Annotated in this window: 110 protein-coding genes, 1 tRNA gene and 3 pseudogenes (2 of these 114 running past the window's edge); 81 read left to right on the top strand and 33 right to left on the bottom strand. The window is 46.3% G+C overall.

What is annotated here, in order from left to right:
* Positions 1 to 497: the 5' portion of a glycosyl hydrolase family 5 gene (locus B9Y77_RS12210; protein ID WP_085491813.1), read on the bottom strand. The gene continues 1198 nt to the left of window position 1, outside the view; only the first 497 of its 1695 coding nucleotides appear in the window; its start codon is at positions 495 to 497; its stop codon lies beyond the left edge, outside the window.
* A 685-nt stretch (positions 498 to 1182) separates the two neighbouring features.
* Here B9Y77_RS12210 and tuf point away from each other — a divergent pair.
* The 32 genes from tuf to B9Y77_RS12050 all read left to right on the top strand — a co-directional run bounded on the left by tuf (position 1183) and on the right by B9Y77_RS12050 (position 19098).
* A complete protein-coding gene (tuf, locus tag B9Y77_RS12205; RefSeq protein ID WP_085491737.1) occupies positions 1183 to 2367 on the top strand; it encodes an elongation factor Tu in 1185 nt (394 codons plus the stop codon).
* A gap of 9 nt (positions 2368 to 2376) precedes the next feature.
* On the top strand, positions 2377 to 2685 hold the full coding sequence (gene rpsJ, locus B9Y77_RS12200) for a 30S ribosomal protein S10 (RefSeq protein ID WP_014546117.1): 309 nt from the start codon (positions 2377 to 2379) through the stop codon (positions 2683 to 2685).
* A 5-nt stretch (positions 2686 to 2690) separates the two neighbouring features.
* Entirely contained in the window at positions 2691 to 3308 is a 618-nt protein-coding gene (gene rplC, locus B9Y77_RS12195; RefSeq protein ID WP_014546116.1) for a 50S ribosomal protein L3, read from the top strand.
* Positions 3308 to 3928 (top strand): 50S ribosomal protein L4, encoded by a 621-nt coding sequence (rplD, locus tag B9Y77_RS12190; protein WP_014546115.1) that lies wholly within the window; start codon positions 3308 to 3310, stop codon positions 3926 to 3928. The genes rplC and rplD overlap by 1 nt, the downstream gene beginning before the upstream one ends.
* Positions 3928 to 4230, top strand: coding sequence for a 50S ribosomal protein L23 (gene rplW, locus B9Y77_RS12185; protein WP_015732013.1), 303 nt, complete (start codon positions 3928 to 3930; stop codon positions 4228 to 4230). The genes rplD and rplW overlap by 1 nt, the downstream gene beginning before the upstream one ends.
* Before the next feature lie 2 nt (positions 4231 to 4232).
* The gene (gene rplB, locus B9Y77_RS12180) at positions 4233 to 5063 is read left to right on the top strand and encodes a 50S ribosomal protein L2 (RefSeq protein ID WP_014546114.1); all 831 of its coding nucleotides are present in this window, start codon (positions 4233 to 4235) and stop codon (positions 5061 to 5063) included.
* A 3-nt stretch (positions 5064 to 5066) separates the two neighbouring features.
* Entirely contained in the window at positions 5067 to 5348 is a 282-nt protein-coding gene (gene rpsS, locus B9Y77_RS12175; RefSeq protein ID WP_014546113.1) for a 30S ribosomal protein S19, read from the top strand.
* Entirely contained in the window at positions 5348 to 5698 is a 351-nt protein-coding gene (rplV, locus tag B9Y77_RS12170) for a 50S ribosomal protein L22 (RefSeq protein WP_014546112.1), read from the top strand. Before rpsS ends, rplV begins: the two co-directional genes overlap by 1 nt.
* Before the next feature lie 2 nt (positions 5699 to 5700).
* A complete protein-coding gene (rpsC, locus tag B9Y77_RS12165; protein ID WP_014546111.1) occupies positions 5701 to 6360 on the top strand; it encodes a 30S ribosomal protein S3 in 660 nt (219 codons plus the stop codon).
* 2 nt (positions 6361 to 6362) lie between these two features.
* Complete coding sequence (rplP, locus tag B9Y77_RS12160; RefSeq protein ID WP_014546110.1) at positions 6363 to 6776, top strand: 50S ribosomal protein L16; 414 nt, start codon at positions 6363 to 6365, stop codon at positions 6774 to 6776.
* Positions 6776 to 6967, top strand: coding sequence for a 50S ribosomal protein L29 (rpmC, locus tag B9Y77_RS12155; protein WP_014546109.1), 192 nt, complete (start codon positions 6776 to 6778; stop codon positions 6965 to 6967). Before rplP ends, rpmC begins: the two co-directional genes overlap by 1 nt.
* Before the next feature lie 17 nt (positions 6968 to 6984).
* Positions 6985 to 7239, top strand: a complete 255-nt coding sequence (gene rpsQ / locus B9Y77_RS12150; RefSeq protein ID WP_015732012.1) for a 30S ribosomal protein S17 — start codon at positions 6985 to 6987, stop codon at positions 7237 to 7239.
* A 20-nt stretch (positions 7240 to 7259) separates the two neighbouring features.
* Complete coding sequence (rplN, locus tag B9Y77_RS12145; protein ID WP_015732011.1) at positions 7260 to 7628, top strand: 50S ribosomal protein L14; 369 nt, start codon at positions 7260 to 7262, stop codon at positions 7626 to 7628.
* Positions 7628 to 7927, top strand: coding sequence for a 50S ribosomal protein L24 (gene rplX, locus B9Y77_RS12140; protein ID WP_073442651.1), 300 nt, complete (start codon positions 7628 to 7630; stop codon positions 7925 to 7927). The genes rplN and rplX overlap by 1 nt, the downstream gene beginning before the upstream one ends.
* A 9-nt stretch (positions 7928 to 7936) precedes the next feature.
* Complete coding sequence (gene rplE, locus B9Y77_RS12135) at positions 7937 to 8476, top strand: 50S ribosomal protein L5 (protein ID WP_014546107.1); 540 nt, start codon at positions 7937 to 7939, stop codon at positions 8474 to 8476.
* Positions 8477 to 8485: 9 nt separating this feature from the next.
* Positions 8486 to 8671: a type Z 30S ribosomal protein S14 gene (locus B9Y77_RS12130; protein WP_014546106.1), complete on the top strand. Its 186-nt coding sequence runs from the start codon at positions 8486 to 8488 to the stop codon at positions 8669 to 8671.
* 12 nt (positions 8672 to 8683) lie between these two features.
* A complete protein-coding gene (gene rpsH, locus B9Y77_RS12125) occupies positions 8684 to 9079 on the top strand; it encodes a 30S ribosomal protein S8 (RefSeq protein WP_014546105.1) in 396 nt (131 codons plus the stop codon).
* 2 nt (positions 9080 to 9081) lie between these two features.
* Positions 9082 to 9621 (top strand): 50S ribosomal protein L6, encoded by a 540-nt coding sequence (gene rplF, locus B9Y77_RS12120; RefSeq protein WP_073442845.1) that lies wholly within the window; start codon positions 9082 to 9084, stop codon positions 9619 to 9621.
* A gap of 9 nt (positions 9622 to 9630) precedes the next feature.
* A complete protein-coding gene (gene rplR / locus B9Y77_RS12115) occupies positions 9631 to 10002 on the top strand; it encodes a 50S ribosomal protein L18 (protein ID WP_014546103.1) in 372 nt (123 codons plus the stop codon).
* 11 nt (positions 10003 to 10013) lie between these two features.
* The gene (gene rpsE / locus B9Y77_RS12110; protein WP_015732010.1) at positions 10014 to 10496 is read left to right on the top strand and encodes a 30S ribosomal protein S5; all 483 of its coding nucleotides are present in this window, start codon (positions 10014 to 10016) and stop codon (positions 10494 to 10496) included.
* Between the two features lie 13 nt (positions 10497 to 10509).
* Positions 10510 to 10689 (top strand): 50S ribosomal protein L30, encoded by a 180-nt coding sequence (rpmD, locus tag B9Y77_RS12105; RefSeq protein ID WP_073442653.1) that lies wholly within the window; start codon positions 10510 to 10512, stop codon positions 10687 to 10689.
* Position 10690: 1 nt separating this feature from the next.
* Positions 10691 to 11131, top strand: coding sequence for a 50S ribosomal protein L15 (gene rplO, locus B9Y77_RS12100; protein ID WP_073442655.1), 441 nt, complete (start codon positions 10691 to 10693; stop codon positions 11129 to 11131).
* Positions 11131 to 12492 carry a preprotein translocase subunit SecY gene (gene secY, locus B9Y77_RS12095; protein ID WP_073442657.1) on the top strand — a complete coding sequence of 454 codons (1362 nt, stop codon included), beginning with the start codon at positions 11131 to 11133 and terminating at the stop codon, positions 12490 to 12492. The genes rplO and secY overlap by 1 nt, the downstream gene beginning before the upstream one ends.
* Positions 12492 to 12710 (top strand): translation initiation factor IF-1, encoded by a 219-nt coding sequence (infA, locus tag B9Y77_RS12090; RefSeq protein WP_014546098.1) that lies wholly within the window; start codon positions 12492 to 12494, stop codon positions 12708 to 12710. Before secY ends, infA begins: the two co-directional genes overlap by 1 nt.
* 27 nt (positions 12711 to 12737) lie before the next feature.
* Positions 12738 to 12854, top strand: a complete 117-nt coding sequence (gene rpmJ, locus B9Y77_RS12085; protein ID WP_014546097.1) for a 50S ribosomal protein L36 — start codon at positions 12738 to 12740, stop codon at positions 12852 to 12854.
* 9 nt (positions 12855 to 12863) lie between these two features.
* Complete coding sequence (rpsM, locus tag B9Y77_RS12080; protein ID WP_014546096.1) at positions 12864 to 13232, top strand: 30S ribosomal protein S13; 369 nt, start codon at positions 12864 to 12866, stop codon at positions 13230 to 13232.
* A gap of 26 nt (positions 13233 to 13258) precedes the next feature.
* Complete coding sequence (gene rpsK, locus B9Y77_RS12075; protein ID WP_049858437.1) at positions 13259 to 13684, top strand: 30S ribosomal protein S11; 426 nt, start codon at positions 13259 to 13261, stop codon at positions 13682 to 13684.
* Positions 13685 to 13702: 18 nt separating this feature from the next.
* The gene (locus B9Y77_RS12070) at positions 13703 to 14677 is read left to right on the top strand and encodes a DNA-directed RNA polymerase subunit alpha (RefSeq protein ID WP_015732009.1); all 975 of its coding nucleotides are present in this window, start codon (positions 13703 to 13705) and stop codon (positions 14675 to 14677) included.
* Between the two features lie 2 nt (positions 14678 to 14679).
* A complete protein-coding gene (gene rplQ / locus B9Y77_RS12065; protein WP_015732008.1) occupies positions 14680 to 15153 on the top strand; it encodes a 50S ribosomal protein L17 in 474 nt (157 codons plus the stop codon).
* 191 nt (positions 15154 to 15344) lie between these two features.
* Positions 15345 to 16520, top strand: coding sequence for a polysaccharide biosynthesis/export family protein (locus B9Y77_RS12060; RefSeq protein ID WP_073442659.1), 1176 nt, complete (start codon positions 15345 to 15347; stop codon positions 16518 to 16520).
* Positions 16521 to 16523: 3 nt separating this feature from the next.
* Complete coding sequence (locus B9Y77_RS12055) at positions 16524 to 17723, top strand: GumC domain-containing protein (RefSeq protein ID WP_085491812.1); 1200 nt, start codon at positions 16524 to 16526, stop codon at positions 17721 to 17723.
* 58 nt (positions 17724 to 17781) lie between these two features.
* On the top strand, positions 17782 to 19098 hold the full coding sequence (locus tag B9Y77_RS12050; protein ID WP_254900029.1) for an O-antigen polymerase: 1317 nt from the start codon (positions 17782 to 17784) through the stop codon (positions 19096 to 19098).
* Here the strand turns inward: B9Y77_RS12050 and B9Y77_RS12045 are convergent.
* The gene (locus B9Y77_RS12045) at positions 19018 to 20253 is read right to left on the bottom strand and encodes an oligosaccharide flippase family protein (protein WP_085491810.1); all 1236 of its coding nucleotides are present in this window, start codon (positions 20251 to 20253) and stop codon (positions 19018 to 19020) included. The two genes, B9Y77_RS12050 and B9Y77_RS12045, sit on opposite strands and share 81 nt — an antisense overlap.
* Before the next feature lie 141 nt (positions 20254 to 20394).
* Here B9Y77_RS12045 and B9Y77_RS12040 point away from each other — a divergent pair, with 141 nt between their 5' ends.
* The 6 genes from B9Y77_RS12040 to lon all read left to right on the top strand — a co-directional run bounded on the left by B9Y77_RS12040 (position 20395) and on the right by lon (position 26838).
* The gene (locus B9Y77_RS12040; protein WP_085491809.1) at positions 20395 to 21081 is read left to right on the top strand and encodes a class I SAM-dependent methyltransferase; all 687 of its coding nucleotides are present in this window, start codon (positions 20395 to 20397) and stop codon (positions 21079 to 21081) included.
* A 41-nt stretch (positions 21082 to 21122) separates the two neighbouring features.
* Positions 21123 to 21202, top strand: a tRNA-Leu gene (locus B9Y77_RS12035).
* 46 nt (positions 21203 to 21248) lie between these two features.
* Complete coding sequence (gene tig / locus B9Y77_RS12030; RefSeq protein ID WP_073442672.1) at positions 21249 to 22508, top strand: trigger factor; 1260 nt, start codon at positions 21249 to 21251, stop codon at positions 22506 to 22508.
* 12 nt (positions 22509 to 22520) lie between these two features.
* On the top strand, positions 22521 to 23111 hold the full coding sequence (locus B9Y77_RS12025; RefSeq protein ID WP_014546088.1) for an ATP-dependent Clp protease proteolytic subunit: 591 nt from the start codon (positions 22521 to 22523) through the stop codon (positions 23109 to 23111).
* Complete coding sequence (clpX, locus tag B9Y77_RS12020) at positions 23111 to 24364, top strand: ATP-dependent Clp protease ATP-binding subunit ClpX (protein ID WP_014546087.1); 1254 nt, start codon at positions 23111 to 23113, stop codon at positions 24362 to 24364. Before B9Y77_RS12025 ends, clpX begins: the two co-directional genes overlap by 1 nt.
* Positions 24365 to 24486: 122 nt before the next feature.
* Entirely contained in the window at positions 24487 to 26838 is a 2352-nt protein-coding gene (lon, locus tag B9Y77_RS12015; protein WP_085491808.1) for an endopeptidase La, read from the top strand.
* 48 nt (positions 26839 to 26886) lie between these two features.
* On the opposite strand, the gene B9Y77_RS12010 is transcribed toward lon, so the two are convergent.
* Both B9Y77_RS12010 and B9Y77_RS12005 read right to left on the bottom strand, forming a co-directional pair.
* Positions 26887 to 27108 (bottom strand): hypothetical protein, encoded by a 222-nt coding sequence (locus B9Y77_RS12010; protein ID WP_073442676.1) that lies wholly within the window; start codon positions 27106 to 27108, stop codon positions 26887 to 26889.
* Entirely contained in the window at positions 27098 to 27553 is a 456-nt protein-coding gene (locus B9Y77_RS12005) for a type II toxin-antitoxin system VapC family toxin (RefSeq protein WP_085491807.1), read from the bottom strand. Before B9Y77_RS12005 ends, B9Y77_RS12010 begins: the two co-directional genes overlap by 11 nt.
* A gap of 282 nt (positions 27554 to 27835) precedes the next feature.
* Here B9Y77_RS12005 and B9Y77_RS12000 point away from each other — a divergent pair, with 282 nt between their 5' ends.
* Positions 27836 to 28630 carry a YggS family pyridoxal phosphate-dependent enzyme gene (locus tag B9Y77_RS12000; RefSeq protein ID WP_085491806.1) on the top strand — a complete coding sequence of 265 codons (795 nt, stop codon included), beginning with the start codon at positions 27836 to 27838 and terminating at the stop codon, positions 28628 to 28630.
* A gap of 5 nt (positions 28631 to 28635) precedes the next feature.
* Here the strand turns inward: B9Y77_RS12000 and B9Y77_RS11995 are convergent.
* Positions 28636 to 29429, bottom strand: a pseudogene (locus B9Y77_RS11995) (MBL fold metallo-hydrolase).
* Positions 29430 to 29491: 62 nt separating this feature from the next.
* Positions 29492 to 30274 carry a 16S rRNA (adenine(1518)-N(6)/adenine(1519)-N(6))-dimethyltransferase RsmA gene (gene rsmA, locus B9Y77_RS11990; RefSeq protein WP_085491805.1) on the bottom strand — a complete coding sequence of 261 codons (783 nt, stop codon included), beginning with the start codon at positions 30272 to 30274 and terminating at the stop codon, positions 29492 to 29494.
* 346 nt (positions 30275 to 30620) lie between these two features.
* Between rsmA and B9Y77_RS11985 the strand changes: the two genes are divergently transcribed.
* From B9Y77_RS11985 to B9Y77_RS11960, 8 genes and pseudogenes are all read left to right on the top strand, one after another.
* On the top strand, positions 30621 to 31958 hold the full coding sequence (locus B9Y77_RS11985) for a hypothetical protein (RefSeq protein WP_139829315.1): 1338 nt from the start codon (positions 30621 to 30623) through the stop codon (positions 31956 to 31958).
* 162 nt (positions 31959 to 32120) lie between these two features.
* Complete coding sequence (locus B9Y77_RS16055; protein ID WP_176221762.1) at positions 32121 to 32273, top strand: hypothetical protein; 153 nt, start codon at positions 32121 to 32123, stop codon at positions 32271 to 32273.
* Between the two features lie 151 nt (positions 32274 to 32424).
* Positions 32425 to 32577 (top strand): hypothetical protein, encoded by a 153-nt coding sequence (locus B9Y77_RS16050; protein ID WP_176221761.1) that lies wholly within the window; start codon positions 32425 to 32427, stop codon positions 32575 to 32577.
* 84 nt (positions 32578 to 32661) lie between these two features.
* Positions 32662 to 34995 (top strand): BspA family leucine-rich repeat surface protein, encoded by a 2334-nt coding sequence (locus tag B9Y77_RS11980; protein WP_139829314.1) that lies wholly within the window; start codon positions 32662 to 32664, stop codon positions 34993 to 34995.
* A gap of 261 nt (positions 34996 to 35256) precedes the next feature.
* Positions 35257 to 35478 (top strand): helix-turn-helix transcriptional regulator, encoded by a 222-nt coding sequence (locus B9Y77_RS11975; RefSeq protein WP_085491802.1) that lies wholly within the window; start codon positions 35257 to 35259, stop codon positions 35476 to 35478.
* Positions 35479 to 35499: 21 nt separating this feature from the next.
* Positions 35500 to 35916: pseudogene (locus tag B9Y77_RS11970) on the top strand (HipA domain-containing protein); the annotation flags it as partial.
* Between the two features lie 96 nt (positions 35917 to 36012).
* Positions 36013 to 37521, top strand: a complete 1509-nt coding sequence (locus B9Y77_RS11965) for a phosphomannomutase (protein ID WP_085491801.1) — start codon at positions 36013 to 36015, stop codon at positions 37519 to 37521.
* Between the two features lie 96 nt (positions 37522 to 37617).
* A complete protein-coding gene (locus B9Y77_RS11960) occupies positions 37618 to 38532 on the top strand; it encodes a PorV/PorQ family protein (RefSeq protein WP_085491800.1) in 915 nt (304 codons plus the stop codon).
* A gap of 1 nt (position 38533) precedes the next feature.
* Here the strand turns inward: B9Y77_RS11960 and B9Y77_RS11955 are convergent, their stop codons facing one another.
* Together B9Y77_RS11955 and B9Y77_RS11950 are read right to left on the bottom strand one after the other, a co-directional pair.
* On the bottom strand, positions 38534 to 39478 hold the full coding sequence (locus B9Y77_RS11955) for a sigma 54-interacting transcriptional regulator (protein ID WP_085491799.1): 945 nt from the start codon (positions 39476 to 39478) through the stop codon (positions 38534 to 38536).
* 94 nt (positions 39479 to 39572) lie between these two features.
* Complete coding sequence (locus B9Y77_RS11950) at positions 39573 to 40595, bottom strand: hypothetical protein (protein WP_085491798.1); 1023 nt, start codon at positions 40593 to 40595, stop codon at positions 39573 to 39575.
* A 248-nt stretch (positions 40596 to 40843) separates the two neighbouring features.
* On the opposite strand from B9Y77_RS11950, the gene B9Y77_RS11945 reads away from it, so the two are divergent.
* The 3 genes from B9Y77_RS11945 (at position 40844) to B9Y77_RS11935 (ending at position 44633) form a co-directional block, all read left to right on the top strand.
* Positions 40844 to 42163 (top strand): aspartate kinase, encoded by a 1320-nt coding sequence (locus tag B9Y77_RS11945; RefSeq protein ID WP_014546073.1) that lies wholly within the window; start codon positions 40844 to 40846, stop codon positions 42161 to 42163.
* Between the two features lie 112 nt (positions 42164 to 42275).
* Positions 42276 to 43733 (top strand): carbon starvation CstA family protein, encoded by a 1458-nt coding sequence (locus tag B9Y77_RS11940; protein WP_085491797.1) that lies wholly within the window; start codon positions 42276 to 42278, stop codon positions 43731 to 43733.
* A 69-nt stretch (positions 43734 to 43802) separates the two neighbouring features.
* Entirely contained in the window at positions 43803 to 44633 is an 831-nt protein-coding gene (locus B9Y77_RS11935) for a hypothetical protein (protein WP_085491796.1), read from the top strand.
* Between the two features lie 63 nt (positions 44634 to 44696).
* Here B9Y77_RS11935 and B9Y77_RS11930 read toward each other — a convergent pair whose 3' ends face one another.
* A complete protein-coding gene (locus tag B9Y77_RS11930) occupies positions 44697 to 45575 on the bottom strand; it encodes a hypothetical protein (RefSeq protein ID WP_085491795.1) in 879 nt (292 codons plus the stop codon).
* A gap of 18 nt (positions 45576 to 45593) precedes the next feature.
* A complete protein-coding gene (locus tag B9Y77_RS11925) occupies positions 45594 to 46316 on the bottom strand; it encodes a hypothetical protein (RefSeq protein ID WP_085491794.1) in 723 nt (240 codons plus the stop codon).
* Between the two features lie 167 nt (positions 46317 to 46483).
* Here B9Y77_RS11925 and B9Y77_RS11920 point away from each other — a divergent pair, with 167 nt between their 5' ends.
* The 3 genes from B9Y77_RS11920 to B9Y77_RS11910 are packed head-to-tail and all read left to right on the top strand — an operon-like array spanning position 46484 to position 47884.
* The gene (locus B9Y77_RS11920) at positions 46484 to 46660 is read left to right on the top strand and encodes a rubredoxin (RefSeq protein ID WP_085491793.1); all 177 of its coding nucleotides are present in this window, start codon (positions 46484 to 46486) and stop codon (positions 46658 to 46660) included.
* Positions 46661 to 46681: 21 nt separating this feature from the next.
* Positions 46682 to 47122 (top strand): hypothetical protein, encoded by a 441-nt coding sequence (locus B9Y77_RS11915; RefSeq protein ID WP_085491792.1) that lies wholly within the window; start codon positions 46682 to 46684, stop codon positions 47120 to 47122.
* A 57-nt stretch (positions 47123 to 47179) separates the two neighbouring features.
* Positions 47180 to 47884 (top strand): BspA family leucine-rich repeat surface protein, encoded by a 705-nt coding sequence (locus tag B9Y77_RS11910; RefSeq protein ID WP_085491791.1) that lies wholly within the window; start codon positions 47180 to 47182, stop codon positions 47882 to 47884.
* A gap of 78 nt (positions 47885 to 47962) precedes the next feature.
* On the opposite strand, the gene B9Y77_RS11905 is transcribed toward B9Y77_RS11910, so the two are convergent.
* The 3 genes from B9Y77_RS11905 to B9Y77_RS11895 form a co-directional block, all read right to left on the bottom strand.
* Positions 47963 to 50536, bottom strand: a complete 2574-nt coding sequence (locus tag B9Y77_RS11905; RefSeq protein ID WP_085491790.1) for a DUF262 domain-containing protein — start codon at positions 50534 to 50536, stop codon at positions 47963 to 47965.
* A 14-nt stretch (positions 50537 to 50550) separates the two neighbouring features.
* Positions 50551 to 52059 carry a DUF262 domain-containing protein gene (locus B9Y77_RS11900; protein ID WP_085491789.1) on the bottom strand — a complete coding sequence of 503 codons (1509 nt, stop codon included), beginning with the start codon at positions 52057 to 52059 and terminating at the stop codon, positions 50551 to 50553.
* Positions 52060 to 52133: 74 nt separating this feature from the next.
* A complete protein-coding gene (locus tag B9Y77_RS11895; RefSeq protein ID WP_085491788.1) occupies positions 52134 to 53450 on the bottom strand; it encodes an ATP-binding protein in 1317 nt (438 codons plus the stop codon).
* A gap of 301 nt (positions 53451 to 53751) precedes the next feature.
* On the opposite strand from B9Y77_RS11895, the gene B9Y77_RS16255 reads away from it, so the two are divergent.
* The 11 genes from B9Y77_RS16255 to B9Y77_RS11835 all read left to right on the top strand — a co-directional run bounded on the left by B9Y77_RS16255 (position 53752) and on the right by B9Y77_RS11835 (position 69699).
* On the top strand, positions 53752 to 55827 hold the full coding sequence (locus B9Y77_RS16255; RefSeq protein ID WP_139829313.1) for a BspA family leucine-rich repeat surface protein: 2076 nt from the start codon (positions 53752 to 53754) through the stop codon (positions 55825 to 55827).
* 63 nt (positions 55828 to 55890) lie between these two features.
* The gene (locus B9Y77_RS11880; RefSeq protein WP_254900021.1) at positions 55891 to 56367 is read left to right on the top strand and encodes a BspA family leucine-rich repeat surface protein; all 477 of its coding nucleotides are present in this window, start codon (positions 55891 to 55893) and stop codon (positions 56365 to 56367) included.
* A 244-nt stretch (positions 56368 to 56611) separates the two neighbouring features.
* Positions 56612 to 57304: a sigma-70 RNA polymerase sigma factor region 4 domain-containing protein gene (locus B9Y77_RS11875; protein ID WP_085491784.1), complete on the top strand. Its 693-nt coding sequence runs from the start codon at positions 56612 to 56614 to the stop codon at positions 57302 to 57304.
* An 83-nt stretch (positions 57305 to 57387) separates the two neighbouring features.
* Positions 57388 to 57771 carry a hypothetical protein gene (locus B9Y77_RS11870; RefSeq protein WP_085491783.1) on the top strand — a complete coding sequence of 128 codons (384 nt, stop codon included), beginning with the start codon at positions 57388 to 57390 and terminating at the stop codon, positions 57769 to 57771.
* An 86-nt stretch (positions 57772 to 57857) separates the two neighbouring features.
* A complete protein-coding gene (locus tag B9Y77_RS11865) occupies positions 57858 to 58946 on the top strand; it encodes a hypothetical protein (protein ID WP_085491782.1) in 1089 nt (362 codons plus the stop codon).
* Positions 58947 to 59132: 186 nt separating this feature from the next.
* Entirely contained in the window at positions 59133 to 64406 is a 5274-nt protein-coding gene (locus B9Y77_RS16250; protein ID WP_085491781.1) for a BspA family leucine-rich repeat surface protein, read from the top strand.
* Between the two features lie 102 nt (positions 64407 to 64508).
* The gene (locus tag B9Y77_RS11855; RefSeq protein ID WP_085491780.1) at positions 64509 to 65681 is read left to right on the top strand and encodes a BspA family leucine-rich repeat surface protein; all 1173 of its coding nucleotides are present in this window, start codon (positions 64509 to 64511) and stop codon (positions 65679 to 65681) included.
* Positions 65682 to 65762: 81 nt separating this feature from the next.
* Positions 65763 to 66266: an NADAR family protein gene (locus B9Y77_RS11850; RefSeq protein WP_085491779.1), complete on the top strand. Its 504-nt coding sequence runs from the start codon at positions 65763 to 65765 to the stop codon at positions 66264 to 66266.
* A gap of 155 nt (positions 66267 to 66421) precedes the next feature.
* Positions 66422 to 67552 carry a hypothetical protein gene (locus tag B9Y77_RS11845; protein WP_085491778.1) on the top strand — a complete coding sequence of 377 codons (1131 nt, stop codon included), beginning with the start codon at positions 66422 to 66424 and terminating at the stop codon, positions 67550 to 67552.
* A gap of 318 nt (positions 67553 to 67870) precedes the next feature.
* A complete protein-coding gene (locus B9Y77_RS11840) occupies positions 67871 to 68878 on the top strand; it encodes a macro domain-containing protein (protein ID WP_085491777.1) in 1008 nt (335 codons plus the stop codon).
* Between the two features lie 161 nt (positions 68879 to 69039).
* Entirely contained in the window at positions 69040 to 69699 is a 660-nt protein-coding gene (locus B9Y77_RS11835; RefSeq protein ID WP_085491776.1) for a vWA domain-containing protein, read from the top strand.
* A 93-nt stretch (positions 69700 to 69792) separates the two neighbouring features.
* On the opposite strand, the gene B9Y77_RS11830 is transcribed toward B9Y77_RS11835, so the two are convergent.
* The 5 genes from B9Y77_RS11830 to metE form a co-directional block, all read right to left on the bottom strand.
* On the bottom strand, positions 69793 to 70380 hold the full coding sequence (locus tag B9Y77_RS11830) for a hypothetical protein (protein ID WP_085491775.1): 588 nt from the start codon (positions 70378 to 70380) through the stop codon (positions 69793 to 69795).
* A 351-nt stretch (positions 70381 to 70731) separates the two neighbouring features.
* Entirely contained in the window at positions 70732 to 71391 is a 660-nt protein-coding gene (locus tag B9Y77_RS11825; protein WP_085491774.1) for a TatD family nuclease-associated radical SAM protein, read from the bottom strand.
* A 1-nt stretch (position 71392) separates the two neighbouring features.
* Positions 71393 to 72223 carry a pyridoxamine kinase gene (locus B9Y77_RS11820; RefSeq protein WP_085491773.1) on the bottom strand — a complete coding sequence of 277 codons (831 nt, stop codon included), beginning with the start codon at positions 72221 to 72223 and terminating at the stop codon, positions 71393 to 71395.
* A 13-nt stretch (positions 72224 to 72236) separates the two neighbouring features.
* Positions 72237 to 73424 carry a cytosine permease gene (locus B9Y77_RS11815; protein WP_085491772.1) on the bottom strand — a complete coding sequence of 396 codons (1188 nt, stop codon included), beginning with the start codon at positions 73422 to 73424 and terminating at the stop codon, positions 72237 to 72239.
* A gap of 373 nt (positions 73425 to 73797) precedes the next feature.
* A complete protein-coding gene (gene metE, locus B9Y77_RS11810) occupies positions 73798 to 76065 on the bottom strand; it encodes a 5-methyltetrahydropteroyltriglutamate--homocysteine S-methyltransferase (protein WP_176221760.1) in 2268 nt (755 codons plus the stop codon).
* A gap of 141 nt (positions 76066 to 76206) precedes the next feature.
* On the opposite strand from metE, the gene B9Y77_RS11805 reads away from it, so the two are divergent.
* The gene (locus B9Y77_RS11805) at positions 76207 to 77112 is read left to right on the top strand and encodes a LysR family transcriptional regulator (RefSeq protein WP_014546052.1); all 906 of its coding nucleotides are present in this window, start codon (positions 76207 to 76209) and stop codon (positions 77110 to 77112) included.
* Positions 77113 to 77143: 31 nt separating this feature from the next.
* On the opposite strand, the gene B9Y77_RS11800 is transcribed toward B9Y77_RS11805, so the two are convergent.
* From B9Y77_RS11800 to rhuM, 3 genes are read right to left on the bottom strand one after another with little or no spacing between them, the layout of a single operon-like run.
* Entirely contained in the window at positions 77144 to 77560 is a 417-nt protein-coding gene (locus tag B9Y77_RS11800; protein ID WP_014546051.1) for a DUF2442 domain-containing protein, read from the bottom strand.
* A gap of 8 nt (positions 77561 to 77568) precedes the next feature.
* Entirely contained in the window at positions 77569 to 77802 is a 234-nt protein-coding gene (locus B9Y77_RS11795; RefSeq protein ID WP_073442744.1) for a DUF4160 domain-containing protein, read from the bottom strand.
* A gap of 45 nt (positions 77803 to 77847) precedes the next feature.
* Positions 77848 to 78918, bottom strand: a complete 1071-nt coding sequence (gene rhuM / locus B9Y77_RS11790; RefSeq protein ID WP_139829312.1) for a RhuM family protein — start codon at positions 78916 to 78918, stop codon at positions 77848 to 77850.
* A 271-nt stretch (positions 78919 to 79189) separates the two neighbouring features.
* Between rhuM and B9Y77_RS11785 the strand changes: the two are divergent.
* The 12 genes and pseudogenes from B9Y77_RS11785 to B9Y77_RS11730 all read left to right on the top strand — a co-directional run bounded on the left by B9Y77_RS11785 (position 79190) and on the right by B9Y77_RS11730 (position 93170).
* Positions 79190 to 82312 (top strand): annotated as a pseudogene (locus B9Y77_RS11785) (type I restriction endonuclease subunit R).
* Positions 82313 to 82343: 31 nt separating this feature from the next.
* Positions 82344 to 84218: a class I SAM-dependent DNA methyltransferase gene (locus B9Y77_RS11780; RefSeq protein ID WP_085491771.1), complete on the top strand. Its 1875-nt coding sequence runs from the start codon at positions 82344 to 82346 to the stop codon at positions 84216 to 84218.
* Positions 84219 to 84360: 142 nt separating this feature from the next.
* Positions 84361 to 85554, top strand: a complete 1194-nt coding sequence (locus B9Y77_RS11775) for a restriction endonuclease subunit S (protein ID WP_085491770.1) — start codon at positions 84361 to 84363, stop codon at positions 85552 to 85554.
* Positions 85554 to 85763 (top strand): hypothetical protein, encoded by a 210-nt coding sequence (locus tag B9Y77_RS11770; protein WP_085491769.1) that lies wholly within the window; start codon positions 85554 to 85556, stop codon positions 85761 to 85763. Before B9Y77_RS11775 ends, B9Y77_RS11770 begins: the two co-directional genes overlap by 1 nt.
* Entirely contained in the window at positions 85739 to 86566 is an 828-nt protein-coding gene (locus tag B9Y77_RS11765; RefSeq protein WP_085491768.1) for an LPO_1073/Vpar_1526 family protein, read from the top strand. Before B9Y77_RS11770 ends, B9Y77_RS11765 begins: the two co-directional genes overlap by 25 nt.
* Before the next feature lie 18 nt (positions 86567 to 86584).
* Positions 86585 to 87691: an LPO_1073/Vpar_1526 family protein gene (locus B9Y77_RS11760; protein WP_085491767.1), complete on the top strand. Its 1107-nt coding sequence runs from the start codon at positions 86585 to 86587 to the stop codon at positions 87689 to 87691.
* A gap of 11 nt (positions 87692 to 87702) precedes the next feature.
* A complete protein-coding gene (locus B9Y77_RS11755) occupies positions 87703 to 87996 on the top strand; it encodes a hypothetical protein (protein ID WP_085491766.1) in 294 nt (97 codons plus the stop codon).
* Between the two features lie 172 nt (positions 87997 to 88168).
* Positions 88169 to 89620 (top strand): RNA-binding domain-containing protein, encoded by a 1452-nt coding sequence (locus B9Y77_RS11750; RefSeq protein ID WP_085491765.1) that lies wholly within the window; start codon positions 88169 to 88171, stop codon positions 89618 to 89620.
* A gap of 160 nt (positions 89621 to 89780) precedes the next feature.
* Entirely contained in the window at positions 89781 to 90281 is a 501-nt protein-coding gene (locus tag B9Y77_RS11745; RefSeq protein ID WP_085491764.1) for a hypothetical protein, read from the top strand.
* A gap of 146 nt (positions 90282 to 90427) precedes the next feature.
* Complete coding sequence (locus tag B9Y77_RS11740; RefSeq protein WP_085491763.1) at positions 90428 to 91435, top strand: virulence RhuM family protein; 1008 nt, start codon at positions 90428 to 90430, stop codon at positions 91433 to 91435.
* A gap of 26 nt (positions 91436 to 91461) precedes the next feature.
* Positions 91462 to 92082, top strand: coding sequence for a fibrobacter succinogenes major paralogous domain-containing protein (locus B9Y77_RS11735; RefSeq protein ID WP_085491762.1), 621 nt, complete (start codon positions 91462 to 91464; stop codon positions 92080 to 92082).
* Between the two features lie 53 nt (positions 92083 to 92135).
* Positions 92136 to 93170, top strand: coding sequence for a PEGA domain-containing protein (locus B9Y77_RS11730; protein WP_085491761.1), 1035 nt, complete (start codon positions 92136 to 92138; stop codon positions 93168 to 93170).
* Here B9Y77_RS11730 and B9Y77_RS11725 read toward each other — a convergent pair.
* The 4 genes from B9Y77_RS11725 to B9Y77_RS16030 all read right to left on the bottom strand — a co-directional run bounded on the left by B9Y77_RS11725 (position 93131) and on the right by B9Y77_RS16030 (position 96093).
* Positions 93131 to 93973, bottom strand: coding sequence for a hypothetical protein (locus tag B9Y77_RS11725; protein WP_139829311.1), 843 nt, complete (start codon positions 93971 to 93973; stop codon positions 93131 to 93133). The two genes, B9Y77_RS11730 and B9Y77_RS11725, sit on opposite strands and share 40 nt — an antisense overlap.
* On the bottom strand, positions 93970 to 94692 hold the full coding sequence (locus tag B9Y77_RS11720) for a tRNA 2-thiocytidine biosynthesis TtcA family protein (RefSeq protein WP_085491759.1): 723 nt from the start codon (positions 94690 to 94692) through the stop codon (positions 93970 to 93972). Before B9Y77_RS11720 ends, B9Y77_RS11725 begins: the two co-directional genes overlap by 4 nt.
* A gap of 126 nt (positions 94693 to 94818) precedes the next feature.
* Positions 94819 to 95940, bottom strand: a complete 1122-nt coding sequence (dnaN, locus tag B9Y77_RS11715) for a DNA polymerase III subunit beta (protein ID WP_014546038.1) — start codon at positions 95938 to 95940, stop codon at positions 94819 to 94821.
* Between the two features lie 3 nt (positions 95941 to 95943).
* Positions 95944 to 96093 (bottom strand): hypothetical protein, encoded by a 150-nt coding sequence (locus tag B9Y77_RS16030; protein WP_176221758.1) that lies wholly within the window; start codon positions 96091 to 96093, stop codon positions 95944 to 95946.
* 63 nt (positions 96094 to 96156) lie between these two features.
* On the opposite strand from B9Y77_RS16030, the gene B9Y77_RS11710 reads away from it, so the two are divergent.
* The 3 genes from B9Y77_RS11710 (at position 96157) to B9Y77_RS11695 (ending at position 99663) form a co-directional block, all read left to right on the top strand.
* Positions 96157 to 96438: a hypothetical protein gene (locus B9Y77_RS11710; protein ID WP_073442768.1), complete on the top strand. Its 282-nt coding sequence runs from the start codon at positions 96157 to 96159 to the stop codon at positions 96436 to 96438.
* Positions 96425 to 97243: a M23 family metallopeptidase gene (locus B9Y77_RS11705; RefSeq protein ID WP_085491758.1), complete on the top strand. Its 819-nt coding sequence runs from the start codon at positions 96425 to 96427 to the stop codon at positions 97241 to 97243. The genes B9Y77_RS11710 and B9Y77_RS11705 overlap by 14 nt, the downstream gene beginning before the upstream one ends.
* Positions 97244 to 98127: 884 nt before the next feature.
* On the top strand, positions 98128 to 99663 hold the full coding sequence (locus B9Y77_RS11695) for an Rne/Rng family ribonuclease (RefSeq protein ID WP_085491757.1): 1536 nt from the start codon (positions 98128 to 98130) through the stop codon (positions 99661 to 99663).
* A gap of 139 nt (positions 99664 to 99802) precedes the next feature.
* On the opposite strand, the gene B9Y77_RS11690 is transcribed toward B9Y77_RS11695, so the two are convergent.
* Positions 99803 to 103576 (bottom strand): fibro-slime domain-containing protein, encoded by a 3774-nt coding sequence (locus tag B9Y77_RS11690; RefSeq protein ID WP_085491756.1) that lies wholly within the window; start codon positions 103574 to 103576, stop codon positions 99803 to 99805.
* A gap of 158 nt (positions 103577 to 103734) precedes the next feature.
* Complete coding sequence (locus B9Y77_RS11685) at positions 103735 to 107601, bottom strand: fibro-slime domain-containing protein (RefSeq protein ID WP_254900028.1); 3867 nt, start codon at positions 107599 to 107601, stop codon at positions 103735 to 103737.
* Between the two features lie 309 nt (positions 107602 to 107910).
* On the opposite strand from B9Y77_RS11685, the gene pta reads away from it, so the two are divergent.
* Positions 107911 to 109314, top strand: coding sequence for a phosphate acetyltransferase (gene pta, locus B9Y77_RS11680; protein ID WP_085491754.1), 1404 nt, complete (start codon positions 107911 to 107913; stop codon positions 109312 to 109314).
* Positions 109315 to 109503: 189 nt separating this feature from the next.
* Here pta and B9Y77_RS11675 read toward each other — a convergent pair whose 3' ends face one another.
* From B9Y77_RS11675 to B9Y77_RS11655, 6 genes are all read right to left on the bottom strand, one after another.
* Positions 109504 to 110343: a hypothetical protein gene (locus B9Y77_RS11675; protein WP_085491753.1), complete on the bottom strand. Its 840-nt coding sequence runs from the start codon at positions 110341 to 110343 to the stop codon at positions 109504 to 109506.
* Between the two features lie 8 nt (positions 110344 to 110351).
* Positions 110352 to 110495: a hypothetical protein gene (locus tag B9Y77_RS16025; protein WP_015731986.1), complete on the bottom strand. Its 144-nt coding sequence runs from the start codon at positions 110493 to 110495 to the stop codon at positions 110352 to 110354.
* A gap of 21 nt (positions 110496 to 110516) precedes the next feature.
* Positions 110517 to 111854 (bottom strand): ATP-dependent 6-phosphofructokinase, encoded by a 1338-nt coding sequence (locus B9Y77_RS11670; protein ID WP_014546029.1) that lies wholly within the window; start codon positions 111852 to 111854, stop codon positions 110517 to 110519.
* Between the two features lie 68 nt (positions 111855 to 111922).
* Positions 111923 to 113842, bottom strand: a complete 1920-nt coding sequence (locus B9Y77_RS11665; protein WP_085491752.1) for a sensor histidine kinase — start codon at positions 113840 to 113842, stop codon at positions 111923 to 111925.
* Positions 113824 to 114552 (bottom strand): response regulator transcription factor, encoded by a 729-nt coding sequence (locus B9Y77_RS11660; protein ID WP_014546027.1) that lies wholly within the window; start codon positions 114550 to 114552, stop codon positions 113824 to 113826. The genes B9Y77_RS11665 and B9Y77_RS11660 overlap by 19 nt, the downstream gene beginning before the upstream one ends.
* A gap of 48 nt (positions 114553 to 114600) precedes the next feature.
* Positions 114601 to 115343: the 3' portion of a hypothetical protein gene (locus B9Y77_RS11655; protein WP_073442787.1), read on the bottom strand. 43 nt of this gene lie beyond the right edge of the window; 743 of the gene's 786 nt are visible here — the last part of the coding sequence; the start codon falls outside the window, past its right edge; the stop codon is at positions 114601 to 114603.

The raw sequence follows: 115343 nt of genomic DNA, 5'->3' as shown, positions 1-115343 counted from the left end.
TCCACCATGTTAAAAAGCGTCGTGCCCAGGATGGGGGAGAGCGTGCCGATTGGATTGCCTGCTTCGTCAGTCACTGAGCCGTCAGCGTAGATGAGGTAGTTCTTGTCTGCGGTCAACAGGCGGGCGTCTTCGCAAGTGGAAATCTGGGAACCGGATTTGCCCACGTTGCAGTTTGCCGGGTCGCCGATAAGCTGCGTTACGATGCTATGGTCATTGATGTTCAGGGTTTGTTGGTCTCCGAGTAGGTTTTGACCAGCCATGTCCTTGAGGACAATAATATTAGTTGTGACACCAACGGCTTTTCCAATCTGGTTGCCAGAAAGATCAGTGACCTTGTTGTCCTTGGTATAAATCAGGTAGCCTTTAGAAGGCATATACAAGGCGTCTTCACAAGGTATAACGGAAGAATCGCCGCTGCTGGGCGATTTGTCTGAACACGAACAAGCCAAAACGAGTGCCCCAAGCGCAAGCAGGGGTCTCAAAAGGGGGTATTTCATAGAAGTTCCTCGAAATTATCCCCAAACACCTTTATTTAAAGATAGCAATATTATATATAATGTCTTGTAAAAAATCTTTTCACGTGATAATCGTGATATAAAACAATTCGGAATTTGGTAATTGGTCTTTAGCTGTTGGTCATTCGTTAGTGGTTGTTGGTAATTTGTCGGTGGTCGATAGGGGTGATTTTGGAGACGCGAATTCTGTTATTTTGAAAGGGACGGGAAATCTCAAAATATTGAAAGTCAATGGTTTGGGAAGTCTGGAAAGGTAAAACTTTGTAAAATTTTTTAATGTAAAAATCTTTTTACTTTTAATGCGTGCCCTTGTGAAATCGATTTTGGTGGGTTTATAAATAATGTTGATAAGATGTTAGAAACTTGGTTTTATCGTTGATATAAATTGCTATACCTTTGAAAATTAAGCGAAAAAGGGCATTTTTATCCTAGAAAATGAGCGGGTTTTCAACGCTCCGGAAACACCCCGAAAAATTGTGGATAAGTCCGAAAATCCGCATTTTTAGCGCAATTTCAAAAGAAAAATACTTGCAAATTACCTAGCATTTATTAAATTTGTGTTCCAATTTCGCAGAGTACCGCTTCCTATGCTTTGCGAAAATACGGAGAACTCGTGTAGTTCTCTTGAACTTGAAGCGATAAACCTTCTGCTGAAGAAGAGGAAAAAATGGCAAAAGAACATTTTGACAGAAGCAAGCCGCACTGCAACATTGGCACCATCGGCCACGTTGACCACGGTAAAACCACTTTGACCGCTGCAATCTGCACCACCCTTGCTGCTAAGGGTCTTGCCGCTGCAAAGCGTTTCGACGAAATCGATAACGCTCCGGAAGAAAAGGCTCGTGGTATCACGATCAACACCTCCCACGTGGAATACACCACTGCAAATCGCCACTACGCACACGTCGACTGCCCGGGGCATGCTGACTATGTGAAGAACATGGTGACTGGTGCTGCTCAGATGGACGGCGCTATCCTCGTCGTTGCTGCTACTGACGGCCCGATGCCGCAGACTCGCGAACACATCCTTCTTGCACACCAGGTTGGCGTGCCGAAGATCGTCGTGTTCATGAACAAGTGCGACATGGTTGACGATGCTGAAATTCTCGACCTCGTCGAAATGGAAGTTCGCGAACTTCTCTCCAAGTATGACTTTGACGGTGACAACACTCCGATCATCCGTGGTTCCGCTCTCAAGGCTCTCGAAGGCGATCCGGAATACCAGGACAAGATCATGGAACTCATGGACGCTTGCGACACCTACATCCCGCTCCCGCAGCGCGATACCGACAAGCCGTTCCTCATGCCGATCGAAGACGTGTTCACGATTACTGGCCGCGGCACTGTCGCTACTGGCCGTATCGAACGCGGTGTCGTTCGCTTGAACGACAAGGTTGAACGTATCGGTCTCGGTGAAACCACCGAATACGTCATCACCGGTGTTGAAATGTTCCGCAAGCTTCTCGACGACGCTCAGGCAGGTGACAACGTTGGTCTCCTCCTCCGTGGCGCTGAAAAGAAGGACATCGTCCGTGGCATGGTTCTCGCCGCTCCGAAGTCTGTCACTCCGCACACCGAATTCAAGGCTGAAATCTACGTTCTCACTAAGGACGAAGGTGGCCGCCACACGCCGTTCATGAACGGCTACCGTCCTCAGTTCTACTTCCGCACCACCGACGTTACCGGCACGATTCAGCTCCCGGAAGGCGTCGAAATGGTTACCCCGGGTGATACCGTCACGATCCACGTGAACCTCATCGCTCCGATCGCCATGGAAAAGCAGCTCCGCTTCGCTATCCGCGAAGGTGGACGTACTGTTGGTGCTGGCTCTGTTACCGAAATCATCAAGTAAGGAATAATCATGGCTGGTGAACGCATCCGTATTCGCTTGAAGAGCTTCGATCATCGTATGATCGACCGCTCTGCTCAAGATATCGTGAATACAGCTAAGAACACTGGGGCTCGTATTGCAGGCCCCATCCCTCTCCCGACGAAGATCCAGAAGTATACGGTGCTCCGCTCTCCGCATATTGACAAGACTTCTCGTGAACAGTTCGAATCCCGTACGCACAAGCGTCTTATCGACATCCTTGATGCTACGCCGCAAACTGTAGATTCCCTCATGAAACTTGACTTGCCGGCAGGCGTTGAAGTCGAAATTAAGGTCTAATAACAATGAACGGTATTCTCGCAAAGAAATTGGGAATGACCCAAGTGTTCACGGAACAGGGCGAATGCGTCCCTGTCACGGTTCTCGAAGCCGGTCCGTGCGTGGTCGTTTGCCATAAGACAGAAGAGAAGGACGGCTACACTGCTGTCCAGATCGGCTTTGGTCTCAAGAAGGAACAGCGCGCCAATAAGGCAGAAGTCGGCCATTTCAAGAAGGCTGACGTGGCTGTTCGTGAACACCTCGCTGAATTTGATGTCGCTGATCTCGAATCCTGGCCGGTTGGCAAGGAATTCGGCGCTGCCGACTTCGCTGATGCAAAGACTGTGAACGTCTCTGGCATCTCCAAGGGTCATGGTTTCTCTGGCACTATCAAGCGCCACGGTTTCCATAGCGGTCCTCGTTCCCATGGTACGCACAATATGCGCGAACCGGGTGGTACGTCCGCTCACTCCTATCCGGGTCGTGTTTTCCCGGGTAAGCGTATGGCTGGTCAATACGGCAACAAGAAAGTGACCGTGAAGCACCTCCAGGTCGTCAAAGTTGATGGCGACCGCAACCTGATCTTCGTCCGTGGCGCTGTCCCGGGCCCGAAGAACAGCATCATCGTGGTGAGGAAAGACTAATGGCTAGTGCAAAGCTTTTCGCCGCTACTGGCGATTTTAAGAATGATATCCAGCTCCCGGCTCTCTTCGACCAGGAAGTCAACAAGGTCTGCATGTACCTCCACATCAAGGCTATCCTGAACAACAATCGTCAGGGTACTGCTCAGACTAAGTCCAAGGGCGAAGTCAGTGGCGGTGGCCAGAAGCCGTGGAAGCAGAAGGGTACCGGCCGCGCTCGTTCCGGTCAGAACACCTCTGCAGTTTGGGTTCGTGGTGCTAAGGCACACGGTCCGAAGTCTCATGACTACTTCGAAAAGGTGAACAAGAAGGTCAAGAAGATCGCTTTCTACTCCGCTCTCGCCAACAAGGCTAGCGAAGGCAAGGTCTCCGTGTTCGAAGCTCTCAGCTTCAGCGCTCCGAAGACCAAGGATCTCCTCTCTGTTCTCGCCAAGTCCGGCATCGAACAGCGCAACGTTCTCTTCATCGTTAGCGAAAAGGATCAGAACCTCTATCTTTCCTCTAACAACATTCCTTGGTGCCGCTGCGCTCGCGTAGCTGACGTCAACACTTACGATGTTGTTCGTGCAAATAACGTTGTCATCTCTCAGGCTGCTCTCGCAGAACTTGAAGGAGGCCGCTAATGAAAGAAATTCGCGAAATCCTCGTTGCTCCGCACGTTACCGAAGAAACCATGAAGAACATGGTGAACAAGCGTAACGACGTGCACAAGTACGTGTTCAAGGTCGCCATGGACGCTTCTAAGGAAGACATCAAGGCCGCTATCGAAAAGCGCTTTGAAGTCAAGGTCGCTAAGGTCAACACTTTGATCAACCGCGGCAAGATCAAGCGCGTCCGCATGGTCGCTGGCAAGAAACCGAACTGGAAGAAGGCCTACATCACATTGAAGGCCGGGCAAAAGATTGCCGAGTTTGAAGGAGTATAACCATGGGTCTGAAATCTTATCGCCCGATTACCCCGACACTGCGTTACAAGCAGATTGGTGACCGCAAGGAACTCTCTGCTGTAAAGCCGTACAAGCCGCTTACCGAAGGTATCAAGCGTAGCTCCGGCCGTAACAATGCTGGTGAAATTACCTCCCGTCGTCGTGGTGGTGGTCACAAGAAACTGTATCGTATCATTGACTTCAAGCGTCAGTTTGCCGGTCTCTCCTGCACTGTCGAAACGATTGAATACGATCCGAACCGTACCGCTCGCATCGCTCTCGTCAAGTACGAAAACGGCAAGCGCGCATACATCATCGCTCCGGCCGAAATCAAGGTTGGCGATGTGCTGAACGCTGGTGAAGGTGCTGAATTCCGCGTAGGTAACGCAATTCCTCTCCGCGACATTCCGCTCAACACCATTATCCACAACATCGAAATGAAGCCGGGCAAGGGTGCCCAGATTGCTCGTTCCGCTGGTGCCGGTGCAGAACTGGTTGCCAAGGACGGCAAGCTCTGCCAGGTCAAGCTTCCGAGTGGCGAAGTCCGCTACATCCCGGAAGACTGCCTCGCTACCGTTGGTCAGGTTTCCAATATCGATCACATGAATGAATCCTCGGGTTCTGCAGGCCGCTCTCGCTGGCTCGGCAAGCGCCCGGCCGTCCGTGGTGTCGTTATGAACCCGGTCGATCACCCCCTTGGTGGTGGTGAAGGTCGTACCTCTGGTGGTCGTCATCCGTGCTCTCCTTGGGGTAAGAACTCTAAGGGTGCAAAAACTCGTAACAACAAGCGTACTGATAAGTTCATCGTACGTCATCGTCAGAAGAGGGCCTAATTCATGTCTAGATCCCTTAAGAAAGGTGCGTTCGTGGATTCCCACGTTCTCAGCAAGGCCCAGGCGATGGCCGGTTCCGACAAGAAACAGGCTATCAAGACCTGGTCCCGTCGTTCCACAATCGTCCCGGATATGGTCGGACTCACGTTCTCCGTCTATAACGGCAAGCAGTTCCTTCCGGTTTATGTCACCGAAAACATGGTTGGCCATAAGCTCGGCGAATTCTCCATGACCCGTACTTTCCGCGGTCACCGCAAGACTGAAACTGCTGGAGGCAAGAAATAATGCAAGCTGTTGCTAAAGTTAAAAACGTCCGTTACGGCGTTCGCAAGCTCCGTCGCGTAGTCGACCTCGTTCGTGGCAAGTCCGTCAGCGAAGCCTTCGCGATGCTCTCCATCCTCCGTACGCAGACCAAGGGTGCTCCGCTGGTTGAAAATGCTCTCAAGTCCGCTGTCGCTAACTTGAAGCAGAAGTCCGCCGCTCCGGTTTCCGCCGAAGAAATCGTGATCAAGACCATCACCGCTGATGGTGGTACGATCATGAAGCGCATTCACCCGCGTTCCCAGGGCCGTGCTTTCCGTATCGAAAAGCCGCTCTCCCACATCACCGTTGTTGTCGCAGACAAGGAGAATTAACAATGGGTCACAAAACTCATCCTAATGGTCTTCGTCTTGGCGTTATCCGCGGTTGGGAATCCAAGTGGTATGCCGAAGACAAGTTTGCCGATCTTCTCTATGAAGATATCGTGCTCCGTCGCTACTTGATGAAGCGTTTCGAACATGCCTCCCTCTCCAAGGTCGGCATCGAACGTACCGTCAAGAAGGTGAACGTTAACCTCTATACCGCTCGCCCGGGTATCGTTATCGGTAAAAAGGGCGAAGAATTGGAACGTTTGAAGGGCGAACTCCAGTTCCTCACCGGTAAAGAAATCTATATTGCAGTCCACGAAATCAAGCGTCCGGAAACTGATGCAAAGCTCGTGGCTGAAAACATTGCTCGCCAGCTCGAAAAGCGTATTTCTTTCCGCCGTGCCATGAAGCGTGCTATCCAGTCCGCTATGCGCATGGGTGTGGAAGGTATCAAGGTGCAGTGCGGTGGCCGCCTCGGTGGTGCCGAAATTGCCCGCGTTGAAAAGTATGCCGAAGGCCGCGTGCCTCTGCACACTCTTCGTGCTGACATCGACTACGCAACTGCCATCGCTAAGACCGTTTATGGTGCCATCGGTATCAAGGTGTGGATCATGCACGGTGAAAAGATCGGTAAGGACGTCATGAACGACAACAAGAGAGAGAAGTAATTATGCTGAGTCCGAAAAGAACATTGCATCGTAAGCAAATGAAAGGGCGCATGAAGGGCGTCGCCTCTCGTGGCAACTATATCGCCTTTGGCGAATTCGGTATCCAGGCTCTTGAAAAGTGCTGGCTCACCGCTCGCCAGATCGAAGCTGCTCGTATCGCCATGACTCGTAAGATCAAGCGTGGTGGTCGCGTGTGGATTCGCGTCTTCCCCGATAAGCCGATTACCCGTCACCCTGCAGAAGCCCGTATGGGTAAGGGTAAGGGCGCAGTCGAATTCTGGGCAGCCGTAATCCTCCCGGGTCGCATCCTTTTTGAAATGGGTGGTGTTGAACGTGAACTTGCCATGGAAGCTCTCCATGTTGCAATTCAGAAGCTCCCCCTTAAGTGCAAAATCATCGAAGAATCGGAGATCTAATGAAAGCACGTGAATTGAAAGAACTGGGCGTTGACCAGCTCAAGGAAAAACTGGCTCAGTTGAATCTCGATTTGTTCAATTACCGCATGACTGCGAAGCTCGGTAATTTGGAAAAACCCTCTGTGATTCAAGCTGCCCGCAAGGACATCGCCAGAATCAAGACCATCCTCAGCGAAAAGGCCAAGGCATAAGCCGGCAGGAGCAGGAAATGGAAAGAAACCTTCGTAAAGTCAAGCAGGGTATCGTCTCCTCCGACAAGATGGACAAGACGATTACGGTTGTGGTCGAAAACCGCAAGCGTCACCCGATGTACAACAAGATCATGACTACGACCAGCAAGCTCAAGGCTCACGATGAAAAGAATGAAGCCGAAGAAGGCGACTTGGTCGAAATCATGGAAACTCGTCCCCTCTCTGCAACGAAGCGCTGGCGCCTCGTCCGCATTGTGGAAAAGAAGAAGTAAACTCCTGGAGTAAGGCGAATATGATTCAAGAAGAAACCAGACTCGTCGTGGCCGATAACAGTGGTGCCAAGGAAGTCGCCTGCATCCGTGTTTTGGGTGGCACAAACCGTCGCTATGCTAGCATCGGTGATGTCATCAAGGTAGCCGTTAAGGACGCTATCCCCCAGAGCAAGGTGAAGAAGGGTTCCGTGGCCGACGCCGTCGTCGTCCGCACAGCTAAAGAAATCGCACGTCCGGATGGAACGTTCATTCGTTTCTCCGACAACGCAGTGGTTCTCATCAACAAGGATGGCGAACCGCGTGGAACCCGTATTTTTGGACCGGTGGCTCGTGAGCTCCGCGACAAGAAATACATGAAGATCATCTCCCTCGCACCTGAGGTTCTGTAATGGCTAACATCAAGAAGAATGATAACGTCAAGGTGATTTCCGGTGCCAACAAGGGCAAGACCGGCACCGTGATCAGTGTCAAGGATGGCAAGGTGACCGTTTCTGGCGTCAACGTCTGCAAGCGTCACGAAAAGCCGTCTCAGACCAATCAGACTGGTGGCATCGTTGAAAAGGAATTGCCGATCGACATTTCCAACGTGATGCTTCTCGAAGGCAACACTCCCGTTCGTACCCGCATCGTTCGCGAAAAGGGTAAGAAGGGCGTTCGTACCAGTGTCAAAACTGGAAAGGCTGTGTAAGGTAACGCAATGAACCAGATGAAGCAATTCTATCTCGAAAAGGTCGTTCCGGCCTTGCAGCAAAAGTTTGCCTACAAGAACGTGATGCAGATTCCGCGTCTCGAAAAGATCGTGCTCAACATGGGCGTGGGCGCCGCTTCCCAGAACCGCAAGATTCTCGACGAAGCTGCTGACACTCTCACTGCTATCACCGGTCAGAAGGCTATTGTCACTAACGCTAAGAAGGCTGTCGCTAACTTCCACCTCCGTGAAGGTATCGGCATCGGTGCTAAGGTCACACTTCATGGCGACAACATGTGGGACTTCCTCTATCGTTTCATCAACATCGACCTTCCGCGTGTCCGCGACTTCCGTGGTCTCGCACGCCGTGGCTTTGATGGCATGGGTAACTTCACCCTCGGCATCAAGGAACAGACGATCTTTGTTGAAATCGACATTGACAAGATTTCCCGTACCTTCGGTATGGACATTTCTTTCGTCACCTCCGCTAAGACGGACGACGAAGGCCGTGCCCTCCTCGAAGAACTTGGACTCCCCTTCAGGAAGTAAGGTAATACCATGGCAAGCAGAAGAATGATTGAAAAATGCAAGCGTACTCCGAAGTATACCGTTCGTGGGTACAACCGTTGCAAGCGTTGCGGTAGGCCGCACGCCTTTATGCGCCGCTTTGGCCTTTGCCGTATTTGCTTCCGCGAAATGGCACTCGCCGGCGAAATCCCCGGTATCACAAAGTCGTCTTGGTAAGGAGAGTATAAAATGGCAATGACAGATACTATCGCCGATATGCTCACCCGTATCCGCAATGCCTCTACGGCAAAGCTCCCCGTGGTGGACATTCCTGCCAGCAATCTTAAGCGTGATATTGCACGTGTGTTGCAGGAAAAAGGTTTCATTAAGAAGTTCGTCGTCGTCGATGACGGTAAGCAGGGCATCCTCAAGGTCCTCCTCCGTTACACGAAGGGCGAATCCGCTATCCAGGGCCTCCAGCGCGTTTCTACGCCGGGTCTCCGTCACTACGTTGACGTGGCCAAGCTTCCGCGCGTTCGCAACGGCCTCGGCTATGCTATCATCTCCACATCTAAAGGTGTCATGACTGACCACGAAGCCCGCGAACTCAAGGTGGGTGGCGAAGTCATCGCAAAGGTATGGTAAAGATGTCCCGTATCGGTAAAGCTATTATCACTATCCCGGCTGGCGTTAAGGTTAACGTCAACGGTCAGAACATCAAGGTCGAAGGCCCGAAGGGCAAGCTCGAAACGACAGTTCACGAACTCATCTCCATCAAGCTCGATGGTGACAAGCTCTCCTTCACCCGCCCGAATGATGAAAAGTTCACCCGCGCTATGCACGGCACCACTCGCGCTCTCGTCAATAACATGGTCGAAGGCGTGACCAAGGGTTTCCAGAAGACTCTCGAAATCGTTGGCGTTGGCTACCGCGTCGAACAGAAGGGCAAGGACCTCAACTTGGTTCTCGGCTTCTCTCATCCGGTGATCTTCAAGGCTCCGGAAGGCGTTGAACTGAAGGCTGTTGATCCGCTGAAGATTACGATCTCCGGCATCGACAAGCAGAAGGTTGGCCAGGCTGCCGCAGAAATTCGCAAGTACCGTAAGCCTGAACCGTATAAGGGCAAGGGCATCAAGTACGCTGGCGAAATTGTGCGTCGCAAGCAGGGTAAGAAGACAGGTAAATAAGGGTAAACTATGACTGCAATTGCTAAAAAAAGAATCCAGTCCAGAATCGCACGCCACGAACGCGTACGCAAGTCTGTTGTCGGAACTGCAGAATGCCCTCGTTTGGCTGTTCGCCGTTCCTTGTCTCACATGATTGCCCAGATCTTTGATGACGAAAACAACAAGTCTGTCGCTCAGGTCACCACAGCTTCCAAGGAATTCCAGGGTAAGTTTGGTGAAATGACGAAGACCGAACAGGCTAAGCAGCTCGGTCTCCAGATTGCTGAACTCGCCAAGTCCAAGGGCATTGAATCCGTGGTCTTCGACCGCGGCGGTTACATCTATCACGGTCGCGTTCAGGCTCTCGCTGAGGGAGCTCGTGAAGGCGGACTCAAATTCTAGTGAGGTACACTTTGGAACGCGAAGCTCAAGTTTCTGAATTTGAAGACAAGGTTGTACACATCAACCGTTGCGCTAAGACCGTCAAGGGCGGCCGTCGCATGTCCTTCTCCGCTCTCGTTGTCGTCGGCAACAAGAACGGCAAGGTCGGTGTCGGTCTCGGCAAGGCTAAGGAAGTTTCCGAAGCTATCCGTAAGGGTACCGAAGCTGCCCAGAGAAACATCGTGGAAGTCCAGCTCCTCGATGGCACTATCCCGCACGACATCGAAGTGAAGAGCGGTTCTACCCGCATCCTCCTCATGCCGGCTGCTCCGGGTACTGGTGTTATCGCCGGTGCTGCTGCCCGTGCAGTTCTCGAACTCGCCGGTGTCCGCAACATCCTCACGAAGATTCACGGTTCCTCCAATCCGAGCACTGTCGTCAGCGCTTGCTTGGAAGGCCTGCTTTCTCAGAAGAACAAACAGGACTGCGCCAAGTTGCGTGGTTTTGAAGCCTAAGGAGTAATACCTAATGAAGAAAGTTCGTATTACTTTGATCAAGGGTATCGTCCGTCGCCTTCCGGTGCACCGCGCTAACGTGGCTGCACTCGGCCTCCGCAAGATCGGACAAACTGTTGAACACAATCTGACTCCGTCCATTGCTGGCATGATCAATGCCGTGAAGGACATGGTCAAGGTCGAGGAGATCTAAGATGGAACTCAATACTCTCAATCCTGGCAAGGCTGCCAAGGGCAAGAGCCGCAAGCGCATTGGTCGTGGTCCGGGCTCTGGCTGGGGCACGACTGCCGGTCGTGGTCAGAAGGGTGCTGGTGCTCGTAAGAGCGCTAAGGCCGGTCGCGTCGCTTTCGAAGGCGGCCAGATGCCGATTCACCGTCGTATCCCGAAGCGCGGCTTCAAGCACGCTGGTGTTGAATTCCAGATCGTGAACCTGAAGCGCCTCGCTGGTGTCAGCGTTACTGATTTCGATGCCAAGGTCCTCTTCGACCAGGGCTTCATCAAGAACGTCGAACTGCCGGTCAAGGTCCTCGCTTTTGGTTCTATCGACAAGGCTATCAACGTAAAGGTTAACGCTATCAGCGAAAAGGCAAAGGCTGCCATTGAAGCTGCTGGCGGCAAAGTTGAGATCATCTAATGGAAGCACTCAAGAAAGCCATCGATGCGTTCGTAAATGCTTTTAAGATTGAAGACCTGCGTAAAAAGATCCTTTTTACGCTTGGTCTTTTGATTGTCTATCGCATTGGCGCACACATCACCATCCCCGGAGTTAACGCTGCGGTCCTCGCAGAATACTTCAAAAATTCGAATAACTTGTTCGGCCTGTACGATTCGTTTACCGGCGGTGCATTTGCGAAAGCAACTGTATTTGCCCTCGGTATCATGCCGTACATCAGCGCAAGCATCATCCTCCAGTTGATGGGCTCGGTTATTCCCGCCATCCAGATGCTCCAGAAGGAGGGTCAGGAAGGTCGCGCTAAGCTGAACCAGTATACCCGATACTTCACGGTGGTCCTTTCCGCCTTGCAGGGATGGGGTATTTCTATGTGGCTTTCTAACCTCAAGGTGACGACGGCCGCCGGTACGGGCATTTCGGTCCTTTCCGACAATTTCTCGTCCGGTCTCGGTAACCTCGGCTTTCGTCTCCTTGCAACGTTAACCTTCACCGTAGGTACAATCTTTTTGATGTACGTTGGCGAGCAGATTACCTCGCACGGTGTGGGTAACGGTATTTCTCTTATCATTTTCGCCGGTATCGTCGGTGGCCTTCCGCGGGCCATCATGGCTGAATTCGAAATGTTTAATGAAGGCATCCAGCCGCTTGCGATCGAGGTCTTTATCTTGGCGCTGGTAGTTGTCATTGTCGGATTTATCGTTTTCGTCGAGCAGGCGACCCGTCGCATTCCACTCCAAAGTCCTCGCAGGACCGTCGGAAACAAGGTCTTGGGTGGTCAGGCTAGCTATTTGCCTTTCAAGGTGAACACTGCTAACGTGATTCCCGTGATCTTCGCATCTTGCATCATGTTCATTCCGGCCATGGTTGCATCTTGGTTCCCGAACGTATCTGCGATGCAGGCTTTTGCTTCTGCATTTATTCCGGGTCACATCTCCTACAGCGTAGTAGATGCCCTCCTCATCATATTCTTCACCTTCTTCTACACGGCAATCCAGTACAACCCGAACGACATTGCCGAAAACCTCAAGAGAAGTGGTGGGTTTATTCCGGGAGTCCGTCCGGGTAAGCAGACAGCAGAATACATTGACCACGTTTTGACCAGAATTTCATTGCCTGGGTCTCTTTACCTCGCTTTAATCAGCGTTGTTCCCCTGCACATGAAAGACGCTCTCAATATGAGTTTCTATATTGGGGGTACCTCGGTACTTATCGTGGTGGGTGTTGCTCTGGATACTCTTCGTCAGCTCGAAGCCCAGTTGCATACCAAAAATTATGAAGGTTTCTTGAAACGTGGCCGCATTCGCGGCAGGATGGCATCCTAGTGGCTAAAGAAGAAGGTATACAAGTAGAAGGCGTTGTGTTGGAAGCTCTTCCCAACGCTTTCTTCCGTGTTCAACTCGGAAATGGTCATGAGATCCTGGCACATGTTTCAGGAAAAATGCGCCGGCATTTTATCAGAATTTTGCCGGACGACAAAGTGTTGGTCGAGATTTCCCCGTACGATTTAAATCGCGGGCGAATTACTTACCGTTACAAGTAATAGGTATTACAAAAGAAGGTCAAACCTATGAAAATCAAAGCCTCCATCAAACCCAGATGTGAAAACTGCAAGATCATCCGTCGTAAGGGTGTATTGCGCATCATCTGTTCGAAGAACCCCCGTCACAAGCAGAAGCAGGGATAAGGAGATCGTATGGCACGTATCGCTGGTGTCGATTTACCGAAAAACAAGACTGTTGAATACGGTCTGACGGCAATCTATGGTGTCGGTCTGTTCACCGCTAACAAGGTCTGTGCTCAGTTGGGCATTGACAAGAACAAGAAGTGTGACGACCTGACTGAAGAAGAACAAGGTAAGATTCGTCATCTTTTGGAAGATGAATACTCTGTGGAAGGTCAGCTCCGCGCAGAAGTTACCTTGAACATCAAGCGTTTGCAGGATATTGGCTGCTATCGCGGCATCCGCCACCGCAAGGGCCTCCCGGTCCGCGGTCAGCGTTCCCGCACCAACGCCCGCACACGTAAGGGCCCCAAGAAGACTGTGGCTAACAAGAAGAAGTAAGGAGTATCATCGTGGCTGAAGAAGAAATCAAGGAAACTGCTGCTGCCGCTGCTGAAGCTCCGGCTGCTGCTGAAGAAGTCAAGATCAAGAAGGGCAAGAAGCGCATTGACATCCAGGGTATCGCCTGCGTGTTCGCTTCCTTCAACAATACAATCGTTTCTATCACCGACGCTCGTGGCAACGTTGTCGCTTGGGGTTCTCCGGGTAACTCCGGTTTCAAGGGCTCCCGCAAGAGCACGCCGTTTGCTGCCCAGCTCGCCGCTGAAACCGCTGCCCACAAGGCATTCGATCTCGGCATGCGCAAGGTGGACGTTCGCGTTAAGGGTGCTGGTGGCGGTCGTGAATCTGCCGTCCGCGCTCTCAAGAATGCGGGCCTCGAAGTTCTCTCTATTCGAGACGTGACGGGCATTCCGCACAATGGTTGCCGTCCTAAAAAGAAGAGAAGAATTTAATCCAAAGAGGTATCGCCAATGATGTGGAAATCACTTCAGATGCCGCGCAGCTTCCAGAAAGTGGAAACCGGCGAAGATGGCCGCTACGCCAAGTTTGTCGTAGAAGCCTTGGAACGTGGCTGGGGTATTACCCTCGGTAACGCTCTCCGTCGCGTGCTCCTCTCCTCTCTGCAGGGTGCGGCTATTGTCTCCGTGAAAATCGAAGGCGTTGACAAGGAATTTTCGACGATTCCGGGTGTTAAGGAAGATGTCACTGACATTATCCTCAACCTCAAGAGCATCCGTGTAAAGCTCCTGTCTGATCATGATGAAACCCTTCACTTGGACATGTCCGGTGATGGCGAAGTCACGGCCAAGGACTTTATGGACAATCCAAATGTCACTATCCTGACTCCGGATGTTCACATTGCGACATTGAACGGCAACGCTTCTTTGTCGATGGACGTGAAGATCTCCTGCGGTCGTGGTTATGTTGTTGCCGACGAACTCAAGGACAAGGACGCTCCGATTGGCGTTATCGCCATGGATGCGAACTTCAACCCGGTTCAGAAAGTCGCAATGCACATCAGCGATACCCGCGTTGGTCAGAAGACGGACTACAACCGTCTGGAACTTGAAATTACAACAGACGGTTCCATTGACCCGGAAGACGCTCTTGCATACGCTGCAAAGCTTCTTGTGGATCACTTGGAAATCTTCATCAACTTCGAAGGCGATCTCGAATCTCCTGAAGAACTCGAAATGGATGAAGAACGTCAGCGTATCGCTAACCTCCTCCGTATGCGCGTGGACGATCTGGAACTTTCCGTTCGCTCCAGCAACTGCCTCCGTATGGCAAACATCCATACCATTGGCGAGCTTGTTCGCAACAAGGAAAACGATATGCTCAAATACAAGAACTTCGGTAGGAAGTCCTTGGTTGAACTTAACGAGGTGTTGACGTCGATGGGCCTCTCTTTTGGCATGGACGTCGATGATTACTTGAAGGATTAAACATGAGACACGGTGTAAAAAACAAGAAACTGGGTGTTAACGCCCAACACAAGCGTGCCATCCTCCGCGCCCTCACGACTTCTATTCTCGAGAAGGGCATGGAAACGGATCAGAACAAGCGCTATGTGCGTACCACTCTCCACAAGGCTAAGCTTGTGCGCAGCTGTGTAGAACGCATGATTACCTACGCAAAGAAGGGTGACCTCTCTGCACGTCGTGAAGCAGCTCGCTTCGTGATGGACCCGAAGGTTCTCCAGGATTTGTTCAACACGATCGGTCCGCGTTATGCTAACCGCAACGGCGGTTACACTCGCGTGCTGAAGCTCGGCCCGAACCGCGCCGGCGACGCTGCTGAAATGGCTTTGATCGGTCTCGTCGAAGACGAAATCGTTGCTAAGGCTAAGAAGGCTGCTGAACCTGCCAAGGCTGACGCTGCTGTTGACATGGTCGAAGGCGAAGGCAAGTCCGCTAACTAAGATCAAAAAACGGTCAACCGCTTTTAAAAAGGGACATGGTTTTTATACCGTGTCCCCTTTTTGCATCCATAGCCATTGACAAATAACCAATGACTAATGGCCAATAACTGATGATTTGGTTCTACTCTTCATTTTAATTTTTGTATAATTAGGTAACTTGTCAATCTTTTTCTCAACTGTAGAAAAGTATTATGCGATCTTTTATTGTCTGTCTTTTATTGGCGTGCGTTTGTGCCTTTGCTTCGGATTCGATGTTTGGCAATTCTGCGTCTAAGGGTCTAGTTCTCGGCGAAGGTACGTCTACGCGTGGCGCCGCATCGCTTACGCCGATGTATGCCGAAATGGCTGTGGATTCCAATTACGTGCTCGGTCCGGGCGACTTTCTGGACTTGATGCTCGAAGACAAGTACCTCTCTATCCAGGTGTATCCGGATGGCGGCGTGGCTGTCGAAGAGTGTGGTGTCGTGAATGTAAACGGCAAGACTTTGGCTGAGGCGCAGAGGCTGATTCTCGACCTTGTTTCCAGGCGTTACAAGCGTGAATACTGCTTTGTGCAACTTGCAGCCATGAAGAGGTTCCGCGTGAACGCCATGGGTGCAATTCCTGCGGTCGGACAGCATGTGATTGACCCGCAGAACAGGCTTTCGATGTTTATCCGTGCGGTTGGCGGGCTTCTCCCGAACGCCAATAAGGAAGATGTCCAGATTATTCGCGGTAAGGATACCATCCACGTGAACTTCAATGACATGGCGAAGAACGGCAATTTTGAAAACGATATTCTGCTACAGCAGGGAGACAAGATTTATGTGCCGTTTGTCCCGATGGGCGATAACGTTTCCCTGGTTTTCCCGGGGTATAGAACGACGGTCGCTTACCGTTCGGATAGGACTCTCCAGGATTACTTTGAGCTTGCTGGCGCCGATAGGATGCACAACCAGGGCTATAAGTCTGTATGCATTCGCGAACCGGACAAGGAACCCCGCTGGATTTCGCTTGGCGAAATGAAGACGACGACTGTCGAGCCGAATACGGAAGTGGAATTCTTTATCAAGGAACTGTTCGTGTACCTTGGCGGTGCCGTAAACTATATCGGCCGTTACACTTACAATCCGACATGGCATGCCATTGACTATATCTCTTCGGGTGGCGTGAATACGATTACGGGTTCCTGGACCCAGGCGAAGGTCTGGCGCGGTGCAAAGCCGGAAGCGATTTCTATCAACGTGGCGACGGACCCGATTTTGCCGGGCGACGTCATTGAAATTCCCAAGAACCATTACGAATCGTTCAAGGATTTCACCTTGTTCATGGCATCACTTTTGAGTGTGATTTCGTCTGCGTTCATCATTTACGTCAACTACAAGTAATTTATGGAAAAGCAAGAGTCTATCGGTTTTGTTGAAATCTGCTTGCGGATTCTGAATAATGACTTGAAGCATTTCAAGTTTGTTGTGGCAATGGTCCTTATCCCGACGATTGTCGCTTTTGTAATGGTCATGTGGGTCATTAAGCCCAAGTTTGCCGCTGCTGCGATTGTCACTCCGCCTGCATCGACGCAGCCTATGGCGGGTGCGCTTAGCGGACTCATGGGTGGTTCGGGTATGAGCTCGTTGCTCGGTATCACTATGGACAACGAGGATGTGAATGCCGTGTGGACGATTTTCAATTCCTGGGAACTGCACAACATGGTGATTGAAAAGTTTGACCTTGCCAGGCATTACGAGTTCAAGGGAAAGTTCCATGCCGACTTGCTGAAGGAGTTCCGCAAGAACTTCGGGCTCGAGATGAACAAGGAAGACATGCTTTCCCTCTATTACAAGGATACGGACGCAAAACTTGCAGTTGAAGTTTTAAACTTCATGCTCGAAAAGGCTGATTCCTCATTCAACGCATTTAAGACGAAGCAGGCCCGCCAGTCCAGGGAATATTTCCAGTCGAGACTTGATTCCTGCGAACATGTGCTGGATTCCTTGATCAAAGACTTTGTCAATTTCCAGGTCAGCAACAACGTGTATGAACCGAACGTGCAGCTCGAAGCGACAATCAAGTACTTGAGCGAATTGCAGGCGATGCGCGAGGAAGTCGGCATCGAGATGAATTTTGAAAAGCTTGACCGTGGCGAAAACAGCAAGCGTTATCAGGAACTTTCCAAACGTGCAAAGGGCGTGAACTCCGCTCTCGGCGGGACGCTCAAGGGCAAGCACAGCAATATCGGTATTCTGGAACTCAAGAAGTCTCCGGAGCTTTATGCGGAATACATGAGGCGCGAAGCGGAAATCCGTATTCAGGAAGCGATGTACAAGGTGTTGCGTCAGCAGAGCGAACAGATGCGCTTGGAAGAAGCAAAGATGCTCACGAACCTGCATGTACTTGAAGCGCCTTGGGAAAACGACAAGAAGATTTCTCCGAAGCGTGGACTTATCCTTGCGTTTACGGTGTTCTTCTCGTTCTTCTTCGCGACACTCCTCTGCAACCTTGTCGAGTATATGCGCTCTGAAAGCCGCACGAACTCTAAGACTGCTGCCGAGTGGGATTTCTTTGTCAAGAAAGTCTGCTTCTGGCATAAGTAATTCTTGAGGCGTTAAGGCTATGGTGGAGGCGTTGTTTGCTCATCCAGAGTCAAGCGTGATGTTTACGCTTGGCATCGTCGCCTTGGTGCTTGTCTCCATTTTCAAGGAAGATTTTTTCCGCCCGTCGACTCTGTACTTCTTGGTGCAGATGGTGATGCTTGGTGTTTCTTATTTGCAGTTCTTGCCGATGATGTCGGATTTCAATTATTCGACGTGGCTCGTTTGGGGCGGCGGCATGTTCTGCTTTTTGGTCGGTTGCTATGTGACGGACTTTGCCTGGAAATCGGCTGGCGGACCTCCGTTGCAGAAAAAGCTTGAAGTTCACGGCGAGTACAACTGGGTTTGTCATTTCTTCTTGAGTTTTTCGGCGTTCGCCTATTTCTTTGTGGGTGTGCTTGGCGTGATTTCTGTGACCGGGAACCTTGTGCTTTTGACGGACAATCCGTCGCAGTGGCTTACGGGTAAAGATAACGATGTGCTCAAGTACGCAGACTTCTTTACCTCGGGCGCAATGGTGGTCGGGCTTTTTGCGGTAGCGTCGTTCAAGTCGATGAACCCGGTGCGCTGGGTGCGCTATGCATCGCGGTTCATGGTGGTGTTTACGATTCTCCTTTCGTTTGCGACGTACCCGAGCCGCGGTATCAACATGCTTTGCCTTGGCATGTTCATGATTTTGTTCAACTACTTGCGCGGGCGATTCTCGTGGCGTTCACTCGCGGTGGTGACGGTGTTTGTCTGCATTTTCTTTGTGGCGGTGGCAGCTCTCAAGGGGCAGTATGGCAATTCGGATGTGACTGATAGCAAGATTGCAAAAGAAGTGGCGCTTCTCCCGTATAAGTACGTGGCGAACAACTACTGGAATTTGGATTATGCGTTCAACCGTTATAGCGATGTTCCCGAACACGAATGGACGTACGGCATCGACGCGTTCTTTGGCGTGACGCACCTGTTGCATATTGGCGATGGGCTCCAGGCGAACTTTGGCTGGGATACGCCGTTTAACGAGAGCGTGGTAAAGTACACGGGCTTAAATACTATTCCGTACCTTTGGGATGCGTACAAGGACTTTGGACTCCCGGGGATTTTCCTGTTGCCGTTTTTCTTTGGCGTGCTGTTCACGTATAGCTATCACAAGATGGCGGTTGCTAAAAGCCCGCTTATGCTTTTGCTCACGGCGACGTTCATGATGTGGATTATCCTGTGGAACTTCACGACCGGTTACAAGCAGAGCATGTACTGGGTGTGGATGTCGTTCTTTTTCTTTGTCTGCACAGTGAGCAGCGGTCGTACGATATTACCAGCGGACCCTGCGGTGGTGGGTGAAATACCCGAAGAGGATCACAGTGATCACAAGATCGCCTGTGAGTGCAAATAGCGGGATCATTGCATTTTCTAGATACATTCCGGCGAGTCCGCAAGCGATGACGTTCGAGGCTCCGCCAATGCTTACCATGATGGCGTAGGCGCGTGTCGCATGCTCCTTGAGGAGTGTGGAGATGAGCGTGGTGCGTGCGGCCTGGAAAATGAGCGAGAACGAAAGTATCTGTAAAATATTTGCGCTTGTCTGTAATGTAGCGTCAGTCCACGGGGCTGCAAAGAAGAGAATTTTGAGAATCCACGAGGGGAAGAGCCAAAGGGGCGAGGAGCAGACGGCGATGAACAGCGTGAATACTGCGATGTCCTTGAGGTGGATGTTCTTGTCGTGCGTGGAGTGGAGCGTGATGAGGTTCGACGAGATGAAGTGAACCATGATGCCGGAGCAGAGCACGAGAATTTTATGCCCGAAGTTGTAGCAGCCGAGGAATTCGGCGCTTGCAAATTTATCCGCGACATAAAGCCCGATGGGGAGGTAGGCGAAAGCGGCGAAGCTCGAGATGGCATACGGAATGCCCGCTTTGACCATGAGCGCGATAAAGCGGAACGTGCGGCGCGTGATTTTTAAGAGGTGCGCGTGGAATGCCTGTGTGACACCGTAAAAGAATGCGGGGAGTGCGGCGAGCACCATCGCAAGTGCAATGAGTTCGATGCGTTCAATCTTGAAGTAGAGAAGGGTCATGAACATGACCGCAGAATACGAAATCGTGTGCAATAGCTTCGAGACGAAGAGTCGCTTCCAGAATTTCCCGCAGATGAAGTACCAGTCGAAAAACGCATGCTGGAACACGAGCCCGAACGTGAAAATCAGTTCGCCGTAGAATATTGGGTGGTTGTAGCGGAACGTGAACGCGAAGGCGACCATGAGGAGTGCTGCAACCACGGCGGAGAAAAGTCGTAGCTGGAGGATGCTCCTGAAAAGAGAACCTTTTGTGGCGCGGTTCCCGAAAAAGGCGAGGATGAGGGTTGTCATGCCGAAATCGGCGATGGCGCAGAAAATGGAGTAGTCGGTCTGGAGCAGCCCGAAATGCCCGTAAGAAGCGGTTCCAAGGTTACGCGCAATAAAATTCTGGACGAAAAATGAAATTCCTTGGATAAGGAGGTTTACAAATGCGATGAAAACACCGATTCTTATATTGCGGAAAGCTTGAAACATGGAGGTAAAGATAAAAAAGAGTTTAGTTATTGGTTATTGGTCAATAGTCATTGGTTGTAGGTCGATTAGTACTAAAGACTAACAACTAGTGACTAAGAACTATTGACTAATCACTAAAAACTGTTTACTATATTTCGAGTCATGGGTAAATTGCAAGGTCAAAGTTCTTTCTTCGTTCCGGGTCCGCCGGCAAAGCCGGGCGAGGCTCACAAGCCGCTGGTCGAGTTCTTGCTTCGCGAAGTTCGCGGGGAGACCGTGCTCGATCTCGGTGGTGGCGAAGGAGCCTATTCACTTGAGGTGAAGAAGGCGGGCTTTGATACGACTGTCGCCGATATCAACGAGAAGTCGCTTGCGGTTGCCGAAAAGAATGGACTCAAGACTAAATTGCTTGAACCGGGTGAACCGCTAGGCATAAATCTTGCCGATACGGTTATGATGATCGAAGTTTTGGAACATGTGCCAAGTCCGGTGGACTTCTTGAAGTCTGCCATCGGGGCTGCCAAAAAGCGCGTGGTGTTTTCGCTCCCGTGTACGAACGATTTTAACACTTTGTTCGAAAGCGGGCTCACGTATGCGCATATTGCGGTATCCGACCACTTGTGGCATTTCTCGTACGACGAGATGAAGCAGATGCTTGACTCCCTTGGCGTGGAATATCGCCTTACTATGGGCGATTACCTGTTCCCGGGGGCTGGAATTAAGCTTTTGCGCGGCTGCTTTAAGGGACCTTTGGGCCTTTTGATGCTTCCGTTCCGCGTACTGAACAAGCTGGGCATGATTCCGAAGCGTTACCCGTCCCGTTTTTACGGGGTCATCGAAAAAAGGTGATTCGTTTTTAGGCAATTTTTTGTATCTTTGGTCTTGAAATCGCGAGAGTGGCGGAATTGGCAGACGCGCCAGACTTAGGATCTGGTACTTCGGTGTGTGGGTTCGACTCCCACCCCTCGCAGTTCTTTTTTTTATCACCTTTTTAACAACCGTATACCGGAGTATATATGTCCGCTGAAATCAAAGAAACAAGCGCAACCGTGCGCACCCTTGAAATTACAATCCCGCAGGGTGATCTCAAGGTTCCGTTCGAAAAGAAGCTTTCTCAGTACAAGAAGCAGGTCGCCTTGAAGGGCTTCCGCCAGGGTCAAGTGCCGAAGTCCATGATCTTGAAGCAGTTCGGACCGTCCATCCGTCACGAAGCTGTTGATGAAGTCGTGAACTCTATCGTTCAGGAAACCCTCAAGAAGGCTAACATCATTCCGGTTGGCAAGATGATGGTCCAGGATTTCAAGGACGACGAACAGAACGACATCACACTTAAGGTGGAAGTCGAAGTCGATCCGGAAATCGACATCAAGGGTTACGCTGACACGGGCATCACCGTTCCGGCTACAGCCGTTCACGAAGAAGAAGTCCAGGCCGAATACGACCGCCTCATGCAGATGTGGAGCAAGGACGAACACGTTGACCGCGAAGCCAAGAAGGGTGACGTTGTTGTTGGTGACTATATCGAAGTTGTTATCGACGGTGAAAAGCAGGAACTTCCGGAAAACAAGGAATTCCGCTCTCTCCTCGGTGAATCCGCTTCTCCGGGATTCGATGAAGGCCTCATGGGCGTTAAGGCCGGTGACAAGAAGGAAATCAACTTCAAGTATCCGGATGACCACAAGGACGAACGCTACCGCGGCAAGACTGCACAGTTCAACGTCGAAATCAAGGACGTTCGCGAAATCGTTCCGCCGACTGTGGACGAAGAATTCTGCAAGCAGATTGGCGTTAAGGACGAAGCTGACTTGAGAAACAACCTCGCTGAAAGCCTCGCTGCCCAGAAGAAGGACGCTGCTAAGAACAAGGCTATCAACGAAGCTATCGACAAGCTCATCGAAGCTAACCCGTTCGAAGTGCCGAAGGCTCGCATCTACGACCTCATCAAGTGGACGCTCAACCGCAATGCCCAGAGCGAAAAGGACGTTGTCGAACCGACCGAAGAACAGATAAACGAACTCTCCGCTGAAGCAATCCGCGAAATTAAGAAACACCGCATTCTCGAATTCGTTGCTACGCAGGAAAAGATCAAGCCGACGCAGGCTCTCGTTGACGAACGCCTCCAGCAGATGGCTAACGCTTACCACGTGGAATTCGAAAATCTGAAGAACCACTTCCGCCAGTCTGGCCGTATCAACCAGCTGCGCGACGAACTTCGCTTCCAGATGGCTGCTGACTTCATCGTCGGTATCCGCCCGGCAGCTGAAGAAACAAAGTAATAAGAGGAATAAATGATCATCCCTACCGTCATTGAAACAACCGGGCGCGGTGAACGCGCTTACGATATCTATTCCAGACTTCTCAAGGAACGTATTATCTTCTTGGGCACGCCGATTAACGACGAAGTGGCAAACAATGTCATGGCCCAGTTGATTTTCCTTGAATACGAGAATCCGGAAAAGGATATCACGCTGTATATAAACAGCCCGGGCGGTTACGTGTCGGCAGGGCTTGCCATTTATGATACCATGCAGCACGTACGCCCGAATATCGCTACGATCTGCATTGGTAGTTGTGCTTCGATGGCCGCCGTGCTCCTTGCTGCAGGTACGAAGGGCAAGCGCTATGCGCTCCCGCATTCCCGCATCATGTTGCACCAGCCGTCGGGTGCCGCTACTGGACAATCTACAGATATTCAGATTACCGCCAAGGAAATTATCCGCACTAAGGATACCCTTACCGAAATTGTCGCTAAGCATACCGGAAAGCCTGTCGACGAAGTCCGCGAAAAGACGGACCGCGACTTTTACATGAGCCCGGAAGAAGCTAAGGCCTTTGGCGTCATTGATGAAATTTTTGTGCCGCGTAAAGAGGGAATTTAATGTACCGTAGTGGCAAGAACCACCCGGCTGTAAGCTGCAGTTTTTGCGGAAAGCCGGCAGAACAAGTCGAAAAGATGATCACCGGTGCAGGTGCGTATATTTGCAGTGATTGCATACGCATGTGCAGCCGCATTCTTGAAGAAGACTTGGCACGTACGAAACAGGAACAGGAAGCGAAGGAAATTTCTTCAAAGCCGCTCCCGCTCCCGACCGAAATCAAGGCGCACCTGGACGATTTTGTCATTGGGCAGGATCGTGCAAAGATGGCGCTCTCTGTGGCGGTTTACAACCATTATAAACGCTTGCGTTACAAGCAGACGCACAAGTCCAAGGACGATGTCGATGTCGAAAAGTCGAACTTGCTCCTGGTCGGCCCGACCGGTTCGGGTAAGACGCTCTTGGCGCAGACGATGGCCCGTTTTTTGGACGTGCCGTTCACGATTGCCGATGCGACGGTCTTGACCGAAGCTGGTTATGTGGGTGAAGACGTCGATAGCATTATCGTGCGCCTTTTGCAGGCTGCCGATTACGATGTGGCTAAGGCTGAACGCGGCATTATCTTTATCGACGAAATTGATAAGATTGCTCGTAAGACTGCAAACCCCTCCATCACGCGTGACGTGAGCGGTGAAGGTGTGCAGCAGGGACTTTTGAAGCTCTTGGAAGGTACGGTTGCATCGGTCCCGCCGAAGGGTGGCCGTAAGCATCCGGAACAGCCGCTTGTGCAGGTGAACACGAGAAACATCCTGTTCATTTGCGGTGGCGCCTTTGAAACCTTGGACAAGATTATCTCCCAGCGCGTGAACCAGGGGGGTATGGGCTTTGGTGCCGATATCCACACTGCAAGCGAAAACAGCTTGAGCGAACTCTTCAAGCAGCTGGAGCCGGAAGACTTGATCAAGTTTGGCCTCATCCCGGAAATTGTCGGTCGTTTGCCGATTGCTGTTGCTCTCGAAGAACTCGACGAGACGGCTCTCCTCAACATCTTGACGAAGCCGAAGAACGCTCTCGTGAAGCAGTATAAGAGCTTGTTTGCTATGGACAACATCAAGCTCGAATTCGAAGACGATGCCCTCAAGGAAATCGTCCGTGAAACGATGACCCGTAAGACGGGTGCACGTGGGCTTAGATCCGTGATGGAACGCGTGCTGCAGCAGGCGATGTTCAAGATGCCGGGCTCTGGCGAAAAGAAGTTTACCGTGACTGTCGAAATGGTCAAGGAAGGCCTCACGCACAACAAGAAAAAGTCTTAGTTGTTGCTGTGACCCGCGAATTCCTGAACGTTGCGACTTCACGAATGCGAATTTTAGCAGTTGCCGAAAAACGGTGACTGCTTTTTTGTCCCCTCATCTTCAAAATACTATCTTTGTAGTATATGGCTTTTGACTTTAATAAAACGTATCCGTTGCTCCCTCTGAGGGATGCTGTTGTATTTCCGCTGACGACTAGACGCATTTTGGTGGGCCGCGAGATGTCGCTCCGTGCCCTGGAATTTGCTGAGAATCATAACAACGAAATTATCTTGGTTGCACAGAAGAATGTGGAACAGGAAACGCTCGATAACCCGATGCTCGACCTTTACTCGGTGGGCGTGGTGGCTCGCGTGGCGAATGTGACGCCGTTCCCGAATGGCTGTGTGAAGGTCGTGCTGGAAGGCGATTCCGTGGTGGATCTCCGTTCGATTGCTTTGCGCGACGGATTTTTGCAGGTGACGGTCTCGCCGAGAGAACATTTTATCAAGGCAGAAGACAAGTCTCTAAAGTTTGAAGATGTGCTGAACATGTTCCGCGAATACGCCATGCATAGGAATATTGCCGATGGCATGGTCGAAGCGCTCTTTACGATGGATAGCCACATCAATGCGTTTTACGGGATGATTCCGTTCCTCTCGATTTCGCTTTCCGAGAAGCAGGCGCTTTTGGAACTCGAAACGATTGACGCTCTTGCGGATCGTTTGATTAGCCTGATGCAGGTTGCGCAGGAAAACGAGAACGTGATGATTCGCGTTCAGCAGAACGTGCGCCAGAAGATGGCTCAGCAACAGAAAGAATGGTTTATCTCGGAGCAGATTCGCCAGTTGCAGGATGAACTGGACGGCGAAAATGGCGGTGCTTCAGAACCGGACCAGTTGCTCAAGAAAATCAAGACCAAGAAGTTTAGCAAGGCGATTGAAGAAAAGCTCGAAGAAGAAATCGGGCGCATGCGCATGATGCAGCCGACCTCCCCGGAATACGCGGTGAGCCGCAATTACGTGGACTGGTTCCTCTCGCTCCCGTATGGCGTTTACACCGATACCGTTTTGAACATGAAGAAGGTAAAGGCGGAACTTGACTCTAAACATTTCGGTTTGGATAAAGTTAAAGAACGCATCATGGAATACGTGGCTGTGCTGAAGCTTACCGGTACGGAACGTCGTGCTCCGATCCTTTGCCTTGTGGGTCCTCCGGGCGTAGGTAAGACGACTCTCGTGGAATCGATTGCAACAGCGATGCAGCGTAACTTTGTCCGCATTACGCTTGGTGGCGTGCGTGACGAAGCTGAAATCCGTGGTCATCGCCGCACTTACATTGGTGCGATGCCTGGTCGATTCATTCACGCTTTGCGCCGTGCAAAGTGCATGAACCCGGTCATTTTGCTCGATGAAATCGACAAGATGGCAAGCGATTTTAGAGGCGACCCTGCAAGCGCTATGCTTGAAGTTTTGGACCCGGAACAGAACCATGACTTTACTGACCACTTCATGGAAGTGGGGCTTGACTTGAGCCGTGTGCTCTTTATTGCGACGGCAAATAGCGAAGGCGAAATTCCGGAAGCTCTGCGTGACCGTATGGAAGTGGTGCGCCTGCCGGGCTACTATCCGCATGAAAAGCTGCAGATTGCGGGCAAGTATTTGCTCCCGCGCATCTGTGAACGCACGGGCGTGAAACTTGGCGAACAGGTGAGCTTCAGCGACGAGATGATTAACGCCGTGATGCGCGGCTGGACGCGCGAAGCGGGCGTGCGTGAACTTGAACGCGTGCTTGAAAGTGCGGTGCGCCATCGTGCAAAAGACATTGTGATGGGCAAGAAGATTAAGCCGGAAGTGACGGCGAAGGTGCTTCAGGATTACCTCGGCGCTCCGAGATTCTTGGACAACCAGCTGCCGGAACCAGGTCGCCCGGGCGTTGTGACGGGTCTTGCCTGGACAAGTGTCGGTGGCGAAATTTTGCCCATTGAATGCATGCTCTTGAGCGGCAAGGGTCAGCTGATTTTGACGGGTAAGCTTGGCGACGTGATGAAGGAATCTGCACAGATTGCCGTTTCGCTTGTTCGTGAACGCTTGCAGCGCTTTGGCATTGACCCTGCGATTGTGCGTAAGACTGACATCCACATTCACGTGCCGGAAGGTGCCGTGCCGAAGGATGGACCTTCTGCAGGTATCGCGCTTACGCTCTGCCTCTTGAGTGCGTTTACGAAGCAGCCGATTTCACCGGACATTGCGTTTACGGGTGAAGTGAGCCTTACGGGCGCCTGCCTCCCGATTGGCGGCTTGAACGAGAAGGCGCTTGCTGCACTCGCTGCTGGCGTGAAGACTCTCCACTTGCCGGAAGGTAACAAGAAGGACGTGGCTGAACTCCCGGAACCGGCGAAGAAGGGCCTCAAGATTTACCCGCACAAGCATATTGACGAAATCGTGAAGATTTTGTTCAAAATGCCGAAGGCCGCAAAAAGCGCGAAAAAAGCGTAATTAATTGTGAAAATGAGCCCGCCACAGTGATGTGCGCGGGCCTTTTTGCTATTTCCCTTTTTCTTTGGCGTAGGCAGAGGCCTTGTCAACAAAGGTTTGCAGATCCATTTTGTCGAAATGTTCACGTTGCCATTTGGTATAGTCAAATCGTTCTCTTTGGACCGCTGCTATAAAATACTCAGTGTCAACAACTCCGAGTTCACGGATGAGGCATTCCATTCCTCTGGAAAGCAATTCGATTGTTGCTGGTGGAGTGATTTCAGTTATCATTTTCAGCACCTCCGCTTATTAGATTAAGGAACTCTATGGGGTTGATCAATTTTATCGAATTACTTTTATATTTAAGCATCCGCTTGTCCGTACTTAAAAGATAATCACAATTCATTAATTCTGCACAGGCAATGTGACAAGCGTCTTTCATTTTTACCCCTGTTGCCATGATTTTCTTGGCATTTATGGCGATTACATCTGATTTGTCGCTTCCTACATAATCGAAAACATTATCATTCAAAAATTTTGTTATAGCAGATTTTCTGTCTGTGTACGGATTACAAGAATTTTCGTAATCAAGAATAAATGATGAAGCCAATTGCAATTTTTGTGCTTTTACAAGAGATTGTATTTGCATTTTAGCTTGTGCTTCAATGGAAATGGTCAAATGGCTTTGGTCGTCATAAGGCCGGTTGTAGCAGCAGTTGTCTAGATATATTTTCATATCCTTTAGATTATATAGTTGATTAAATTGAATCGGAGTGCCGATTCATCTAGCAAACGATATAGCTAAGGATTTAGGAAAAGATATAAGAAAGGATATAGCAAAATCCAGTATGTTGATACTGGTACTTTGTAATTTATAAAAATCTTTTTGAGAAGAGTAGTATATTAACTGGCGAATAAATTTTTTAATATTAGGCCGAAAAGGATTTATTATCTTTTAACTGAAAAACATAATCACTAATCACTGTCTACTTCCAACTTCTAACGGTCTACTAAAACTATGGAATTCACACTTGATGAAATGCGCGAGCACCTTGCAGCTCTCGAAGCAAGGATTGGCGAGGCTTGCAAGATTGCGGGTCGCAGCCGTGATTCGGTTAAGCTTGTGTGGGTGAGCAAGTTCCACCCGGCAGAAGCTGTGGAAAATGCGATTGCTTTGGGTGCAACGGACTTTGGCGAAAACCGCGTGCAAGAAGCCGAACTCAAGTTCTCCGAGCCGCGTACGGCAAAGGACGGGAGCCGCGTGCGTTGCCATGTAATTGGTCCTGTGCAAAGTAACAAGCTCAAGAAGGCTGCACTTGTAGCCGACTGCATCCATTCCATTGCAAGTATCGAAGCGGTGGAAAAGTTGGAGAAGGTTTGCGCTGCAGCTGCAAATGGTCAGGGAAAAGTTCTCGACATTTTGTTCCAGGTGAATGCGGGCGAAGAAGAAACGAAGAGCGGCTTGGACGTGCATGAGGCTGAAGCTTTCTTGAACGATCTTGCGGCAAAAGCGGGCGCTGCCACTGATGACGGCAAGAGCGAAAACTTCCCGCATTTGCGTTTCCGCGGCCTCATGACGATTGGCAAGAACACGGGTGTTCCGGAAGATTCTCGCGAGTGCTTTGCGTTCTTGCGTGGGCTGCGCGACAAGTTCCTTGCTAAAGGTGGCGCCTTTGCGAAGTTCGATCAGCTTTCGATGGGCATGACGCTTGATTTGGAAGTCGCCATCGAAGAAGGCTCTACGATGATTCGCGTGGGAACGGCTTTGTTTGGAGAGCGTGACTATTCTAAGCCGGTAAACGATCCCGCTTAGGAACTCTACACCTCAATTTCCATGCCGGTGTGCATTTGTGCGACTTTGTCGCCGAGCACATCGTGCAAAATCTCGTAGGCGCGTTGCCCGGTGCAATGCCCTGTGTAGATTTTTGAACGTTCAATTCGCGGAGGCGTTCGGCGAATGCTTTTACGCGGTCATCGGGTGTGCGGAATAAATGGAACCCGCCGAGGATGGCGTAAATTTGCTTGCCGGGGAATGTTGCTTCGATTTCCTTGATGATGTTGTCGGCGCCACCGTGGCTACAGCTGTTCATGATGAAGAGGCCCTTGGGCGTATCAAAGACTAGACTTTGTTCGTGGTCGAAACTGTCGGGGCGGTATTTGCCGTTTTCTTTGACGCTCATGTGGGCGCGTTTGCCAATTTCATCGAGGTTTGGAGTCTTGTGACCGACGAGAGTGACTCCCGGGAGAATTTCGCAGTCGCCGTTGACGAATACAATGCGGTTGGCGTTCTTTTTGAGTGTTCCTTTGTAAATGCCGATGTATTCTTGATAGGTGAAAAACTTTAAGAACTTGTGCGTATGGTAGCAGTTTTCGCGGGCGGCATCACGCAAGTAGAATTTGGCGTGATCGTAATGCGCATGGCTTAAGACGCCTGCATCGATTTTGGAAATGTCAATCCCCATGATGGCGGCGTTCTTGGCGAATTGCGTGGACGCTCCTGTATCGAGCAGAATGCTTTTGCCGTTGAATTCGGTGTAGACGCAAAGTCCCCATTCGCCTTTTAATTGCTTTTTGGAACAGCTGATGTTGTCTATGAGAATCTTAATTTTCATTTTCTCTTATGGTTCCTATCGCCTTCGGCTCCAGGATGACAATGCCTTTTGCGGGCATCTCCTTATTCACCTTTAAATGCCTTGTAGAAATTCAGGAACTGCTCGGGGCTGAGTTCTTCGGCGCGGATGGTCGTCGGCCAATCCAAAAGTTCAATGGTTGCCTGGATTTTCTTCTTGTCGTAATTACGTCCGAAGGAATTCGCAAGTGTCTTTCGCTTTTGCGTGAAGGCAGTACGCACAAAGTCAAAGAATCCGTCGGGCGCCTGGATTGCGTCTTCGCGTGGTGTCAAAAGCATTGTGGCGCTATCGACATTCGGCTTTGGCGTGAAATGTTCCGGCCCAATCTTGCGCAAAATTTGCGTGTTTGCAAATGCTGAAACGAGCACGGAAAGGCTCCCGTAATTGCTGCTGCACGGCGCGGCGCAAATGCGTTCGGCGACTTCGAGCTGCACCATTCCCATAAAGCCTTTGGTCAAGTGCAAACGCGGCATAAGCCCTGCGATAATTGCTGTGCTTACGTTGTATGGTAAGTTGCCGGTAACCCACGGTTTTGCGTGTGCGTCCAAAAATGCTTGCAAGTCAAACTTCAAAAAGTCAATGTTGACAATGTTGAAGTTCTTGTAATCTTTGAATTTTTCGTTCAAGACTTCAACGCACTGCTCGTCAATTTCGACAGCAGTAAGTTCTAGCCCGCGGTTGAGCAAGTGCTCCGTGAGGGCGCCGTGACCGGGACCAATCTCAAGGACGAATTCGCCGGCTTCGGCAGGCAAATCGCCTGCGATGGCGGTGGCGGTTTCAACATCGAGAAAGTTCTGTCCAAATTTGCGACGGCGTGCTCTATCCATAACGGGGAATATAGAAATTGCTTGATTGCAAGGAAAAACGTTCTTCATTAAAAAGTGTAATATTTTTAAAATTATTTTTCTTGATAATTACATGTTTGTTGTTTTTTAAACTACATTTCTTTGTGTATGCCTAAGAACAGAAAATCCGATACCCCCCCCCCAGGTAAATTCCAATTTACATAGAAATCGCGTCCATGAAGACGCGAAAATTCTTATTAAAAAACAGGGTGCGGAATATTATTGGCGTAATACGGCATGGGACCAAGTTATAAATGATTTGCGTTCCAATTTAATATTCAATTCGAGTCTCGGGAGCAAGGAACTTTTCCATAGTAACATGCTGGGCATGTTTCTGCAACAGGGTGAATCTGATGATGTGTTGCTGAGCTATCTAGCAGACGAGCTTGCTAAGTGGATAGGTCCGAAAACGGAAGGAAATGAACGGAAAAAATACCGAGTGGTATCTGTATTTCGTGAATTCCAAAATTTTGACCTCCTCATTGCATTTTTGGAAGAATCACAGTATGAGTTGCTAAAGAACGATAATGCAGGGCAGTTGCTGTTGGGATGGTTGCGTAGTGCTAGTGCTCCGCTTTCGTTAAAATGTGTTGGCGAAAATGCTCTTCAGAGCAAGTGGGATGAAATTCTCCGTGTTTTTAAGGAGTGCTGCCGGTTTACGGTCATTGAAAATAAATTCAAGGCTATTCCCAATAAGAACCAACTTGAAGAATATCATAACAAGGTTTGCAAAGGGCTGAAATTTATTTATGGAGCAGGGAAGAATAACGTCAATATAAATGAGCAGAACACGACGTTTTATTTGCTTGCGCCTCATTATTCGTTGCAGGTCTTTACGCACAATTTTACCGAAATCCATGAACCTTGGAATTTGGTGAGTTATGAAAATTTCTCGGACAAGATGGGTTTTGTTGCTCAGTATAAAAGGAGCAAGGCAAAAGATGCTTTCACTCTTCAATATGTCAAAGATTACGGAAGCCTTATTCGTAAGCTCATGTTAATGACTAGGCGAAAAATAAGTGATCCTATCGAAGAAGAAGGTGCTGTTTTCCCGGATGAGTCCTTCGCTCAAAAACTGGAGTCCATTCGTTTGCGGGATTTTTATGAAAAGCTTTGGTTTAGTGCTATGGTAAATAAAATGCGTGAATTTGTTATTGAGAAAAAGGATGTGCGAGTTGAGCCTGAATCTGGTTATGGTCACGAAGCCGGATTGATGGGGTATAAGTGCTTTTTGCTTGACGGAAGCGATATTGTATATGGTGTGCAAATTCAGAATAGGCAATTTCGTTTTTATGTAGAACCTTCGCCGAAAAAAGGGTGCAAGTGGGCAAATTTTGATGGCGACGAATTTGAGGACAAGCTCAATCAAGTTAAGTACGATACACTTTTGGAACTTAAATTTGCAGGCATTGATAAGGCTTGCACGGTTCGGGAGCTTGAAAATGCTATGCCCACTAAGGTCGTGTTAGGCGATGAGGTCTTAGCTGAATCGGAATATAATCCTCAAAAGTTACTCAGTTTTGGCGACTTCAAGTATGTCTATGTTGAAATTGCCGATGATGTTACACAAAACCAACTTTCGGACCTGATTAAGGTTGCGCTAGATAAATTGGACGGGATGGTTCGTCAAGAAAGAGAACTCTTTAAAGTGTCTTTAAAAAATTAATTGGAATTTATCCACCAAGGAGAAAAAAACGAAGCAGAAAAATAAACTATCTAAAAACTTTGATTTGTCTAAGTGGTATAAGTAATAAAAAATAATTAGGTCCATTGTTGTATAACGCTCTACAGGAATGGACTCCTATTAATGAGCGAAAGAGGTAATAATATGGCTAAATATGAGATTCATTATATGCTGAAAAATAAGCTGGGCATTCTCCTTAAGGAGATTGTTGAAGCGCCTACTCAGGGTGTGGCAGAAGATATGTTTGAAGCCAAGTGGAATGGGGCTGCCAAGAGGATTACGACGCTTAAACGTTAGAATCAATATATAACAATCTTGGAAAGGTAAATGCGTTGTATGGCAATGTATTCGCCTTTTTGTAGTACAAGTAATAAAAATTAATCAGGTCCATTGTTGTATAACGCTCTACAGGAATGGACTCCTATTAATGAGCGAAAGAGGTAATAATATGGCTAAATATGAGATTCATTATATGCTGAAAAATAAGCTGGGCATTCTCCTTAAGGAGGTTGTTGAAGCACCTACTCAGGGTGTGGCAGAAGATATGTTTGAAGCCAAGTGGAATGGGGCTGCCAAGAGGATTACGACGCTTAAACGTTAGAATCAATATATAACAATCTTGGAAAGGTGAATGCATTGTATGGCAATGTATTCGCCTTTTTGTGGTATAATAAAAGGAATACGTATGTTCGAATTTCTCACAAGAAAAAAGGCAAAAGATAAGGAACACCTTAAAAAATTGATTGATAAGGCTATCGCTAAGAAAGGTGTTTCTTGTGACCTGAACTTTATTGATGTTTCTCAAGTGACTGATATGAGTCATCTGTTCGAAGAAACGGAGTTTAATGGTGATATTAGCAAGTGGAATGTATCCAAAGTAACTACGATGGATAGTATGTTCCGCAAATCTAAGTTTAATGGCGATATCAGCAAGTGGGATGTTTCTCAAGTGACTGATATGAGTCACCTGTTTGAAGAAACGGAGTTTAATGGTGATATTAGCAAGTGGGATGTATCCAAAGTAACCACGATGGAAAAGATGTTCCGTGAATCCAAGTTTAATGGCGATGTCAGCAAGTGGGATGTTTCTAATGTAATCGTTATGGAAGGCTGCTTTTCGTCCTCAAAATTCAATGGAGACATAAGTAGTTGGAATGTTTCAAATGTTACCAATATGCGTAGCCTGTTTTATTGTTCCGAATTTAATGGTGATATATCCAAATGGAATGTTAGCCGTGTAGAAAATATGCGGACGCTGTTTTATTATTCAAAGTTCAATGGTGATGTGTCGGAATGGGACGTGTCTAAAGTTGAAAATATGGAATCCATGTTTGACGGTTCCAAGTTTAATGGCGATGTTTCCAAATGGGATGTGTCCAGTGTGACAAACATGCGTAGGATGTTCTACGATGTTGATTTACAATGTGATCTGTCTAAATGGAATGTTTCAAACGTCTCTGATATGACCGAATTTTTGGATTGTGGTTTTGCGGTAGAAAAAAAATGGAATATTGGAGATGTCTCAAATTGGGACCTTCGTAAATCTATTTGCACTATACACCCGGACGTAGTTTGCGGATGTTCTTCTGAAGATTGTGGTGTAGTATTTGATAAGGTTATGCGCAAAAATCTAAATGCCAAACCGAAAAATCGCGAGGAACTAAAGACTGTTCTTGATGTGGTTCGTAAGTGGATTGATTCGTATTATTTCAATGAAACGACAATTGAATTTAAAACAACGACAATTGATTTTAAAACAATGACAATAGACCTCAATTTTATAGATGTATCAAAAGTAACGGATATGAGCCATCTGTTCGAATGGTGGTTTTCTGGTGATGATGGTTTTGGAAATGATGATTGTTTTGGAAATGATGTAGATTCTAAAGATGATGTTGTCTGTAGCCTTGATATTAGCGGGTGGGATGTCTCTAATGTGACTGACATGGAAGCGATGTTCCAAGGATCACGATTAAATGTTGATTTGTCCAAGTGGAATGTTTCCAAGGTGAAAAACATGAAGGAAATGTTCAGTAATTCCTCTTTTAAGGGGGATTTGTCTAAGTGGGATGTTTCCAATGTTGAAAATATGAGCGGGATGTTCAGTAGGGGTGTTGAGGTAAAATCGGCGTTGTCGCATTGGAATGTAGGGCATGTGAAAGATATGTCCTCAATGTTTAGTGGTTCGACTTTCAATGAGGATATTTCCAAATGGGATGTGTCTAATGTTTTGAATATGGAAGGTATGTTTGAATTCTCTACGTTCAATGGAGATATTAGCCGATGGAACGTTTCTAAAGTAAAGAATATGAGTTGCATGTTTCAGGGTTCTGAGTTCCATGGGAATCTTTCAAAGTGGACGTTTGCCTCAAATATTGACGACATGTTTACCAATTCAAAGTTTAGCGATGAAGAAGTGCAGGAGTTGCTTTGCAAACCGTTTACGGACCCGCGTGATGGCGAAGTCTATAAAACTTGCAGGATTGGAAATCGTATTTGGATGGCTGAAAATCTGAGATACCGTCCACTAAAAGGTGGCAGCTTGGCTTATGACAAGGATCCGGAAAGTGTTGCTGAATATGGCAGGCTTTATAGCAGGGAGGTTGCGAATGCGGCATGTCCTCCAGGGTGGCATTTGCCTTCTGAAAAAGAACTGAACGAAATGTTTGAACTTGTCGGTAAAATTTATGACGTTTCCGATGCATTACGGGCGAAGAATTGGGATGATGCTTTGGATGTCTATGGTTTTAATGCGGTTCCGTCAGGGTTGTATGGCGATTATCGTATTGTTTCCGAAGATGATGAAGAATGCTGTTACAAAATTTTTGAAAATAAGGGGAAAAATGCTTTCTACTGGCTTTCGGAAAAAGGGGAAAATAAATTCTGGAGGCTAGGTTGTGATTGTAATGATTTGCCTGAAATAGATAATGACGGTGAATTTGGTGATGGTGAACATGATGAAACATATTGGTGGAAATATTCCTCTTGCTATTTTTCCATTCGCTGCATAAAGGATTAAGGAAAATAGATTTAGAATCAATGCGTTTTGATTTTTGACAGTAAAGTGTCAAAATCAAAATGTACATTCTAAGTATGTGTTCATGTTTTACCCTTATCGCTGCTATAATTATCACCGCAATCCTGTTTACGTTTGCGAAGTAATTACTTTTTTGATGGCTGATTTGCGCAATATATTGCACGTTATAGTTGGCGAATTGTGCTGTTTGTAGTATTTTTACTAGAAAATAGGCAATATATTGCGTAATTTGAGGTTGAAACGATGGACTTGACGGAAATATCTTCTTTGGGCAAGCTGATTGCTGAAAGACGCAAGGAACTGAATATATCTCAAGCCGACCTCGCTGAAATGTCGGGAGTCAGTCTGCGTACTGTTAATGGTATTGAGAGCGGGCGCGCAAATCCGAGCGTTAAAGTGCTTTTCGCAATTTTGCAGGTTCTTGGATTCGTTATCACTTTGAAGGAACGGGTCGTCCATGAATAGTCCGTAAATACGGTACGAGGATTCATCAAGATTATTTTGTTTAATTATCTTGTGTGTAACGGCGATGCGCATATCAAGAATTTTTCGATATACTCTCCAAATAAGGAGGGGATATTTGTATTGACTCCCGCTTATGATTTGTTGAATACGTCGTTGCATGCTTCTGATGAAAGAATGGCACTTGATCTTTTTGCAGATGAAGAGGATTACGAAAGCGACTTCTTTAGTGCCAATGGCTTTTATGGTGCTCCGGATTTTATGGAATTTGCAAAACGTATCGGCATTGTCGAGAAAAGGGCTGAGCGGTTTATTCGTGAAATGACCAACCATCTTGATGAAATGAACGAAATGATAGACGCGTCTTTCTTAAGTGAAGAAGCGAAGGCTAAGTATAAGGAATGTATTTACGATAGAGCAAGGGCGTTGGAAATATCTTAAAAACAGATTTTTCTATCTTGTCCATTGTAAATCATTTGGCGGTTTTAGAGACTTCTTATTGTCTACTTCCTATCGCCTACTAAACAGAGGTTTAATATGTCCGTTGCGATGCAAGATGTTATGAAACAGTCCGGGGTGGCGTTTGGTACGAGCGGTGCTCGCGGTCTCGTGAGCGCTATGACCGACCGTGTGTGCTATGTGTATGCACGTTCTTTTATCAAGTACTGCGAAGCGTCTTACAAGTGCGAACACACGATTGCGATTGCGGGTGACTTGCGTCCGAGTACGGAACGTATCTTGAAGTCACTCGTGCAGGCTGGCGCCGATGCGAACTGGAAGGTGATTTACTGCGGCCGCATCCCGAGCCCGGCTATTGCGATGTACGGCATCGACAAGCATTTGCCGACCATCATGGTGACGGGTAGCCACATCCCGGCTGACCGCAACGGTATCAAGTTTAACCACCCGAATGGCGAAATCACGAAGGCCGACGAACAGGGAATCGTGTCGCAGTCGGTCGATTTCGACGAAGCGCTTTTTGACGACAAGGGCATGCTGAAGGCTGCGCCGGAACTCCCGGCGGTCGAAGCTGAAGCCGAAGCAAATTACTGCAAGCGCTATCCGGACTTTTTCGGTAGCGATGCTTTGCATGGACTTACGATTGGCGTTTACCAGCATTCCGCTGTGGGCCGCGACATCGTGGTGAAGGTTCTCGAAAGCCTCGGTGCAACGGTCAAGCCGTTTGGCCGTAGCGATGTGTTTGTTCCGGTCGATACCGAAGCTATCCGCAAGGAAGATGAAGAACTCGCTCGCGAATTTACGCACAAGGATTACGTGGATGCCGTGTTCAGCACCGACGGCGATTCTGACCGCCCGCTTTTGGCAGACGATGTGGGCATGTGGCTCCGTGGCGACGTGCTTGGCATTTTGGCTGCACAGTCTCTTGGCATCAAGCGCATTGCAACTCCGGTGAGCTGCAACACTTCGCTTGAAAAGTCCGGTAGCTTTGAAAAGATTTGCCGTACGCGCATTGGTAGCCCGTATGTGATAGCCGGCATGGAAAGCCTGGTCGATGCAAACGACAAGAGCCTCACGGTTGCAGGTTACGAAGCCAATGGCGGTTTCTTGCTTGAAACGGATTTGACGCTCGATGGTCGCACGCTCAAGGCTCTTCCGACGCGTGACGCTCTCCTCCCGATGATTGCCGTGATGGTAATGGTCCGCAAGGAACGTATGTGCGTTGTGGATTTGCTCCGCAAGTTGCCCAAGCGCTTTACCGTGAGCGACCGCCTCAAGGAATTCCCGACTGAAAAGTCTAAGGCGAAACTCGCTGAAATCCGTGAAAAGAATCTCGGCGAAAAGCTGTTTGGCGCTCTCGCTGCAAAGCCCTCCAAGTTTGCAAAGGACAAGACGTTCCAGGGCAAGATGGTTTCTTTGAACGAGGTTGATGGCTACCGCATGGAATTTGATTCTGGCGACATCATCCACTTGCGCCCGAGCGGTAACGCTCCGGAATTCCGCTGCTACGTGGAAACGGAAGGCAAGGAACGCAGTGCAGAACTCCTCGCAGACTGCCTCAAGATTATGGAAGGCTGGCGGAAGTAGACGAAAGGTAATAGTGGTGCTTCGCGCATATATTGTTTGAAAAATCTCTCGTCTCTCGTCTTTACTCTCTCGTCTTTTTTGTATTTTATAAACCGTATGTTCAAAAAGCTTATTTCGTTTGCACTGACTGTTGGTTCCCTCGCGTTTGCAGGGGAGTATTGGCATTTGGACCCGGGCGGTGTGACGATGAAGTTCCTTGCGATGCAGGTTTCGCCGCGTGCGGCTGCGCTCTCGGGTGCAGGCGTTGCTGATCCCGGTCGCGTGTCCGAAGTTTCGCGCAATCCGCTTGCGATGAGCGTTGCAAACGAAGCGGAATTTGGACTCAGCCAGGTGATTTTTGGCGAGGGCGGTGCCGATAACTTTGTTTCGGCATACTACGGACTCCCGATTGGCGAAAAATACACGCTAGGGCTTGCGGTTGACTTTTTGGGTTACGACGATATTGAAGGTCGTGACGAGGACGGTCTCAAGACTTCGAAATATGGCTCTTACGCCTGGTCGCTTTTGGCGGGTTTCGGTAGCCGTTCCAAGATTTTCAACTGGGCGGCTTCGGCACGTTTTGCCACGCAGACGATTGATGATGAAACTGGATTTCTGTTCTCGGTCGATGCGGGTGGCTCTTTCCGCGTGAATGAGTATTTATCATTCGGTGCGAACTTCACGAATCTCGGTTTTGCAAGCAAGTATGAATCTGAGAAAGAAGCGGCACCGCTTGCGCTCCAGGCGGGCGTGACGGGATTCATCCCGATTCTTGACCGCTGGATGGTGCATTTGTCTGTAGATGCGTATCGCCGTGCCGATACAAAGGCGCAGGTCTTGATTGGCGGTGAAGTGGTCTACTTCGACATGCTCTCGTTCCGCATGGGTTATGCAATCCGCCCGGATACCGAAGATGCTGTTAGTGGCGGTCTCGGTGTGACGTTTGGCATGGTCGTGTTTGACTATGCTTATAGCCCGCGTCCGGCGTTTGAAGGTGGCAACCATTACATCGCCGTTGGCGTGAAGTTCTAATTTAAGCCTCAATCGGACGGTTCAATTTTTCGCACGAGTTCCATTCGCGGAGCTCGTGCTTTTTTATTTGATAGCACAGGCAGCCGCGGCTGATTTTGAGCGCTTTGGCGGCCCTGCTTTTATTCCCGTTGTGCTCGTGTAGTGCTTTTTGAATAAACTGCCAATTCGGTGCCGAGGCGCGTGTCCCGCTGTACGTGTAGTGTTCGTCGATATCGTTTATCGCTTGGCGTGAAAATTCTTCGGAGAGGATTTCTTCGAGCGAAATGTTGTGCTGCATTAAAAGCGCGTAACGCTGGAGGACGTTTTTCAGCTGGCGGATATTGCCCGGCCAGTCGTACCTGGAGAGCGCCCTGATTTCCCATTTGCGGAGCAGGAGTTGAACGGCGAAAGTCCTTGCTGTGATATCGTTCCAAATGGCTGTGGCAATGTCGGCGAAGTCCTCCCGGTTGCGGAGGGGCGGGATCACGATGGGGAAGGCGTTCAGCCTGAAGAATAGGTCCTTGCGGAAATTGCCGCTGTGGATTTCGTTTTGCAAGTCGCGGTTTGTGGCGCATATAAGCCTGAAGTCGACCGGTTCGTTTTGCGTGGCGCCGAGCGGGAGCACGGAATGTTCCTGCAAGATGCGTAATAGCTTGCTCTGCATGTCGAACGGCATTTCGCCGATTTCGTCGAGGAATAGCGTGCCGCCGTTTGCGGCTTGCACAATGCCCTGGTGGTCGCACGCGGCTCCGGTGTAAGAGCCTTTCTTGGCGCCTTCCAAAAGGCTTTCGGCAAGGTTCCGTGCAATGGCTCCGCAGTTGAGTGCAACGAATGGTCCATCACTTCTTGGGCTGTGTTCATGGATAAACCTGGCGGCGATTTCCTTGCCGACTCCCGATTCCCCCTGCAACAGCACGGGAATGTTCGATTTTGCGGCGATAAGCATCAATTGTTCGTGTTTCTTCATAGACCTTCAAAGTTTTATTTGAGGTGGCTCTACTATATAACACGCTTTTTTTCGCCAAATTGTTCGGTAAAATTTTGTTTAAATAAAAGGCCCCTTATTGAGCCTCTGTGATGGGTAATGCGATGCCGCTGAGGCATTTCAAGAATTGTTCATGGTCGGTGTTCTTGTACCTCGAAACATAGAAGTACTTGTTGCCATCTTCGTCTTCGTCATCTTTGACCGTGAAATATTCGAGGTTTTCCGTTTTGCAGAGATTTTCGTCTACGTTCTTGTAGATGGCGTAGCTGCTGCAGGTGGTGGTGCCGTCAGACACTTCGACGATGGCTTCCCTGTTGGTGCGACCGCTGTAGTGGAGGGTGGTTTCCGCTTTCTTGACGGTTACGGTGTATGTCTTGTCGCCAATTTTGAAGGTTTGGTTTGTCTTGGTGCCTTCGATAATTTGAACGCCGTTGTTTTCAATGCTTCTGGCGATGCTGCTAGCTAGATCTTCGTTGTCCATGATGTTGATGACATCGTCCATGTGGCTTCGGCGGGCGAGATAACCATACAATTCCACCATAAAGCTGGATTCCATGTAGCCTCTTTCCTGTTCGTCGGCAACGTAAAGGTCCATGTGGTATTCGAGATTGATGGTCACTTTTCCCGGAGCGTAAGTGTAGGTTCGGGTCACGTAACGGGTGTTTGTGGAGTGTTCTTCTTCGCCTGTTTTTCGATTGCGCTCAATGCCGGTATAGACCCAGCTCCCGTAAATGTTACCTGCTGTGCCACCCACGTACAGTTTGCCATAGTTGTCGGCTCCACCTTCGTAATAATCGTAGAGGACTAGCGTATCGCCGATGAATTCGTACTCGAAGGAATCTATTATAGCGTTTTTTGTTATAGTTTTCCAAATCAAATTGTCGTTTTCCAGATCGCAACGGTTTCCATGGACGTCTGTGAATGTTGTTACCATCAGGTGTTGCGATTCATCGACGTAAAGTGTTCCTGTTGCTGAATTCGGATCATTATTAGAGGCGCTATTGGTGCTACTGTCATTTGAAGCGCTTGACGGATTGCTGTCGCTACAAGCGGCGATGAGGAATGCAGATGATACAGCCGTAAGCAGGGTGTATTTCATGATTTTCTCCTTTTTCCTAAAACACAATTCATTATGGGAATATAGTAATTGGAGTTTTTGGAGGTGTTGTACCCCCTAGCCAGTCGCATTTTAAATTTCTACATTGTGCCGCGCGGCGGTAAAATGCCGTCGTGAAACACCAAGTGGCTGGCTCGATGGGTAAGCTTGGGCAATATCCCGAACGGGATATGATCGCGAGGAAAGCGGTCAAGCTTGAAGCTGAGAGGTCAGCGGCCCAAAGGAAAAACATGTCTAGAATCGTATGTAAGTTCGGTGGCTCCTCTGTCGCCGACGCAGGTCAGTTCAAAAAAATCAAGGCTATTGTCGAAAGCGACAAGAACCGCAAAGTCATCGTCGTTTCTGCTCCGGGCAAGCGTAATCCGAAAGAAACCAAACTGACCGACCTCCTCTACAGCACCTATGATCTCGCCTCCAAGGGCCTCGATTTCTCCACGCCGTGGAACCTCATCCGCCAGCGCTATGATGAAATCTGCAAGGACCTCGGTCTTGAAGACAAGCTTACCGAAGACCTCGACAGTCTTGAAGACAAGCTCAAGAACCATCCGGAATCCGTAAGCACGGACTTCCTCGTGAGCCGTGGCGAATTCCTCTGCGCACGCCTCATGGCAAAGTATCTCGGTGCAAACTTCGTCGATAGCTACCCGCTCATCACTTTCGATGACAAGTACCGCATCGCTCCGAAGACCTACGAAGAAATTGCAAAGGCTCTCGGCGACGAAAATCAGTTGTACGTCTTGCCGGGCTTCTATGGCTCTAACCTCCGTGGCGAAGTGAAGACCTTCAGCCGTGGCGGTTCCGACATCACTGGCGCTATCCTTGCCAACGGCATTGACGCTGCCAAGTACGAAAACTGGACCGACGTTTCGGGCATGCTCATGGCTGACCCGCGCATCGTCGAAAGCCCGCTCCCGATTGAATACGTGAGCTACCGCGAAATCCGCGAACTCGCTTACTCCGGTGCAAGCGTGCTCCACGATGAATCCATCGCTCCGTGCCGCGCCAAGAAGATTCCTATCAACATCCGCAACACGAACCGTCCGGAAGACGCCGGCACCATCATTGGCCCGACTCCGGAAAATGCAAAGCTCCCGATTACGGGTGTTGCAGGCCGCAAGGGCTTCTCGATGATCTACATCGAAAAGTCCATGATGAACAAGGAAGTTGGCTTTGGCCGCCGCGTGCTCGCTGTGCTTGAAAGCGAAGGACTCTCCTACGAACTCTGCCCGAGCGCAATTGACTCCATGAGCATCGTCGTGGATTCCAAGGCTCTCGACGCCGTTCAGGACGTTGTTCTCGAAGATATCACGCAGCAGATGCGTCCGGACCGTATCAAGATTTTCCCGGGCATCGCTCTTATCGCTACCGTGGGTCACGGCATGACGAACAAGATCGGTGTTGCTGCAAAGCTCTTTACGGCTCTCGCAGAAAACAAGGTGAACGTCCGCATTATCGACCAGGGTTCTTCCCAGATCAACATCATCACTGGTGTTGACGAAGCCGATACTGAAAAGGCTATCAAGGCCATCTACGCCGCCTTCGTGAAGTAATTCGCGATTGTCATCCTGAGTGGCGAAGCCACGAAGGAACTAGTCAATTTAAAGACGACTCGGAATAAAATCCGGGCCGTTTTTTGTCTATTAAATTGTATAATTTGATTATATGATTTCTTTTATCCTGAGCCTTGCCGCCCTAATCCTGGGTTACTTTTTCTATGGCCGCTTTGTGGAACGCGTGTTCGGTCCCGATGACCGTGAGACTCCCGCAGTTTCTAAAAAAGACGGGCTGGACTATATCGCACTTCCCGGTTGGAAAGTTTATACGATTCAGTTTCTGAATATTGCTGGCACGGGCCCCATCTTCGGTGGAATCATGGGGGCAAAATTCGGTCCAGTCGCTTATCTCTGGATTGTGCTTGGCTGTATTTTTGCGGGGGCAGTTCACGACTACCTGAACGGAATGTTGTCTATGCGTAACGGCGGTGCGGGAATGCCCGAACTGATTGGCAAGTATCTGGGCAACAAGACGAGGAAGGTCATGTTGTTGCTGACCGTGTTTCCTTTGGTCATTGCGGGAACGGTGTTTGTTTATTCTCCAGCGGTAATTTTGCATACGCTGGGCGGTGACGTGATGATGTGGGTGGCTATCATCTTTGTCTATTACGTGATCGCCTCGATGACACCCATCGACAAAATTATTGGGAAGGTTTATCCTTTGTTTGCTATTTCGCTCCTGCTTACGGCTGGGGCGTTGATGGTGATGCTCTTTGTCAAGATGCCGCAACTGCCAGAAATTTGGTCGAACCTGCACAATATGGGGGCTAGTGCAAATCCAGGAAAATTTACGGACCATATTTTCCCTGCACTTTTCATTACTATTGCCTGTGGTGCTATTTCTGGTTTTCATGGAACGCAGACACCGATGATGGCGCGTTGCCTCGCAAGTGAGCACATGGGCCGTCGTGTGTTCTATGGGGCGATGATTACCGAAGGCGTTGTTGCTCTTGTTTGCGCTACCGTTTCCATGTGGTTTTTCTATGCAGGCCCACCGGGCTACGAACAGATTTCAGGTGCAAAGGATGGTTTCTTTACCTCGGCCCCGATGGTGGTGCATTTGGTGTGTAATGAATGGTTGGGCGTTGTGGGGGCAGTCCTCGCCGTATTAGGTGTGGTCGCGGCTCCCATTAGCAGTGGCGATACGGCATTTCGCTCCGGCCGCCTTATCGTGGCGGATTGGCTGAAAATCGATCAGCGTCCCATCCGCAATCGTCTCTACATTTGCGTACCCATGTTTGCGACGTCTATCGCCATATTGGTGTGGCAAATCAAGGTTCCCGATGGATTCAATACTATTTGGCAATACTTTGGATTTTTTAACCAAACGCTTTCTGTATTTACTCTATGGGCGATTACAGTCTATCTGGTGCAGGAACGGAAGAATTTTTGGGTGTCCCTTATTCCAGCCCTGTTTATGACCACCGTTTGTACGACATACTTCTTCGTTTCGCGCCAGACGCTTCATTTGCCCGACTGCATTGGCTATCATTTGGGTCTTGTTTGCCTTGCCGTGGCCTGCGTGTGGTTTACCATGTGGTATAAGAAAGTGCGCAGGGGTGGATAGCTAAAAAATCCGGGTCGTTTTTTTTTGTATTTTTAGAACGAGTTAATTATTTAACGGAATAGGGGAGCTATGAATCTCGCTTTACTCAGGGTTTGCACTATCGTGTTTTTTGTGAACATACTCGGTTTTATTATCAGTATGCTTTTTATGGCTGTGCATTCCGGTGAACTGGCTTCGCTATGGAATGCGCTTACGACATCGTCATTTGAAGATTTGCTTGGAACGGGTGGGCTGATGATTGCGTCGGGGGTTTTCATTCCATTGGTATTAGGAACTTTGGCGGTTGCAGCTCTTTTTGCGTTGGGGATATTTACGCTTGTCAAAAAGAATGTGAAAACCTTAAAAATATTGGCGGTGATGTTCCTTGCCTGGGTTGTGCTAAGTGCTATCGTTATTAATCACACGAATGCGGGAAATGATATAGTTAACTTGATTTTTAACGTGAACGTGGTTGTTGCGATAGCAGCGTTCTTTGTTGCCCCTAGAAAACGTGATGAAATCGGGGCTGTTGTAGATGAAAAGTTTAATTTGGGCTTGTTCCGGCTTTGCGCCATCTTTTTTACCGTAAGCGGATTGAATAGCTTGGCTCATTTTGTTTTTATACAGCCACCCATTTTTCAGCTTGCCTTCTTTGGCGTTTTTTATTTAGCGGTCGGCGTATTTGCACTTGCCAAAAAGAATGTGCCTGTTCTGATGGCGGGATCTTTAATGATGTTTGTGAAAATTTTTTGGAGCGTGATGCAAATTATCCACATAGATGGATGGAGCTTTTATATGCTTTCCATCATGCTTATCCATTCCCTTTTAAATGTGATGACTGTGATTAGCGTGGCTGTATTTTTTATTGAACCGGAACGGACCAGATGTTATTTGCAAAAGGCAAAACAAAAGTCTCTATAATCAGAGACTATAGCTGTTCACGGGTCGTTACAACGACGGTAGGCGTATCTTTGGGTTGTGGCGTCATTTTTTCCATTTGCTGGTGTCCAGTTTGATTTTGCAGAACCATCCATTGTCGGGGAATGGGGAAACATCGAGGTATTCAGAAAGATTGCTCAAGTCGGTCACATTAGAAACGTCTAAAAAATTCAGGTCTAGAACATTGCTCAGGGTAATTGTATTTTCCTCAATAATTTTCCTTTGCATATACAAATTTGTCTTGACATATCTTTGCAGTTCCTTAAGGAGTTGGTCAAGATGTTCACGATTTTTCACGACAATTCTCTTTTGATTATCAGTATCTTCTTCTGAACAATCTAAAAAATCATGGGCTACCAACTGCATTTGAAGGTTTTCGTCACCAGTCATCGGTCCGACATGGTACTGAAAGCGACCTTTTTCAACCTGACCTTTACCTGTAAACCACTCGTCATAGGCTTGATCACACCACCAACGTATTTCAAACACCAAGCCATCCGCCGCCATCTTTTCATAGACTTTAAAGGGAGGCCTTCCAAAAGTGTAGAACCCATATTCCCCCTTCAACAATCCCTCTAATGATCGAATATCCGGCCCTTCAAGTGAGTCGTACAAAAGATCACTAGGTGTTCCCCAGTTTTCATATCGCCAGATTTCAAGTTCTCGACTAACCGGTTCGGGCTTTTCCTCTTCAGCAAAATGTCTGAAGGACCATATATCTTGCCGAGAATTATCGACCCAATTCTTGTCTGACCCGTTCTTTGCCGGTTCAGGGATAATCGTCGAAAAAGATATTTTTGTATCCACCAGAACTTCACATATAAGATGTTGTTCACCTTCGCCATAGAGCTTCTTGAACTTTTCGATGTTCTCGTCGTCCATCGTGATGATGTTTAAGAATTCAATCCAATTTTCCCTGTCCATGTCTGCTCCGGTTTGCTTTTACTCGTCTTCTGGCTCTCTGCACCAAAAATCGTTTTCGGTGGTTTTCTCGTAGTCAAAACGGATTCTTTGAAAGCCGAGAGTGCTCCCTGAATCGTTCAATATTCCCATCCAAATAGGGTTCCGTCCCTTGAGCTTTATCTTGTACCAGCTTACTATGCAAGGGATTTCGCTTATTGTGTCTTGGGGAGGGACTTCAACACGTTTCGCCCATCCTTTATTGACAAGGTATTCGCCGAAATCAACATAGTCTTCTACGAAATAGCTTGAGCATAAAAATACATGATAGACCAGCTTGACGTTGGGACCTGTTACAGTGACGCTCCATGGTTGCGGCTTCAGGACAGTGTCCAAATCTAAGTTCGTGGGCTTGCCATCTACGCTGAGGTAAACTTCGCCCTTTCTGCCTGTTCCGTATGGTTTCATTGGATCTTTGCTGTAAGGTATATTTTCGGTGTATTCCGTGTACCACTGGATTTTGGACCATGGCTCGGCTCCGACGCGCATCGAGGGGACGCAATAGGATTCGCCTTGATTTTTGCATTCGGATTCTGCGATGGTGATTGTTTTTAGGAAGTCGATAAATTCCAGGTGTGCTTCCTTGTATTGCAAAGGCGGTGGTGCTTCTTGGTCGCAGGCGGCAAGGATTAGAGCGAGCGAACAGAGGAGTATCCGCTTGACAGATGCGAATGAATGTGCAAAAGATTGCGTTGCAAAAGACATGTGGCCTCACTGAACTTTTAGGAGAATGGTTCTCTTTATGTATCGTTCGGGGAGGCGAAATTGTAAACGGGAAAGTTTATTTTGGGTGGAGGTTGGATTTTTAAATATTTTTTTGACAAATGCCGCCTTTTAGACGATAATACAAGAGAAAGCCTAAGGAGCATTTTATGGATGAATTCGATAGATACCAGTGCAATATTTGCAACTACGTTTACGACCCCGAAAGCGGGGATCCGGAAGCCGGCGAAGATGCTTTGCCGGGGACTTCCTTCCATGAATTGCCCGATTACTGGGTTTGTCCCCACTGCGGAGCGGAAAAAGAAGATTTCGAGAATATCGGCTGAGTCTACGACCTTTGGGTAAAAATGAGAATTACTAGAAAAGAATTAGAAGAAAAACTAAAGGCGGCAGGTCTGACGATAGGCTGCGATACTGTTATAAACCCGCGTGACGGGTACGCAATCGGCTTCATCGAATTAAGGCAATGGAGTTTCAAGGAACCAATCCTATATGAAATAGAAAAACTCTACTGCTCCGACGTCAATTATATATATAAAAGTACTGGTTACGGAATGTTCGACCAAATGGTGAACGAGTACGGTTACCATCGTCGCTCTGTCAAGAAAAATGACCTGGACGGTTTTATTGCTGTTTGCAAGGAATTCATCGAATGGGTCAATGCCAAGTACCCGCGCGAGGCGGTTCTGCAAAAAGAACGCGACGACAAAAAACTCCGCGAAAAGGTAAAAAAGACCGTCGCCAAACTCAAGCGGAAAACTCGCGAGAGAATCAAGGGACTTTTGTAAAAATACCGTTTTTAAATTTGTTTTCGGACTTTTTTCACAGGATTTTTAAGGAGTGATATGAGCTTACAAAAAGAAAAAATTGTTGCCCGCGACCGCGATCACCTTCGACAGATCGTTTTCGAGTCCATCGAAAAGTACGGACCGAATTGCGACTTGAATTTTATCGATGTTTCGCAAGTGACGGATATGTACTGCATTTTCTCCGGACCGAACAGCGTGTTCAATGGCGATATCAGCGGTTGGGACGTGTCGAATGTTGAGTCGATGAACGATATGTTCCACGGTTCCCAATTCAATGGAGACATTAGCGGCTGGAATGTCTCAAAAGTACAAGATATGTCGTATATGTTCCAAAACTCGGCGTTTAATGGCGACATTGGAAATTGGAACGTGTCAAACGTAGGAACCATGTCGTGCATGTTCCGAGATTCTCAATTTAATCAGGACATTAGTCGCTGGGATGTGTCGTCCGTTTTCGATATGAGCAACATGTTTGCTCATTCACAGTTTAATGGAGACATTTCGCAGTGGAACGTTTCGAACGTTAAAATGATGATCGAGATGTTTTCATTTTCGCAATTCACGGGAGATATCAGCGGATGGAATTTTTCGAAAGACGTTTGCGTGTTCGACATGTTCTATGGCTCGCTCATGGAGTTGAAGGGGCTGCCTCTCGAATGGTGTAAAAATTTGGAAGAAGAGTGGCAAAAGAACCACCCCCCGGTTCACGATGAGGAGCTGGACGACGATTTGCCGTTTTAGAGATAACTCTCGTTTTTTCCCTTATTGCGGAGCAAAGAGGGAATATTTCGAGGATATTGGCTGAGTTGGCAAAGTAGTTCAGCCATCAATTTGACTCATAATGGAATCTATGTCAAATTTAGAAATCAATTTGTCATGTTCATTTTTCCTGAATTCAAGCATTTGTTGAGAGGCCTCTTCTAACCAAAGAAGAAAGGCTTCTTCCGATAAATTTTCGCAATTGACAATTCCGTTATCATGATATTGAAAATTTCCTACAAAATTTAATTCGGGTTGTGCCCACGCTTTAGAATTAAAGTAATAGAAGGTTTTAAGTTCATCAAGATAATGATGATCAAAAAGACAAGTGGTAACTTTTAGTTGTAATTTAGCGATTCTTGATGTAGTAGAGTAGATAAATGTGTAATTATAATCACATTCTTTTTTCAGTCTTACTCTTTTTTCTTCTTTGGAACCTTCCCCTTGAGGTGTGAAATATTTTGCAAATTGTTCGTTACTCTTACATAATTTTGTAAAGAAATCAAATGCTATTTTCTGAATATTATCGTAATCTAGTTTTGTTCCATGAATAGTTTTTTCGTCGTCAAGAATATCAATATTCGTGATTGATAATGTGGAATTTAAAGGGGATGATTCTATCTCAAATAAATTTGCCAAATTATCCAACAATTTAAGGACATTTTTATAATGTTCCTCAATTTGAGGCTTTTCCCATTTTCCATTTTTCTGGGTAACAGAGTACATTATCTGTCGTTTAGGAGGAAAGCCCTTATTTCCATTTACTTCAGGTGCTTTTTCTGCACGATTCTGCACCTTTTCCATGGGGGATACATCTTGCAAATGCGAATTGGTACCCTTGCTAATAAGGCAGAGATTCCCTAAATTATTAATTAACGGCAACACGTCATTATACGCAACAACATCTTTTCCTTTAAAATTTCGAGCCCAATGGTGTTCAACAGAGTTATGGTAACGGAAATTAAAATCAGTTATATATTCTATTTCAGGGAATTGTTCTTGAAGCTTCTTTGCTTTGGCAATCCAATATAAATAATCTATGAGGTTGAACAGGAAATGAGGTGTACTCGTTCCAGATTCATTCCAAAGCTTGCTTTCAGGAATAAGGGGCGATTGTTGAGGGTTTAAATACTGATTGAAATAATCTCTAATATAGCAATGAATTGTGTCTGAATACTTTTTTTTAAAATCTTCGTTAACTTCACCTAAACCATTTCTGTTGAAGCTTTCCACAAGGAACCTCAACAAGTGTTGCAACCAATTCTTATGATGTCGGCTTCTAAACGTCACCTGTAGCATGGACAACGATTTAACAAAGCTGTCGCCGAATTCAGTATTGGTTCTATAATCCAGACGGAAATAAGTTTTCCGTCCTTTTTTGTATTCGTATTTTTGAGGTTCTAATAGTTGCCAAGAAAAGTTTTCGTCTTCTTTTGCGATAGAAACATCGTCATCTTCTGAATTATCGTCAACATTGCCCTGTACTTTAATAATGAAGCGATCAAAAAGGGTTCTTGTTAGGAAAAGATTGTACAAAAACTTAATTGGGTCAATTTTTGATAAAAATTTCTTATAATCACGCATCAAGAATTTTTCATCTAATGCAATTTGGTTGTTTGAATCATAGAACAACTTGAATACGTGCATCAGGAAGTTCGGGAAATCAATTATAGACTGGTATTTGAAGGAACCTCGATTTTTCTCTTTATCTTCTTCGTCGTCATCGAAAATTTCCTCAACAAAGGGGTCTGTGGGAGCTTTCAACAAATCTTCAAAACTTTTCGTATCTATTGTATTGGATGATTTGCTTTCTTTTTCAAAACATTTTTTGAATTCGTCAAAACCAATGAAAGAATTCCAGTTTTCGCCAAAGAATAGTTTTCTATCATCAGTACTAAAGCTCTTTTGAATAGGACGATTCATTTGTGAACAGGCATCCCAAATCATTCCAAACAGCATCTGTTGATGAACTTTTTCTCCTAATCCGCTCATAATAAGGGATTTGATAATTTCATGTTTTTGTAATTGTTTCCCTCTATTATTCATGATTTCAAAGTAAGAGGTAACATCAGTATTTTTAGAAACTTCTGTTCGTAGTAGAAAGACTTTATTTTGCACATAATTGATAAAATCCTCCCTTTGGGGAGACTCTAACAATTTTGTAAGTGTCCATGACTTTACAGAATCCCCTTCTGCAATAAGACTTACATGACTAATATCATAAATGGCCTTTATTAAGTCGGCATTTCTTCTTTTTAGATTACTATCCGCGCCAATTTTCTTGTAAAAATTTTCATCACTATAAAAGTTATCAAGAAATTGCTGTTCAAGTTCGCGTGATTCGTAAGTAATTTTGCAATTAGATTTATTTATCCCTAAAATTTTTGTCAACAGCGTAAAGAAAGTTAGTCGCTGTTGTCCGTCTATAACTTCAAATGTATTTCCCCTGAATTTTACAACAAGGCTTCCTACATAATATGGAGGTTTTTCTTTTTCTTGATAACTAGAATAAATGTCTTGTAGTAGAGTCGCAATTTGTTCCGTCCCCCATGCGAAAGTGCGCTGATAAAGAGGAATGCTGTAATGATCGTCAAAGACTTTATTTATAGAAAGTAGGCAAACTTTATCGCTCATAATTTAAATCCCCTTTATATTGTAAAATGTTCTTTTTCAAAAAATTCAATAATGACTGGTACAAATGTTGATTTTCTTTTATTCGCTTCACGCACCTCAATCTTCATTTGCTTCAAAACATTCCCTGGTATTGTACAAGCCACATACATTTTTTCAATGTCATCAGGTTTTTGCGCCTGAGTTATAATGCTAAATGGTCTGATGTCAGATTCAATAGGTGCTTTGACTACGGTATTGTAAAAGACACTCTTGTTTAATATTCGAATTTTGTAAACAAATGCATATAGCATTTTATAGTATCTCGGTTGAAAGCCTCTTACACCAAATTTATCATAGAAGCAGAATACTAAAGAATTAAATAACTCTCTTAAATAGGTGTCCCCATCCCTGTGATGCCCTTTATAACGGCAATATTTTTCGTAGAAGTCTTGAAAATCTTTTATGGGCCCCTGGTTCGCTCCATCGATAAATAATTTTCTATACATGGCGACATAGGTTTCTATATATTGAAAAAACAACTCGCCATCAACAATGTCTTGGTTGACGTTCATAAAATTCTTCAAAAAGTTTGAATTATCAGAATTGCCATCTCGGTCAACCATTCCATTAGTAGTGAAAATATCTTTTTGGTTTTCCATCCATTTAGAAAGCATTAATAAAGATATGGTCTTGTTTTGGTATGGATAGCTTATTCCATTTCCCGTTCTGTATCCTTTAAATTCTTCAATTTCTTTTTTTGTAAATCTATTTGCGTCGCATCCTTTTGACCATATTCTTGATCTATACAATTGTTCGGAGAACAATTGTTTTAGTACATCAAAATTCTGCCCGTTGGGCAAACGGCTTTTTACGGCATTTTCCCAGGAAATATCGCAATTCTTTTGGTTGTCAAAACCATTAACAGCACTTAAATGATAGGCTTTTAACAGATTATATGGTTCTAACTCTTTTCCGTTGCCATTTTGTGAATCAAACATTTGGAAGGCTTCGGAAATATTATAGACCGTGACAATCACTAATTCACAATTATCAAGAATGTAATTAAAAAATTCCTCTTTTTCATTTTCAACATTAGACTGGATCCATCCTTCAATGAATACAGAATTTTGCTTAAGGTGTTTGTATGACTGAGAATGGTTATACTCTAAATTATTAAACAATTCATTTTTGTACGAAGGGTTCAAACAACGAAGAATTAAAAGTAAAGTAGTGATTCTTTGTTGACCATCAACAATATCGATGCTTTGTTTTCTTTCTGAGCCATCCGCTAGAGAGGGATCGATACAAGTTATCATACTCCCAATTCTATAATGATCAGAATCTCCTTTTTTCTTATTTAAAAGGATGTCGTTTAATAGTTGTGACACTTGCTTTTGTTCCCACATATAGGGGCGTTGGTATGGAGGAATCAACAAAGGAGCTTCTAGAACCGTTTGCACGGTTTCAATGTCTGCGTAAACTAGATGTTCGGAGGCTTTCTTTTTTAGCTCGTCATCCGTGCAATTGAGTAGATCTTTTAACATTTTTTAATCCGTAGTATTTTAAATTCTTTTTTTGGGAGAGTATATGCATTTATAGAAAAAACAATCTTTAATTTTCACCTTTCATCCACAAACATCAGCATGTACAGTGGCAACGTTAAAACATTTCCTGTATTGCCGACATTGTAATTCCCGAACTTGATAGCCTTATTAACGTGATATTTTTCGGGATGATTCAAGATTGTTTTGACACTCTTCGCATTGCCTGTTTCAGATTTGACTTCTAATAAGGTACATTCACCTTTGTGGCGGATGACAAAGTCTATTTCTAGACCGGAATCTTTGCGGAAATAATACAGTTTTCTTCCCATTTTATAGAGAATGCTGGCTGCTAGATTTTCAAAAATGGCGCCTTTGTATCCGAGTAAGTTTCCTTGTAAGATATCGCCTTGCGTTCCTTGCTCAAGCATGCTGACGAACAGTCCTATGTCGTTCATATAAACTTTGAAAATGCTTTTGTCGGCATTGCCTTCTAACGGGAGCTCTGTTAAATGCAGGTTGTTGCATCGAGTTACAATTCCGGCATCTTCAATCCATTGTAGGCATCCTGCGAATTTGTTGGCGGTTCCTTTTTTTTCGATGAGCGAGTATTGGAATTTTTTGTTCTCTTTGGCGAGTTGGTTCGGAATGGAGTCGAAGCATTCCTTGATTCGAACTTTATCTGAATCTGGTGCGTATTTGACCATGTCGTCGCGATAAGAATTGACGATTGATTCTTGCAGTTGGAATACGCTATCCATTTGGTGTGTGTTCACGAATTCCTGCACGACTTCGGGCATGCCGCCAACGACGATGTATTGCAGTAAAAGCTGGTGCATCCTGTTATGGAGTGCTTCGGGAACAGGTGCGATTTGTTCAAAACATTCGCGGAGTTTTTTAAAGACCGGTTCCTGAATGTCGTTTGCCCAAAGAAATTCCTCGAAGTCTAGCGGATACATCGTGATGATCATTTCGGAGCCGACTGGAATAGATTTGGGGGCTTTTCCGTAGCCTTGAACTCCTAGCAAGGATCCTGTTCCGACGATATCGTATCTGCCGTCTTCTTTGAAAAACTTTAAAGCGGTGCGAGCGTTGGGGGCGTCTTGAATTTCGTCTAGAATGATGATAGTCTTGTGTGGCAGGAATTTTGAACCGGGAATGGTTGCTCCCATTTGCATCGTAAGTGTGTCGATGTCAAGCGGCCCTTCGAAAATCTGTGCATATTCCGGATTTTTGAAAAAATTGAGATAAACCACGCTTTGGTAGTTCTTTCGAGCGAATTCCAAAACGGAGTGGGTTTTGCCGCACTGCCTGCACCCCTTTATGATGAGGGGTTTTCTAGATGGAGAACTCTTCCAATCCATAAGCTGTTTTTCAATTTTCCTCTTCAGCATTTTGGTCTCCGTGCGATTTTTTCGAACGACTTTTTTAGTATTTTGCGATTTTTTTAATGGTCTTTTAATAGCAATATAGACTTTTTCAAGTGACTTTTGTAATGTGCTACGACTTTTTCAAACGACTTTTTATCGAAATCGAGACTTTTTCAAGGGACTTTTTTGAAAAATGCCGTTTTTCGCTCAAAATCGAACATTCCGTTTTGAGGCTCGTTTTGGTCTGTGTCGCGTTTTTAGGCGTCTTTCTTTACATTTTCGCCCTTATTGACGATAGTATAAAGGAATAAGGAGGTTGATGAACATGCCTGAAAAAATTATTGCGCGCGACCACGACCATTTGGTGCAACTCATCGAAGAAGCTATCGAAAATAAAGGCCCGAAATGCGACTTGAATTTTATCGATGTGTCGCAGGTGACCGACATGAACTGCGTGTTCTGCGATTCTGAATTCAAGGGCGATATTAGTCAATGGGACGTGTCGCACGTTACCGACATGCATGCGATGTTTGCCGCGTCCAAATTCAATGGTGACATCAGCAAATGGAATGTGTCGAACGTGACGGATATGAGCAGCATGTTCTCTCGATCCAAATTCACGGGCGACATCAGCGGCTGGGATGTATCGCGTGTAGAAAATATGGGTTGGATGTTCAGTAGATCCAAGTTCAATGGCGACATCGGCAAATGGAACGTGTCGCATGTGACTAGCATGACCAACATGTTCAGCGAATCCAAATTCACGGGTGACATTAGCGGTTGGGATGTGTCGAGCGTGCATGATATGAGTTGGTTGTTTGGCCGCTCTAAATTCAATGGCGATATCAGCAAGTGGAATGTGTCGCAGGTGAGCGATATGACTTCGATGTTCATTGAATCTCCTTTCAATGGTGACATTAGTGAATGGGACGTATCGAATGTGTGCGTAATGTTTGGAACGTTTGCCGAATCCAAGTTCACAGGCGACATCAGCAAATGGAATGTGGCTAATGTAATTTATATGAATGACATGTTCCGCGGGTCACAATTTAATGGTGACATCAGCGAATGGAATGTTTCGAATGTGCTGGATATGAGCGGCATGTTTAAGCGTTCGCAATTTGATGGCGATATCAGCAAATGGAATGTTGATGCCGATTGTTCTTTAAAGGATATTTTCACGGGCTCGGTCTTTAAAAAGTCTGGAAAGGCAAAAGAGTGGCTTCGCTTACGTTATCTTAAGAAAATCGAAAGCTCGAAGGATTCAACCGGGAAAATAATTGCGGGGGACAGGACTCATCTTTGTGATTTGATTGAGACGATGACGTTTCTGTATGGCAATAAATGCGATTTGAATTGTATTGATGTATCGCAGGTAACGGATTTGGGCAACTTGTTCTATGGCTCTCGTTTCAATGGAGACGTTAGCAAGTGGGATGTGTCGAACGCCACGAATATGTACGGTATGTTCGCTGAATCCAAGTTTAATGGCGATATCAGTAAATGGAACGTCTCGAAAGTTACGGATATGGGCGAGATGTTTTGTGGATCGCAATTTAATGGCGACATTAGCAATTGGGATGTGTCTAATGTCACTTGCATGACACGTCTGTTTGATGGCTCGCTTTTTACCGGTGACATCAGTCGTTGGGATGTCTCGAACGTGGTGAATATGGGCTGGATGTTCTGCGAATCCAAATTCAATGGCGATATCAGCCAGTGGAATGTGTCCAACGTGACTGATATGTGCAGCATGTTCACGCTCTCTTGTTTTACGGGCGACATTAGCAAATGGGATGTATCGAATGTCAAGAATATGAGGTGCATGTTCCAGGAATCTCAATTTAATGGCGATATTGGTTCGTGGAGCGTGTCCAAAGTCCGGGATATGCGTTGGATGTTCTATGCCTCACCTTTTGATAGGGACACAAGCGGGTGGAACATTGATGACTTGTGCCTTGTCGATGGTCTTTTTGAGGATTCGGCCTTTGAAAAGAGCGGTGCCGTTAAAGATTGGATGAATGTGTTTAATCTTCGAAGAATTGAACATGCGAAAAATCCTGACGGAAAGATTGTGGCAAACGACAATGCCCATTTAAGGGAATTGATTAAAGTGATGATCGAGTTGAACGGCTTCGACTGCGATTTAAATGTGATTGATGTCTCGAACGTGACGGACATGAGCGCTATCTTCTATAAATCTCAGTTCAATGGCGATATCAGCCAGTGGAATGTGTCGAATGTAACTTGTATGAATCGCATGTTTGCGGGTTCGTCTTTTGACGGCGACATCAGCCATTGGGATGTTTCCAATGTCGTGGAAATGGAAGATATGTTCTATGGTTCCGCTCTGGAAACGTCTGGCAAAATTCCCGCTTGGTATAAAGAATCTTGTTTTTAAGGGGTAATATGAACCTGCAAAGAAAAAAAAGTCATCGCCCGCGACCGTAATCACCTTCGAAAGTTGGTTTACGAGTCCATCCAGAAATACGGTCCGAATTGCGACCTGAACTTCATTGATGTTTCTGGTGTTGAGGACATGGATGGTATATTTGCGGGGGTGAATCGCGGTTTCAATGGTGATATTAGCCAATGGGATGTGTCCAATGTAGAATCAATGCGTGACATGTTTCACGGTTCGCAGTTTAATGGCGATGTGTCACTCTGGAATGTTTCTGATGTTTGGGAATTGACCGATATGTTTGCTTATTCGCAATTCACGGGGGATGTCAGCGGATGGAACGTCGCCGATGATGTTATTTGTGTCGGAATGTTCACCGGTTCTCTTTTAGAATTGAATGGGCAAATTCCCGAATGGTATAGGGCTATTGAAGAAAAACAACGCCTTGAGAGAGAGAACCTTGACATTGAAGAAAATTCTGTCAAGGAGGAAGAATTTAATCAGTCTGATGATGGTGAATTGGAGAATCTGTCGTTCTAGTGACGACCCTTGACAAATGATGTGAAATTTACTATATTACGCGACCCGTTTTTGAAGGGTTGCGTTTTTTTTATTTAATAAAAATTGTTGTAAATAAAGAAAAAATTTGAAATAGAATTTTTGTATTTGTGATTTTGTATAAAATAATTCCGTGAGAATTATTTGTTTTTTGACATGCTTGGATTTTTGAAAAACACGTTTTGTCGTGTTTAAAAATGAGGATTTTAATTATAAGGAGAAAAATATGGTAAATACAATTAACGAAAGTTACGCTCATTTTGACGATGTTCAACTTGTGAACATGACGCAGAATGGCGATTTTGACGCTCTGTCGGAACTGTGGACCCGGCATGTGGAATTTATCAAGAAAGTCACCCTTAACCAGTATTATAAAATTCGTCCGGATTTTTCTGAGGACTTTTTGAATTCCGAAAAACTCTGGAGTTACCGTTTAGGTAGTTCTTATATTAACTTGGCTAAGGCTGCCGAAACTTATGATTCCAATTATAGCGTGCCGTTTCTTGCTTATTTCGCGATGAAGAACAAGTATGCGTTTAAGGATGAGAAGGCGTTTAATACCGAGATGTCGATGAGGAACTCTTATTGTGAAAATTATGATAGTTATGAGTTCCGAGATCAAGATGATGATATGGCAGAAATTGTGAACTCCATTGAAAAATGCCTTAGTGGAAATGAAAGGCTTCGAGCATTCTTTAAAAAGTATGTAGAGACATTTGACGAGCTTGGCTATGTCAGCCAGACAGACATGGCGAAGGTTATGGGAATTTCACGTCAGATGATTAATACAAATTTCAAGAAGATTCGCTTTATCGCCGAAGAAAATGGTCTGGAAAAAGAATTTGCGGATTTCCTCTCCGCTCAAGATGAGGCTCAGAATTATATTCAAAAGCCGTATTCGAGCGAATGCTATTCGTAATGCTTGCGTGGGGGGGATTGCTTTTATGAAAGAAAACTTTGGGAAAAAATATATATTGAATAAAAATCAAACAAGGAAAAAAAATGCCTAATATTACAAAGAGTGAATCTATTCGTCTTATTCGAGAAAGCGGTGTCAATATTGACGGTCGTTTTACAACATTTGCTTCGCAAAACAATGGTTCAGATACATACTGGGCAAATCCGAGTTTTGAAGCTCTAGAAGCAGACCGGTGGATTGTTCTTAATGATCGTGAACGCCAAACTTTACATCTATTCTTTATTCCGAGAAATACGTTTAATGGGCGAAACCTGATTCCAAGAGCCGATAAGCCGAATTTAGTTGATATTCAAATAGATTATCATAGCCATGACTTTATAGATATAAGGAGCAAAATATCTTTTAGAAGATTTTTGCAAAAATCGATTCAGTATAGACATGATGGCCGCAGATTTGTTAGAGTATAAAATTATGCTTTACAATAATGCAAAATCCGTCTATAATAGGCAATGACTATTAAAAGTTCTTTAATCAAAACGAAAGGAGTTCCTAAATGCAAAAAGAAGAATTTAGAACATGGCTAGAAGAAAAAGGTTTTAATGGTTCTGTTGCTCGGTCAAGGGTGGGAAATTGTGCGACCGTTTGCAATTATGAAGGGGATTTGGACCGAATCTATCAGCAGGATCAATTAAATGATTTGCTGAACAGATTGAATTATACAACGGAAGACGAGCGTCAAAACAGTCCATGTAGACATCGTGTTCCTATAAATGGAAATAAAAGAACCGGATCTGCAACATTAAAAACGGCGGTGAAGTTATACAAGGCTTTTTTAGAAAATCAGCCTTATTTGGTAAATGCCCAAGGTCGAGTTGCCAATCAAATTGCTCGTAGTGATTGGCCTAGATGGGAGACTCCTTCTGATGAAGAAGCTTTGTTGATGGCTAAGGCTATGACTAAATATATGAAGTTTTTGTCACCAGAAATAGTTGCAAGAATTGTTGAAGATAATATAAACAAAAAAGATTTTTTCATACAGAAACTTGCTGAAAAGAATATTGATCCAGAATTGTATCTGTGGGATGGGTCCGCATGTTGTTTTCCTGGAATTAGACGGTATAAAGGTAGTCAGGAGATAGCAGCATTTAGAGGGCATGCTGAAATAAATCAATATGAGGATGCTTTAGATGTGGATGACAATGATTATCCCAAACAAATATGGTCTTTTTTATTCACTGGCCGCCAATTTAATAAGAAGGGGCCCCCAAATTATAGCCTAGCGCATTTAATTGATCACAAAAAAGATAATAATAGAATGGAGAACGAGTTTATTTTTAGTGAAGAGCATCCTTTTGAAAAGCCGTTTTATGGATTATATACATGTGCTAGCAATGCTGTATACACACCTGAAAGTATAATTCGACTAACGGATTTTAATACAAAAGTTCGAAATATGTTGTTTCACAAGGTTTATTCCTTATATAAAGACTATTGCAATATTATACCTGATTATATATCCCTTTCTGAAATTGAAGATCATGAATGGAATATTGAAAACTTTGAATGGGCTGCTCCAGTAGGAAGTATGGATAATATTAACGCATTCCTTGAGTTTAGATATTTGCGGATTGAACAGCTCTAAGAAGATTATCTCCCCCCCCCTTTTACACATCCCACTCCTTTTTCCGATATATAGGGGTGGGTTTATTGTATCTACAGCTCCCTTTTATGGATGGATTTTTGAGGGATTCATTTTTTTTACCCAAATAATGTATATATAAAGAAGATAATGAAGATTTTGCGTTGTTCATACGCAAAAGGAAAAAATATGTCAGAAAAAGTTATTGCCCGCGACAGCGAACACCTAAAGCAACTCATCAAAGAAACCATAGAACAAGAAGGTCCAAATTGTGATTTGAACTTTATCGACGTATCGCAGGTGACGGACATGTCGGATTTGTTCAGTTGGTCCCCATTCAACGGAGACATCAGCCGATGGAATGTCTCTAATGTGACCAATATGGCATGGATGTTCAACGGTTCCAAATTCAACGGCGACATCAGTAAATGGGATGTTTCCAATGTAACTGATATGTCACGGATGTTCGATAGCTCCAAGTTCAACGGTGACATTAGCAAATGGGACGTGTCTAATGTGACGGACATGTCGTATTTGTTCAGTGGTTCCCAATTCAACGGAAACATTAGCAAATGGAATATATCTGTCAATGCTAATGTTGCTAAAATATTCGAAGGTGTTGAAATTAATCAGCCAAAAGATAATTTGGATGCTATTCAGAACTTGTATCAAAAGGTTTTAGATTCATTGAAAAATTCGTCGGGTAGGCTTGTTGCGGTTGACAAAGATCACTTAAAGCGGATTGTCAACGCCGCCATTGCTCGTTATGGTTGTGATTGTGACCTAAATTTTGTTGACGTGTCTCATGTGACCGATATGTCGAACTTGTTCGATGGTTCCCGATTCAACGGTGACATCAGCCAGTGGGATGTGTCCAATGTGACTAACATGTCATCGATGTTTAGCAATTCCCAATTCAACGGTGACATCAGCCAGTGGGATGTGTCTAATGTGACTAACATGTCATCAATGTTCAGCTGGTCCCAGTTCAACGGCGACATCTGTCAGTGGGATGTATCCAATGTGACCAATATGCATTGGATGTTTTCTGGTTCCGAGCTTAACTGTGACATCAGCAAATGGAACGTGTCCAATGTGACTAACATGTCATCGATGTTTTGCAATTCCCAATTCAATGGCGACATAAGTCAGTGGGATGTGTCCAATGTGACCGATATGTCAGAAATGTTCAAGAGTTCCCAGTTTAACGGAGACATTGGCAAATGGAACATATCTGCCAATGCTAACGTTGCTGGAATATTTGAAGGAGTTGAAAATAATCAGCCAAAAGATAATTTAGATGCTATTCAGAACCTATATCAAAAATTTTTAGATTCAGCGAAGGATTCGTCGGGTAGAGTTATTGCGGTTGACAACGCTCATTTAAAACGAATTGTCCACGCTGCCATTGTTCGTTATGGCAGTAACTGCGACCTAAATTTTGTAGATGTGTCTCAAGTGACAGATTTGTCGGATATATTTTCTGACTCCCAATATAACGACAACATAGACAACTCCCAGTTCAACGGCGATATCAGCAGGTGGAACGTGTCCAATGTGACTAACATGTCATCGATGTTTTGCAATTCCCAATTCAATGGCGACATAAGTCAGTGGAACGTGTCCAATGTGACTAACATGTCATCGATGTTTTGCAATTCCCAATTCAATGGCGACATAAGTCAGTGGAACGTGTCCAATGTGACTAACATGTCATCGATGTTTTGCAATTCCCAATTCAATGGCGACATAAGTCAGTGGAACGTGTCCAATGTGACTAACATGTCATCGATGTTTTGCAATTCCCAATTCAATGGCAACATAAGTCAGTGGAACGTGTCCAATGTGACCGATATGTCGTGGATGTTCTATGATTCTAAATTCAACGGTGACATCAGCAAGTGGAATGTGTCAAAAGTCCAAAAGATGGACTATATGTTTGCATATTCCATGTTTGCCGGTAACATCAGTCAGTGGAATGTATCCAATGTGACAGATATGAGCGAGATGTTCTGCGATTCCCAATTCAACGGGGACATCAGCAAGTGGAATATATCTGACAATGCAAATGTTATTGGAATATTCAATGGTGTTCAAAATAATCAGTCAAAAGATAACTTGGATGTTGTTTGGGGTACATATCACAAGATATTAGATTCAGCAAAAACTTCTTCAAGTAGGCTTATTGCAGTTGATAAAGATCACTTAAATGATATTATAAATGCTGCTATTGCTTATTATGGCTGTAATTGTGACTTGAATTTTATTGACGTTTCCATGGTGACGGATATGTCGTTTATGTTCAGCAACTCTCAATTCAACGGAGACATCAGCAAGTGGAACGTATCCAATGTAACCAATATGTCATGCATGTTCAGCGTATCCGAATTCAATGGAGACATCAGCAAGTGGGATGTGTCCAACGTGACCGATATGCATAATATGTTCAGAAGTTCCAAATTCAATGGGGACATTAGCCAGTGGAACGTGTCTAAGGAAACCGATGTGATCCATATGTTTAGTGATTCTCCCCTTGAGAATCGCACTCCAGAATGGTATAATCTCAAAGTCACAGCCCGCGACCGCGAACATCTGATTGAACTCATCGAACTTGCCGTTGGACATGATGGTGAAAATTGCGATCTGAATTTTATTGATGTTTCACATGTGACCGATATGCATGAATTGTTCAGGGGCTCTAAATTCAACGGCGACATAAGCAAATGGAACGTGTCCAATGTGACCGATATGAGCAAGATGTTCTGTTTTTCCGAATTCAACGGCGATATAAGCAAGTGGAATATATCTGCCAATGCTAACATTGCTGGAATATTTAAAGGTGTTGAAAAAAAACAGCCAAAAGATAATTTGGATGCTGTTCAGAACCAATATCACAAGATTTTAGATTCAGCAAAAGATTCAACGGGTAAGCTTGTCGCGGTTGACAAAGATCACCTAAAGGAGATTATAAATGCCGCTATTGCTCATTACGGCAGTAACTGTGACCTAAATTTTGTCGATGTTTCTCATGTGACAGATATGTCATATATGTTCTCTCATTCCCAATTCAATGGAGACATTAGCAACTGGAATGTATCGAATGTGACCAATATGAGTCATATGTTCTCTCATTCCCAATTCAACGGCGACATCAGCAAATGGAATATATCAGACAATGCGAATGTTATTGGAATATTCGAAGGTGTTGAAAATAATCAGCAAAAAGATAATTTGGATGCTGTTCAGAACCTATATCAAAAGATTTTAGATTCAGCGAAGGATTCGTCGGGTAAACTTGTTGCAAATGATAAGTACCACTTAAAACAGATTGTAAAGGCCGCCATTGTTTGCTATGGCAGTAACTGCGACCTGAATTTTATCGATGTATCTCGTGTGACAGATATGTCATATATGTTTTCTGTGTCCCAATTCAATGGAGACATTAGCAACTGGAATGTATCGAATGTGACCAATATGAGTCATATGTTCTCTCATTCACCATTCAACGGTGACATCAGCAAGTGGGATGTGTCCAACGTGACAGATATGTCATATATGTTCTGGAGTTCCCAATTCAATGGAGACATAAGCCAGTGGAATGTGTCCAACGTGACCAATATGTCAAAGATGTTCTGGAATTCCAAATTCAACAGCGACATCAGTCAGTGGAATATATCTGTCAATGCTAACGTTGTTGGAATATTTGGAAATGTTGAAGATAAACAGCCAAAAGAAAATTTGGATGCTATTCAGAATCTGAAGCAAAAGATTTTAGATTCAACGAAAGATTCGTCGAGTAAACTTATTGCAATTGACAAAGGTCACTTAAAATGGATTGTAAACGTCGCTATCGCTAGTTACGGCAGTGACTGCGACCTAAATTTTATCGATGTATCTCGTGTGACAGATATGTCGAACTTGTTCGATGGTTCCCGATTCAATGGTGACATCAGCAAGTGGAATGTGTCCAATGTGACAAATATGTCTGAGATGTTCTGTTTATCCAAATTCAACGGCGACATAAGCCAGTGGGATGTGTCCAATGTGACAAATATGAATCATATGTTCTCTCATTCATCATTCAACGGCGATATCAGCCAGTGGAATGTGTCCAACGTGACAAATATGTCTGAGATGTTCTTGAGTTCCCGATTCAACGGCGACATAAGCCAGTGGGATGTGTCCAATGTGACAAATATGAATCATATGTTCTGGAATTCCCAATTCAACGGCGACATAAGCGAGTGGAATGTGTCCAACGTGACCGATATGAGTCATATGTTCTGGAGTTCCCAATTCAACGGCGACATCAGTCAGTGGAATGTATCGCATGTGACCAACATGGAAGGCATGTTCTGGAATTCCCAATTCAACGGCGACATAAGCAAATGGAACGTGTCCAATGTGACAAATATGAATCATATGTTCTCTCATTCATCATTCAACGGCGATATCAGCAAGTGGAATGTATCGCATGTGACCAACATGGAACATATGTTCTGGAGTTCCCGATTCAACGGTGACATCAGTCAGTGGAATGTATCGCATGTGACCAATATGGAACATATGTTCGATAGTTCCCGATTCAACGGCGATATCAGCCAGTGGAATGTGTCTAACGTGACTAATATGTATGCAATGTTCAATGAATCCGATTTCAATGGCGATATCAGCAAATGGAACGTGTCCAACGTGACTGATATGCGGAGAATGTTCGCTGATTCTCCCCTTGAAGATAATCCGCCAGAATGGTATAAGAGGTTCAAAATTGTTGCCCGCGACCGTAAGCACCTGATAGAACTCATTGAAGAAGCTATTTGTTATGATGAGGAGGGCTATTGTTGCGACTTGAATTTTATCGATGTATCGCAAGTGACGGACATGAGTGACTTATTCACTACTTCTAGTAGTTATGAATATGAATTGGATCGATTCAACGGCGACATAAGCCAGTGGGATGTGTCCAATGTTACTAATATGTCAGGAATGTTTGCAGGATCCGAATTCAATGGAGACATCAGCCAGTGGGATGTGTCCAACGTGACTGATATGCGGAGAATGTTCGCTGATTCTCCCCTTGAAGATAATCCGCCAGAATGGTATAAGAGGTTCAAAATTGTTGCCCGCGACCGTAGGCACCTGATAGAACTCATTGAAGATGCTATTGCTGACGAGGGCGATTATTGCGACCTGAATTTTATCGATGTATCGCAAGTGACGGACATGAGTGAATTATTCACTACTTCTAGTAGTTATGAATATGAATTAGATCAATTCAACGGCGACATAAGCCAGTGGGATGTGTCCAATGTTACTAATATGTCAGGAATGTTTGCAGGATCCGAATTCAATGGAGACATTAGCCAGTGGGATGTGTCCAACGTGACCAATATGTCAGGAATGTTCAATGATTCTCCTCTTGAAAAAAATCCGCCAAAGTGGTATAAAGATAAAGGTTTTTAGGAGTATGTTAATGCCCCTGCAAACTGTAGGGCATTTACCCTTTTTCTCAAAATAATATATATATGATAGTGGATATTTCGTTTATACACAAAAGGAGAATGTATGGCTGAAAAGATCATTGCCCGCGATTGTGCTCATTTACAGCAAATCATCAGAAAAACTATCGAAAAAGAAGGCCTAAATTGCGATCTGAATTTTATCGATGTTTCCAAAGTATTTCGTTTGGAGGCTTTGTTTAAGGATTCGTCTTTTAATGGTGATATTAGTAAGTGGGATGTCTCCAATGTGACAAATATGAAAGATATGTTCTGTGGTTCGCAATTTAATGGAGATATTGGTAAATGGAATGTCTCCAATGTGAAAAATATGAGTGGAATGTTCAAAAAATCAGTCTTTGATGGAGACATTAGTAAGTGGAATGTTTCTAAGGTTACCAATATGAAAGAAATGTTCCGTGAATCACATTTCGATGGAAATATTGCCCAATGGAATGTTTCTAATGTGCACTATATGCAAAAAATGTTCTATGAATCTCAATTTTGCGGTGATATCGGCAAATGGAATGTGTCTAATGTAAAGAACATGGAAGGGATTTTTTTTAATGCTCCTCATAGCAACAGGGATGTTAGTAAATGGGAAATCTCCGAAGACTGCCGAACGGAAGGAATGTTTAGCCTTGAATATTCGGACTTTGTCAAGAGTTACCTGAAATACGATTATTTCATGAATTTAAAAAATGTTTTCGAGAAAGAATTTCAACCCTACAATTATCCGGGAAGCCACCCAAGTAATAGAAGTGGATCATTTAAATTTGGGCGTGGTAAGCATAGAAGTGTGCAAAGTTTACTCAACAGGTCTAGGAACACTTCTTCTGATGGTTTTTTCTTTTCTTGCATTTTCCTATTCCATCTAATGACAAACAATGCCTTAAGGAGCGAATGTAACAAGGGCTCTTTTGCATATAACAAATTGGTAGAATTTTGGGAAAAAACTTGTTGGCTAGATTTAGGAATAGAAGTATTCCAAAGTTATGGACAAAAAGAATTCCTTTGCAATGATTTAAGGGATATTATTCGTTATTTTGGTTTGGTGAATAAAAAAGGGAATGTCTATAATTTTATCCGTGCTTGCATTTTTGATAGGCTCTATGAAGTATTGCGGGATGATTTACGAATGACTAATATGCCTCAAAGTGCTGAAAAAAATGTTCTTAAGACAGTCAAGTCCCGTTCTCAAAAAATTTTGAATACATTGTCTAAATTTCCCGAAATTTAATGAGCGAAAAGAATTCCCTCGCTTTACATTTCCTTGCCTTGCTCCGATAATATGGAAGCAACAATTAGCAAAGGAAAAAATATGCCTATCAAAGTTACAGACAAACACGTATTCTTTTACCATGAATGGCTTTCTAACTTCTGGAATGCTCCGTTCGAATACAAGGGACACACCTTCTTTTGCAATGAACAGGCGTTCATGTGGGAAAAGGCTGTGTTGTTCGGCGACAAGGTGATGGAGGAAAAGATCCTAGTTGCCCAAACGCCGGTAGAAGCCAAGAAGTTGGGCCGCAAGGTGACTCCGTTTGACAAAGAGAAGTGGGATAGCGTCCGTTATCAGGTGATGCTTGATATCAACTACGCCAAGTACAGCCAGGTGGAAGATTGCAAGAACCGCCTTCTTGATCCTGAGTTCGACGGACACGCGTTTGTCGAAGCTTCGCCCCGTGATAGAATTTGGGGTATCGGGTTGTCCGTGACCAATCCGAATATCGATGACCCTGCAAATTGGAGGGGGCGCAATCTCCTTGGAAAGGTCATCACCGAGGTTCGCGACCGGTTGGTCCAAGAAAAGAATTCTCCGTAGTCCAACTGTCCATTTTCCGATATTTTCCAAACAAATAATTTGAAAAGTGGCGATTTTTGCGAAATTTCGTCATTTTTTAGTTTCTCGACTTTTGGGCTCTTTACATTTCCTTATCTCGCTCCGATAATATGGAGGTTGAGATAAGGAGATTTTTTATGGTCCAAATTACCGAGCAAAAGCTTGGCGAATACGCTGACAATAATTTCGAAATAGACTTGAACCGTTTCTTTACGGTTTGTGCCGGGTTCTCGCTGGGGATTGAATACGACACCCCCAAGGGCGTGATTGTCGGGTGGAACTCGACGGTGTGGGACGAATGGGATAAGGAACATCGTCTGTTGTTTGCTTCGATGGCGACGTTCATGATCTATGAGCAGAAATCGCTGTTCGATGAGGGCGAGGAACTGCTTGCGAAATGGCACGTTGTTTGCGGATTCCCTATGTTCGCTCCATCACTTTTGCGCATGGATTCGGCGGCGCTTGTCAAGGCGACGGGACTCGATATCATCTACACAAGCAATTTTGTAGGCTTTAGCAAAATTCATCAATTTTTCAGTCAAAAGTTTGCCAAAATCTACGATAGGTTGAGGAACTCCGCGATACCGGCTATCTACTGCGGCGACCATTTAAGTGAACCGGTGTTTACTAGGGTCCGTATCCGTTTTGAAGGCGAGATTTGGAATATGCGTTATAGGCGGGACTCTATGTGGAAAACCTACGATCGGGAAAATTTAAGTTGTCCCATAAACTATCCGTTGCTGTATCTTCGCAGTGGGGAATTTGAACGCGACTTGCATCGTTATTTTGGTGAAAATGATAATGTGGATGACATCTATGCCATTATCAATTTGGAGTACCGATTCCATGACAGGTTCATGAACAAGAAGCTCCCTGCTGGCGATAACCCGATTCGCAATTTCATGTTTACAGGGATGTTTGCGTACTTGCTGGTCGTGGCCGTCACGGTCGAAGAGGTTTTGGATGTCGATAGCGCAACGGAATTCTACCGCCTCTCCGGTTGGCCGTGGATGTCTTGGAGCGCAAACTGCGGGCTCCCTGATTTACCGGTCAAAAATCTTGAATTGGCCGGACTCATGCCGACCAAATTTGAAGCAGAGCAGTTCCTCACGATTCTTGGAAGCGTATTCTACGTGATGGACTCTCGTTGCCGCGAAATCGTGAACAAGAATAATATCTTGGGACACGCTCGCGACAAGTTCAAACGCAAATTGGCGGAGCGCAAAGAAAGAGTGTTTAAGGAAATTTCGGACGCTCTTTTGCAGTAAACTTTATTGGAATCATAAATCTTTTTGCCACCGTACTTTATAAGGTTCGGAGGTTTTGTTTATTTTTAGAAGCGTAATTATTCGCACTTTTTACATTTTGGCATTGATTGGCAATAATAGAGTAGAGAAATAAGGGAACGTATGAACCCGCACGAAAAAGTCATCGCTCGCGTTTCTTGAACGCAACGATGGTGGCTTGCGTGGCATCGTTCTTTGTTGAACCGGAGCGGACTCGATCCTATCTGCAACGTGCGAAGCGCGTGTTGTTCCGGAAGAAATGAGTAAAATTTCAATTTATTCTTTAATTAATTTTTCACCATGCCTTTAAGAATTGTCCGTAACGATATTTCGAGAGTCCGCGCTGACGCTATTGTCAATTCCGCCAACAAGAATCCTGTTTGCGGGGGTGGCGCCGAATATCATATTTACGAGGCAGCGGGGCATGAAGCGCTTTTGGCTGCACGTGAAAAGGTCGGTCCGCTTGAAGTTGCAGAAGTGGCGGTCACGCCTGCTTTTGCATTGGATGCGAATTACATCATTCATGTTGTAGGACCAAAGTGGAACGATGGCGAATCGGGGGAAGTGCTTGCTCTTGCGAACTGCTACCGTAATGCGCTCAATAAGGCTTTGGAACTGGGCTGCGAGTCTATTGCGTTCCCGCTGATATCGAGCGGAGTGTTCCGATTCCCGAAAGACAGTGCGCTGAAAATTGCGTTACAGGCGATCGGTGAATTTTTGCAGATGCACGAAATGGATGTGCAATTGGTCGTTTTTGACCGCAAGGCGTTTGAGGTTTCCGAAGAGCTTTGTTGCGATATCCAGACGTATATCGATGACAATTACGTTCAAGAAAAGTACAGTGCTGCTCGGGAATCTATTTGCTGGAATAGGATTTCGGACAGTTCTGTCAATTTTAATCGCGCGGAGGCCTCTCATGCTATTTGCGAGCAGGAGGAAAAAAGCCTTGAAGAAATGCTTGCGACTGCCGGTGAAACTTTTTGCGGCAAGCTTTTCAGCATCATTCGCGAAAAGAACCAGGACGATGTCGAGGTTTACAAGAGAGCGAATCTCGACCGCAAGCATTTTTCGAAAATCCGCAGCAATGTGAACTACAAACCGACCAAGAAGACGGCGCTTGCGCTTGCCATCGCTTTGCGTCTAAATTTGGACGAAACAAAGGATTTGCTTTCGCGTGCTGAACTTGCGCTTTCGCCATCCAATAAGGGCGACTTGATTGTTTCCTATTTTATCACGCACAAAAAGTACGACATTTGGGAAATCAACAGTATGTTGTTTAAGTTCGGGCAGCCGACTCTCGGCGCGTAATTCGTGAGAGCTTTTTACTGTGAAAATCGCCTTTGAAAATGTCGCCTGCCGGGCGACCTTTTTTGCTTATACGGCAGCTATAATTGTCTCTGTCAAAACCGCTAAGGCAATGAAGCCTGCGGTCGCACCAAAGCCGCACTGATAGCGGCAGGGAGGCAATTATGAAAAAAGGACTCACTGAAATCGTATTCATCCTCGACCGTAGCGGCTCCATGAGCGGGCTCGAAAAAGATACCATCGGGGGCTTCAATAGCACCATCGAAAAGCAGAAGAAAGAAGCGGGTGAGGCGTTTGTTTCGACCGTCCTCTTTGATTCCGAAATGGAAGTGCTCCATGATCGCGTTCCCCTCGCAAGTGTCGCTCCGCTCACCGACAGGGAATATTACGCCCGCGGTTGCACCGCACTCTTTGATGCTATCGGTGGGGCCATCCATCACATTGGCAATGTACATAAGTACGCCCGCGAAGAAGACCGTCCCGAAAAGACCATCTTTGTCATCACGACCGATGGCTACGAAAACGCAAGCCGCAAATATTCGGCTGATCGCGTGAAGCAGATGATTGAACGCCAGAAAGAAAAATATGGATGGGAATTCATTTTTCTTGGCGCGAACATTGATGCTGTAGAAACGGCGAAAAGCTTTGGCATCAGTGAAGACCGTGCCGCAAATTATGTCAATGACGGGGAAGGCATTGAGGTCATGTACAGTGCGCAATGCTGCTTGATGAGCGATATCCGCCGTAACCGTGTCAATGAACGCTCGTGGAAATCAAATGTTGAAGCGGACTATATGCGTCGCGGCAGGCAAAATTTAAAATAGCCTGCTAGAATAGCGTGTAAAAAATGCCAGCGATAATGAAAAATGCTGGTATTTTGAAAATGCAGAGCATTTTAAAAATGCATAAATTGAAGTTTATGCAAGAGCGAAAGTTCTGCTGGAAACTTTTTTGAATTTTTGAATGTCGTTGATGTTTGTGAAACGCTCTGGATCGCAGGCGTGGAGAGCCATTTCGCGGATGTAGTTGTCGATTTCTGGTTTGACGCGGTTGATAAAATAGATGAGTGAGAACTTGACTTCTTCGACGTTGTTGAAATGTGGTTTTTGTTTCCAGGTGATGAATTGTTCGAGAATCCAGTAGAGTAGAATTTGGGCTTTTTTGGTTGATGTTTGTGTTTTTTCGCCCATGTTGTTGATGTTGAATGAATGGTCGAAATTGTGGATGGCTGTTTGGAGTATTGTGAGATGTTGGATGAGTAGATCGAATTTTTGGGCTAATTTTTTATTTTCTTCACTTGTTTTAATAAAAATTTCTTTAGTTTGTTTGTTTTTGATGTTTGATTTTTTGGGTGATTTTAAATAGTTGATGAATTGTTGTTTGTATGTTTTTGAATCTTCGCCGCAGATGAGTTCCGCGAATGTTATTTTGAATTCGTTCGGCTCGATAGTGGTGTTTTCGAGAATGATGGTTTGGAGGAATTGGTTGAGATTGATGTTGTTCATAGTTTGTCCTATGTGGTTGATGTTGGGAAATAAAAAATTTTAAAGGCACGACAAAAAAAGGCGATAAAAATAGAGCGCAAAAAAGAGGGGGCACAAAAACTATAGGGCGAAAAAAGGACGCGACAAAAAACAAAAAAATCTTATTTAATTTTTTTTATTTAATGGGGCGACAATTTCAATTAAAAAATTTTATTTAATCATATCTCAAAAAAGCGGATGCGCAATATAGTAAATTTTCAGTTTTTTGTCAAGGGCAAAAATTTAAGCCTTTATTCGGCTATGATAAAATAAAAAATGACCCTTTTATCAAGGGTCAAAATATGACAGTTGAAATTTGTATATTATATATAGTTAGTTTTCGAATGGGCGAACTCTCAGCGTGACGCCGAGCTCTTCGCAAATCTTGCGACAGCGTTCGATTTTTTCTTCGGGCATCACTTTCTCGACGACGGTCATCACCACATTCGGCACATGCTCTTTCGCGAGCACCGCGAATTCTTTCACTGCATCAAAGGACTGGATTCCGAATCTTGAGCGCGTGAGCTCCAGGAACTCTTCGGCGTCCGGGGCGTTCATCGAGATGGAAACGGTGTTGAAACGGGCTTCGAGATCGGGCGTTATGTCTCTGCCGTGGATGAGGTTTGCAAGACCGTTCGTGTTGAGGCGAACTTTTAATTTCGGGTATTTGCCGTGCAGCAGGTCAATGACTTTGCACACGTCATGGAGACGTTCGAGCGGTTCGCCGTAGCCGCAAAAGACGAGCTCGTTGATGACGGAGAGATCGTACTTGTCGAAAATGCTCATGACGCCGTTGACGCTCGGTTCACCGCCTCTGAGCCAAAGCGAGTTGCCTTCCATCATTTTCTTTGTCTGGCGCAAGCAAAAAACGCAGCTGCACGGGCAGCGGTTTGTCATGTTCACATAAATATTCTTGCCTGTGATGTCGCCACTGTTGGCGATGTCGAGGTAGCCTGCTTGTCCAACATTTCCTGTTACCGTATAAACAACCATTTTAATCCTCCATCAAGTCACGAAGGTATATTTCGAAGCACAGTCCCCAATGCGTGGGAACGTTATTGTCTTCGCAGTAGCGGATGCACTTTGTTACAAATTCTGCGGCCTTTTTGACCGATTCGTAAAAATCGTGACCGTTCATGTACATGCCCGCAATAATTGAACTGATGACGTCTCCAGTTCCGCTGCGGTCGCCGCCGATGCGGTCCACCATCACGATTCGCGGTTCTTCGCCTTTGCTGTAGACGTAGTTCATGATTTGCTTGCTATTGTATGGAATGCCGGTCACGACGATGTGTTCGGGGCCTTGTTCCGTGAGCTTGCGGCACATTTCGCCAAGTTCGGCGTCGGTGAATCCTTCGGTGCGGTATTCAACGTCGGTCAACGTGCAAAGTTCAGTCAAGTTCGGCGTCAAGATGTCGGCGTAATGGACAAGCGCTTTCATCTTTTCGCACAAATTCGGCGTGTAGGTCTCGTAGAGCTTGCCGTAGTCGCCCATCACGGGGTCCACCAAGGTAAACGAGCCGTTTTTCTTGAACGTCTTGAAGAAATCGATGACGATGTCGACCTGTTCTTCGGAGCCGAGGAACCCAGAAGCGATGGCGTCGAATGATAAATTCAAATCCTTGTAGGTTTGAATGTAATCGCGCATTTTTGACGTGTAGTCGTCGAAGTAGTATTCGGGGAACTGCGTGTGTGCCGAAAGGACTGCGGTTGGAATTGTAACCGCTTGAATTTTCATGGCGGAAACAATCGGTGCCATGACTGCGATGGAGCACCGACCAAATCCTGTAACATCATTAATTAACGCGATTTTCTTTTGAGACATGGCGAACTAAAAATTAAAAATCTTTCTTTTCCGAGAGTACGCGCACGGATGCAAATGCTGCCGAAACGATAACTGCAAGGAGTGTGGGGCCGAGGAAAACGGAGTCGAAATGTTCTGCCACTTGGTAAGCGATAAAGCCCGCGAGCCAGGCGAAGATGTTCCAGAGCCAAACGCCGAGCGATTCTGTACGTTCCTTGGAAAAGTAGAACGAGACCAAGAGAACGGCAGCCATCGGGGCGAACACGGAAGCGATCAGGTAAAGGAAGCTGATGTAATGTTCCATGATTCCCGAAATGGCGAGAGCAGCGCTCAAGAAACTCACGACGACACCTGCAATTTTCGGATTTATTTTACTGTAAATTGCCTTGGAAGATTCGCCAGCGGAGTTTGCCGCAAGGAAGTTTGTCGTGACGGTTGAAAGCACCACGATGATGATTCCCGGGATGCCAAGACCTGCAAGGAGAATGGCTTGCGCGATGTTGTTGCCTGCGCCAATGCCCGAAATTTCAATGCCGATGATGTACATCCAGAGACTTGCAAATGTGTAGGCGATTGCAGAAATTGCTGTTGCCTTTACAGGCTTTTCGGCATCCTTCGTGTAGTCCGAAATTACGGGCAACCATGAAATCGGCATGGCGATTGAAATCTCGAAAATGTTCCAGAACTTGAGCGCGGTTGCTGCGTTACCTGCGGCGCCTGCGGGTGAACTGTCGAGTCCGAACAACTTCACGGAAAGAATGGCGAGCAAAATAGTAAGAGCGGCCATCACGACGGTCGTCACGTTTGCAGAACGGCGGATGCCCACATAGACCCAAGCGGCGATAAGTGCAGCGAGAATCACGCAAGTCAAGGGGAACGAAATTGGCAAGTTGAGCCCAGCCAATGCCGAAGCGCCTTGAGCGTTCAAGACGGCGACCCAGGCGAGCAACTGGAATGTGTTCAGCGCGGCGAAGAACTTGGAACCGTATTTGCCGAATGAGGATTTGGTCGTTTCCATGGCGTTCAGGCGAACGCGTGCTCCGATGAGGCCCACGAAAAAGAGCAAGATGCCGCCCAGAATGTGTCCGAGTACGAGCGGGAGCCAGAGCGAATCCCTTGCGGCTGCAGCGCCGATTTCAATACCCGCTTCGATTTCGGAAACGGAGATGGCGACGCCAAACCAGATAATTCCATTTGCAAAAAGTCCTGTGCGTTTTTCCATGTTGCACCTCCTGTTGTCTCTTTCGCTTGTCGCTTCGCTTTCGTCATCCTGAAGCCGAAGGCGATAGGATCCATTATTTCTTGCATTTGTTTTTTGATGCTTCTTTCAAATGCGGCACAAAGATAGCAAAGCAGTAGGTTATTCACAAGGTATAGGACTATACTACTTTTTTATGGGATGGTATAAGTTTTATTGATAATGAAGGTGCGCGTTTTTCCTTGTCATAAACAGGAAATCCCCGCGGCATTACGCACACGGGGATTGATTCGTTTACCGTCATTGCAAGGGTTTGATCGATAGACTAGAGCGAACTTGGAATCTGTCTATCAGTAAAGAGAGGTGTTCCTTGCAACGACAGTAGAGGTGTAACTTTTTACTTTTCTTCGCGCAGCTTCTTGGCGGCGGCAACGAGGTTCTTGAGGCTTGCCGTCGTTTCGGTTTCGCCACGAGTCTTGAGGCCGCAATCCGGGTTCACCCACACGTTTTGCTGCGGGACCTTCGCGATGATCTTGTGGAGGGCGTCAACGATTTCCTGTTCGGAAGGCACACGCGGAGAGTGGATGTCATAAACACCCGGACCCACCTGTGTTTCGAACTTGGCGTCGTTCAAGGCGTCGAGCAGCTTGAGGTCAGAACGGCTGGCTTCGAACGTGATCACGTCGGCGTCCATGTTGTCGATGTCGCGGACGATGTCGTTGAATTCGCTATAGCACATGTGCGTGTGGATCTGCGTTTCTGGCTTGACCTTGGCGTGAACCAAACGGAATGCCGGAATGGCCCAGTCGAGGTATTCCTTGTGCCAGTCGCTCTTGCGGAGCGGCAACTTCTCACGGAGTGCGGCTTCGTCAATCTGGATGATTCTGATGCCGTTCTTTTCGAGGTCCAAAACTTCGTCACGGATGGCAAGGCCGATTTCCTGAGCCTGCGTCTTGAGCGAAATGTCTTCGCGCGGGAAGGACCAGTTGAGAATCGTGACAGGACCCGTAAGCATGCCCTTCACCGGCTTCTTGGTGCAACTTTGTGCGAAAACGGACCATTCAACCGTAATCGGAGCGCTGCGGCTCACGTCACCCCAAACGACAGGCGGCTTCACGCAACGGGTACCGTAGCTCTGCACCCAGGCGTTCTGCGTGAACACAAAACCGTCAATCTTGGAACCGAAATATTCCACCATGTCATTACGTTCGAATTCACCGTGGACAATCACATCGAGGCCGATTTCTTCCTGCAACTTGATGCATTCGGCAATCTTCTTCTGGTTGAATGCCACATACTGTTCCTTGGAAATTTCGCCCTTGCGGAATGCGGCGCGGTTGGCGCGAACTTCGGCAGTCTGCGGGAAAGAGCCGATTGTCGTTGTCGGGAATGCCGGCAACTTGAATTCTGCCTTCTGCACTTCACGGCGTTCAAGGCGGTTCGGCTTGCGTTCGAAATCAGCGGCAGAGAGAGCGGCAAGTTCTGCCTGAACCTTTGCGTTTGCCTGCACGCGAGCGGATGCGAACAAAGCCTTGTTCTTGGCGAGAGCGTCTGCGTCAGCGCTTGCGAGTTCTGCAAGCTCCACGAGCTTTTCTTCGGCGAATGCGAAGTGCTTGAGGATGTCGGCGGAGAGCTTCTTTTCTGCGGCGACCGTGTAAGGCACGTGCAAGAGAGAGCAAGAAGTGCCAACCACAACATTTTCTGCAGCGACGTACTTCTTGATTTCGGCGAGAATTGCGTTCTTCTGTGCGTAATCAGCGCGCCAAATGTTCTTGCCGTTCACAACGCCTGCCAAGAGGAGCGTATCTTTCGGGAAGCCTGTCTTCAAAAGTTCGAGAGACTTAAGCCCTTCGACGAAATCCAAACCGATAGCGTCAAAGCCGAGTGCGGTTACATCCTGATAAACGTCGCGGATGTCGCCGAAGTAAGTCTGCAATGCAATCTTGAGGTTCTTCTTTTCGCCGATTTTTCTCAAGAGTTCAGCGTAAATCGTCTTGAAGAGTTCGCGTTCTTCTGCAGTCACGTCGAAGACGAGTGCCGGTTCTGCGAAAGAAATCCACTTGGCGCCTGCGGCGGCGAGCTTTTCGGCGAGTTCTGCGTAAGCGTTGACAGCTGCTGCGGCGAAGTCCTTGGCCTTCTTGTTGCCGTTGTAGCGGGCGAGGCGGAGGAATGTGTATGCGCCGATAAGCGTCGGAACGGCTTCAATTCCGGCCGATTTGGCTTCGTTGAATTCTTCAACCGGCTTCTTGCCGACGAGCTTGAGATCGGTAGCGTCATCGATTTCCGGAACAATGTAATGATAGTTCGTATTGAACCATTTCTTCATCGGGAGGGCCTTCACATCGCCCTTTGCACCTTGGTAACCGTGGGCGGCGGCGAAATACTTTTCGAGCGTGCTCAATTCGAGGCTGCTGTAGCGTTCCGGAATGACGTTCAGCAAAAATGCAGTGTCGAGAACGTTGTCGTAGAACGAAAAGTCGTTGGACGGGATGAAATCGATACCTGCTGCCTTCTGCTTCTGCCAACCGTACTGGCGGATTTCTGCGGCGACCGTCTGGAGTTCAGCTTCGGAGATTTCGCCCTTGAAGAACTTTTCGCTTGCGAACTTGAGTTCACGATTCTTACCGATACGCGGGAAACCAATTACAGATGTTTTAATGCTCATGGTGTTTTACCTACCTTTTTACTTTGTTTTTTTGAACGCTCCAAATATACCTCCCTTTTTATCATCGGTAAAATACTATTTTTTATGCGTTCACCATAGATTTTTCCTATGGTGATTTATAACCAGCGATAAGGAAAACTTATGACTCTACAACAACTTAAGTACGCCATAGCCATTGCAGACACGCGAAATATTACCGAAGCGTCCAAGCGAGTCTTTATCTCGCAACCGAGCCTTACCGCTGCTATCCACGAACTCGAAGAAGAAATGGGCGTGACGATTTTCAACCGCTCCAACAAAGGCGTGACCATTACAAACGAAGGCGATGAGTTCCTTTCGTACGCAAGGCAGGTTTTGGAACAGGCAACGCTTTTGGAAGACCGCTATAAAGGCGGCAAGGGTGGCAACATGATTTTCTCCGTCAGCTGCCAGCACTATTCTTTTGCCGTGAATGCATTTGTCGATGTTATCCGCAAGTTCGGTGGCCCGAGCTACGATTTTACACTTCGCGAAACGCAAACTAACGAAATCATTGACGATGTCGCCAAAATGAAAAGCGAAATGGGCGTGCTTTACCTCAGTGACAAAAACGAAAAGGTCATCACCAAGCTCATTCAAAAGAACAATCTCGTATTTGAACCGCTTTTTGCAACACCGCTGCACGTGTTCATGTCATCGAAGAATCCGCTCGCGAAAAAAGAAAAAATCACGCTTGCGGATCTCAAACCGTTTCCGTACTTGACTTACGAACAGGGCGATTTCAACTCGTTCTACTTTGCCGAAGAACCGCTCACTGCCATCGATTTCGACTGTCCGCGAAACATCAAAGTCCGTGACCGTGCGACACTTTTCAACTTGCTCATTGGCCTTGACGGCTACACCATTTGCTCCGGCGTCATTAGCCACAAACTCAACGGCAAGAACATCATCGCAAAACGCCTTGATGTCCACGACAAAATGACTGTCGGTTATGTTATGCGCAAAGGCGTCACGAAATCACGCTACGCCGAAGCGTATATTGCAGCGCTAAAGAAACATTGCAAGTAGGGGGAGGGGACAACGCGCTTAAAATAGGCGCTTATACTTGCATCAACTCACGACCGATTCGATGGAATTCGTCGTTGATCTTTTTACGCCTAGCTGCGGATGGCTTCTTAGAGCCATTGACATAAGCCGCAAAAAGTGGTTGCGGAATTCCCAAACGACGCGCGAATGCGGCTGCGTTCAGTTCGGGGAAAAGCCAAAATATGCGACCAACGGGATTTGTTTTCTTGGGCGAGAAAAATCCAGATAGCGCAAGCCCTTCGTCTAGATCGTCAAACCATACGCCATCGAGATCTACCCTGCAATTTTTCAGCTGTTCTCTGGTGGCTTTTTTGAGCGGCTCGTAATCGCGAATGAGTTCTTTCCCTATGCGACCGTCCTTGAGCTCGACGCAAATGGCATCCTTTTCGACCCAAACCCTTTTTACGTCTTTTTCCGTTATATCGTTCATAAAAGCTCCTATCCGAAAATTTCAAACCATTTTTTGATGATGAGTTCGCTATTTTCAGTCGCTAGTTCACTCGCTTTAGCCATATCGGCTTTTGATAGTTTTCCGAATACAGGTACTGCGTATCCATTTAGAATTTCAAACTTTGCAATCTTCCCTTGTTTTCTCACATGGACATGCACTGGTTCGTGTTCATTCATGTAGAAGAAAAATGAGAATCCTTCCGCTTCGAATATCTTTGGCATTTTTAATATAGGTTATTATTTAATAACTGTCAATAGTTGGAAAATTTATGGAGATTCCACTAGCGCATGGTAAATCTCTGGACATTCAATTTGCATGATGGTGGTAATTTTATTCCCAGCATCTTTGCTAGATGATCCGCAATGGAAAAGTTTTTCATTTGGAGTGTCGTAATCCAAAAAGATATAACGATCGTGGAATTTTCGGCTTGTTTGCAGGATTGAAAGATTGATGTCAGGCCTTGCGGTTGAAAAGTCATTGACAATATCAGGCGTGAGAGCCGCACAACCCTTTGTATTGCTGATGATTCTGATTGATATGCCTTTTGCGATTCCACGAAGCAGGTCTAAAGTCTTCACACCTAAATAATTGTCAATAATGATGATATTCTTTTTCGCCATGCCGTAAATTTTAGTATAGGCAATATCGGCGTCTAGCTTCTGCCCGTCCAAAATCAAGAAATGCTTGAAAGTTGTTGGATCGATGAAATTTTCCATGACTTTCTTAACATCGTTAGAAAGCTGGTTTATCTTTTGATTTTGGGCGTTGTGTACGGTATTGACGAAAAAATCAACGCGTTGCTCGACTGCTGTAAGTCGACTGTTAACAGAATGCTTGATGTTTGCAATCTCTGATCCTTGTTTTTCAAGCTGTAGTTGTTGTGCTTGGAGTAAATTTGTCGGTTCTATTCCTTTGGCGAACATCCGTTGATTGATGCTATATCCCTTGAGCATATGGTCTTTTAGAACTTGGTTGGCCCATTGGCGGAAACGTGTTCCTTGAATGGATTTTATGCGATATCCTACGGAAATGATGACATCTAGGTTGTAGTATTTTACTGCATGTACTTGCGTTTTTCCGCTTATCGCTCCATGTAGAGTGGTTGTCAAGTATTCCTTGACAACCACTTTTGGGTCTAATTCGCCTTCTTTGAAAATTTTTGTGATATGCAGGCTGATATTTTGTTTCGTAGCGTGAAATAGTTCCGCCATTTGAGCCTGTGATAACCATACCGTCTCGTTTTCGATTCTGACTTCAATGTGGAATTCCCCGCCTTCCGGCTGATATACGATAATTTCATTTTTATTGACATTATCAGGCGTCATCTCTTTCTTCATCTTTACCTCGACTGCCTACATGCAAAAAAGGCAGACTAAAACAATCAAAATTCAATTTAAATTATTGCGGTGACAGAATGTGACATTTTGAGAAACTTCCACTTTTTTAGGCAAATTCCGTTGAAAATTTTATCAAACTAAAGGTTTTTTGTAGTGCAAACAACCCACGCACTGTTCGTTAGCTTTGGGTTTCGACTTTTGACCTTTTAAATCTTTTTGTTTGTTTTAATTTGGCATAAAATAGGCTATATTTACAAAAAAGCCCATTATTATGTCCTACGAATACAGCGAAAACATTCTTGTTCAAGAAAGCGCCGGAAACCTGCTGGAAGAGCTGGGTTGGCGTGTTGTTTTCGCCTAAAATCTTGAGGTTCTTGGGGATAATGGTACATTTGGGCGAAAGTCGTATCGCGACGTTCTTTTGCTCCGCTATTTTAAGGCTGCTCTTCAAAAATTGAACCCTTGGATAAATCAAAATCAGATTGAAGAGGCTGTTCAAAAATTTACAGCAACGCTTAGCACATCTTCACTTCTGCAAATCAACGAAGAAAAGTACGGATTCATCCGCGATGGCATTCCAGTGACGATAAAAAAGCCGAATGGTCAAAACGATGAGAAACATGCGCTGATTATTGATTTCAACAATCCGTCGAATAACGATTTCCTTGCCGTGAAAGAGATGAAGATTCATGGCGAGTTGTACCATCGTCGTACGGATATTGTTGGTTTTGTAAATGGCATTCCGCTTTTGTTTGTCGAACTCAAACGAAACGATGTGGCTGTGCAAAATGCCTACGACGATAATTACACTGATTACCTATCGACTATTCCGCAGCTGTTCTACTACAATGCTTTCTTGATGCTCTCGAATGGTTTTGAGGCAAAGGTGGGAACACTCGGAAGCAAGTTTGAATTTTTCCATGAATGGAAACGCCTTAAAGAAGACGACGCTGGTTCAGTGGCACTTGCTACGATGCTCAAAGGCATTTGCCGAAAAGAAACCTTTATTGACTTGCTTGAAAACTTTATCCTTTATGACCACAGCGATGGCCATACGGTAAAAATCCTTGCCAGGAATCATCAGTATCTTGGCGTGAATGAAGCGTTTGAAGCTTATAAGAACCGCAAACTCCGTAAAGGCAAATTGGGAGTGTTCTGGCATACGCAGGGGAGCGGCAAAAGCTATTCGATGCTCTTCCTTTCGCAGAAAATTCGCCGCCGTACGGACGGTTCTCCGACAATTGTCGTGTTAACCGATCGCGATGAACTGAACAAGCAAATCAGTGAAACTTTTGAAAATTGCAAAATGCTTGGCGGTGTAAAAGCATCCAAGTTTATCGCTACATGCGGAAATGACCTTATTAAAAAACTAAAGGCTAATCCGAGTTTCATCTTTACGCTGATTCAAAAGTTCAACAAGAAGGATTTGGAGCCGATTCATCCTGATCATGATATTTTGATTTTGTCGGATGAAGCACACCGTAGCCAGAACGGAATTTTTGCGGAAAACATGTGCAACTTGTTGCCCGATGCCTCTCGTTTGGGCTTTACGGGTACTCCGCTTTTAAAAGACGACAATATTACCGAGCGCACGTTCGGCGGCTACATTTCGATTTATGACTTCAAACGTGCTGTAGAAGATGGTGCGACGGTCCCTCTTTATTACGAGAACCGTGCCGATAAAATCAAGGAACTCAAGAATCCTGAAATTTCGGACAAGATTTTGGATGCCATCGAAAAAGCGGACCTTGACCCGGATGCCCAAGAAAAGCTGGAAAGGGATTTTGCCAAGGAATATCACCTGCTTACGGCTGAACCCCGCTTGCGTGCTGTCGCAAAGGATTTCGTCAAACATTATTCCGACCTTTGGACAAGTGGAAAGGCGATGTTTGTTTGCCTGAATAAGGTTACGTGCGTTCGAATGTTCAATTATGCCCAAGAATATTGGGCAGAAGAAATCAAGAACCTCGAATCCATTTGCAAGCAGGCAACACAGCAAGAGGCTCAAGAACTGAATCGCAAAATCCAGTGGATGCGTGAAACCGAGATGGCTGTTGTCGTGAGTGACGAACAGAACGAACAGCAGACATTTGCAAAATGGGGCTTGGATATTGTTCCGCACCGAACGAAAATGGAAAAGCGCGAACTTGACAAGGAATTCAAGGATTCCAATAGCAAGTTTCGTATAGTCTTTGTCTGTGCGATGTGGCTTACCGGTTTTGATGTAAAGAGCCTTAGTTGCCTTTATTTGGACAAGTTGTTAAAGGCTCATACTCTCATGCAGACGATTGCCCGTGCGAACCGCGTAAACGAAGGCAAAAGCAATGGCTTGATTGTGGATTATGCAGGTATTGTGAAGGCTTTGCGTAAGGCTCTTGCGGATTACACGAATAAGGTTTCTGGTTCCGGTAACGATCCTACCATTGATAAAGAAGAGCTTTTAAAACGCATTGTAGAAGTGGTCGCTAAAACTGAAAGTTTCTTGGGTGGCTGCAACGCGAATTTAAAGAGCATAATCGAGTCTAAGAATTTTGATAAACTTGCAGCAATCAAGGATGTTGAAAATGCGGTTTGCTCTACGCTTGAAAACAAGAAAACTTTTAGTACATATGCCGCAGAACTTGTGCGATTGATGAAATACACGAATCGCGACGATGTGACAAGTGAAATTCGTGCGAAGTTTAAAGCGATTGATGCTATTGCTCGCGACTTGAAAACTAAACGTCGTCATGTGACCAATGTGGATTTGATGGTTCAGCTGAACCAGATTATGAACGAGTATGTTGATGTCGTTAAGAATGACAAGAAAAAGTCTAAACAGTTCGACATTAGCAAAATCGATTTTGATTTGTTGCGTCGTGAATTTGCGAAGGCAAAACGACAAAATTTGTTATTCCGCGATTTGGAAGAATTGATAAAGGATCGCTTGGCTGTGATGCTTGCACAGAATCCGTTCCGCATTAATTATTACGACCGCTACCGTGAAATTATTGAGGCTTACAACAGCGAACAGGATCGTGCGACGATTGAAAAAACATTCATGGACTTGATGAACCTTGCGGCAAGCATGAATGAGGAAGAACAGCGCTATGTACGTGAGGGCTTCAAGAACGACGAAGAACTTTCGCTTTACGACATGCTCTTCAAAGATGATTTGAGTAAGCAGGACATTAAAAAGATTAAGGAAGTGGCTGTAGATTTGCTCCAAAAGGTTAAAGCAAAAATTGCCGAATTTGACCATTGGACAGACAAACAAGAAACAAAGGCTGCTGTTGATAACTTGATTCGCGATACGCTATGGAGCGAACTCCCTGAAAGCTTTGATGAGCTCTCTATTTCGGAATACCGCCAGCGTATTTACGAGTATGTTTATACCCACTACAAAGTTGCGTAACGGTTGCATTTAAATTTTTATAAGGACCAAAATGGATAATAAGAGCTTAAAGAAACTTGAGGCGGATTTGTGGGAATCTGCGGATTTACTCCGTGCCGATTCCAAGTTGACTTCGAATCAATATTGTATGCCTGTTTTGGGTCTGTTGTTTTTGCGTTATGCCTATGGGCGCTTCAAAAAGGTTGAAGCCGAACTGTTGAAAAATCGCCCGAGTCGAGGCGGTCGCGTTCTCCCCATCGAGGCGAGTGACTTTGTTTCGAAGAGCGCCTTGTTCCTCCCCAAAGAAGCCCAGTTTGATTATTTGGTGAATTTGCCTGCGAACATTGCTTCTGCAAAGCTCAAGAATGTGCATGGTCAGCCGCTCAACAGCCTTGGCGAAGTGGTGAATAACGCCATGGAACTGGTCGAGGCTCAAAGCGAAAAATTGAAGGGAGTGTTGCCCAAGACCTACACCGACTTTAAGGATAACCTTCTCGCTGAACTTTTACGCACTTTCAACAACAATGCGTTGGATGATGTGGGTGGCGATGTAATGGGTCGTATTTACGAATACTTCCTCAGTAAGTTTGCAAAGAATATCGCTAGTGATGACGGAGTTTTCTTTACCCCGAAATCATTGGTGAAAATGATTGTGAATGTGCTGGAGCCCTCGTATGGTGTGCTTTTAGACCCTGCTTGCGGAAGTGGTGGCATGTTCGTGCAGACGGGTGATTTCGTGAATGCTGCCGGAATGGCTAGCAACGAGACCATGACTTTTTATGGTCAAGAAAAGGTGGAATACAATGCCCAGCTTTGCTTGATGAACATGGCTGTGCATGGCCTTACCGGAGTTGTCAAGTCTGGCGACGAAGCGAACTCCTTCTATCACGATGCCCATAATTTGACGGGCAAATGCGATTATGTGATGGCGAATCCGCCTTTTAATGTGGATAAGGTTAAGGCTGAAAGTTGTCAAAGTGCAGGGCGACTGCCGTTTGGTTTGCCTGCCGTCAACAAGGATAAAGAAATCGGCAATGGCAACTACCTTTGGATTTCTTATTTCTATAGCTACCTGAACGAAAAAGGTCGTGCTGGCTTTGTGATGGCTGCCTCTGCGACGGATAGCCAGAGCAAGGACAAAGATATCCGCGAAAAGCTCGTGGCGACAGGTCATGTGGATTGCATGATAAGTGTTGGCAACAACTTCTTTTACACCAAGAGTTTGCCATGCACCCTGTGGTTCTTTGACAAGTGCAAAAAGAAGAATATCAAGGACAAAGTTTTTTTTATTGATGCCCGTAACTATTACACCGTTGTTGATCGCACCTTGAATGAATGGAGCGAGTGGCAACTGAAAAACTTGAACGCTATCGTATGGCTTTATCGCGGAGAACTTGACAAGTATCAAAGTTTGCTTGCAGAATACCGCACCACGCTTCTTTCTTACGCTGATGAAACCGATGATGCCAACCTTGAAAAGATTCTCCGCAAGACAACCAAGATTGCAAAGCAAGTAGAATTGCTCAAGGAATATCGCGAAACGCTTCGAGCCGAAGCAAAAGCATCTGTAGATGCTGCCGATAAGAAGAGCAAGAAAAAGACTCAGGAAGAATGGGACACGCGTCTTGCAGAATTTGATGAAATCTTGAATGTGGCGAAAGAAGCCGATTGGCTCTATGAAAAGTTCGGTGACGGAAAATACAAGGATATTCTTGGTCTTTGCAAAATCGCGACCCGTGCCGAAATTGCCGAAAAGAATTTTAGCCTTACTCCTGGTGCGTATGTAGGCGTTGCCCCCGTTGAAGATGACGGTGTGGACTTTGCCGAACGCATGCACGAAATTCACGAAGAACTCTTGAAACTCCAGGACGAAAGCAACACGCTCATGAAAACCATCTCCAAGAACATGAAGGAGTTGGGGATATGAGATTAGATGAAAGACAGAGAAATGTGTCATTCTGGAGCGAAGCGATAGAATCCACACAATTTGTCATTCCCGCGAAGGCGGGAATCTCCTTGTCATTATGTCATCCTGAGCAACGCAAAGGATCCATGGAGGTTTTTCTCTGATGGCTTGGGAAAAAGTGAAATTAGGAGATGTGTCTACCTGTATTCAACCAGGTCCTTTTGGTTCGCAATTGCATAATTCTGATTATTCTGAATCTGGAACGCCGATTATAATGCCTAAGGATATGATTGATGGAAAAATCAATCATTCTAATTTGGTATTTGTTGGAGAAGAACATACAAAACGTCTTTGTCGGCATCAAGTTCATTCTGGCAATTTGATGGTTGCTCGTAAAGGTGATGTTCGGAAATGTGTTTTCATCACAGAAAATGAGGAAGGATGGATGACTGGGAGCGACTGTTTAAAAGTTGCTTTAAAAGAGGATGTTTGTCATCCAAAGTTTATTTATTATCAATTACGCAGTCCTTTTATTGGTAGATGGTTGGAAAAAATTTCAATTGGTGCAACAATGCCGAGTATTAATACAGGCTTATTGAGTAGTATAGAGTTAATGTTGCCTCCGTTGAAAACTCAAAAAAGAATAGCCGACATCCTTTCCGCATACGATGACCTAATTGAAAACAACCAGAAGCAAATCAAACTCCTCGAAGAAGCCTCCCAACGCCTCTACAAACAATGGTTCATCGACCTTAAATTTCCTGGCCACGAAACCATCAAAATCGTAGATGGATTGCCAGAAGGATGGAAAAAAGAAAAATTAGTTGATTTTGCTGATGTTATAATGGGGCAAAGCCCGAAATCAGAATTTTATAATCAAGAAAAAAAAGGCTTACCATTTCATCAAGGAGTCGGCAGCTATGGAACTCGTTTTGTAATAGACGACACTTACTCAACTTCTATAACAAGAATTGCTGAACCAGGAAGTATTTTATTTAGTGTTAGAGCTCCTGTAGGACGATTGAATTTTACGAAGAATAAAATCATAATAGGTCGAGGTCTCGCAGCTATAAATCATAAAGAAAAATACCAAAGCTTCTTATTTTATATGCTGAAAGAGCGTTTCTTTAAAGATGACATACTTGGAAATGGTGCAATTTTTGCTTCTATTTCTAAGGATGAATTATTGTGTCAGCAGTTTGTTATTCCGAATGATGAATTACTGCGAAAATACAACACGATTGCTTCTAGAATGGATGGTAAAATTGCTGCCGCCGATGCACAAATTCAGCTGCTAACACAATCTCGCGACCGCCTTCTCCCCAAACTCATGAACAACGAAATCGAGGTGTCATAATGGAAAACATACTGAATTGCATTTCTGAAAATAAAGAATGGCTGTTTTCGGGCTTGGGAATAGTTCTTTTAGGATGGATTGTAAAAATCATCTTTTTTAGAAACAAGCCTACACAAGTTCAGAAATCGGGCAAGGATAGCATCAACATTCAGGCTGGAGGTGATGTACATATAGGGGATACAAAATGGATGGACAAAAACAAAAAGTAGGCGAAAATGGAATTGCTCTTCAGGCTGGAGGCGATATTAATATTGGGCTTCGATATAATGAAGTTAAAGAGATTTTTTATGATTTGTTCAAGCAGAATTTTCCAAACTTGGTAAATGCTGCGGCGGAAGAGGCTCAGAAAAATGTTGATGAATGCTTCAAAAAATTAGAGTGTCGTTTGATTGCTGAAAAAGATAATATAGATGCTTGTAAGTTTTCGGAATCGAACACGCAATTTCTTTTAAACGATACAATTCAGCTCTGTGCAAGAAAAGGATCCAAAATAGATATAGATTCTCTTTTGGATGTTTTTACGCTTACGCTTTGCAAAAATACCTCTCCAATTTTAGAGCTTGTTTCGGAACAAGTGCTATCAATTTTTCCAAGATTGACAAAAGAATATATAGATGTGATGACTATTATTCATATAGTTACCAAAGTGAAATTTGATTGTTTAAGCATTGACGGGATATATAAGAAATTGATAAATGCAATGAATCTAAATAGGTCCTTGTCACAAGATATTGGTCTGTATTTAGATTCAATAGGCCTTGTTTCAAAAACAACAGGCGTTTTTCTCCCATATAAGACATTTTCGGATGTTTATTCAATTGTTTTATCTCCTGAAGAGAAAATAAAAGAAAAAATAAGAATTGAATATCCTTCTGTATATCAAGTTTATGAATATTTCGTGAGCCAAAAATTAGATTGTCTAATACCTACACCAGCAGGAATGCTGATCGCATTAATGTATATGAAGAAGCTTGGTTTGGGTGATTTTGATTATAATATTTGGATTCATTAGTTTTTGAGGTGAAACTAGATGATAAATGATACGAACCAATCACAAACCGCTGGTGATAATGCTCAACAAATTCAGGGACAAAATATCACGATCATAAATCAAAACGGAATTACTGAGCAAAGGGCAAGAGAAATATGCTCAGAGATATTTGCTGTTGCAAAACGTGATTTGGCTTTTGAAGCGGAAAAAACAGCATTAGAAAGGGTGGAAAAATTGGAAGATCGCCTAATGCCCAAGATGCATCGCATTGAAGGGGCTCTTCAAAATTTTGCAGATCCATCATTTCAGGTGTTTTTAGCAAAAGCGAATAAAGCTGCTGCGTGCACAGATCGCGAATCTGATTATGACTTATTATCTGAGTTACTTGTCCATCGAATAGAAAAGAAAAATTCAAGAAAGGATCTTGTTGGTTTAAACAGAGCTGTTGAAATCGTTGATCAAATTAGTGATGAAGCATTGAACGGGTTGACCGTACTTTATACTGTGGAAAAAATTGAGCCGGTTGCTGATGCTTTAGAAATTGGTTTGTGGGCTCTAGATATATTGTATCAAAAATTGCCTTTGTCTTCTTTGCCTGCGGGCAAAGAATGGCTTGAAGAATTAGATATATTGGATTCAATTAGGAGTTCTTCTTTGGGTGTGACAAAAAAGTTGGAGGATTTTTGGACGGATAAATATACTGGTTTTGTAACTACTGGTATAAAAACAGATGGAGAAAATTGGCCAATAGTAATAAAAATGTTGATCGAGTCTGGTTTATCAACAAATGCTTTGATTCCAAATGTTTTGTTGGATAATTATGTCTTAATTCCTGTAATGGATGAAGAACGTATAGACGCTCTTAAGCAGGGTGTAATTTCCAATGGGGACGTTGCACATGTTCCAATCTCTGAAGAACAAAAACAGGTCCTGCATAAGATTTTTTCAATGTATGATAGGTCGCCGGATTTGATGGAAAAAATAAAAAAAACTTTTGTAGAAAAACTTGATTCGTATGATGCCATCAAAAAAGTGAGGGTGTGGTGGAATTCTATTCCTTATGCAGTAGCAGTTACCGCAGTTGGTCGTGTGCTAGCTCATGCGAATGCCAAAAGATGTGACCCGTCGTTGCCAAATTTGAACTAAAAGAGGAAAATATGTCAAAACATTCTTGGACACTGTCAGAAGAACAGCTTTGCTGTAAAGAAGTCTTGCTTGAATATGTCAAGCCAAGCGAAAATGAACCTAAACCAACGAATCAATTCATTGATTATTTGCATGCGAAACTTCCAAATATAGAAAGGGGCTCGATTAGAATGAAGGTCCAAAATATCAAATCCATTTTGGAAGAATATCATATTCCAAATAGGCTTGATATCTCATGTATGGATAATTACTCCTTACTGAATTTAGAAGCCTTTAATCAAATGCTTTTAGAACTTGCCCGATAGTTTGTAAAATTTTTCTGCTCCCCTTGCCAGTTTTTTTGATATTAGGTACATTAAAAGCCGACGCATCTCGCTGTACAAAGGCGAGGTGCGTTTTTGCTTTTATCAACTTTTTGATTTCGCAAGAACGCCTCTAACATTAACCGGTCGCTATTTGCGGCCATATGGAGGCTTTATGGCAAAATCCGAAGACCTTATCAGGAATTTGCTCTCTCTTCCCCATGAATATGAATGGTTGGATATTAAGGGCATCTGGTTCTCGAAAGAAGAAATTGGGGAGTATATTTCTGCAATCTCCAATGGGGCGGCTCTGTGCGGGCGTGAATACGGTTATGTCGTTTGGGGTGTGGATGATACCTCGCATGAAATCACCGGTACAACCGTAAATTTCGACAACGACATTGATCACGAACCCTATAAGCACTATCTTGCTCGCAATCTAAAACCGAGTGTCACGTTTGAAGTCGAGGATGTGCAGGTTGATGGTAAGCGTCTTGTTTTGTTGACTGTTCCGTCGGCAAAATCTGTTCCGACGAAATTTTCGTCCCAGGCTTTTATTCGGATTGGCTCCAGCAAAGAGAAACTGTCAAAGTTTCCTGAATGGGAGATTCGTCTTTTGAATGTTCTTTCTAATGGCATTCCGACTATTGTCAATACGGCGGCTCCGGATTATGCACAGGAGCTGACTTTTGAAAAGTTGTTCATGTATTACGGGGCGAAAGGAATTGAACTCCGAAGGGATACGTTCAAGAAGTCGCTCAAGCTTTTGACTGCTGATGGTCGCTATAACATTATGGCATTGCTGCTTTCGGATGCTAACGATATTCCAATTCGCGTTTCTGTTTTTAGCGGTTTAAGCAAAGCGGACGCATTGTTCTCGGTTAAGGAATATGGTAACTCCTGCATTCTGTATGCGATGGACAAAATTTTGGAATACGGCGATGCAATCAATATCATTCAAGCGGATGAACGCGGCCGCATTTCCGAGCGGAAGGATGTCCCGCTTTTTGATTATGAGGCTTTCCACGAAGCTATTCTGAACGCTTTTATTCACAACAAATGGCTGGGCTTGAATGCTCCAATGATAAGTGTCTTTACGGATCGAATAGAGATTCTTTCACATGGCGGTCTTGGTCTTGAGCAGGATATGGAAGGTTTTTACAAAGGGGTGAGTATTCCTGTCAATGAAGTTCTTGCATCTTTATTTTTGCAACTTCGGCTGAGCGAACGTTCGGGGCGTGGTGTGCCGAAAATCGTCGGTGCGTATGGCCGAGAATCCATTCGTATAGAGAAAAATTTCATTGTAGTGACGATTCCCTTTAACAGGATTAATGTTACGCCTTTTGAGCTGAATGAGGACAAGGCTACAGAAAACCCGACTGTAAAGGCGACTGTAAGGGCGACTGTAAACCCGACTGTAAAATTGACAAAGAATCAAATTGGTATTTTAGCGAAAATTGCTGAAAATCCCAAGGTTACGCTTACGGAACTTTCTGAATTGTTAGGACTGCATCGAGCTTCAATTGCTGAAAACACTTCAAAACTTCAAAAATTAGGAGTTTTAAAGCGTGTTGGTAGCGATAAGAATGGCTATTGGGAAATAAAAAAAGACGATGGAATTCAATAACTGAGAAAATTAAAGTGGTCAAATTTGACCACTTCAGAAAAGAATGGGGACATAACACAACATCATGGTTTCAATTACCCAATAGTGGCAACAACGCGACCTCTTGCGAGTGCATTACAATGAGCGTATTTTAATATCAGCAAAAAAGGAGGTTGTGCAAATGGTTAATGAAAAAATGAACGAAATACATCTTTTTGCCGAAGGTGTTGCAAGCGTTTGTGATGATGCGAAGATTATTGTAGAAAAGGCACTTGCTTTCTTTGGTGAAAAGGATAAGCGAAATGTGGATTTTGTTTTGTCTTTGAAAACGCAGGCGTTCTCTGCAAAACAGTTTGCTAAAATTTTAAATCAGCGTGATTTTTCTGAGGGTCAGACTAAAGCTGAAACGGAGTGTGCCAAAAGAAATGGCTTGGTGATTGTTTATGGTCATTCTGATGACCATTTAGAATGTGAAAAGGGAAAGAGGCATTTGTTGCGTGGTGTGGGCAAGATGAATAACATTTCAGCCCGGTGGTGTGACCAAGATGCGATTACCGATGATTGGGAACCTATCCTATGGTCGTACAAGACAGACATCCCGCATGAATGCTTTATTGCGTTTTATGATGGAATACTTTTCTGTGAAGGATTTGTTTTTGATATGAAAGAGTTGAAAATTTAGAATGATTGAAGATGTGGATTGTTTCTATGGTTTCAGCTTACTTAAATAACTATTATAAGGCTCAAAAAAGTTGAATTGAAAATGTAATTCAGCAGACGCTGTCTACTGAATTCAATATATTTATCGTAGCGTAAGAGGATTTATAGATGTCAGAGAACAAAACAGGTGAAATTGTCATTTACCAAACTGATGACGGGCAGACAAAGATTGATGTCCGGTTTGAAGATGAAACCGTGTGGCTTACGCAGGCGCAGCTTGTAGATTTGTACCAGTCGAGCAAGGCGAATATCAGCGAACACATCAAGCATATTTTCGAAGAAGGTGAACTTGACGAAGGGGCAACTGTTCGGAAATTCCGAACAGTTCAAATTGAGGGATCTCGTGAAGTTGGCAGAGAACAGGTCTTTTACAATCTTGACATGATTATTTCTCTCGGTTATCGCGTAAAGTCGATTTTGGCGACCCGTTTTCGTCGCTGGGCGACCGAGCTGCTTAAGGAATATTTGAAAAAAGGTTTCTTGCTGAATGACCAGAGGCTCAAGGAAGCGGGTGGCGGAAATTATTGGTATGAACTTTTGGATAGAATTCGCGATATCCGCTCTAGCGAAAAGGCTTTGTATCGGCAAGTTCTCGATTTGTATGCGACTAGCGTTGATTATGACCCTAAAAGCAAAGAATCCATCGCTTTTTTCAAGATGGTGCAGAATAAGTTACATTATGCTGCGCATGGTCATACCGCTGCCGAAGTTATTTTTGAACGTGCGGATGCTGAAAAACCGTTTATGGGTTTGACCACATTTAGTGGGAGCATGCCGACAAGAAAAGATGTAGTGGTTGCTAAGAATTATTTGGACGAGAAAGAGCTCAAAGTGCTGAATAATTTGGTTTCGGGTTATTTTGATTTTGCGGAAGTCCAGGCAATTCGCCATAATCAGATGCACATGAGTGATTATGTGGAGCATCTAGATAAGGTGCTTTCTTCGACAGGAGAAAAACTCCTTGAAAATGCCGGAAGTGTCAGCCACAAGCAGGCTGTTGACAAGGCTCTTGATGAATATCGGAAATATCAGGTTTTGACGCTGAGCCCAGTGGAAAAGGCTTATCTTGAGACTATTAAAAGCATTGAGAAAAAGGTGAAAAAGAAAAAGGGGTGAAAAGCCTTTGTTGGGAAAAAAAAACTATGCACTCACGTATCTTTTTCGCTATTGCCGCTTTCGCTTTCCTCCTCACCGCTTGTTCCGAATCTTTCACGGATTCGCGTGACGGGCGGAGTTATAATGTTGTGAAGATTGGCGATCTCACGTGGATGGTGGAGAATCTGAATTACGAAACAGAAACAAGTGCCTGTCCGGATGGCGATTCTCGCAATTGCAAACGAATGGGACGCCTTTATACGTGGGCGGAGGCGAAAACAGTTTGCCCTGAGGGTTGGCGACTCCCGACGAGTGCGGACTTTGCGGAGCTCATTTCTGCGGCGTCTGGGGATGATGCGCGACCTCTCGCAGGCGCGGCTTTAAAAGCAAAGGACGGTTGGTTCAAGAAAGGAAACGGCACCGACGAATTCGGATTCAACGCTCTCCCAGCGGGCTATCGCGTCGCAATCTCGAAATCGGATGACGGCACAATTTCCGGCGGCAAGTTCGATGGCATCGGTGGTTACGCGTATTTTTGGAGCGCGACCGAAGATCCTGAAAACAGCGAGTCGAACGCGTTTTATTTGTTCTTGTCGTTCAGCAGTGATGCGGCGAGTATAAATGCGTTTGCAAAAGAGGATTATCGCTCGGTGCGGTGCGTCCGGTAGAACTTATATTATCCTAATTTTATCATCGATAATATAATTGCTATTATTAGGTTATGCATAAATTTATCGTCATGTTCCTTTTTTCTCTTTTCTTATGCGGCTGTGCCGTTAATCAGAAGGTGGTAAAAAAGAATCGTGATGACGTGCTTGGTCGTTTTTTCATTACAAATAGTTCTGGGGTTGCGGCTGTTTTTATAGATGATGAATTTGTTGGCAACACGCCGATAGATGTCAAGCTCCCTGTTGGCACTCATCATCTGACTATGAATGTTTATGGCAATATAGTTTTGGATACTGCAATTACAGTAACGGATGATTATCAACGGAATACGAATGCTGGGATTGTGGGGAGTATAATTGCAGGGTTTATTCCGCTTCTGTTGGCCCCGTTCCCGTTGAATGTGGTTTTGGCACCGCTTCCCGCGTGGATTGTAGAAGAGAATGTGGCAAAAGCCAACACCGAAAAAATTATAAGAGACCCGTATAAAAAAATTGAATTGAGTTCGAAATCTTTGGAGAATACAAAACCGACAACCAAAGCATCGATTAGCGGAACAGATTGGGCTTATGTCAACAAAGATTCCGTGGTGCACGTGAATGGAGCCGTCATGTATTACATGGATTCCGAAAAATTCCGTTTTTTAAGGCAGTTGCGTGGCGAAACCGATACGCTTATGGTGGAAGCGACTTATTTATGTTATGAGGAATCTAGTGATCTGGTTTGGGCATCGCAAATTTACGGCTCGACTAGTGTTTATCGCACTGAAGAATTTATTCCGTGCGATGTAGACTCGCTTCCGTATCCTAGTCCATTTCTGTCGGCATTTAAAAGGATGGGGATAGTAACAGGAGCTTTTGGAGTTGCGGGTGCTATTGCTGGTGAAAGTGCTGCTTCTGCTTTAGCTGGGATGTTTGCTGGATGGTTGTTGGTTGGTGTTCCCACTAATTTTATTTCGGAGCATGTTTTTATACAAAGGAATATTCATGCTTGCCAAGAATTTAGGGGCAAACCTTTAGTGAAAAAATGGTATCGCCAATACCCTTGCCGTCAGAATACGAAACCGACTCCCGAATCAAAGAACCAATAGCTTCCTTTGACGGCTGTGCTCAAATAGAGTGTTGTCCCTGCGGAAACTTGTACGTGTTTTGCAATAAGAATGGACGCCCCGAAATATTGCGAAATAATGCAGGGGAACCGAAAAGATACTTCGTAGTCGCGTACTTCATCGTCCCACCAAGGCCTGTAAAGGAATGGTGCGTAAGAAATCGCAATTGATTTTATGGGGAAGAAGTTTATAAATCCACCAATCCCGCCATTGAATTTGACTTCTTGATATTTGCCTTCCTTGGTCCCTTCATGGTCTTCATAACCGGACATCATGCCTTCGTAGTCGTGCGATATCCAACTTATTTTATTTGTGGACGTGTTCACGCTCATGTTTAAATAAGCGGTTATGCCTGCTTCAATGTGTCGCGAATTTATTCCAACGGCTCCGCGGATAAAGGGGTAGGGGTCTAGTCCAATTCCTGCTCCCCACAATGATATTCTGTTCTTGCTGAAATAATCGAATGATCCTGTGACGGGGAATCTCTTGAATCTGTAGGCGATATTGGCGTCGCTCTTGTTTAAACTTTTCCCATGATTGTCGCTATGGATGGGGTCGTTTTCAATGCCTTCGAGTTGCCATGTTTCTTTGTCGTATTTTCGAATTTGCAAGCTGCCGCGCATAACGCTAGACTTCTCGTCCATGGAGAATGCAGCTCCTGTAAAAGGTGCTGGGGCGTACACGTCGAATATGCCTTCCGTGACTTGTGCTTTTTGCCAGCTGCAACTGCATAGGCAAAATACGAGGCTTGCAAAGAAAACGCTTATGAAGAGGAATCTTTTCACAGCAAATAATCCATCCTAATATTTCGCATGCTTTCGAATAAATTAGCTTTTAGAGTGGAGCTTCCTTTCGTCAAGCTCTTGATTTCTTCGCGGATGGTCTTGCGGTGGCTTGCTTTTGAGAATTCGCAGGTGCAGGTGAACTTGCGAATGTCTGCGTCTTCGGCGTAGGCGATGATTTCGCTTTCTTCGCAGTAGCAGAGCGGGCGTATGATGCTGCACGGGTACTTTTCGTACGGCACCATTGGCGGCATTCCGCTGAATTCGCCCTTGTACAGCATGTTCATCAAAAGCGTTTCGACGATGTCATCCATGTGGTGACCGAGCGCAATCTTGTTGAAGTTGTTTTCGCTTGCGAATTTGATAAGCTCTGTGCGGCGCTGCGTGCTGCACCAGTAACAGTTCAGCTTGCGACCTTCCTTGAGGCGTGCTTCTACGGCGACATCCTTAAAGTAAAATGGCACTTGCGGGTATTCTTCTGCCATGCGCTGTAAAAATTCGCGGGGAGCTTTGTCTGCAAAATCGCTTTGAATGTGGATGGCGGCAAGTTCGCATTTTGGCCCGAATTTGCCGAGTCGAGCAGCGAGCTCCATCAACAGCACACTTGAATCTTTGCCGCCGCTTGTGGCGATGAGTATGCGGTCTCCGTCTTCAATCAAGTTGAAGTCGTGAATGGCTTTCGTGATTTTCTTATTGACTCTTTTGCGAATTTGACTTGACATAATTACTTTATCTAAAACGTACGGCAGTTCTTAATTAACTTTAGCGGCGTTTACCGATTAATTCTCGCGGCATTCCCACTAAAAAAGGCTCTCTCGCGAGAGCCCTTAAATCTTTCCGAACTACGATTAGTTGTCGGTGAGGTGCGTCGGCATCAACAGGAACGAGAAGTTCATGTTTTCGCCAACCGGCTCGATGATGCAAGCGCCAAGCGGATTGTTCATCTTCATGATGACTTCTTCGCTCTTGCACATGCCGAGGATTTCTGCGAGGAACTGGCCGTTGAAGCCAATGCAGAAGCTGCCTTCGCCGTTGTGCGTGATAGCGAGTGCTTCGCGAGAATCGCCGCCGACATCCGGGTCTGTGGCGCTAAGCTCGAGGATGTTGCCGTCGAACTGCAAGCGGATCTTGCGGGTGCGTGCGTTGGCCATGGAAATCACGCTGCGGATCTTGTTCTGGAATTCCGTGGTGTTGGCCTGTGCGGTACGTTCGAACTGCTGCGGGATCACAGAGCGGTAGCTCGGATACGGTCCTTCGTAAAGCTTCGAGATGACCTGGATGGAACCCGTGTTGAAGAGGATGTGCGTTGCAGACGTGCGGACTTCAACCGTGGAATCGCCCTTAGCCATGTGCAGAATATGCTGCAAAGCCTTGTGCGGGATGATGACGCCGTTCGAAAGTTCTGCGCCTTCCTGGTCGATGGCTGCGCGACCCAAACGGTGACCGTCTGTTGCGACCATGGAAATCTTGCCGTCCTTTGCTTCGAGGAACACACCGTTCAAGCTCAAGCGCGTAGAGTCGGTAGAAGTGGCGAACAATGTCTTTTCGGCGAGGAATGCAAGTTCACTTGCGGCGATGTTCAACGTTTCGCCATTTTCAATTTCCGGGAACGGCGGGAAGTCGTTGGCGTCAAAGCCGATGATGCTTGCTTTACCGCGTTCGCTCCACTGGATCTTGACCAAGTAATCCTGTGCGTCGAATGTGATGTTTGTGATGCTCGGGTCCACGAGGCTCTTCACCTGATCGAATAGCTTGCGTGCGTTGATGACGACTGCGCCATCACGTTCGCCCTGAACTTCCACCTTGACCCTGATACCGAGGTCGAGGTCCGTGGCACTTACTTCGAGGAAGTTGCCTTCGAGGCGGAGCGAAAAGTTGTTGAGAATCTGGATGGTGGACTTGTTCGGGACGGCGCTAATCGCTGCCTGCAAAGCGTCCTGCAACACATTCTTCTGGATAGTAAATTTCATTAATTAGCCTCTCTGGATGATCATTGTTCCTACGAAAAATACCACGGCGATGATTGCGAGGAGTACGATGACTCGTTTATCCAGCGCGTTTGACTTCTTTGGAACGAATTTTTTGACGTTTTGCTTTGCTCTTCTGCGATCGCTGCGACTCATAGAAAAATCTCCGTTGTTTTATATCGAAAAATCTACTATTTTAAAGGCTAGTCGGAAGATACTATGAATGAAAAAACTCTAAATAAGCTGAAAAATACGGCTAAGGGCTGTGCGTCCAACGTACTTTCCCGTGTGGAATTGTCGATGGTGCAGTCTAAGCTTAAGACTAAGTTCCAGTTGCTCGGGCAGAAGGTTTACGAGGCTATCCAGGAAGGCCGTCTGGACTCTATCAAGGATGACCCGTCCGCTGTCGAAACTGTGGGCGCTATTTTTGAAATCCAGAAACAGGTTGCAGAGCTCGAACAGAAACTGAACAAAGCCGAAGGTCCTAGTGAAAAAGCTTGAGGTGCATCTTTATCCGAACAAGGAATCACGCGGGAAAACGGTCACTTTTTCCGTTAAAAAAGCAATTATTTACTTTGTTCTAACTGTCTGCGCGATTCTTGGATTTATCATGTTCTCTCCGGTGCAGATTGTGGAGAACTTGTCTAACGGCAACCTGATGGAAGTCTATCACCAGAATTCGGTGATTAAGGATGAAATCAAGAAAATCCGCACTGTGGTCGATACGACGATTTTGAAGATTGAAGAAACACGTGTTGTTCGCGATAGTACACTCAAATTGGGTGGTCTTGGTTTTACGCTCGAAAATACATCTGATGAAGAAGCTCCGAAAAAGAATTTGCATGCGATGAGGTCTACGTTCCGTAAGACGCTGAACAAGCTGGAGGCTGATTCTGCGCTTGCGGCGCATGTCCCGGTTTTGCACCCGCTCAAGAATCATCATGATATCAAGGCTCGTTTTGAAATGGTTTTCGATGCGTTCACGGATCAGGAGCTCCCGCACAGAGGTGTTGACTTTTTGGCTGCCGACGGCGATACTGTCTATGCGCCAGGTGCCGGTACCGTTGTCGAGGTTCGCAAGCATCGTGGATTTGGTCTTTCGATGAAGATTGAACACATGGAACATGTGAAGACGTTCTATGCGCATCTCGGTGAAACCCTTGTGAAACAAGGCGCTAAAGTTCGTCGTGGCGACCCGATTGCTCTCATTGGCAAAAGCGGGCTCCAGTCGAGTCTTGGACTCCATTACGAAATCCGCGTGAACGGAACGCCTGTCAATCCGGAAGATTACTTTATTACAAAGTAGTCGCTGGTCATTAGTTAATAGTTGTGATTCGAGGTTCCGTATTAATGGCTTGGATCAAATCGGTCGTAAATGAATCCTTCGGTAGTTTTAACCATATCATCGTAATTGTAATAAATATTGCCGTCGTTGCATTTAAAGATTATATACTTATAAAATGTTTCGTAACAGAAACCTAGAGAGCATTTTGTCTCGAATTCAATTTTGTAAATATGTTTGCAGTATATTGTGGTGTCTCTTTCTAAAATGTAAGGATATGTTGTACTAGTATCTGCCCGAAAAATGATATCTTCTTCAGAAATACTATTTTCATAAGCATAGTGAACAATGAAATTCCCATCTAAGGTAATGTTTACGTTGTTAGGGAGCATGCTTCCGTCATCGCATTTAAAAATAGGGATTGTTTTATTGTAAGAAAATATTGAATCTTTACAGTGAATAGTGGGATGGATTTTTAGAGTATATGGATATTCATCATTTATGCTTGAAGATGATTCGATGTCTTCAGGATGAATTGTCTGAGTGGTGAAAAAATCAGAATTCTTTTCACAGGATGTAAAGAAAATTATGGTAAATTCCAATAATACTATACTCACGTTTTTTGAAAACACAATGTACCTCATTTTCTTGTACGACTTGTGAGATATAGAAAAAACATAGATCTAAACTATACCAACTAACCTCTAACCCCTCAATATCCCCCTACATTTCCCCTTCCTACTGCCTACTGTTTACTTCCTACTTATTATATTTTAAGTCCCCAGGCTCTGCTTTGCAGGCGGGCGGTACTTTCCGTCAAGAAACATCGGGAGCTCGGATGCGGTCCATACTTTTGGACTGGTCTTGGGGATTTCTATCAAGTTTTGCTTTACCCTTTAGGAGTTTTAATGGCAAATAAGTGTAAGCGCGGAATCTTGATTAGCAAAACACCGTACGAAAAGCGCATCGCGATCATGGAAGATGGCGAACTTGCGGAATTGGTTGTTGAAGGTGTTTCCTCTAATCGAGTTCTGGGCAATATTTATAAGGGTGTCGTTCAGAAGGTGCTCCCCGCACTCAAGGCGGCATTCATTGACATTGGTCTTGAGAAGGCTGGCTTTTTGCATCAGGAAGACGCCATGGACCGCAACGAACTGTTGCGCCGCGAATATGGTGACGATGATGATGAAGGCGATGCCTCTAAGGAAATTTCAATTGACGAAATTCTCCAGGAAGGCCAAGAAATCATGGTGCAGGTGGTCAAGGAACCGATTAGCACCAAGGGTGCCCGTTTGACGACACACTTGAGCTTTGCTGGCCGTTTCCTGGTCTGCATGCCGGGTACAAATTTCGTCGGCGTCTCCAAGCGTGAACGCGATCCGGTCAAGCGCCGCGAGTTCAAAAAGGTCGTACGCCGCCTCAAGGGCCGCGACGTGGGCTACATCGTCCGCACCAACGGCCTCAACGAATCCGAATTCGAAATCAACAAGCAGATGCGCGAACTCGAAAGCAAGTGGGAACAGACGAAGTACAACTTCGAAACCATGCCGCCCGAGACCTGCATCTACGAAGAATCCGATTCCATCGAACAGACGGTTCGCGAATACTTCGGCGACAACACGGACTACGTGTATATCGACAACCGCGACGAGTACTTTGCTCTCCGCGATTACCTGAAGGTTCTCTCTCCGGATAAGCTCGACAAGGTCAAGCTCTGGAGCTCCAGCGAAAGCTTGTTCGAATACTTCAAGATTGAAAACGACTACGCTCGCTCCTTGCAGCGTCAGGTACCGCTTCCGCGCGGTGGCAACCTCGTCATCGAACAGACCGAAGCTCTCGTCTCTATCGACGTGAACACCGGTCCGAAGGTTCATGGCAAGGACCAGGGCAAGATCATTCTCGAGACAAACCTCGATGCTTGCCACGAAATCGCAAAGCAGCTGCGCCTCCGCGATGTGGGCGGCCTCATCATTATCGACTTCATCGATATGGAAACCGATGAAGACCGCGAAGCCGTCTATCAGGAATTCCGCAAGGCAATCCGCCGCGACAAGGCCCCGATTAGCCCGGCCCCGATCAGCCAGTTCGGCCTCATGGAAGTCACCCGTAAGCGCGTCCGCGTGAACCTGATGACCGAAAAGACCGAATGCTGCCCGGTTTGCAACGGCAGTGGCCGCATTGCAACGCTCGAATCGACGCTCGGCATGATTGACCGCTGGCTCGCCCGCGCCCATACCAAGGGCCGTCTCCGCGAAGTGACCCTCGTCGTGAGCGCTCCGGTCATCGATGTGCTTTGCAAGGACTTGAACCGTATGTTCAACTATCTGGAATACAAGCATAACATCAAGATTTCCCTTGTGGAAGATGAATATGCCCACATCAACCAGTTCTGGATGTACGACAAGAACAACGAAGACATCACGGACCTGTACAACTTCGCATAAGTTGTCCCCGCGATTCTCGCGCAGGCATTAGCGTGTTAAATGCAAAAAGTCCCAGCTCCGCTGGGACTTTTTTTATCCTTAAAATTCCGCATAAAAAAAGACGCCTGCGTTGCAGGCGCCTTTTAGAGAGAACGAAACCTTATTCATTCAAGTTGATGGTGAATCCCTTTGTCCTTCCGTGACGCACACCCCAGAGGAAGTCCTGCGTGCGGTCGACCTTGGTAATTCTACCAACCGTAATCTTATACGAAAGTCTTGCGATGTAAACGCCTGTACCGACCAGTCGACCGTTTTTCGATTTCATGTTCCAGGCGAGGAATATCTTGCCGTCCTTATCTTCGTCAAGGCAGCTTCCGTTGTACAATGTGTCTACGCATGAGAGCACGCCAGAAGTGTTGTTCACGAATACGCCGAGACTTGTAAAGTACTGGGTCTTGTATTCAAGCTTGGTCTGCTTTGCGATTTCCCTAGTGACTTTTTCGATGACAGACGCATTGCCGTTTGCGATGCCCGTGACGTCGTTTGCCGTAATGGCGCCACTGAGGTAGGCGTTGACAATTTCGTCACCGAGACGATACTGCTTGTTTGCCTGGTCAAGGGTTAGCGCACCTGTCTGGACCTGCGTGAGAATTTCTTCGAGATGCGGACCGCCCTTTTCTACGCTTGCCGCATTGAAATTCTTGATGGCAGATTCAAGGGCTGTGACTTCATCTTTAACCAAGCTCGAAAGGCTCAAGTCTCCAAGATAGTGTCCTTGTGCACCGTAGGTCTTTGCTAGATCCTTTGCGGTTACAGGCTCGTCCGTCTGTACAAGCTTCGGGATGGTCGGAGAAGGATTGTTGATGATGGTTCTTGAAGAATCCGATTCGCCAATCGTTACGACCGGAGGGCTAGTCACGACGACATTCTGTTCACCGGAGATGCGGACGAACGGGTTGTTGTCCGGTGTGCTCCTGTGCAAGAGGTCCATGTGTACGCCAGGAACCAGCTTGATGGAGTCGCCCATGACAGGGATATTTGCCTTGTCGTTTGTCGTGCTTCTGAAAATCAGTTTCCATCTTGCCTTGTTCTCCTTGGCGAGAATGTCCGGAACGATATCGGTCCTAACCGTAGCTGTCTGCTTGAAGTAGTAGATGAAGTAATTGGCATCCGTTTCGTTTTCGCAGTCAAGACCTTCGCTGAATGAAACGGTAAGCACTGTTGAACCGTCATTGCTGTAAGCGATATCAGCTGATGTGATAACAGGTCCGATAGAGTCGGTCACATCGCTTGTGAGGCTGATGGTGGACTGGCTCATTCCTTCCGAGTACATCCAGAACGGAGTGATCTTTCCGCTGTAGACGTTGTCGGCGCCGCCGGTAAATGGAACGTTTCCAAAGCCTCCGTCAGTCGTAATGGCAAGAGAGCTGTCGAAGTCGTTCGGGACAAATCCGTTGATGATTGTCGGGAACGTTTCGCCGAATTCCAGGTGGATGGAGTCCATGCGGACCATGCTTGCGTTCAGCGTGCCATACGGCTTGGAAAGCTTGGCGTAAACGCTGTCGCCGCGGCCGTCGCCGTTTCTGTCGAAGATGCAGGCAAACGTGATTTGCGGGACCGGCGGTTCCATGAACGAGATGTTTTTCCAAACAGCCTGCTGCGTTTCGTCACCGCTAGTGACGATGAGTTTGACGCCCTGAACGGCGGCAGAGGACTTGACGTAGAATGTCGCTTTTCCGTTCTTCAGCGTGATTGCCGTAATCTTGTTGCCGTTTTCGTCGCAGGGGATGACTGCAATATTGTTCGTGGTAATGTAAACGATGTCGTCAAACGTTGCCCATTCTTCTACGAACGAGACGTTGACTTCGTAACGCGTGTTTACCCACTTGCCGAGTGTATCGATGTTTCCGTCGACATCGTTTCCGATGAGCGTCCATTTGCCTTGTGCATCAACGCGGGCGTAGTTGATGGTGGGCGAGCCGTAATTGTCGATGGTAAACGTAATTTCATCGTACTGGGTTTCATCGCTCTGCAAAGAGAATCGCAATACGTAAGATCCCGGCGGGAGTGTACGCATTTGCTGGATCGTTGTCGTATTGATGGTGAATCCTGAATAGCCGGGCTTGATGGTGATGCCGCCAAACCAGGTACCTACGCTATCGAGTGCAACACCTTCGGCATAAGCTCCGCTACCGATCAAGGTAAAGTTCGAAGGAGCTGCGACCGTATCTGTCGTCGTTGCGCCGGAGAAGTCGCAAGAGAGAGCTTGCTTGCTCACGCGCTGGTAAATTTCGTAGTTGATCAGTCCTGCTTCTGAGAGGTCCTTAGCGAGAATGCTCGTTTCGGTCTTCAGGTCGATGGACGTTCTCATCATGAAGTTGGACTGGGTTGTATGGCGTTCGGCATAGAAGATGTGGAACGGATAGTTGACACCTTCTTGAAGTCCGAGCGTGTCGAGGTCCACTGAGCCAAAGACCTTCGTGTGCTGACCACCGATATCCACAACGAGACGGTTGTTGATGAACACCCACACGTCATCGTCACCGTTGAATTCAAAGTACTGGCCCGGAATGTATTCGAACGTGGCCTGAATCTTCATGGTGAAGCCAAAATTGTGTCTTTTGCCTTTGCCAGAAAGGTTGTCAAAGTAGGGGTTCTTGATGGTCTTTTTGGCATCGAGGTATTCGAAATCATCGATCAAGAAGAGCCCGCCTTCAGTGCTATTGTCGTCTTTTTGGCCGAGCCAGAGACCGTCGTTCTGGAGTTGCAATTCGATAGAACGGCAGGTGGCGTTGGTGTAAGGAATGCCGTCCTTAGTGGCGATGACTTCTGGCAAGAACCATTGAGCGAGATGTGTTGTAATCTTGCAATTTTCAGGGAAGGGATCGGCTGGTACGGGTACGCCATTGGGGCCAAGGTATTCTTGAACCATTCCTTTGGTATGCTGTGCACATCCGCTGGAACCGAAGTCTGCACTCACACCGTTGGCGGGGTCGCCATTTTTGCCTGCTCCGTCGCCATCGCCTTTTGAGCCGTGGAGCCAGTCAAACATCATCACAGGGAGAGTCTTGGTGGGGCAATCGCCTAAAACGCCCGGGTACTTGGTGTAAACAGTTGTTGCTGTCCCGATTTCCTTGCCTGCCTTGACCCAGATGGTATCGGCTTCGGCAGCGGCTGCATCGAGCGAAAGCAAAGTGCTTTGATCGATAGGTTGTGTCTTGGAGGTGTAATGGTAGTCTGTGACGTATTCAGATCCGAGAGTCTGCTTGAAGTAGACCTGGAACGAGCCTTCGGGCGGGGTAACTTTGGATTCGAACCATCCACAGTAATTCTTGATAGTGGACATCGTATCAGATTTACCACCTGCGACATAGAGAATGGCGTTCGTGTTGGTCCAGGGGACAAAGAAGCGGATTACTTTATACTTCGTCTGTTGAGTCGGTCTGTTAGGAGTCTGTGTGCCGGGACCATCGTTGCCGGGTGTTTGCGTGCCTGGGCCGTCATTGCCTGGAGTGGTTGTCGAGGGCTCGGTGGTGTTTGTGCCGTTTGCCTGTGTAACGACCTTGTTTCTGCTAATGGTAATGGTGAATTCGCTTTCCACGGGTTCTGCGCCAGCCAAAGGCGAAATGCTGCCTATGTCAGAGTTGCATTTGCCGGAGGAAGTCCTGCCTGTGTAAAAGGTCAGTTTCGGCTCTGTTTCGGCGGTCAATGTTGCCTTGACGCTGAAGGTGCCGTCGGCGTTGCTTGTTAGCTGTGTGCAGTTGCTGGATGTGGTGACTCCGTCTACCGTTTTTTCCAAAACGACGTAGATGCGCCTTGCGGGCGAACTGGATCTTTCATCCTTGACGGTAATGTTGTAATCGGCCGCTATCGACGGAATAGCTGCCCATAAGAGTACGAAAATTAAACTTGAGACAATATTTTTACACCGCATCCACAACTCCCGGAAGATGTTACCCTAATAGAAAATACATTCAATATTGTGATATTTATCAATTTTTTTTTGCCTATTTGTAAAATAAATTGCGAAAACAGCAACACCCGCTCTGGGAGCGGGTGACTAGGGAAAAAAGTTCCGATTTTTGGATTTTACTATCTAAATTCGATATCGAATATTGTCATTCTGCCGTGGCGGACGCCCCAGAGGAAGTCCTGCGTACGCTTGGTGATGCGTTTGCCGTTCACGATAAGGCGGATTTCGAGGCGGGCGATGTAAACGCCAGTACCTACGAGGCGCTCTTTCTTGTCGCGGGAGTTCCAGGCGAGGAACAGGTGTCCTTCGTTTCCGAGGCAGTTGACGGCCCCATCCGTCTTGAAGATATCGTCGTTGCAGGCGATTCTTCCTTCGTCGTTGTTGACGAAATGCCCGAGACTGGTATAATAGATAGTCTTGTAGCTGAGTTCTGTCTTGTCTGCCATGGATTCGGCGATCGTCTTGACGTCTTCATCGGTACCGTGCATGTAGTTGTGCAGGTTGTCCTTGTTCAAAAGCCCGTTGCTGTGGGCGTTGATGATGACGTCGCTTAAGCCGAACCTGCTCTTGGCTTCCTTGTACGAAATATCGCCTCTGTCCAGCATGGAAATGATTGTTTCCAGCGATACGGGGGTAGACGGTGTGCCGTTTTGGGCGGCAGTCTTGTCTTCGTACATGGTTTGAGCCTTTACGACCTTCACAATTTCGCTAATTTCGTTTTCGACGAGTTCAGACATGTTCATGTCGCCGAGATAATGACCCTGGGTGCCGTAGATTTCGCCAACCTGGTTTGCGGTAAGGGGTCTGTCGCTCTTGACGATGATGGGAACTGTCGGCTTTTTGCTGTTGACAATTTCCCTAGTCTTTTCGAAGTTGGGCGAATTCTTGTCCATGGTGACGACCGTCGGGCTTGTCACGGTAATGCGCTGTTCGCCGGTAATGCGTACCCACGGATTCTTGTCGTGAGCCGGATTGTCCATGAGATCAACGGCAAGTCCGCCTTCGGAGGGAGGCCTGATGCGGATGGAGTCGCCGACGATGGGGATGATGTCGCTAGAGGCTTTCTTGGAGAAAATGAGCTTCCAGCGGTTTGCCGGGATCGCTGCTACATATTCGGCTTCTTTCACGATTGTGGACAACGAGCCGCTGCCGTAGCTGCGGTAGCCGAACAGGTTGGAGCTTGCGCCCAAGGAGCTGAGGCCTTCGCTGAATGTGAGCGTGAGCTGGGTCTTACCGTCATTGGTATAGGCGATTTCTGCCGCCATGATGATAGGTCCAATCTTGTCGCCGAGAAGACCGTCCACTGCGAAATTCGAGACTGTATGGTCTTCGGGGTTAGTGTAGGTGTACTGGGCGGTAATCTTGCCGGAATACGGTTCCGTTGCGCCACCTGTTGAAATGGAAGGTCCAAATCCGTCGCCATCAGCGACAAAAGAAAGTTCGCGGGCGCCTTCGGTGTATTTTACAGGAGCCTGTTCGTAGTGCGTGAGGCCGAACGTGAACGAGATAGCGTTGAGCACGCTGTTTCCGCCCAGCGGCTTGTTGAAGCTGACCCAGATGCTGTCGCCGCGACCGTCGCCATTTCTATCGTAGATGTAGGCGGTTTCGATTTGCGGAACAGGCGGTTCGGCAATGTTGATGTTTGTCCAGTTGATGCTCTTGTTCTTTGCCGCTGCGGTAGAAACGGTCAAGGTTCCGTTGACTATCGCGCCTGTTGCCTTCACGAAGAACATGCTCTTGCCGTCCATGAGCGTGAATTCATTGTTCGGGAGCGGATTGCCGAGGGAATCGCACGGGATGAGCTTCGGGTCGGATGTCGAGACTAATGCCGCAATGCCGCTATAGCTTGATGCCCATTCTTCGACGTAAGAGACGTTGATGGGGTAGATGCGGCCTGCCCAGAGCTTTTCTGCCTTGTTCAAGTTGATGGGGAGCGTGTCGCTATTGATATCGCGGCTGACTTCGTTTCCGAGTGGTTTCCAGTACTTGTCGACGCAGAGCGTGTCCTGTTTGATGACGTCTGCAATGAAGCAGTAGCTCGAGTCGATGATGTTTGCAAAGGCGATGTTCGGCAGTTCCGTCGGCGGGATGGTGAAGTACACATCCTTATATTCCTTCGGGTTGTTCTTGAGCGATACACGGACGTAATAGGTTCCCGGCGGCAATGTCTGCATGCGGGAAATATTCTTTGTATTGATCGTGAGCATCGTGAAATCGTTCGTAATCGTGATGCCGCTATAGTAAGCAGTATCGAGCTTGCTCAAGGCAACACCCGTCATCGGGAGGCTCTTTCCGAACAGCGTAAAGTTCGAAGGTCCGCGTTCCGTGCGCTTGGTTTCGGAGTTTGCGGAGAAGTCGCAGGCGAGAGTCTTTTCGCGGATGTTCTGCCAGACTTCTTTCTTGATGAGTGTTGAGTCCGACGAATGGTCCGTGAGGAGCATGCTGGATTCCACCTTCAAGTCGATGGACGTTCTCATCATGAAGTTCGATTGCGTGCGCTTGCGTTCGGCATAGAAAATATGGAACGGATAAGTTTCACCCGGCGTGAGTCCAAGATCGTCGAGATTTACGGATCTCTTGACTTTCTTGTGCTGTCCGCCAATATCGACCACGAGCTTGTTGTTGATAAACACCCACACGTCATCGTCGCCGTTGAATTCAAAGTACTGTCCCTTGACATAGACAAATTCAGCCTGGATCTTCATGGCGAAACCGTAGTTGTGGTAACCCGGAATGTCATTGCCACCGCTGATGGAATCGTAATGGGGGTTTTCAATCGTATGTGCGCTGTCGAGCCAGCGGAAGTCATCGAGCAAGAAGAGTCCGTGTTCCGGGCTTTCGTCGTCCTTTTGTCCAAGCCAGAAACCGTCATCGGTAAGAGTGAGTTCCAGGTCGCGGCACGTGACGTTCGTATAGGTGTTTACGCCGTCATTGTAAATAACTTCAGGGAGGAACCAGCTATTCAGATGAGAAGAGTTCTTACAGCCGCTCGGGAAGTTCTTTGCCATCACGGGAACGCCATTGATGCCGAGCTGTTTTTCGACCATGCCTGTCATCGGAGAACCTTCGCAACCGCCCTGACCGAAGTCCTGGCTTGTTCCGTTACCGAACATCGGTACACCGCGGACATCAAAGCCTGTGCGGCCTGCGCCGCCTTCACCGTAGTTGAGCCCGTTCTTGGAACCGTCGGAATTCATGGAACCGTCGTACCAGTCGAACATCATCACCGGGAGAATCTTCGGGAGGCATTCGCCGAGAACGCCCGGATATTTTGTATGAACTTCTGGAGCACCGTATTGGTAAGCGACAATCCAAATGGTATCGCTTAATGCAATGGCTGAATCCAAGTTGATGGGCGTAACGGTCGATTCGTCTTCGGTTGTACCGTCTGCTCCGACAAACATAGTGCCAATAGTTTGTTTGAAATAAACGTTTGCGCTGCTAGATGGCTTGGAAACCTTGCTTTCGAACCAACCGCAGTATGGGGAGGCTGCCGCGCTCATGTAGTTCTCTGTATCATTCAGGTACATGATGGCGTTTGTGTTTGTCCACGGCGTTAAAAAACGGATATGTTTTTTAGGCTTGACCGCGACCACCGGTTTAGTGTCGGAAATCGTCAATGTCTTGTCTTCGTTGATGACAATCCAGATTTCCTGCTTTACGATGCTTGCTGCGTCTGTGACGTTTTCCTTGTACCCCGGGAAAAGTTCGCCCAGTAGAGGCTTGTTGTCTGGACTCAAGTCCGTATGGCATGTGTTGCCGTTACAGCCTACTCCAAACTGTAGTCGACGAACGTCTTTCTTGCCGTTAGCAAGGCGCTCGTTAGTGAATTCGATGGTGAAAGTGCCATCGGAATTTTTCTCAACGGCCTTGTACACGAAATTGCTTTCGTTGTCGGCATAGTACAAGACGTTGCCCTCGTAAATGATGTGTGCAACAGCAACCGTCTGCGCAAATGCGTAGGCACTGAAAATCGCCAAACACACCAAAACCCTGTAAAAAAGTCCACTGATCCTCATCCGTGACTCCTAAGTATTTATTCCCCTATCCCACAGTGTTTTCCCATACACTTTCAACGCCAAAGATAACAATAAAATTATGTTGTCAATAGAGTTTATGAAAATATTACATCGGAAAATGCGCTAATTTGTGAAAGATTTTGGCGTTGTAAACTAAAATAAACGTATTGGCTGTTAGTCATTAGTTGTTGGTCAATAGTTATTAGAAAAAGCCCCTGCCCGCAGGGCAAAAAAATCCTACCTTTACACTCGTAAATTCAAAAATTGGAGATTAAAATGAATCGTGTTTACCTAGTTGCCACGGCTGCCTCCAACATGGAAGCCAAAGTCCAGGAACTTGTCGACGCCGTTACCAAGGCGGGCCTCATTGCTACAGTCTATAAGCCGCTCGAAGTTTTCAATGCTGCCGATAGCGTTGCTGAAATCAAGGCCGGCAAGTCTGCCGTGCTCATGGAAAAGATTTGCGCCGATTTCCTCAAGCAGGATTTTGACGATGTCGACGCTGTTGTCGTCGCAGGTGCAACGGGCATGAACGATGTCATTGCTCACAAGTTTAACGACGACCTCGCCTCTGCCCTCGATGCAAAGATTTTTGCCGATGGCGAAGATGCCGAACTCTTCTGCCCGAAGCGCTTGCTCCGCTGTGAAAAGTGTGTTGCTGGCGACCTCGCCGCTCCGGCTGCTGAACGTCGCGTAAGCCAGGCTATGTTCCGTGCAAGCCTCCTTTCCAAGGCATCCAAGTGTGTGAAGCGCATTGTGCTTCCGGAAGGTTCTGAACCGCGTACCGTGCAGGCTGCTTGCCTCGCTGTCGAACGCAACATCGCCGTGCCGGTCCTCATCGGCAAGAAGGCTGATATCGAAGCTACTGCAAAGTCTGTTGGCGTGAAGCTCCCGGCTAACATCGAAATTATCGAACCGAGCGCAGAACTTGCTGAAAAGTATGTGCCGACTCTCGTGGAACTCCGCAAGGCTAAGGGCATGACTCCGGAATCTGCACGCGTGGCTCTTTCTGACAACGTAATGCTCGCTACGATGATGCTCAAGTTCGGTGAAGTCGATGGTCTCGTTTCTGGCGCTATCCACTCTACCGCTGATACGCTCCGCCCGGCTCTCCAGATTATCCGTACCGCTCCGGGCGTGAAGTCAGTGAGTTCCGTGTTCTTCATGTGCATGAAGGACAAGACCTACATCTACGGTGACTGCGCTATCAACCTGAACCCGCTCGCCGAAGAACTCGCCGATATCGCTCTCCAGTGCGATGACACTGCAAAGGCTTTCGGCCTCCCGAGCCGCGTTGCCATGCTTTCTTACAGCACCATCAATTCGGGCAAGGGCCCGGATGCAGACCTCGTCGTGGCTGCTACTGCCGCTGCTAAGGCTGCCCGCCCGGAAATGCTCATCGATGGCCCGCTCCAGTACGATGCCGCTACGGTTCCGAGTGTTGGTGCCCTCAAGGCCCCGAACAGCCCGGTCGCTGGCAAGGCTACCGTGTTCGTGTTCCCGGACCTCTCTGCCGGTAACATCGGTTACAAGGCTGTGCAGCGCTCTGCTCACGGCACGATCGCTATCGGCCCGATGCTCCAGGGCTTGGCCAAGCCGGTGAACGACCTTTCCCGCGGCGCCCTCGTTGAAGACATCGTCTACACGATCGCTCTCACCGCTGTTCAGGCTCAAAAATAAGACCGTTCGGCTCTATGTGAGGTAGAACCTCCGACTTCGCCTCACTCTCGCCACCATGCCTCGTTGATACGAGGCACTTGTGGCTCACGGGAGACCGCTCGTGCTTTGCATTTGTCACCCCGGCCTCTGTGCCGGGGTCACCATTAAAAAAAACGGACTTTTAAAGTCCGCTTTTTTGTTTATAAGAAATTATTTCTTCTTGTTCTTCGCTCTCAGCGCTTCGATGGCTTTTCGGATGTTCTCGCCGTCTTCAAGGTGTTTTGGCGAGAGCTTGTCCCTGTGCTTGTAATCGATTTTCTTCCAGAGTTCTTTTAAGTGCCAGCGGGCGCGCTTGTCTTCAAGAATGTAGCCGGGGCGCACGCCTGCATCGAGACCTTGTACGATAAATTCCACAGCATCGTCATAGCGTCCCTGATCGTAGCGCAAGTCGGCAAGGAAGTAGTAGTTGTAAATGTCCTTGCGATTTTGTTCAAGAGCCATGTTCAAGTATTTGTCTGCAAGCTTCTCGTCCGGCCAGGAGAGGATTAGCGGCACGTAAGGCAATACAAAGTGCGCTCGCCCGAGAATCTGCCAGTCTTCTGCTGCTGTTGCGACATCGCGGACTTTACCTGCAATGCCTTCCTTGATGGACGAGAATACATTGCGTTCAGAGCCCCACATCGAAAGCGTCGAGGCGTAAACGTGTGCAATTTCCTTGTTCTTAGGGAACTTCTCGTAGGCGCTTTTGCTAGCGTCCATCAGCGTGTCCAAATGGAGCTGGCGCTTCTTCTCGTCGAACTGCACGAATCTGAAGCAGAAGTACAGCGTCTTCACGTAGCCTTCGGTCGCAGCCTCTAAAACGGTGGAATCTTCCATCGCCTTCTTGTAGGATTCCTTCATTATTTTGGCATTCTTTGCATCGGCCTTGTCGCCGTTTGCACGCAAAGCACGTGCTGCATAGCAGGAATCCGCTATGTGCAAATGCTCGTTTGCACTTGCGAAACTAATCGCAAGCAGCAATGCAAAAACAATGTTATGCGTAATTCTCATGAATACGCTTAGACTTTCCAGTTCTGGAGCAACTTGTTCACCGTGGCAATGCGAGTCTTTTCTTCGTCGGTGCCATGGAATGTCTTGAACAAGAGATTGCGGTATTCCATCAAGGCTGTGCGGATGATGACTTTTTCTTCTTTTTTGAGCATGGTGATAAATTAATTAAAGGATTACTTGCTGCGTTTGCCCTTGCCGGAGAAATAGTCCTGCTGGCGCGTGATACCGAGAACGGCGTGCCAAAGGGGGCCGTTGGGGTTGATTTTCTTGCGTTCGCTCACGGCGTATTCGATAGGCACGTGCGAGAAAACGTTGTTCATGCTGCCAACGACCATGTCCGTCTTGCCTGCCATGCCTGCATGTACTGCGTTTTCTGCAAGCTGGAAGCAGAAAATGGCGTCCGTACCCTTCGCCGGGATGCTACGCACCGTGTAGCTCGGGTCAAAGTACTTGATGTTGATTTCCTTGCCGACGCTATCGAAGTGTTCCTTGATCTTGTGGGTCAGGAATTCACCGATATCGTTCTTCAAGATGTTGCCGCTTGCGTCCCTGCGTTCTTCCTGGTTCTTGAAAAGTTCCTGTCCGGCGCCTTCGGCGACGGCGATCACGGCGTGAGTCTTGCCGCTTGCGTAACGGCTTTCGAGAGCCTTGAAGAGCCCGTCCAGCGTAAAGGGAACTTCAGGGACGAGGCAGATGTTCACAACTGTTGTTGCAAGCGATGCGTAGGCTGCGATAAAGCCTGAGTCACGACCCATGAGCTTCACGAGTCCAAGACCGTTGAATGCTCCGTTTGCTTCGATGTGGGCGCTAGTAATCACGTCTGTAGCGCTGAGCACGGCTGTTTCAAAACCGAACGTCCTGTCGATCAAGTTCAAGTCGTTATCGATTGTCTTCGGGATGCCGATAATCGAGATGGGCTGTTTACGCTTCTTGACTTCTTCGGCAATAGCATGTGCGCCGCGGAGCGTACCGTCACCGCCAATGCAGAACAGCACGTTGATGTTCAAGCGCATGAGCGTATCGACCATGATTGCCGGGTCCTGCATGCCGCGGGAGCTACCGAGAATCGTACCGCCGTCTTCCTGAATGGCATCGACCACATCCGGGTCAAGCACGATGGGGGAGTAACCGTAATTCGGGTTCAAGCCACGGTAGCCGTACGGGATACCGAAGATGTTCCTCACTCCGTAGTCGAACCAGAGCACTTGTACAAGGCCCTTGATCACGTTGTTAAGACCTGGGCAGAGACCACCGCAAGTCACGATACCTGCGCGCGTCCAGGCGGGGTCGTGGAAAATTGTCTGTCGAGGGCCGGCGACTTCGAGTGAAGGTACCGGGATGCCCTTCGCCAAGTATTCAGAGATGAGATTGACGTCAGTGGTAAGGCTGACCTTGTCGTTTTCTGAAACGAAAGGAACGCCGTTCATCGGGGACTTAAGCGTGCCCTTGCCAACGGTTTCAATGGAAAGATCATAATCCAACGGATTCTTGATGATATCGTCCTGAGTCATACCGCGCCTCTTTGATTTTTGGGTTTCCGCCATACTGACGGAACGCCCTAAAAATACATAATGAAAACTTAAATGGACAGACTTGGGAAGTGTATTTTTGTGCGCAAACCGGGGTTCGCGTTTTCCAATTCTATGTTCATATTACATAAAGCGCACAATTTCTTTACCATCGAAAGTCCGATGCCTGTGCCACTCGTCTGTCTTGTCATTTCGTTTTCGACTCTGTAGAATTCCTGGAAAACTTTCTTCATTTCGGAAGGCGGAATGCCCGGACCGTAGTCGCGCACGGCGAGGTACATGTCAGTGCCCTTGATGCGCAGTTCCACATTGATCATCTTGTAATCGGCGTTCTTGGAGAACTTGAGCGAGTTGTCGACGAGGTTCATCAGAATCTGCATGATGGCGTCGCGGTCGATCATGAGGCTGATGTTGTCGGCATCTGTGTCCGAAGAAACGGTAAGTTCGAATCCCTGCTTTTCGACGTTCTTGCTGTAAGTCGAGACGAAATCGTCGAGGACTTGCTTTGGCTTGTCCATGCGGAGCTGCACGTTCCAGCGGTTGCCATCGAGCTTCGAGAGGTTCAACACGTTCTGGATGAGTCTCGAAAGGCGGTCGGCTTCGCTGGCGATTTGTCCGTAATACTTTTGCTTTTTTTCTTCGCTCGCGACCCAGGAATTCTGCAACAGCTCGGCATACATCTTGATAGCGGTGAGCGGAGTCTTGAGTTCGTGCGTAATGGCGGAGACAAAGTCCTGGCGCTTCGCGGCGAGCTTCACGCGGCTCTGTGTCACATGGTAAATCGAAATCAAGCCTATTCCCAGCACAGCAAGCATCAAAAATCCGATGAAGGTGACGAATTCACCGCCAGGGGCGCGCTGCGTCGTGTACATCTTAAAAGTGATATCCGAGAGAGGTGCCTGCAATGATTCGGAGAGGAGTTCCGTCGTGATGTTGTTGCGTTCGCCGAAGGCGACAAAGGACTTGTTCTTGTGGAAAAATGCAAGTACGAGCGGGTCTTGCTGATTGCCTTTCGTAACGCCCTTGTACTTCTCGATTTCGTTTTTCACGAGGTTCGTGAGGTACATTCTTGCATCGACAATGAAGCCCTGGATAAAGACGTCTGTGCCGCGTCTTACGGTGCGGTGGAAAATGATATAGTTCGAATCGACAATCGCCTGGAAGAAGTCAATTTCGGCTTCCATGGAGTGTGTCGTTTCGGTATTGATCAAGCGGACCAGAAGCCCTGTTGTATCGAGCTTTGTCGATTCAACGCCGAAGGCGAAGTCGCCGGTTTCGGTAATTTGTTCAACACGCGGTCTGTTGGCTTTCTTCTTTTTGCGCGTGCTTGCAATGTCGAGGTCCTGCTTGTAAATCTGGTCGATGAGCCTGCTATCGTTCTTGTGCGTCGTATCAGCCTTTTCCATGCTGCTCGATGTCATCGCAAAGGCGACAGGAGAAGACATGGCCGCGAATCCCGACGTGTTGAGGATCTGGCTAATCTTGTTGCGGATGGCAAGGCGCTTGTCCCTGTCCATCATCGGGATTTTTTCAAGAACTCCATCCGGGAGGACTGGCGTGCTCAAGTTGCCGGCGGGGTCCAGCTGGAAATGCCCGACAAGGCCAACGTAGTGGCTACGCTGCGGAAATTCCGCAAGTTCGGACATCGTGATTTCTTCGCCGCCGAACACAGGAACTGAGCGGATGAATCGATAGTCGGCGTAAGAACGCCTGTCTTCGATAGCGAGGTCCGCCGTGATGTTCTTGTTCAAGTTCTGTAACACAGAGAACGCGTGTTCCTTGTAGCCAAAGAGCGACGACGTTTGCAACTGTGTGTAAGAATGGCTTAAAAGCATTATTACGGGAATCGCAATAACGATAAAAATCGCCACAAAAATGAGACGATCTTTAGAGGCAAGGATAAGGCTCCGAAGAGCCTTGTACTTGCTAGAGAGGTATGTAGAGATTTTGTTTATACTGATTTCTCGCATTCTGGTGCCGAACGCATCTGGTAACCTTCACCGCGGAATGTGACGAGCAGCTTCGGATGAGCCGGATCGTCTTCAATCTTCTTACGGAGCTTGGTAATGTGAATATCGACGGTACGTGTATCCACAGATTCTGCATTTTCGTAACCCCAGACCTTGCGGAGGAGTTCAGAACGCGGAATGGCGTGGTCGCGGTTGTTCCAGAGGTATTCAAGAATTTCAATTTCCTTGCGGGTAAATGCTAGTTCTTCTGTACCGCGCACGCCCGTGTATTCACGGAAGTTCACGCGGAGATTGCCGGCAACAAGCTTGCCTTCGTTTTCCATCGTCTGGCGGCTACGGCGCAACACCGCTTCGATACGTGCAAGGAGCATCGGCACGGAGAACGGCTTCGGGATGTAGTCGTCGGCGCCGAACTTGAGACCGTTGATGATATCGTCATCGGAATTCTTTGCAGAAAGGATGATGATCGGGAGGCTCTTGTCCTTTTCGCGGATCTTGTCGCAAACGGTAAATCCGTCCATGCCCGGAAGCATGAGGTCCAGGAGTACGAGTCCGTACTGTCCGGAAAGTGCTTCGGCAAGACCGCTTTCGCCGTCGACAACGTGTTTGACACGGTAACCGTTGAGCTCGCAGAGGTCTACGAGGCCTTCGGCAATGGCAATTTCATCTTCGATGATGAGGATGTTTGTGCTGCTTGTATTTTGAGTCATTCTTGGATACCTACTCTCTTCTAACCAACTTTTTTTAATCTACAAAAATTAAAGGGCAAAACCGCCACCGAGTTCAAATGCAAAGTGACCGGCATCGATGTCTGTATCGTAGTCGCCACCGAGATAGCACTTGACGTTTGCATAAGCTGCAATCGGGATGATCGGGAGCTTGAAGCGGACACCGGCGAGCAAGTGGATACCGATGCTCTTGTTGAGGCCTTCGTCCTTGGCGTATTTTACAACTTCCTTGCTGAGACTCTTGATGTAATCGTTGCGAGCCTGTTCATCGGTCGGGTCTGTCGGCATCGGGATGCCAGCTTCTTCCATACGGGTGATGATGCCGTCAACAAACTGGTTGTTCAGGATGAACGTGTTCCAGTGGAACGTGAGACCGCCACCGATATACGGACGGATGGGGAAGAGCGGGATGGAGAACGGCTTCGTGACGGAGAGGTCTGCGTTCATGCCGACGTACTTCGGAGTTGCCTTTGCAAATGGAGTGCCGCCAAGTTCAATCTTGAGCGGGATTTCCTGATAGCCGATGCTCTTGTCGCCAGCCCAGAGGGATGCATTATAAGAGGCGAACTGGATGTTGAATGTACCTTCGATATCGATGAACGGGAGAATATCGACCCAAGCCTTGAAACCGAAGCCCTGGATGTATTCGAAGCTGCCATGGCTGAACTGGATGTTTTCGCTGTTGTGAAGCGGTGCCATGTCGGCCTTCTTGAGGGTTGTTCCGACGTTCGGGGTGTAATGGGCGCCAATACCGGCGATAGCGAAAGACTGAG

The sequence above is a fragment of the Fibrobacter sp. UWB13 genome (assembly GCF_900177805.1).
In the GTDB taxonomy this organism is placed as follows: Bacteria; Fibrobacterota; Fibrobacteria; order Fibrobacterales; family Fibrobacteraceae; genus Fibrobacter.
This window is presented reverse-complemented; position numbering and strand designations above follow the sequence as displayed.

Excerpts from the sequence above, each read along its gene's own strand:
- tuf (WP_085491737.1), top strand. The coding sequence starts at position 1,183 with ATGGCAAAAGAACATTTTGACAGAAGCAAGCCGCACTGCAACATTGGC.
- rpsJ (WP_014546117.1), top strand. The coding sequence starts at position 2,377 with ATGGCTGGTGAACGCATCCGTATTCGCTTGAAGAGCTTCGATCATCGT.
- rplC (WP_014546116.1), top strand. The coding sequence starts at position 2,691 with ATGAACGGTATTCTCGCAAAGAAATTGGGAATGACCCAAGTGTTCACG.
- rplD (WP_014546115.1), top strand. The coding sequence starts at position 3,308 with ATGGCTAGTGCAAAGCTTTTCGCCGCTACTGGCGATTTTAAGAATGAT.
- rplW (WP_015732013.1), top strand. The coding sequence starts at position 3,928 with ATGAAAGAAATTCGCGAAATCCTCGTTGCTCCGCACGTTACCGAAGAA.
- rplB (WP_014546114.1), top strand. The coding sequence starts at position 4,233 with ATGGGTCTGAAATCTTATCGCCCGATTACCCCGACACTGCGTTACAAG.
- rpsS (WP_014546113.1), top strand. The coding sequence starts at position 5,067 with ATGTCTAGATCCCTTAAGAAAGGTGCGTTCGTGGATTCCCACGTTCTC.
- rplV (WP_014546112.1), top strand. The coding sequence starts at position 5,348 with ATGCAAGCTGTTGCTAAAGTTAAAAACGTCCGTTACGGCGTTCGCAAG.
- rpsC (WP_014546111.1), top strand. The coding sequence starts at position 5,701 with ATGGGTCACAAAACTCATCCTAATGGTCTTCGTCTTGGCGTTATCCGC.
- rplP (WP_014546110.1), top strand. The coding sequence starts at position 6,363 with ATGCTGAGTCCGAAAAGAACATTGCATCGTAAGCAAATGAAAGGGCGC.
- rpmC (WP_014546109.1), top strand. The coding sequence starts at position 6,776 with ATGAAAGCACGTGAATTGAAAGAACTGGGCGTTGACCAGCTCAAGGAA.
- rpsQ (WP_015732012.1), top strand. The coding sequence starts at position 6,985 with ATGGAAAGAAACCTTCGTAAAGTCAAGCAGGGTATCGTCTCCTCCGAC.
- rplN (WP_015732011.1), top strand. The coding sequence starts at position 7,260 with ATGATTCAAGAAGAAACCAGACTCGTCGTGGCCGATAACAGTGGTGCC.
- rplX (WP_073442651.1), top strand. The coding sequence starts at position 7,628 with ATGGCTAACATCAAGAAGAATGATAACGTCAAGGTGATTTCCGGTGCC.
- rplE (WP_014546107.1), top strand. The coding sequence starts at position 7,937 with ATGAACCAGATGAAGCAATTCTATCTCGAAAAGGTCGTTCCGGCCTTG.
- B9Y77_RS12130 (WP_014546106.1), top strand. The coding sequence starts at position 8,486 with ATGGCAAGCAGAAGAATGATTGAAAAATGCAAGCGTACTCCGAAGTAT.
- rpsH (WP_014546105.1), top strand. The coding sequence starts at position 8,684 with ATGGCAATGACAGATACTATCGCCGATATGCTCACCCGTATCCGCAAT.
- rplF (WP_073442845.1), top strand. The coding sequence starts at position 9,082 with ATGTCCCGTATCGGTAAAGCTATTATCACTATCCCGGCTGGCGTTAAG.
- rplR (WP_014546103.1), top strand. The coding sequence starts at position 9,631 with ATGACTGCAATTGCTAAAAAAAGAATCCAGTCCAGAATCGCACGCCAC.
- rpmD (WP_073442653.1), top strand. The coding sequence starts at position 10,510 with ATGAAGAAAGTTCGTATTACTTTGATCAAGGGTATCGTCCGTCGCCTT.
- rplO (WP_073442655.1), top strand. The coding sequence starts at position 10,691 with ATGGAACTCAATACTCTCAATCCTGGCAAGGCTGCCAAGGGCAAGAGC.
- secY (WP_073442657.1), top strand. The coding sequence starts at position 11,131 with ATGGAAGCACTCAAGAAAGCCATCGATGCGTTCGTAAATGCTTTTAAG.
- rpmJ (WP_014546097.1), top strand. The coding sequence starts at position 12,738 with ATGAAAATCAAAGCCTCCATCAAACCCAGATGTGAAAACTGCAAGATC.
- rpsM (WP_014546096.1), top strand. The coding sequence starts at position 12,864 with ATGGCACGTATCGCTGGTGTCGATTTACCGAAAAACAAGACTGTTGAA.
- B9Y77_RS12070 (WP_015732009.1), top strand. The coding sequence starts at position 13,703 with ATGATGTGGAAATCACTTCAGATGCCGCGCAGCTTCCAGAAAGTGGAA.
- rplQ (WP_015732008.1), top strand. The coding sequence starts at position 14,680 with ATGAGACACGGTGTAAAAAACAAGAAACTGGGTGTTAACGCCCAACAC.
- B9Y77_RS12060 (WP_073442659.1), top strand. The coding sequence starts at position 15,345 with ATGCGATCTTTTATTGTCTGTCTTTTATTGGCGTGCGTTTGTGCCTTT.
- B9Y77_RS12055 (WP_085491812.1), top strand. The coding sequence starts at position 16,524 with ATGGAAAAGCAAGAGTCTATCGGTTTTGTTGAAATCTGCTTGCGGATT.
- B9Y77_RS12050 (WP_254900029.1), top strand. The coding sequence starts at position 17,782 with ATGTTTACGCTTGGCATCGTCGCCTTGGTGCTTGTCTCCATTTTCAAG.
- B9Y77_RS12045 (WP_085491810.1), bottom strand. The coding sequence starts at position 20,253 with ATGTTTCAAGCTTTCCGCAATATAAGAATCGGTGTTTTCATCGCATTT.
- B9Y77_RS12040 (WP_085491809.1), top strand. The coding sequence starts at position 20,395 with ATGGGTAAATTGCAAGGTCAAAGTTCTTTCTTCGTTCCGGGTCCGCCG.
- tig (WP_073442672.1), top strand. The coding sequence starts at position 21,249 with ATGTCCGCTGAAATCAAAGAAACAAGCGCAACCGTGCGCACCCTTGAA.
- B9Y77_RS12025 (WP_014546088.1), top strand. The coding sequence starts at position 22,521 with ATGATCATCCCTACCGTCATTGAAACAACCGGGCGCGGTGAACGCGCT.
- clpX (WP_014546087.1), top strand. The coding sequence starts at position 23,111 with ATGTACCGTAGTGGCAAGAACCACCCGGCTGTAAGCTGCAGTTTTTGC.
- lon (WP_085491808.1), top strand. The coding sequence starts at position 24,487 with ATGGCTTTTGACTTTAATAAAACGTATCCGTTGCTCCCTCTGAGGGAT.
- B9Y77_RS12010 (WP_073442676.1), bottom strand. The coding sequence starts at position 27,108 with ATGATAACTGAAATCACTCCACCAGCAACAATCGAATTGCTTTCCAGA.
- B9Y77_RS12005 (WP_085491807.1), bottom strand. The coding sequence starts at position 27,553 with ATGAAAATATATCTAGACAACTGCTGCTACAACCGGCCTTATGACGAC.
- B9Y77_RS12000 (WP_085491806.1), top strand. The coding sequence starts at position 27,836 with ATGGAATTCACACTTGATGAAATGCGCGAGCACCTTGCAGCTCTCGAA.
- rsmA (WP_085491805.1), bottom strand. The coding sequence starts at position 30,274 with ATGGATAGAGCACGCCGTCGCAAATTTGGACAGAACTTTCTCGATGTT.
- B9Y77_RS11985 (WP_139829315.1), top strand. The coding sequence starts at position 30,621 with ATGTTTCTGCAACAGGGTGAATCTGATGATGTGTTGCTGAGCTATCTA.
- B9Y77_RS16055 (WP_176221762.1), top strand. The coding sequence starts at position 32,121 with ATGGCTAAATATGAGATTCATTATATGCTGAAAAATAAGCTGGGCATT.
- B9Y77_RS16050 (WP_176221761.1), top strand. The coding sequence starts at position 32,425 with ATGGCTAAATATGAGATTCATTATATGCTGAAAAATAAGCTGGGCATT.
- B9Y77_RS11980 (WP_139829314.1), top strand. The coding sequence starts at position 32,662 with ATGTTCGAATTTCTCACAAGAAAAAAGGCAAAAGATAAGGAACACCTT.
- B9Y77_RS11975 (WP_085491802.1), top strand. The coding sequence starts at position 35,257 with ATGGACTTGACGGAAATATCTTCTTTGGGCAAGCTGATTGCTGAAAGA.
- B9Y77_RS11965 (WP_085491801.1), top strand. The coding sequence starts at position 36,013 with ATGTCCGTTGCGATGCAAGATGTTATGAAACAGTCCGGGGTGGCGTTT.
- B9Y77_RS11960 (WP_085491800.1), top strand. The coding sequence starts at position 37,618 with ATGTTCAAAAAGCTTATTTCGTTTGCACTGACTGTTGGTTCCCTCGCG.
- B9Y77_RS11955 (WP_085491799.1), bottom strand. The coding sequence starts at position 39,478 with ATGAAGAAACACGAACAATTGATGCTTATCGCCGCAAAATCGAACATT.
- B9Y77_RS11950 (WP_085491798.1), bottom strand. The coding sequence starts at position 40,595 with ATGAAATACACCCTGCTTACGGCTGTATCATCTGCATTCCTCATCGCC.
- B9Y77_RS11945 (WP_014546073.1), top strand. The coding sequence starts at position 40,844 with ATGTCTAGAATCGTATGTAAGTTCGGTGGCTCCTCTGTCGCCGACGCA.
- B9Y77_RS11940 (WP_085491797.1), top strand. The coding sequence starts at position 42,276 with ATGATTTCTTTTATCCTGAGCCTTGCCGCCCTAATCCTGGGTTACTTT.
- B9Y77_RS11935 (WP_085491796.1), top strand. The coding sequence starts at position 43,803 with ATGAATCTCGCTTTACTCAGGGTTTGCACTATCGTGTTTTTTGTGAAC.
- B9Y77_RS11930 (WP_085491795.1), bottom strand. The coding sequence starts at position 45,575 with ATGGACAGGGAAAATTGGATTGAATTCTTAAACATCATCACGATGGAC.
- B9Y77_RS11925 (WP_085491794.1), bottom strand. The coding sequence starts at position 46,316 with ATGTCTTTTGCAACGCAATCTTTTGCACATTCATTCGCATCTGTCAAG.
- B9Y77_RS11920 (WP_085491793.1), top strand. The coding sequence starts at position 46,484 with ATGGATGAATTCGATAGATACCAGTGCAATATTTGCAACTACGTTTAC.
- B9Y77_RS11915 (WP_085491792.1), top strand. The coding sequence starts at position 46,682 with ATGAGAATTACTAGAAAAGAATTAGAAGAAAAACTAAAGGCGGCAGGT.
- B9Y77_RS11910 (WP_085491791.1), top strand. The coding sequence starts at position 47,180 with ATGAGCTTACAAAAAGAAAAAATTGTTGCCCGCGACCGCGATCACCTT.
- B9Y77_RS11905 (WP_085491790.1), bottom strand. The coding sequence starts at position 50,536 with ATGAGCGATAAAGTTTGCCTACTTTCTATAAATAAAGTCTTTGACGAT.
- B9Y77_RS11900 (WP_085491789.1), bottom strand. The coding sequence starts at position 52,059 with ATGTTAAAAGATCTACTCAATTGCACGGATGACGAGCTAAAAAAGAAA.
- B9Y77_RS11895 (WP_085491788.1), bottom strand. The coding sequence starts at position 53,450 with ATGCTGAAGAGGAAAATTGAAAAACAGCTTATGGATTGGAAGAGTTCT.
- B9Y77_RS16255 (WP_139829313.1), top strand. The coding sequence starts at position 53,752 with ATGCCTGAAAAAATTATTGCGCGCGACCACGACCATTTGGTGCAACTC.
- B9Y77_RS11875 (WP_085491784.1), top strand. The coding sequence starts at position 56,612 with ATGGTAAATACAATTAACGAAAGTTACGCTCATTTTGACGATGTTCAA.
- B9Y77_RS11870 (WP_085491783.1), top strand. The coding sequence starts at position 57,388 with ATGCCTAATATTACAAAGAGTGAATCTATTCGTCTTATTCGAGAAAGC.
- B9Y77_RS11865 (WP_085491782.1), top strand. The coding sequence starts at position 57,858 with ATGCAAAAAGAAGAATTTAGAACATGGCTAGAAGAAAAAGGTTTTAAT.
- B9Y77_RS16250 (WP_085491781.1), top strand. The coding sequence starts at position 59,133 with ATGTCAGAAAAAGTTATTGCCCGCGACAGCGAACACCTAAAGCAACTC.
- B9Y77_RS11855 (WP_085491780.1), top strand. The coding sequence starts at position 64,509 with ATGGCTGAAAAGATCATTGCCCGCGATTGTGCTCATTTACAGCAAATC.
- B9Y77_RS11850 (WP_085491779.1), top strand. The coding sequence starts at position 65,763 with ATGCCTATCAAAGTTACAGACAAACACGTATTCTTTTACCATGAATGG.
- B9Y77_RS11845 (WP_085491778.1), top strand. The coding sequence starts at position 66,422 with ATGGTCCAAATTACCGAGCAAAAGCTTGGCGAATACGCTGACAATAAT.
- B9Y77_RS11840 (WP_085491777.1), top strand. The coding sequence starts at position 67,871 with ATGCCTTTAAGAATTGTCCGTAACGATATTTCGAGAGTCCGCGCTGAC.
- B9Y77_RS11835 (WP_085491776.1), top strand. The coding sequence starts at position 69,040 with ATGAAAAAAGGACTCACTGAAATCGTATTCATCCTCGACCGTAGCGGC.
- B9Y77_RS11830 (WP_085491775.1), bottom strand. The coding sequence starts at position 70,380 with ATGAACAACATCAATCTCAACCAATTCCTCCAAACCATCATTCTCGAA.
- B9Y77_RS11825 (WP_085491774.1), bottom strand. The coding sequence starts at position 71,391 with ATGGTTGTTTATACGGTAACAGGAAATGTTGGACAAGCAGGCTACCTC.
- B9Y77_RS11820 (WP_085491773.1), bottom strand. The coding sequence starts at position 72,223 with ATGTCTCAAAAGAAAATCGCGTTAATTAATGATGTTACAGGATTTGGT.
- B9Y77_RS11815 (WP_085491772.1), bottom strand. The coding sequence starts at position 73,424 with ATGGAAAAACGCACAGGACTTTTTGCAAATGGAATTATCTGGTTTGGC.
- metE (WP_176221760.1), bottom strand. The coding sequence starts at position 76,065 with ATGAGCATTAAAACATCTGTAATTGGTTTCCCGCGTATCGGTAAGAAT.
- B9Y77_RS11805 (WP_014546052.1), top strand. The coding sequence starts at position 76,207 with ATGACTCTACAACAACTTAAGTACGCCATAGCCATTGCAGACACGCGA.
- B9Y77_RS11800 (WP_014546051.1), bottom strand. The coding sequence starts at position 77,560 with ATGAACGATATAACGGAAAAAGACGTAAAAAGGGTTTGGGTCGAAAAG.
- B9Y77_RS11795 (WP_073442744.1), bottom strand. The coding sequence starts at position 77,802 with ATGCCAAAGATATTCGAAGCGGAAGGATTCTCATTTTTCTTCTACATG.
- rhuM (WP_139829312.1), bottom strand. The coding sequence starts at position 78,918 with ATGAAGAAAGAGATGACGCCTGATAATGTCAATAAAAATGAAATTATC.
- B9Y77_RS11780 (WP_085491771.1), top strand. The coding sequence starts at position 82,344 with ATGGATAATAAGAGCTTAAAGAAACTTGAGGCGGATTTGTGGGAATCT.
- B9Y77_RS11775 (WP_085491770.1), top strand. The coding sequence starts at position 84,361 with ATGGCTTGGGAAAAAGTGAAATTAGGAGATGTGTCTACCTGTATTCAA.
- B9Y77_RS11770 (WP_085491769.1), top strand. The coding sequence starts at position 85,554 with ATGGAAAACATACTGAATTGCATTTCTGAAAATAAAGAATGGCTGTTT.
- B9Y77_RS11765 (WP_085491768.1), top strand. The coding sequence starts at position 85,739 with ATGGATGGACAAAAACAAAAAGTAGGCGAAAATGGAATTGCTCTTCAG.
- B9Y77_RS11760 (WP_085491767.1), top strand. The coding sequence starts at position 86,585 with ATGATAAATGATACGAACCAATCACAAACCGCTGGTGATAATGCTCAA.
- B9Y77_RS11755 (WP_085491766.1), top strand. The coding sequence starts at position 87,703 with ATGTCAAAACATTCTTGGACACTGTCAGAAGAACAGCTTTGCTGTAAA.
- B9Y77_RS11750 (WP_085491765.1), top strand. The coding sequence starts at position 88,169 with ATGGCAAAATCCGAAGACCTTATCAGGAATTTGCTCTCTCTTCCCCAT.
- B9Y77_RS11745 (WP_085491764.1), top strand. The coding sequence starts at position 89,781 with ATGGTTAATGAAAAAATGAACGAAATACATCTTTTTGCCGAAGGTGTT.
- B9Y77_RS11740 (WP_085491763.1), top strand. The coding sequence starts at position 90,428 with ATGTCAGAGAACAAAACAGGTGAAATTGTCATTTACCAAACTGATGAC.
- B9Y77_RS11735 (WP_085491762.1), top strand. The coding sequence starts at position 91,462 with ATGCACTCACGTATCTTTTTCGCTATTGCCGCTTTCGCTTTCCTCCTC.
- B9Y77_RS11730 (WP_085491761.1), top strand. The coding sequence starts at position 92,136 with ATGCATAAATTTATCGTCATGTTCCTTTTTTCTCTTTTCTTATGCGGC.
- B9Y77_RS11720 (WP_085491759.1), bottom strand. The coding sequence starts at position 94,692 with ATGTCAAGTCAAATTCGCAAAAGAGTCAATAAGAAAATCACGAAAGCC.
- dnaN (WP_014546038.1), bottom strand. The coding sequence starts at position 95,940 with ATGAAATTTACTATCCAGAAGAATGTGTTGCAGGACGCTTTGCAGGCA.
- B9Y77_RS16030 (WP_176221758.1), bottom strand. The coding sequence starts at position 96,093 with ATGAGTCGCAGCGATCGCAGAAGAGCAAAGCAAAACGTCAAAAAATTC.
- B9Y77_RS11710 (WP_073442768.1), top strand. The coding sequence starts at position 96,157 with ATGAATGAAAAAACTCTAAATAAGCTGAAAAATACGGCTAAGGGCTGT.
- B9Y77_RS11695 (WP_085491757.1), top strand. The coding sequence starts at position 98,128 with ATGGCAAATAAGTGTAAGCGCGGAATCTTGATTAGCAAAACACCGTAC.
- B9Y77_RS11690 (WP_085491756.1), bottom strand. The coding sequence starts at position 103,576 with ATGCGGTGTAAAAATATTGTCTCAAGTTTAATTTTCGTACTCTTATGG.
- pta (WP_085491754.1), top strand. The coding sequence starts at position 107,911 with ATGAATCGTGTTTACCTAGTTGCCACGGCTGCCTCCAACATGGAAGCC.
- B9Y77_RS11675 (WP_085491753.1), bottom strand. The coding sequence starts at position 110,343 with ATGAGAATTACGCATAACATTGTTTTTGCATTGCTGCTTGCGATTAGT.
- B9Y77_RS16025 (WP_015731986.1), bottom strand. The coding sequence starts at position 110,495 with ATGCTCAAAAAAGAAGAAAAAGTCATCATCCGCACAGCCTTGATGGAA.
- B9Y77_RS11670 (WP_014546029.1), bottom strand. The coding sequence starts at position 111,854 with ATGACTCAGGACGATATCATCAAGAATCCGTTGGATTATGATCTTTCC.
- B9Y77_RS11665 (WP_085491752.1), bottom strand. The coding sequence starts at position 113,842 with ATGCGAGAAATCAGTATAAACAAAATCTCTACATACCTCTCTAGCAAG.
- B9Y77_RS11660 (WP_014546027.1), bottom strand. The coding sequence starts at position 114,552 with ATGACTCAAAATACAAGCAGCACAAACATCCTCATCATCGAAGATGAA.